Genomic DNA, 114,300 nt, shown 5'->3' with positions numbered 1-114,300 from the left:
CGCATTCTGCAGCAACTGCGGCATGCACAGCTGGGGCCGCAGCCGCTGGCGTGGCGCCATCCCTGGCTGCTGCAAAGCTGGATGCCGGGCGAGGTGCTCACTTCCGCGCAGTTTAACGCGCAGCGGCAGGCGATTGTGGCGCTGCTGCAGCGTCTGCACCAACAGCCGCTCACCGGCTACCGTTTACGCTTAGCGCCGCTGCTACAGCGCTATTGGCAGCTTTGCCGGCAGCGTCACTGGCGCTGGCAGCGTCGTCTGCAACGCTTATTACAACAGGGCGAACCGCAGCCGCTGCGCCTGGCGCCGCTGCATATGGATGTCCACGCCGGCAACCTGATTGCCACGCCGGAAGGTTTACGCCTGATCGACTGGGAATATGCCGCCGACGGTGACGTGGCGCTGGAGCTGGCGGCGGTGTGTGCGGTTGATGGCGATACGCGTTCCGCGTGGATTGCTGATTACGCCGCGCGCGCGCAACTGGATGAGCCAGCACTGGCATGCCAGATGCAGCGCTGGCAACCGTGGCTGCAGCTGTTGATGGCCAGCTGGTATCAGCTGCGTGCCGAGCAGAGCCAGGATGACACCTTACTGCAGCTGGCGCAGGCCAGCTGGCACGACCTTTAACCCAGGATTTTAATCATGACCATGAACACACCCGGACCGCTGATGCTTGACGTCGAAAGCTATGAGCTGGACGCCGAAGAACGCGAAATTCTGCAGCATCCGCTGGTGGGCGGGCTGATTCTGTTTGCCCGCAACTTCCACGACGTTGAGCAGTTAGCAGAGCTGGTGCGCCAGATTCGCGCGGCTTCACGCAATCGTCTGGTGGTGGCGGTGGATCAGGAAGGCGGTCGCGTGCAGCGTTTCCGCGACGGCTTCACGCAGCTGCCGGCGATGCAATCCTTCGCCGCGCTGCACGATCTCAATAGCGCGGGTGAACTGGCGCAGCAGGCGGGCTGGCAGATGGCGTCGGAAATGATCGCCATGGACATCGACATCAGTTTCGCGCCGGTGCTCGATATTGGCCACATCAGCGCGGCGATCGGCGATCGTTCATTCCATGAAGATCCGGCCATCGCCCTACAGGTCGCGCGACGTTTTATCAACGGCATGCATGAAGCCGGCATGAAAACTACCGGCAAACACTTCCCCGGTCACGGTGCGGTCAGTGCCGATTCGCATAAAGAGACGCCGCGCGACAACCGCGATGCCGCCACGCTGCGTCAGCATGACATGGCGATCTTTAAGCAGTTGATCGACGAGCAGCTTCTTGATGCGGTGATGCCGGCGCACGTTATCTATACTGAGGTAGATCCGTTGCCTGCCAGCGGTTCGCCGTATTGGCTGCAAACCGTATTGCGCCAGGAGCTCAGCTTTAACGGCGTGATTTTCTCCGACGATCTGTCGATGGAAGGTGCCGCGGTGATGGGCAGCTACGCCGAACGCGCGCAGCAGTCGCTGAATGCCGGTTGCGATATGATCCTGATGTGCAATCAACGCGCGGGCGCGGTGAGCGTGCTGGATAACTTGACGCCGATCGGGGCAGAGCGCGTGACGCAGTTATACCATCAAGGGCGTTTTACCCGTCAAAGCCTGCTGGCAAGCGAGCGCTGGCGGCAAAATCAGCGTCAGTTAAGCGCGTTGCAAGAGCGCTGGCTGGCGCACAAAGCCTCGGGCAGATAAGCATCGCTGCCCGGATTTCACTCCACGCTGAGGATAATCATGATCATCTATCTGCACGGTTTTGATTCCAACAGTCCGGGCAACCATGAAAAGGTGCTGCAGCTGCAGTTTATTGACCCGGACGTCAGATTAGTCAGCTACAGCACCCGCCATCCCAAACACGACATGCAGTTTCTGCTGAAAGAGTGCGACAAGCTGCTGCAACAGGGCGACGATGCGCATCCGCTGATTTGCGGGGTTGGGCTGGGCGGTTATTGGGCCGAACGCATTGGCTTCCTGTGCGGCATGCGTCAGGTGATCTTCAATCCAAATCTGTTCCCGTTTGAGAACATGGAAGGCAAAATCGATCGCCCGGAAGAGTATCTCGATATTGCTACCAAGTGCGTCAACGATTTCCGGGAAAAGAACCGCGAAAAGTGTCTGGCGATTTTGTCTCGTCAGGACGAAGCGCTGGATAATCAGCGCAGCGCGACGTACCTGCAGCCGTTCTATGAAATCATCTGGGATGACGCAGCCAGCCACAAATTCAAGAACATCGCGCCGCATTTGCAGCGCATCAAATCCTTCAAACTCCTCGCCTGACCGTCCGCGCGCCGTGTGATGCGGCGCATAAAATGTGTAACATTCTGATAATGCAGCTGAAAGATTGATGTACATCAATTTTCTTATGTGATGTCTCTGACGCCGTGATATTCTGCCCTCAGCTCGCGATTTAACGTCGCCAACCCTATGTTTATTAAGGTTTTTATTAACCATTAATTAACTATTGGTTTACAACTTTGAGGGGGTCTTTGTTGACTACATCTATGGAAAAAATCGTTATCATCGGCGGTGGTGCTGGCGGCTTAGAGCTGGCAACGCAGCTCGGTCACAAGCTGGGACGCAAGAAGAAAGCCGAGATCATCCTGGTCGATCGTAACCACAGTCATCTGTGGAAACCGCTGCTGCATGAAGTGGCAACCGGTTCCATGGACGAAGGGATTGATGCGCTGAGCTATCTGGCGCACGCGCGTAATCACGGCTTCCAGTTCCAGCTGGGATCGCTGACGCAAATCAATCGTGAAAACAAAACCCTTGAGCTGGCCGAAATCCGCGATGCGGAAGGCGCACTGTTAGTGCCGCAGCGTGAGCTGGCCTACGACCGCCTGGTCATTGCGCTTGGCAGCACCTCAAATGACTTCGGCACGCCGGGCGTAAAAGATCACTGCATCTTTCTCGACAACCCGCATCAGGCGCGTCGTTTCCACAACGAAATGCTCAACCTGTTCCTGCGTTTCTCGGCAAGCGAAGGCAGCCTGGAAAAAGTCAACATCGCCATTGTCGGCGGCGGCGCCACCGGCGTGGAACTCTCTGCAGAGCTGTATAACGCGGTGAAACAGCTGCACAGCTACGGCTACAAAGGTCTGGATAGCAGCTCGCTGAACGTCACGCTGGTGGAAGCCGGTGAACGCATTCTGCCGGCGCTGCCACCGCGTATCTCGGCGGCGGCGCATCAGGAGCTGACCAAACTTGGCGTACGCGTGTTGACGCAAACCATGGTCACCAGCGCCACCGAAAATGGCTTGAATACCAAAGGCGGCGAATTCATTGATGCCGATCTGATGGTGTGGGCGGCCGGTATCAAGGCGCCAGACTTCCTGAAAGAGATTGGCGGTCTGGAAACCAACCGCATTAATCAGCTGGTGGTAAAAGAGACGCTGCAAACCACGCTGGATGACGACATCTACGCCATTGGTGATTGCGCCTCCTGTGCGCTGCCGGGGGGCGGATTTGTACCGCCGCGCGCGCAGTCAGCGCATCAAATGGCGTCGCGCGCGCTGGAGAACATCCTTGCACAGCGTAAAGACAAACCGTTGAAAGCCTATGTTTATAAAGATCACGGTTCGCTGGTGTCGCTATCGCGCTTCAGCACCGTCGGCAGTTTGATGGGTAACCTGATGCGCGGATCGATGATGGTGGAAGGGCGCATTGCGCGTTTTGTCTACATCTCTCTATATCGTATGCACCAGATTGCGCTCCACGGATACTTCAAGACCGGTCTTATGATGCTGGTCGGCAGTCTTAACCGCGTCCTGCGTCCGCGCCTCAAGCTGCACTAATAATTTTCGGACGGTGAATGCCGCCCTACGCCACACCAGCTGCCGTAACCCGCTGAAAACTGCACTTTCAGCTTAAGGTTACGGCACTATTTCACCCGCTCTCAGAACTCTCCTAAAAGCTGGCCCTGATGGGTTTCCGCTGCGTTTCCTCCATTAATCTGATGTTGCAATTACGGTCCATCTGTAAAACTTATCACCAACAAACACGGCGCGGCGCGCACGCCGGTTATGCCTCGGTTACCCAGGATTGGGTAGCGGCAGGAATGCGCGGTAACAACCTTCAGGAGGATATTCCTGTGAATAAATCAATGTTAGCGGGTATCGGTATCGGCGTGGCAGCAGCGTTAGGTGTTGCCGCAGTCGCCAGCATGGATGTTTTCGATCGCGGCCCGCAGTTTGCACAAGTTCTGTCGGCGACGCCGATTAAAGAGAGCATCAAGCAGCCGCGACAGGAGTGTCGCAATGTGACGCTGACCCATCGTCGTGCGGTCCAGGATGAGAATCGCATTGCCGGTTCGGTGCTGGGCGCGGTAGCCGGCGGCGTGTTGGGCCATCAGTTTGGTGGCGGACGCGGACGCGATGTGGCTACGGTAGCGGGCGCGTTAGCTGGCGGTTACGGTGGTAATCAGGTGCAGGGTGCGCTGCAGGATCGCGACACGTACACCACCAACGAGCAGCGTTGCAAAACGGTATATGACAAACAGGAAAAAATGCTGGGTTATGACGTGACCTATAAAATAGGCGACCAGCAGGGCAAAATCCGCATGGAAAACGACCCTGGTACCCGCATTCCGCTCGACCGTAATGGTCAGCTGATCCTGAATTCAAATCAGGCTTAATTGGGCAAAGATGCATCACAGCAGCAGTAACGAAAAAAGCGCCGCAAGGCGCTTTTTTTATGTGTGAGATCCTCAACGCGCATGGATTCGTAGCGGCGCAATTTGTTGCGCATCATCAATGGCGCACGGAGTCAAAGGCGCGCGATGAATCGCGCCGCTACGATTCCGTGCGGATATCCACTAAACCCGGTTTTTCGCCAGCTCGCTGACAAATCCCTGCACCCACTCCATACGTATTTTCCGGTCCGCCATATCGCGGGTGAACTTCAATCGCGTTGGGCCATCCAGCTTCCATTGCTGAGGATCTTTCTGCAGCAGGCCAATCAGCCAGCCCGGATTAACCCGATTCTGCGGCGCAAACTCGAAGAATCCGCCTTTGTCGCTGGCTTCAATCTTACGAATCCCCAACTCGCGTGCCACTAAACGCAGCCCGGCAACATCCAGCAGATTACGCGCTGCATCCGGCAGCTTGCCGAAGCGGTCAATCATCTCCACCTTCAGTTCCGCCAAATCCTGCTCATCGGCGGCGCTGGCCACGCGCTTGTAGAGCGACAAGCGAGTATTCACATCCGGGATAAAATCATCTGGCAGCAGGGCAGGCATACGCAGTTCAATTTCGGTTTGATTGCTGGTGAGATCTTCCAGCGACGGCTCGCGGCCCGCCTTCAGCGCATCGACCGCGTTCTCCAGCAGTTCCATATACAGCGTGAAGCCGATGGTTTCCATCTGGCCGCTCTGATCTTCGCCGAGCAGCTCACCCGCGCCGCGAATCTCCAGATCGTGGGTTGCCAGCGCAAAACCGGCGCCAAGATCTTCCAACGACGCGATAGCTTCCAGACGTTTTTGCGCATCAGTGGTCATCGCTTTTGGATGCGGCGTCAGCAGCCACGCATAGGCCTGATGGTGCGAACGTCCCACGCGGCCACGCAGCTGATGCAGCTGCGCCAGACCAAAGTGGTCGGCGCGTTCGATGATAATGGTGTTGGCGCTGGGTACGTCGATACCGGTTTCGATGATGGTGGTACACACCAGCACGTTAAAGCGCTGATGGTGGAAATCATTCATCACCCGCTCCAGATCGCGTTCGCGCATCTGACCGTGACCAATGGCAATGCGCGCTTCCGGCACCAGATCGGCCAATCGCTGCGCCGCTTTCTCGATGTTTTCCACGTCATTGTAGAGATAGTAAACCTGGCCGCCGCGCAGCACTTCACGCAGGATTGCCTCGCGCACCACCAGGCTGTCGTACTCACGCACAAAGGTTTTCACCGCCATGCGTCGTGCCGGTGGCGTGGCAATAATCGACAGATCGCGCATGCCGCTCATCGCCATATTCAGGGTGCGCGGAATCGGCGTGGCGGTGAGCGTCAGGATATCGACATCGGCGCGCATCGCCTTGATCCGCTCTTTATGACGCACGCCAAAGCGGTGCTCTTCATCGACAATTAGCAGGCCGAGATCGTGCCACTTCAGGTCGCTCGACAGCAGCTTATGGGTGCCAATCAGAATATCGACTTTGCCCTCGCGCGCCTGTTCCAGCACCTGACTCTGTTCTTTGGCGGTGCGGAAGCGCGACAGCATCTCAATGCGCACCGGCCAGTTAGCGAAACGATCGCGAAAGTTGTCGTAATGCTGCTGCGCCAGCAGCGTGGTGGGCACCAGCACCGCGACCTGTTTGGCGTTCTCAACCGCCAGAAACGCAGCGCGCATCGCCACTTCGGTTTTACCAAAGCCGACGTCGCCACACACCAGACGATCCATCGCCAGCGGCTGACACATGTCGCTCAGCACCGCGTTGATCGCCTGGCCTTGATCCGGCGTGGTTTCAAACGGGAAGCCTTCGCAGAACAGCTGATACTGATCGCGATCGTGCTTAAAGGCAAAGCCGGTTTTGGCTGCGCGCTGAGCGTAAATATCCAGCAGCTCTGCCGCCACGTCGCGCACTTTCTCAGCAGCTTTCTGCCGCGCGCGTGACCAGGCATCGCTGCCAAGTTTATGCAGCGGCGCGTTTTCATCCGCGCCACCGGCATAGCGGCTAATCAGATGCAGTGATGAAACCGGCACGTACAGCTTGGCGTCGCCCGCATAGGAGAGCATCAGATATTCAGCGACGATGCCGCCGGCTTCCAGCGTGGTCAGGCCGATATAACGCCCAACGCCGTGCTCCAGATGCACCACCGGCTGGCCAGGATGCAGCTCGGCGAGGTTGCGGATCAGCACATCAGGATTGATGGTGCGGCGATTATCCTGGCGACGACGACTGACGCGCTCGCCAAGCAGATCGCTTTCGCAAATCAACGCCAGCTGGCGTTGCGTATCGATAAAGCCGCGCTCGCTGGCGCCAATCATCAGGCTAAGCGGCTGATTGGCGGCCTGATCAAAGTGATCGATAGCCTGTGGACGCAGTTTAATGCGCGCCAACAGTTCTTGCAGGCTTTCACGCCGGCCTTCACTCTCAACCGAGAAAATCACCTGACCGCTGAATTGTTCAAGGAACTGACGCAGCAGATCGAGTGGCGCTTTGGCCTGCGCCTGCACCGTCAATTCCGGCAGCGGCTGATAACCGAGATTGGTATTCGCTGCTTTTTCCGGCAGCGTCTCGCTGCTTAACTGCATGCGCGGCCAGGCTTTCAGTTCGCTCATCAGCGTGTCGGGACGCAGCCACAGCGTGACCGGCTCCAGCAGCGGGCGCATCGGATCGATACGGCGATTCTCAAAGCGCGCGTTGGCGTCAAGCCAGAAGCGCTCGGCGCTGGCCAGCAAATCGCCGCTATTGAGCAGCAGCGTATTGGCGGGCAGATAGCTGAACAGCGTCGGCAACGCCTGCTCAAAGAACAGCGGCTGCCAGTATTCGATACCGGCGGGCAGCGTGCCTTTGCTCACCTGCTGATAGACATGCTCCGGCTCGCGCCGTACGTCAAAGGTTTCGCGCCAGCGGCTGCGGAACAGCTCGATGGCGGCTTTATCCGTGGGGAATTCATGCGCCGGCAACAGGTTGATGGCGTTGACTGCCTCCAGCGTGCGCTGCGTATCGACATCAAACAGGCGCAGGCTGTCGATCTCATCGTCAAAGAAGTCGATGCGATAAGGTTGGTCGCTGCCCATCGGGAACAGATCGAGCAGCGCACCGCGCGTGGCGTATTCACCGTGCTCCATCACCTGATCGACGTGGCGATAACCGGCCTGCTCCAGCTGATCGCGCAGCGCATCGCGCGACAGCTTTTGCCCTTGCTGCATCACCAGCGCATGGCCGTGCAGGAAGCTGTGCGGACATACGCGCTGCATCAGCGTGTTGACCGGCATAATCAGCATACCGCGCGTTAAGTTGGGCAGTTGATACAGCGTGGAGAGGCGAGCTGAGATGATGTCCTGATGCGGCGAGAAGCTGTCGTAGGGCAGCGTTTCCCAGTCAGCGAGATGGGTGACCGGCAGATCGGTGAACTGGCGAATCTCCTCCTGCAGACGCAGGGCAGATTGCATATCCGGGGTAATCATCAACACCGGACCGCTGTGGCGTTCGGTGATGCTGGCGCACTCAAGCGCTTGTGCGGCGCCGACGAGCTGGCCGAGCTGGCGATGGTCGCCGGCTTTGACTGGCAGGGTATAACGACTCTGTTCCGACATGGGATCTCGACATTCTCTCCTTGGATTACAGGGCGTCATCATTCCATAATCCGCCCTGAGGATCATCTGTCGTAGTGCGATTTCTCACACTTTTGCCGGTTGAGCTACTTACTCGATTGCTGTGTGTAGTGCATACGTGGACGATCAACATTGGCCCAGGACAACTCTTTCTCCAGATGGTAGCTGTGGTTGCCGTCGTCCCACTTCACGTAATAGCCGGTTGGCGCATCTCCCTGTTCAAAAACGTTGACGATCTCGCCTTTAATTTCACCCGATTTATGCTTAACAATGCTGCTTTTGGGGAACTTGAACATGGTGTACTCCTCGTCGCCTACGGTAATTCACCTTTAAGTCTACGCCAGCCAATGACGAATAAACGTACAAATAACATCATTAATTTGTCGCAATTTTATGCATAAGCGTTGGCTGGGACGGTTTTTGACACAACTTTGCCGCAGACTCAGAGGGTTAGAGGTTTCATAAAGGGGACGCCTCCTTTATCATCCCACTACTTATTTTCAGGCAACTGCCAAGACGGATCTCATGTATCAACCAGTCGCGTTATTCATCGGTTTACGCTACATGCGTGGACGTGCCTCAGACCGCTTTGGTCGCTTCGTCTCCTGGCTCTCAACTATCGGCATCACGCTCGGCGTGCTGGCGCTGGTCACCGTGTTGTCGGTGATGAATGGCTTTGAGCGCGAGCTGGAAGGCAATATCCTCGGCCTGATGCCGCAGGCGCTGATCACCAGCGAAAAAGGCAGCATCAGTCCGAAGGCGTTGCCCGCCGATAATCTCCAACTGCAAGGGGTTAAGCGCATCGCACCGCTGACCACCGCTGATGTGGTGCTACAAAGCGCGCGTAACGTCTCGGTCGGCGTGATGCTCGGCATCAATCCCGACGAACAGGATCCGCTGACGCCATTCCTCGTCAACACCCAACAAAGCGTGCTGCAGCCGGGCCAGTACAACGTCATCCTCGGTGAACAGCTGGCTGCACAGCTGGGCGTGAAGCGCGGCGATCAGCTGCGTCTGATGGTGCCATCGGTCAGCCAGTTCACGCCGGTAGGACGTTTGCCGAGCCAGCGTATTTTCACTGTGGCTGGCACCTATGCCGCCAACAGCGAAGTGGATGGCTATCAAATTCTGGTCAATCAGCAGGATGCGTCACGCGTGATGCGCTATCCGCTCGGCAACATCACCGGCTGGCGTTTGTGGCTGGATAAGCCGTTAAGCGTTGATGCGCTCAGCCAGCAGAAACTGCCGGAGGGCCTGACGTGGAAAGACTGGCGCGAACGCAAAGGCGATCTGTTCCAGGCGGTACGCATGGAAAAAAACATGATGGGGCTGCTGCTGAGCCTGATCATCGCGGTGGCGGCTTTTAATATCATTACCTCGCTGGGCCTGCTGATCATGGAGAAGCAGGGCGAAGTGGCCATTTTGCAAACGCTGGGTTTAACCCGCCGCCAGATTGTCGCGGTGTTTATGGTGCAGGGCGCCAGCGCGGGCATTATTGGCGCGCTGCTGGGCACCGTGCTTGGCGTGCTGCTTGCCAGCCAGCTGAATAACTTGATGCCGGTGATTGGTCTGTTCCTTGATGGCGCGGCGCTGCCGGTCGACATCAATGTGTTGCAGGTGATCACCATTGCGCTGGTCTCAATGGCCGTCGCGCTGCTTTCTACCCTTTATCCGTCGTGGCGCGCTGCCGCCGTCCAACCCGCTGAGGCTTTACGTTATGAGTAATACTCCTTTGTTGCAGTGTCGTGACCTGTGCAAACGCTATCAGGAAGGCAGCGTGCAGACCGATGTGCTGCGCAATGTGGCTTTCAGCCTGCAGCCGGGTGAACTGACGGCAATTGTCGGCAGCTCCGGTTCGGGTAAAAGTACCTTACTGCATCTGCTCGGCGGCCTGGATGCGCCGACGTCAGGCGATGTGATTTTTGATGGTAAATCGCTGAATGCGATGTCGTCGGCCGCGAAAGCCGAGCTGCGCAACCGTGAGCTGGGCTTTATCTATCAGTTCCACCATCTGCTGCCGGATTTTAGCGCGCTGGAGAACGTGGCGATGCCGCTGCTGATTGGCAAAATTGGCAAAGCGGAAGCGGAATCACGCGCGCGTGAAATGCTGGCGGCGGTCGGGCTGGAAAAACGTGCTGCGCATCGGCCTTCTGAACTGTCGGGCGGTGAACGTCAGCGTGTGGCGATTGCCCGCGCGCTGGTGAATCGTCCGCGGCTGGTGATGGCCGATGAACCTACCGGTAACCTCGATGCGCGCAACGCCGACGCGATTTTTGAACTGCTCGGCGAGCTGAACGTTAAACAGGGCACCGCTTTTCTGGTAGTGACGCACGATCTGCAGCTGGCGAAACGCCTGAGCCGCCAGATGGAGATGCGCGACGGTGAGCTGAGCGACCAACTGACGCTGGGAGTGATCTGATGGCTTCGTCATTATCCCTGCTGCTCGGGCTGCGTTTTAGCCGCGGTCGGCGGCGTGGTGGCATGGTCTCGCTGATCTCCATCATCTCCACCATCGGCATTGCGCTGGGCGTGGCGGTGCTGATCATCGGCCTGAGCGCCATGAACGGCTTTGAGCGTGAGCTGAATAACCGCATTCTGGCGGTGGTACCGCACGGTGAAATCGAGCCGGTGAATCAGCCGTTCCGTAACTGGCAACCGATGATCGCGCCGATTGAGCAGGTGGCCGGCATTGCCGCCGCAGCGCCCTATATCAACTTCACCGGGCTGATTGAGAGCGGCGCAAAGCTGCAGGCGCTGCAGGTGAAAGGCGTCGATCCGCAGCAGGAAGCGCGTCTTAGCGCCTTGCCGAGCTTTGTGGCCGGAGATGCATGGTCGCAGTTCGCGGCTGGTAAACAGCAAATCATTCTGGGTGGCGGCATCGCTAAATCGCTCAACGTGAAACAGGGCGACTGGATCACCATCATGATCCCCAATAATGATGGCGAGAATAAGCTGCTGCAGCCGAAACGTATTCGTCTGCAGGTCAGCGGCGTGCTGCAACTGAGCGGCATGCTCGATCACAGCCTGGCGCTGGTGCCGCTGGCCGATGCGCAGAAATATCTGGATATGGGCGACAGCGTCAGCGGTATTGCGCTGAAGATGAATGACCCGTTCCAGGCGCAGAAGTTGATACATGACGCCGGTAAAGTGACGCACTCTTACGTCTACATCAAGAGCTGGATTGGCACTTACGGCTACATGTACCGTGACATCCAGATGATTCGCGCCATTATGTATTTAGCCATGGTGCTGGTGATTGGCGTGGCCTGCTTTAACATCGTCTCGACGCTGGTGATGGCGGTGAAAGATAAGAGCAGCGACATCGCGGTACTGCGCACGCTGGGGGCCAAAGATGGTTTGATCCGCGCCATCTTTATCTGGTACGGCTTGCTGGCGGGCCTGCTCGGCAGCGTCAGCGGCGTGGTGGTCGGCGTGCTGGTAGCGCTCAATCTCACGCCGGTGATGCGCGTGTTTGAGCACCTGACCGGGCATCAGCTGCTGGCGGGCGATATCTACTTTATCGATTTCCTGCCGTCCGAACTGCACTGGATTGATGTGATTTCGGTGCTGGCCACCGCGATTGTCCTGAGCCTGATTGCCAGCTGGTATCCGGCACGACGCGCCAGCCGTATCGATCCGGCCCGCGTACTCAGCGGTCAGTAAAGATAAAACGCAGCCGCTGTGCGGCTGCTATTATCGGGCAGAGTAGCCCGAAAAATCCCCGATGCGCGGCAATAAACGCCGCAGATAAGGAGCTTTTATGCGCATACCGCGCCGCCGCCTACGACTCGCCCGCGACAAAAAAAACCGCCGCAAGGTGCATCAGCGCTTTCGCCAGCGCATCTTCGAGCGCGATCGCAAAGCTGAACTGGCCGCGCATCCGCAACCGCGCGTGGTGGTGCTGACTGGCGCGGGGATCTCCGCCGAATCCGGTATTCGCACTTTCCGCGCCGCCGATGGCTTATGGGAAGAGCATCGCGTAGAAGATGTCGCCACGCCGGAAGGTTTTCAACGCAATCCGGCGCTGGTGCAGGCGTTTTACAACGCGCGGCGTCAACAGCTGCAGCAGCCAGAAATTCAGCCTAACGCCGCGCACAAAGCGCTGGCGGAACTGGAGCAGGTGCTGGGCGATAACTTCCTGCTGGTGACGCAGAATATCGATAACCTGCACGAACGCGCCGGCAGCCAGCGCGTGCTGCATATGCACGGTGAACTGTTGAAAGTGCGCTGCGTCAGCAGTGGACAAGTGCTGGACTGGACCGAAGATTTAACCGCGGACGATCGCTGCACCTGCTGCCAGTTCCCGGCCATGCTGCGCCCGCACATCGTGTGGTTCGGCGAAATGCCGCTGGGGATGGAAGAGATTTATCAGGCGATTGAGCAGGCGAATCTGTTTATCGCCATTGGCACGTCGGGCCATGTCTATCCCGCCGCCGGTTTTGTCCACGAAGCGAAACTGCAGGGCGCGCATACTGTGGAGCTGAATCTGGAACCGAGCCAGGTCGGCAATGAGTTTGCCGAGCGTCATTACGGCTTAGCAAGCGAAGTGGTGCCGGAGTTTGTGCATACGTTTTTGCGTGGGTTGTATAAGTAGATTTGTGCGCGCTTTACCTCATCCCAACCTTCTCCCAGAGGGAGAAGGGGCTAGACGGAACCCTCTCCCGCTTGCGAGAGAGGGCAGAGCGAGGGGAAGCCGCAGAGAGTTAACGTCCCGCCTTCAGCTTCTGGAACAACGTCTCATACTGCACGCTGGCGTCACCGACATCGTTTTGCCACTCGCCGTTTTTGATCACATCCTCAGCAGGATAAAGCGAAGGATCGCTGGCCACTTCTTGTGGCAGTAACTTCTTCGCTGCCAGGTTTGGCGTGGGATAGCCGATGGTTTCCGCCACCTGTGCCGCCACATCCGGACGCAGCAGGAAGTTAATCAGCTTCAGCGCGCCTTCACGGTTTTTCGCATTGGCCGGAATCGCCAGGTTATCCATCCAGAAAATCCCGCCTTCCTGCGGCCAGATAATCTGCAGCGGCGTGCCTGCCTGGCGCGCCACGTAGGCGGAACCGTTCCAGATCATCCCAACGTTCACTTCGCCTTCCATAAACGGATTTCCTGGATTATCGGAGTTAAACGCCAGCACGTTCGGCATCAGCTTTTTTAACTCTTCATAAGCGGCTTCGATCTGCTTGGGATCGCGGGTGTTGCCCGAATAGCCCAGCTTACGCAGCGCCATCTGGAATACTTCACGCGCATCGTCGGTCAGCAGCAGGCTTTGCTTATACTCAGGCTTCCACAAATCGGCCCAGCGGGTAATGCTTTTGGCATCCACTTCGTCAGTGTTGATGCCAATGGCGGTCGCGCCCCAGATATAGGGGATCGAGTAATCATTGTTAGGATCAAACGGCTTGTTGAGCAGGTTAGGATCGAGGTTTTTGAAGTTGCTGAGCTGGGTTTTATCGATCTTTTGCAGCATGCCTTCATTACGCATTTTGGCGACGAAGTAGGTTGAAGGCACCACCAAATCGTAGGCGCCATCTTTCCAGGTCTTCAGCTTGGCATACATGCTTTCATTGGATTCGTAGGTGGAGTAAATCACCTTGATGCCGGTCTCTTTGGTGAACTGCTCCAGCAGTCCCGGCGGCACGTATTCGGTCCAGTTATAGAAGTAGAGCGTTTTGCCGGCGTCCGCCTGCGCGCTCTGCATGCCCAATGCCAGCGCCCCAGCCGCCAGCCAGTGAGACCACTTTTTCATCGATTATCCTCTATTTGGTTTTATCACGGAGCAACAGCTGACTGAGCGCCACCAACAGCAGCGACAGCAGCAGCAAAATTGTCGCCAGCGCGTTCACTTCCGGTGACACGCCAACTTTCACCATCGAATAGATTTTTAACGGCAAAATTTCGAAGCTCGGGCCGGTGACGAACGACGATACCACGACATCGTCCATCGACAGCGTAAAGCTCAGCAGCCAACCCGCTGCGACCGCCGGCAGCGCCAGCGGCAGCAGAATTTTGCGCAAAATGGTGACTTCGCTGGCACCAAGATCTTTGGCGGCTTCCAGCATGCGCACATCAAACCCTTTCAGGCGCGAATAGACGGTGATCACCACAAACGGCAGGCAGAAGGTGATATGCGAGAACAGCAGCGACCAGAAGCCCAGCGAAATGCCCAGCAGCATAAACAGCACCAGCAGCGAAATCGCCATCACGATATCCGGCGACATCATCACCACAAACAGCATGCCGCTGACGAACGGTTTACCACGGAAGCGATAGCGATAGAGCGCGACGGCCGTCAGCGAGCCGATAATCGTGGCGCAGCTGGCAGAGAGCACGCCCATCAGCAATGAATGCTGGGCTGCCTGAATCAGGCTGTCGTTATTCATCAGCAGGCGATACCACTGCGTGCTGAAGCCCTGCCAGTTAATGCCGAAACGCGAACGGTTGAAGGAGTTGACGATCAGAATGATGATCGGGATATAAAACCAGGCATAAATCACGGCCATGAAGCCGCCACGTAACCAGCGCGCCATCATTGCAGTTCCACCTTGCTGTTCAGCATACGCGCTGCGCGCCAGTAAGCCAGCAGCATCAGCCCCATCAGCAGCGTCATCACAATGCTGGTGGCAGCTCCGAACGGCCAGTCACGGATATTCAGGAACTGGCTCTTGATCACGTTGCCAATTAACAGGTTTTTCGCGCCGCCCAGCAAATCCGCTACAAAGAACAAGCCCATCGCCGGGATAAACACCAGCAGGCAACCGGCGACAATGCCCGGCATGGTAAGTGGCAGAATGATGCGTAAAAAGGTTTTTACTTTGTTCGCGCCAAGATCGCGCGCCGCTTCGAGGCAGGATTTATCCAGCTTTTCCAGGCTGGAGTAGAGCGGCAGCACCATAAACGGCAGCAGAATGTAGATCAGCCCCAGAATCACCGCTTCCGAGGTGTACATGATGCGAAACGGTTTATCGATCACCCCAAGCCACAGCAAAAATTCATTCAGCCAGCCGCGCGTGCTGAGGAAGATTTTCAGACCGTAGATACGGATCAGCGAGTTGGTCCAGAACGGCACAATCAGCAGGAACAGCATCAGCGGACGCAGGCGCGCCGGCAGTTTCGTCAGACACCAGGCAAACGGATAACCGAGCAGCAGGCAGCACAGCGTGGCGATCAACGCCATATTCAGCGAGTGCAGCAGCACATCAGCGTAGAGCGGATCGAGCAGCCGCGTGTAGTTATTTAGGGTGAAGGCCATACTGACAAAATGCGCATCATCGCGCGTCAGGAAGCTGGTGGCGAAAATCATCAGGTTAGGCAGCAGCACAAACAGCGTGAGCCAGCTGACGATCAGGGCAACAATGACTTTCTGCAGGCGGTTACGCATCAACTTCATACGGCAACACCACCTCCCAGTTGGCGACCCAGCTGACGGCCATTTTCTGGTTCAGCGAGTGATCAAAATCGGGATCGTCTTCGTTAAAGAACTCGCTCACCGTCAGCAGCTTGCCGTTCTCCAGCTCAACAGTAGACTCCAGCGTCATGCCTTTATAGTTGCGCTCGCGCACGAAGCCGATCAGATTATCGCTGCGGCTGTCGTGGTCGATCTCTTCAACGCGCAAATCTTCCGGGCGCAGCAGCACGTGCAGTTTATCGCCGACGCTGACCGGGAAATCACATTGCAGCATGCATTCAAGGCCTTCCACACGCGCGCGGATTGTAGGCGCATGATCGCTGTTCAGCACCTCGGCATCGAACACGTTAATCTCGCCAATAAAGCGCGCCACAAACAGGTTGGCGGGCTCTTCGTAAATCTCGCGTGGCGTGCCGTCCTGTTCGATGCGGCCATCGCGCATTACCACGATACGATCGGACATGGTCAGCGCCTCTTCCTGATCGTGCGTCACAAACACAAAGGTGATGCCAAGCTTACGCTGTAGCGCTTTGAGCTCGTTTTGCATCTGGCGCCGCAGCTTGTAATCCAGCGCCGACAGCGACTCGTCCAGCAGCAGCACTTTCGGGCGATTGACCACCGCGCGCGCAATCGCCACGCGCTGCTGCTGACCGCCCGAAAGCTGATGCGGACGGCGATCGGCAAAACTCTCCAGCTGCACCATCGCCAGCGCATCGTTAACGCGCGTGGTGATCTCCGCCGCCGGGGTTTTCTGCATGCGCAGGCCAAAGGCGACGTTCTCAAACACCGACATGTGCGGGAACAGCGCGTAGCTCTGAAACACGGTGTTAATGTGGCGATGCTCGGCGGGCAGATCGGTGATGTCATTGTCATCAAGAATGATATGACCGCGATCGGCCGCTTCCAGCCCGGCAATCAGGCGTAAAATGGTGGTTTTTCCGCAGCCGGAAGGGCCAAGCAGCGTGATGAACTCGCCGTGACGGATGGTCAGGTCAAAGTCAGAGATGATGGTTTTGCCATCAAAAGCTTTACTGATGCCAGAAAGCGTAACCAGCGCAGGCGCGCGTGTTTGCGTCATTTTAGTCACTCAGTCTGATGGTGAATCAGGTTACAGCATAGCCGCTGGTGGCCGCTTGCTGTGATGAAGGGCGCGATGATACCGCAAAAATGTGTCAATGCCATGTTTTGCCACGGATTTACCTTGAAAACTCTGAAAAATGCCGGAGTATGCGTAACGGATAAGTCGGACAGGCGCGAGTGAGCGAATTTTCAACGCAAGTCACGTTGAGAGAGCTAACCTGAAGGATAATGATTTGACGCAACATGGTGCCATTTGGCCACCATGATAATGACGCAGGTTCTTTAGAGGGATGACAGATGGATCAATTACTTGAGCGTTTTCTCAGTTATGTTGCAGTAGAAACTCAGTCAAAACCTCAGGCACGACAAGTGCCAAGCAGCGAAGGGCAGTGGACGCTGGCGCGTCAATTACAGGAAGAACTTATCGCGCTGGGCTTTGTTGATGTCTCTCTGAGCGATCACTGCTGTGTGATGGGCACCTTACCGGCTAACGTTGATTGGGCCACGCCGGTAATCGGCTTTATTTCGCATATGGACACCTCGCCGGATTTTACCGCCAAAAACGTCAATCCGCAGATTATTGAAAACTATCGCGGTGGCGATATCGCGCTCGGTAACGGTGATGAAATTCTGTCACCGGTGATGTTCCCGGTACTGCATAAGCTGATCGGTCATACGCTGATCACCACCGATGGCAAAACGCTGCTCGGCGCGGATGATAAAGCCGGTATCGCCGAGATCATGACCGCGATGGCGCGTCTGGCAAAAGGGGATACGCCACACGGTGCGATTCGCGTGGCCTTTACACCCGATGAAGAGATTGGTCGCGGCGCGTCGCACTTCGACGTCGAAGGCTTTGCCGCCGATTGGGCGTATACCGTTGATGGCAGCGATCTCGGCGAGTTCGAGTTCGAGAACTTCAATGCCGCTACCGCGATGGTTAAAATCACCGGCAACAACGTGCATCCAGGCAGCGCTAAAAATGTGATGGTCAATGCGTTGGATCTGGCGATGCGCTTCCACGCGGAACTGCCAGCCAAAGAGAAGCCGCAGTATACCGACGGCTATGAAGGCTTCTTCCATCTGCACACCATCAAAGGCACGGTTGAGCACGCCGAGCTGATGTATTTGATCAGAGATTTTGATGCCGACAGCTATGAACAGCGTAAACAGCTGCTGGAAGAGATTGGTCAGCGCGTCAGCAAAGGGCTGCAAAGCGAATGTTCGGTGAAAGTGGAGATCAGCGACAGCTATCGCAACATGCGCGAGAAAGTCGAACCGCATCCGCACATTATTGAGTTGGCGCTGCAGGCGATGCGCGATTGCGGCATCGAACCGAACGTCAAACCGATTCGCGGCGGCACCGACGGCTCTGCGCTGTCGTGGAAAGGATTGCCATGCCCGAACCTGTTCACCGGCGGCTACAACTATCACGGCAAGCACGAGTTCGCCTCACTCAATGTGATGGCGCAGTCGGTGGATGTGATTGTGCGTTTGGCTGAGCTGGCGGGGCAGAAGAAGGGCTGATGATGATTGCTTAGCGCGGGTTGTCCCCCATCCCGGCCTTCCCCCATAAATGGGGGAAGGAGACGCTGCCACATGCAACTCCCAACTCCCTACTCACATATTGCAGCATCTTCCTCCCCCATTTATGGGGGAGGACTGAGGAGGGGGACAGCGAGCACCTACCGAGCACCCACCGAGTTTTAGAAACCCCGAGACAGATTGAAACTTACTCGCCGAAGAACCAATACCCGCTATTCACCAACGCCGCCAGCTGCGCCAGCAGTGAAGGGTCATCCAGCGCATCGCCGAAATCTTCCAGCGTCAGCACGTGATTGTGCGCCAATGCCGCCAGCACATGCGGATGGCTGCTGGTGACCGATTCACCGTTCACAAACACCACATCGCCAATGGTCAATACGCGCAGGCCGCCGAGCCGCGTCAGCGCATCGCCTTGCTGCAATGCATCGTAGATTTCGTCCGGTTGATACGGCGGCTCCGGCGGTGCGACGTCCAGCTCATGACGCGACTGAGAAATAAACTCGCCAAACCACTGATTAAACTGCTCCGGCTGGTTAATCACATCCATCATGACTTTGCGGATGCCTTCCAGTTCTGACGGCAGAATTTGCGATGGGCATTCACGCGATGGCACATCGGGATCGCTGTAGCGGTAGCTGCCCAATTCGTTGGCCAGCATGTGATCGGCAAAACCGCTGATCAGCTCACGACCGTTCGGTGCGCGGAAGCCGACCGAATAGTTGATGGCGTTTTCCAGCGAATAGCCTTCGTGCGGGAATCCTGGCGGAATATAGAGAATATCGCCGGGCTCCATCTCTTCATCGATGATGGCGTCGAAAGGCTCAACCTGCAGCAGATCCGGATGCGGGCAGTGCTGTTTCAACGGCACTTTTTCACCCACGCGCCAGCGACGGCGGCCAGTGCCCTGAATGATAAACACATCGTACTGATCGAAATGCGGACCGACGCCGCCTCCCGGCACGGCAAACGAGATCATCAGGTCGTCAACACGCCAGTCGGGCAGAAAACGGAACGGACGCATCAGTGCGGCAGAAGGTTCATGCCAATGGTTGACCGCCTGCACCAGCAGCGACCAGTTGCTCTCACCGAGATGATCGTAGCTTTCAAACGGGCCGTGGCTGACTTGCCATTTGCCCTCGTTATGGCTGACAAGACGGCTATCGACCTCATTTTCCATCGCCAGACCGGCCAGCTCGTCAGGAGAAATAGGATCGACGAAGTTTTTAAATCCACGTTTAAGCACCACCGGGCGTTTCTGCCAGTAGCGTTGAATAAAGTCGGGCCAGTTGATATCGAGCTGATAGTCCATATGAGGAGTCCGTTTGCTGCAAAGAATGATGGCAAGTATAACAGCCCGCGTCCCTTTCTACTCGCGGTGATGCTCGACTTCCTGGCGCTGGAAAATTACTTCCATGCGCGCGCCGCCGAGCGGGCTGGTGGTGGCGATCACCTGGCCGGCGTACTGTTCGAGGATGTCGCGCACCACGGCTAAACCTAATCCCTGGCCGGGACGCAAGGTGTCGGCACGTTGACCGCGCACGAAGATCAGATCGCGTTTGCTTTCCGGAATGCCGGGGCCGTCATCATCAATAAACAGATGCAAGGTGTTGTCGGTTTGTCGTGCGGTGACTTCAATAAATTCGAGGCAATATTTGCAGGCGTTATCCAGCACGTTGCCAAGCACTTCCATAAAGTCATTCTTATCGCCGATAAAGGTCAGCTCCGGCGAGATATCCAACGTGATCGCCACGCCCTTGCGTTGATAGACTTTATTCAGTGCCGAGCACAGGCTATCGAGCAGCGCCGAAACCGAATGCAAATCGCGCTGCAGAGGATTGTGATCGGCCTGCATGCTGGCGCGATGCAGGTAATAACCAATCTGCTGCGAGATGCGGCTGATCTGCTCCAGCATCACCGGTTCGGCCTGTTCAATGGTTAACTCTTTACCATTGCGTAACGATCGCAGCGTACTTTGCAGCACTGCCAGCGGGGTTTTCAGGCTGTGGGTGACATCCGACAAGGTGGTGCGATAGCGCGTGTAGCGTTGACGTTCGTTGGTCAGCAGCAGGTTAAGATTGCGCACCAGACTGCGTAACTCTTGCGGCGGATTGTCATCAAGATTCTCGCGCTGACCGGTTTCCAGCTCGCGCACCTGCGAAGTGAGATCGCCAATCGGCCGCAAACTCCAGTGCGCCGCCAGCCACAGCAGCGGGATCACCAGCAGCAGATTGGCCGCCAGCACATAGCTAAACCACGACCACACTACATCGGAATGCTGCAACTCTTGCGGAATTGAGTCGACCACCACAATGGTCAGCGCCGGTAAGTTGGTGGTGGCATCGTAGCGATTGACCGCGACCGAGTGGGTGAAGGTGTCACTGCTGTCGCTATCCAGCGCGTGCAGCCGCTCTTTCGCCTGCGGGTTGTTGCCCATCGCCGCCATGCTGGTGCGGTTGCTGGTATCGATTTCGTAGAAATCGGGCTTGAGCAGCCATTCACGATGAATCTTTTTGCGGATTTCGGGCACATCGCGCTGCTGCCACAGCAGTTTGCCGCGTTCATCGTAGATAAAGACCAGCGTGGGGAAATTGAGCGTCATGCGCTCCGGCTGGCCAATAGTGAGCTGATTGTCGTGCCACTGCGCCAGCGTGAAGAACAGATTGCTCTCACCGCGCATCACGCGATAGGTATTTTTATCGAAACTGACGACATAGCCAACCACCGCGACCATGCCGTAGGAGAGTGACAAAAACAACACGATCGCCGCGGTCGCCAGCAGAAAACGAGCGCGGAGAGAGAAGGGGCGTAAACGCCGGAACCACGTCATAAATCAGAGATCAAAGCGATAGCCCTGGCCGCGTACGGTGTTGATCACTTCGGTTGGATAGAGTGAGAGAATTTTTTTACGCAGACGGCCCATCAACACGTCGATGGTGTGACTTTCGCGCAGTTCGGCATCCGGATAGAGCTGCAGCATCAGCGAATCTTTGCTCACCACTTTACCCGCGTTGCGAATCAGGGTTTCGACGATGGTGTATTCGAAAGCGGTCAATTTTACCGGTTCATCTTGCACCGTCAGTTCGCGGCGAGAGAGATCGACCTGGAACGGCGGCATAGAGATAATTTGCGACGCGTGTCCGCTGTTGCGACGCATCAACGCCTGCAAGCGTGCAGCCACTTCTTCAATGTGGAACGGCTTGGTGACATAGTCGTCGGCACCCGCTTCCAGCGCTTCCACCTTGGCCTGCCAGCCTTCGCGCGCGGTTAAGACCAGAATTGGTTGACGTACCGCATCGGTGCGCCAGCGGCGAATCAGCGACATGCCATCTTCATCGGGCAAACCGAGATCGACCAGCGCAATGTCGGGCACATGTTCTTGCAGGAAATAATCCGCTTCTTTGGCATCTTCTGCGGCGTCGACCTGATGGCCCATTTCACGCAATTGCACGGCGAGGTGATGGCGTAGCAGCGCATTATCTTCCACAACCAGAACACGCATAGTATTTCCTTAGCTTCGAACGTAGTGATGATGAGAAGAGTATACGCAAAGCCAGCTAAACCAGAGAACAACCAGGCGCGCGAAACGCGCCTGGCCACCGCATTACTTCAAATCATCAACCATCTGAATCGCACGGCCGAGGTAGTTGGCTGGCGTCATCTGCTTCAGACGCACTTTTTCCTCTTCCGGCAGTTCGAGGCTATCGATAAAGGTTTGCATACCGGCAGCATCAACGCGTTTACCGCGCGTCAGCTCTTTCAGCTTCTCGTACGGTTTTTCGATACCGTAACGACGCATCACGGTTTGGATCGGCTCAGCCAGTACTTCCCAGTTGTGATCCAGCTCGTCCAGCAGACGATCGCGGTTCACTTCCAGTTTAGAGATGCCTTTCAGTGTGGCTTGATAAGCGATCAGCGCATAACCGATGCCCACGCCAAGGTTACGCAGCACGGTGGAGTCGGTCAGGTCGCGCTGCCAGCGTGACACCGGCAGTTTGCTGGCGAGATGCTGCATCATGGCGTTAGCCAGGCCGAGGTTGCCTTCGGAGTTTTCGAAGTCAATCGGGTTCACTTTGTGCGGCATGGTGGACGAACCGATTTCACCGGCGATGGTTTTCTGCTTGAAGTGATTGAGCGCCACGTAGCCCCAGATATCACGATCAAAGTCGATCAGAATGGTGTTGAAGCGCGCGATGCAATCAAACAGTTCAGCGATGTAATCGTGCGGCTCGATCTGCGTGGTGTACGGGTTCCAGGTGAGACCTAAGGAGGTAACAAACTGCTCGCTCAGCTGGTGCCAATCCACTTCCGGGTAGGCGGAGATGTGGGCGTTATAGTTACCGACCGCACCGTTGATTTTACCCAGCACGTCAATTTTGCTCAGCTGACGCAACTGGCGCTCGAGACGGTACGCCACGTTCGCCATCTCTTTACCCATGGTTGACGGCGTTGCCGGCTGGCCGTGGGTGCGCGACAGCAGCGGAATGTCACGGTATTCGTGTGCCAGACCTTTAACAGCATCGATCAGTTGGTTCCAGAACGGCACGATCACATCACGACGAGCGGTTTCCAGCATCAGCGCATGCGACAGGTTGTTGATATCTTCGGAGGTACAGGCGAAGTGGATGAATTCAGACACCGCATGCAGCGCGGGTACATCGGCCACTTTCTCTTTCAGGAAATACTCCACGGCTTTGACGTCGTGGTTGGTTGTGCGCTCGATGGTTTTGATGCGTGCCGCGTCTTCTTCGCTGAAATTGGCGACAATGGCATCAAGGAAAGCGTTTGCGTCGGCATCAAATGCAGGAACTTCCTTGATCTCGACAGTCGTGGCCAATTTTTGTAACCAGCGAACCTCAACCTCAACGCGGAATTTCAGCAAACCGAACTCGCTGAAAATGGCGCGCAGTGGGCTGACTTTATCGCCGTAACGACCATCGACAGGTGAAACGGCGGTCAGAGAGGATAATTCCATCAGTGCAACTCCTGAATCGTTTAACAATTATGCCGGGGCGGCGCTTAATACGCCGGGCCCAGGCGGGATAAAATGGTTTTAGCTTCGCTCAGCAAGCGCTGGCGCGAGAACATCAGCTGCAGACGGCCACCGCCAACCTGCTGCCATAACACCGCAGAGCGAATGCCGGCCAGCAAGGCGGCGCGCACTTTACTCTGCACTTGTGAATTCTGTAGCACCTGCGGTGAACCGGTCACCTGAATGCGCGGGCCCAGCGGGCTAATTACATCCACATAAATGCCGGCCATTGCGCTGATGATGGTGTCCGATTCCAGCTCGTAATGCGCCAGCTGGCGGTCAAGCTGGCCGATGCGTTGTGCCAGCGTGTTCATCGCGGTTTTGTTGCCATGCAGCTTACGCTCCAGCACCATCATGCTTAAGGTATAACGGGTCAGTTCAGCGCTGGCACCCTGACGATTGCTGCTGTTCAACACCGCCATCAAGGTCTCTAATCCAACCTTTAAATTGGCTTCGTCGTTGCCAAACACTGCCAGCGTCGAACCGGGATTGAGATCGATCAGGCTGCGCAGCGACACATTCAGTGCCGCGTTATTGCAATTTCCCTGCTGCGCGAGCTGTTGCACCACATGGGCGGCCTGGCATACGCCCGCCAGCGCCAGCGTAATCTCATAATAGTTCTTAGCCACGCTTAACTCCTGTCATCGCGTCGGGCAGCGCCGACCTTAGGCTTCTGCCAGAGGCAGGCGTTGTTCGATAATGCCGCCGCCGAGGCACACTTCACCGAGATAGAACACGGCGGATTGGCCTGGCGTGACGGCCGCAACCGGCTCGTCAAAACGGACTTCAATACGGTCATCGCCGTGCGGAATAATTTCACACGGAATGTCGGTCTGGCGATAGCGGGTTTTCACCGTGCAGCGCAGCGGCGCGCTCATTGGCTGGCGATCAACCCAGTGCAGCTGTTGGGCAATCAACCCCACGGACATCAGGCGCGGATGCTCGCCGCCTTGCGCCACGATCAGGCGATTGCGCGCCACATCTTTGTCGACCACATACCAGGGATCGTCGTTGCTCTCTTTACGGCCGCCGATGCCCAGACCTTTACGCTGGCCGAGCGTGTGGTACATCAAGCCCTGATGTTCACCGACGATTTCGCCATCAACAGTTTCGATTTCGCCCGGCTGCGCAGGTAGATAACGACCAAGGAAGTCGCGGAACTTGCGCTCACCGATAAAGCAGATGCCGGTGGAATCTTTCTTCTTCGCGGTGATCAGATCCAGCTGCTCAGCGATGCGGCGCACTTCTGGCTTATCCAGTTCGCCAACCGGGAACAGGCTTTGCGCGATCTGCTGGTGGCCGAGCGTGTAGAGGAAATAGCTCTGATCTTTGTTGCCGTCGAGACCGCGCAGCAGGCGGCTTTGGCCATCCACATCCTGACGGCGCACGTAGTGGCCGGTGGCGATGAAGTCTGCGCCGAGATCATCCGCCGCGAATTCAAGGAAGGCTTTGAACTTGATCTCTTTGTTGCACAGGATGTCAGGATTCGGCGTGCGGCCGGCTTTGTACTCTTCCAGGAAGTGCTCGAACACGTTATCCCAGTACTCAGCGGCGAAGTTGATTTTGTGCAGTTTGATGCCGAGTTTGTCACACACGGCTTGTGCGTCAGCCAGATCATCGGCGGCGGTGCAATACTCCTCGCCATCGTCTTCCTCCCAGTTCTTCATGAACAGGCCTTCAACCTGGTAGCCCTGCTGCTGCAGTAACCAGGCGGAAACGGAAGAATCGACGCCGCCGGACATTCCGACGATCACTTTTTTCTGGCTGTTGTCAGACATGACGCACTCTTAAATTACGATAAAAACAGGCGGCGCATTCTATCATGCAGAAGCGGGGCGCGCACCCTCATGAAACGGCCACTGGAACGGCGCGACCAGATGCAGCGGATAACGCTCGCCTTGTTGCCACAGTCGCACGCTCTCTGCCACTAACGGCGAACGCAGGCGATTGGCCGTCAGAATCTGCTCTGGCGGCAGCCACCAGCAGCAGTCGATGTCGCGATCGTGCGGCGAGGTATCGACTTTTTCGGCCAGATCGAGGCCAAACAGGAAACGCACAAAAGGTGTATCGTCCGGCGCAATCCACTGCTGCACGCCGAGGAAATATTCAGGTTTGGCTTCAATGCCGGTCTCTTCAAACAGTTCACGCTGGGCGGCTTCGAGTAGGGTTTCATTGGCCTCAAGATGCCCGGCGGGCTGGTTCCAGGTAATACGACCGTGCACGCGCTCTTCAACCACCAGCAAATGTCCCTGTGCCTGCACAATACAGGCGACCGTTACATGAGGTTTAAACATCCTTCCTCCGAAATTGTTAACTAAAAGTTATTAAATGGCTGCACTGATATCGCGCCATTCACCCGGGGGCAAATCGCCTAACTGATGTTCGCCCATCGCAAAGCGAATCAGGCGCAATGTCGGAAAGCCGATGTGTGCCGTCATGCGGCGCACCTGGCGATTTCGTCCCTCAAACAAGGTGATTTTCAGCCAGCTGGTGGGAATCGCTTTGCGTTCACGAATCGGCGGCTGGCGCGGCCATAGCCACTCTGGCTCGTCCACTAACTCAATCCCTGCCGGCAAAGTGGGGCCATCGTTCAGCGTCACGCCGCTGCGTAACAGGGATAAATCTGATTCCTGCGGCGCACCTTCCACCTGCACAAAATAGACCTTTCCGGTGCGCTTGCCGGGCTGCGTCAGCGCCGCCTGCAGCGCGCCATCGTTGGTCAAAATCATCAATCCTTCGCTGTCGCGATCGAGTCTGCCAGCGGCGTAGACGTCGCTCACCGGCACAAAATCCTTCAGCGTGCGGCGTCCGGCTTCGTCACTGAATTGCGGCAAAACATCGAATGGTTTGTTAAAGAGTATGACGCGTCTTGGGCCTTTCGGACGGGTATCGCGGCGCACGGGCTTACGTGCCGGGGCGCTTGCGCGCTTATCCTGGTGAATTCGTTGAGAAGTTTTTCGCATGGGCTTTGCAGTCGGAAACATTCGGCGCATTATAGCGCGAAACTACGGTGATTGGCGTAGCGGAAATAATCAAGTAGTATTGACCCGCATCTTACAAATCATTAACAAAAAATCGCTCGAAGGAGAGGTTGATGGAAAGCAAAGTAGTTGTTCCGGCGGAAGGTCAAAAAATCACCCTGGATCAGGGAAAACTGAATGTTCCGAATAACCCGATTATTCCTTACATTGAAGGTGACGGTATCGGCGTTGATGTTTCCCCGGTAATGTTGAAAGTGGTTGATGCCGCTGTGAAGAAAGCCTACAACGGCGAGCGAAAAATTTCCTGGATGGAAATTTATACCGGCGAAAAATCTGTAGAACTCTACGGCCAGGACGTCTGGCTGCCGCAGGAAACCCTCGATTTAATCAAAGAATATCGCGTTGCCATCAAAGGCCCGCTGACTACTCCAGTTGGTGGCGGTATTCGTTCTCTGAACGTTGCGCTGCGTCAGGAGCTGGATCTGTACGTTTGTCTGCGTCCGGTTCGCTACTACAAAGGCACGCCAAGCCCGGTTAAGCGTCCAGAAGAGACCGACATGGTGATCTTCCGTGAAAACTCAGAAGATATCTATGCCGGTATCGAGTGGAAAGCGGGCACGCCAGAAGCTGATAAAGTGATCAAGTTCCTGCGCGAAGAGATGGGCGTGAAGAAAATTCGCTTCCCTGAGCAGTGTGGTATCGGCGTTAAGCCATGCTCGGAAGAGGGCACTAAACGTCTGGTGCGCGCAGCGGTTGAATACACCATCACCAACGACCGTGATTCTCTGACCCTGGTTCACAAAGGCAACATCATGAAGTTCACCGAAGGTTCTTTCAAAGACTGGGGTTACCAGTTAGTGAAAGAAGAGTTCGGCGGCGAGCTGATCGATGGTGGCCCGTGGATGAAGTTCAAGAACCCGAACACCGGTAAAGAGATCATCGTTAAAGACGTGATCGCCGACGCCTTCCTGCAGCAGATCCTGCTGCGTCCGGCGGAATACGACGTGATCGCCTGTATGAACCTGAACGGTGACTACATCTCTGATGCCCTGGCGGCACAGGTTGGCGGTATCGGTATCGCACCAGGCGCCAACATCGGTGACGAATGTGCCCTGTTCGAAGCGACGCACGGTACAGCACCGAAGTATGCAGGTCAGGATAAAGTGAACCCAGGTTCAGTGATTCTGTCGGCAGAAATGATGCTGCGTCACCTGGAGTGGTTCGAAGCGGCTGACCTGATCGTTAAAGGTGTTGAAGGCGCTATCGCTAACAAAACCGTGACCTACGATTTCGAACGTCTGATGGAAGGCGCTAAACTGCTGAAATGTTCAGAGTTTGGTGACGCGATCATTAGCAACATGTAATTTGCCACTCGGGCAGAAAGCATAACGGGAGCCAATGGCTCCCGTTTTTTTATCTCAATTTCGCAGATATGCCAGCTAAGTTTATTGCCTTGCCAGCACCGACTGAGCATCGATAATCATGCATTTTCCTGTGCAGCTCTCATTGCCGGTGATCACTGGCGATTTGGTTAGAGTGTAATGCATACCCGCTTCTTTTTTTACGGTAAATGCCATACCGGCAAACGTCCACGGCATGCCTAAAGATAAAGAACCAAACTCATCATATTTCGATGATTTTGCAATTTTTGGCAAATTCTCACTATTTAAGCGGTAGTAAAGGGCACCATCGAAATCTTTGGCGACCACTTTAGTTATTTCGTCTTTTAAAAGGGCATACTCTTTTTGCTGAGGTGAAGAAAAACCCTCTTTAATATTGCTGGCTGCAAGCCATCCGGCAGCGACAGGTAGCAATAGATAAAGGAATCGTGAGTATTTTGTCTTATCGACCACCGCGAATAGCCCGATAAGGAAGCAAGACGTGGTAATCAGCGAGAGCGCACTGATTGTTCGATAAGCCGCCCAACTCTCTGTCACCAATAAGTTTGGTGTCACTGCTGCAACAGCGAACAGTAAAGATAAAATCACTTTCTCCTTGCCGTTCCCGCTAATTTTTTTCAGCCCAATAAAGATGAATAACAGTGAGATGATAACCGATAGTGCTTTTCTGCCAGTGTCAAAATTACAGATGGCATTTTTTAATGGCTCTACAAAGAACCATTTTATTTTCCCCATGAGATCGAGGGTAATGTTACTTCTTGAAAGTGTCTCGCCGAATAACAGGAGCGGAATGACTTTAGCTAATATTAATGCCATCAGCATGCCAAAGAAAATCATTAACAATGTACGAATGAGTTCTTTTTTAGTGACTTTACGTGGAGTCAGGCAAGTGTCCATAAACGCAAAAAAAAGAAAACACATGGCCGTGGGCTGGTAAATAGCGAAAGAGAGCGTAATCAGCAAGGCTGACACCGTTACTCCCTTAATACCACGCAATCGGGTTAATGCTGAGTAACTCCATCCAGCAAGAAGAATAGACGTTACAAAAGGAAAACATACTGACCAGGCGTTGAATACCTGGAAAGAGGGCAGTAAACAGATCACTAAAGAGAATATAACTCTCTGCAATGGATTTTTAAGGATATCTCTATCAGAGATAAATTTGTAAAAGTAACAGCTTAGTAATATGAGAGAGGCAACGGATAGCACTCTTATCAGTATCAATGAGTCCAGGCTGGATATCAGGAAAGAGAAACCATAGCGCAAAGCACCATAGGCCGGCCTTCCAGAAAGGACGTCCCACTTGAAAATGCTGGCAGGATCAGTTTGGGCGCTGAACAGATAGTACCAATCATCCGAAAAGGCATAGCTTGAAAGAAAGACAGGGCTATAGCAAACCAATAATGCCGCAGCTAAAAAAAGATAAACTTTAAAGTTATTACAAGCTATGTTTGTCATCTGCTTCCTTTTTAATATATCGAGGTCTATGCTTGGTTTCAATATATATCCTGCCAATGTATTCACCTAGCACACCTATTCCAATTAATTGAATTCCACCCAAAAACAGTATTGATACCAGTAGTGATGGATAACCTGCTACCGGGTTACCCCATATTATTTTATCAATGATCATCCACGCGCCATAAACGAACGACAGGAATGCGACAAAAAAACCAATATAGGTCCACACTCTGAGCGGAAAGGTTGAGAAACTGGTCAGCCCTTCAAGCGCTAAATTCCAAAGTCGCCATCCGTTAAACTTTGCCTCTCCCGCAACGCGCGCTGAACGGCTATATTCCACGATGGCAGCATCACCCTCCACCCAACTCAGGATGCCTTTCATAAACAGATTGCGTTCCTGCAATTGCTTTATGTTTTCGACAGTCGCGCGAGAAAGTAAACGAAAGTCTCCAACATTTTCTTCTAGCTTTGGTGAGCTGATCTTATTATGCAGTTTATAAAACCATGCAGCCGTTTTACGCTTAAAATGACTATCGCTACTGCGGTCATTGCGTTTTGCCAGCACAATCGGCCATCCCTCTTGCCATTTGCTTATGAGCAAGGGAATCACTTCGATGGGATCCTGAAGATCAACGTCAACCGGAATGACTGCATCACCAGTAGCATGTTCAAGTCCGGCAAGCAGCGCGGTTTCTTTACCAAAGTTACGAATAAAGTTAATGACTAATACAGATTCATCATCATCCCGCAGCGACTTAATAATCTGCTCGGTTTTATCGGTACTGCCATCATTAATGAAGACAATTTCGAGAGGGTAAGAAAAGAGTTTTTCTTTGACGGTACGGTAGAATATCGGTATTGCGTCTTCTTCATTGAAGACGGGAACGACCAGGGAAATTTTCACTTTTTCACCTTAAAAACAATAAAGTTTGAATAGATGAAGCCGAATACCAGGCTTATTATTGAGAATGAAATAAGCGTAATAATCGGATTAATATGCGTATGATCGGCGAAACTGCCAATGCCTGCGGCCATCATGCCCATAAAGGCCACGAAGATGACATAGCGAAAAGTTGTCGCTTCGGCTTTAAACGTCCAGCGTGCATTGGCAAAAAATGAAAAAGTTACCGCGACAATGAAAGCCAACAGATTAGCCAGCCATTGGCGGGTATTAAGAGCATACAGGGCTGCAAACACCATCCAATGAATCAGGGTGTTAATGATGCCAACTGATAAGAAACGTGAGAATAATTTCAACATAGTGAAATATTAGCCATGACGACATCATTATTTGCAAAATAGATGCGAATTTTACATGCAGGGGTACAATAAATAAAGTTGAAAAATCAGCGTCCTCACCGGTATGTCATAAGCGCAGGCTATTCACTCATCGTCAGAAAAAAACGAAAGTTAATCGCTTCCGTTTTTTTAATGCATTAATCGACTTGCTGCTCATTGGTTTTGGTGATTTGGGCACGCTCCTGCGACAGCCGCCAGAAATCGCTGCCGCCCGGTTGCTGATACATCCGCAGCGAGAAGTGACCGACAATTGCATAGATATACTCAAAAATGGCCGACTGAGAATCCTCGTAATCTACCCACAATACTGACGAGGTGAAGCAATAAACCTCCACCGGCAAGCCCTCGGGCGAAGGCTTCATGGCGCGTACCACGATATACATATCCTTTTTGATATCGTCGCGCTGCGACAGCCACGCCGTCAGGTATTTACGAAACACCGTTAGATTGGTAATGCCGTTTTCTGCAAACCAGCGTTCGCCCACCGCATTGCTATCGCGGCCATCCATCAGTGCTGAAAGTTGCTCACTGACGCCGCGGATTTGGCTCATTTGCTGCACCATCTCGTGATCGAGAAAGCGTATCGACATCTGATCAAGATGGAAACTGCGCATAATGCGGCGCGCGCCGGAGGAGAACATCGCCTGCCAGTTGGTATAGGTTTCGGTGAGGAAGTTTTTGGTGGGGATACGCGACAGCGTATTGTCCCAGTTGCGAATGGTGATGGTATGCAGCGCGATATCGATCACTTCGCCGCTGATGCCGTTATCCGGCATCTCAATCCAGTCGCCGAGTTGCAGCACATCGTTCGATGACACCTGAATATTGGCCACCAGCGACATCAGCGTATGCTGGAACACCAGCATCAATACCGCCGCTACGGCACCCAAACTGGAGATAATAATCACCGGCGATTTATTCGACATAATCGCCAGAATCATAATCGCCGAAATAATGTGCACCAGAATCTTGCCGACCTGGATATAACCCTTGATCGAGTGATTTTTGCGCTTGGCTTTTTTCGAATAGGAGTTATTAACGATCTCCAGCACTTCGGTAAAGAACAGCGATAAATAGACGAAGAACAGAATGCCGCAGATGGTCTTAATTGCGATCAACAGATGCTCGGGTAAATCTGGCATAAACTGCAGCAGATAATAGACCGTGATCACCGGGATAAAGTTAGAGAGCTTCTCCGAAAGCCTGACGTCCTTATCCAGCGGCACCTGATTTTTGTGCGTGCTGAAGAACACCTTTCTGACCACTTTAACGATAAAGAATTTACAGATCAGATGGGCGATCATGCCGGCAAACATCAATAACACCAGGCTGAAAGCGGCCGACAGCACCGTGTTACCCTCAATAAAACTTTGTATCTTGCTTAAATAATTCATTTCAACCACATGCCGGACAGTGTTGGCGGGAATTCAAACATAATCGCGCCGATAGCGATATGCGACGCGTGCGCATTAGTCTACACCATCATGGGTTTACATTCCCTTTCGCAGAACTTTGAAACAGTTAACATTTACATGCTGATGGCAGTGTGCATTAAAGACTAAACCGTTATCTTCAGCGCTTACGATTCAGGAGGTGGTATGCAAGGTGTAATCAAGTTCGTTAAAGGCTGGCTGCTGTTTTCGCTGTTGTGGGGCATCTTTATGTGGTTTGTTTCGTGGCAGGCGCAGGGCAAAGAGATCGGCATGGTGATCGTGATGAGCTTGTATGCGGGGTTAATTTACCAGGCGCTGATGACCATGGTTGCGCGATACAAAGCACGGCGCGCGCAGGTGTAGTTGTACACAACTGACTACAGAGCTTTGCGGCACATTGACGCTCATTTTCATTTACTCGGGCAATCTGAGCCAACATATCTCAGCTTGCTGGAAAAAGAACGATGGGAAAGAAAGTTGTCGCTGCGTGGTTTTTTCTGCTGCTGTCTGTGGTCGCTTGCGCACAGCCTTCAAGCTCAATAACTTTAACCCTGCAGCACGATCGTCATTTGAAGATGGAAAACAGCACCGTAGATGTGGCTGAAACGCCGGATGAACATATCAAAGAAGGAATATATGAAGTGGGTCAGCACCATTAAAATCGGGGCCTTGAGGCCCCGTTTTAACGGATTACTTACGTCCGAGCAGAAAACCGACAATCACACCAATGCTGGCTGCAACTGCCAGGCCGGTCGCGGGGTTATCGCGTACCGATTTCACCACACAATCCGCTGCATCCTGAACCGCATAGCTGGCCTGAGCCGGATAACGACGCGCCGCGCCTTTGGCTTCATGACGGCGTGAACCGGTGAATTGACCAAATTTTTCCTGGACGGCACCCGCCGCTTCATTCAATTTTGCTTCCGCTTTGTCGCTCATAATGACTCCCTGATCGTGGTGAATGTCCTGTAAAGCGTAGTCAGAGAAACTGCAGGCAGCAAATGACGCAGCGGTAAAGGTTGTAACAGCAGTTTGCAGTACGCAAAAATTCTGCGCATGCCAGCGGAGTGGGAAAGCGAAAACCTGAAGTTAGCGCTGACCGCGATAAGCCGGATACCAGCTCACCAGAAAGTGACGCAGGTGGTCAAAACACCATTCGGCATCGTCGGCCTGCTGGCAGTAATAGCGCAAGGTCACTTTTTCGTAGCGCATGTGGCGCTGCTGCAGGGGAGACCAGCTCCAATCAAGCACCGCACGCGCGTAGTTGATTAGCGTGCCACTCTGCATGTTGTGCTGCTTCTCCTGACGGCTGAGGTAGATTTCAAACGCCTGATCGAGGCTTTGCGTCTCTTCCGTATTGAAGCCTGCCACCGTCGGACGAAATGCCACATCGATAAATCCGCACACGCCATCGTCACGTTGCTGCCAGTCGCAGGCCAGCGTCATAAATAAGCCATCCTGCAGATTCACTTCTTCCAGCAGGCGCCGCATATTTTCGGAGTGTTTACCGGCGGTGATCTCATCAATACGATCGGTTTCCAGCGTGAGGTCAAATCCACAGGGGTTCACCGAGCCATCCGCGTTGGTGCTGGCCGGAAAGGGGAAATCGATATAGCCGTTGTTATCCAGACTCTTTTCCATCATGCAGGTCCGCCGCGTGCGATGGGCAGACAATAAACCATCTCACGCTGCGACGCACGGCTTATGGGCACGTCCAGGTAATCATGGTGTTCTGATAAGGATTGATCAGGCGGAACTGTTTATCAGACAGGCGTTGCGCGTAAAAGCCCTCCGCGGTGATGGCCGATGGCACGTACTGAAAGCGATCGGTGGAGTGCAGCGTACCGCTTTGCACCTTCACGCCATCGCGCGATACGGCGAAGGCGCTCACCAAATCAAAGATCCGCGCCTGCGTGTTGCCCATCGATTGTCCATAAATCGTCGACACTTCGCCCGGACAGTCGACACCTTTCGGTGCGGAACTGCAGCCAGCTAACATTAAAAGGGTGAGTACAACCGTGATTCGCCACATGAGCACCTGCTTCATTCCCTGGTTTGCCATGGCACGCCTATGCGTACTGATAAGTGGATCATAGCAGGTCTGACGCTGCTTCCCATTTGTCATTTGTATAATCGTTAAGCGGAAGGAATGTAAAGGGGTGACTTTACTAGCAGAGAAACGGTATTCTTGCCAGCGTTGCGCACCAGGTAAGCAAAACAAGGGTAAATTAATGAAAGAAGAAGAAGCGAGTTTAATGATTCTTCAGCACGCGATCGACAAATTAGAAGCCGACAAAAAGAAGCAGGTAATGAACTGCGTAGCGGCCATTCAGGAAGTGATGCAGCGTTTTGAAGCCGAAGAAGCCGGACTGGCATTGATGTTGGTCGCGGCGCAAGTGGCCGCTGAATAGTGCCTGCTCCCGCAGAATCTCATTGCGCTTGATGTACCAGGCTTTGCTGTTGTTGGATGAAGTTTATGGAATGCAGCAGCAAGGCCAATCACGCCACGAAATCATCATTTAACCTCAGCGGAGAACCCAATGAAGGCACTAGTCATGGCCGTTGGCGTGCTGGCATGTCAGATAGCGCCCGCCTGGAGCGAAACCGAATACCAAATCACCTGTCCCGGCCGTCCGACTATGACGGTATCGCGTGCCGAGTATGGTTTGAGTACGTTAATGTGGCCAACGCGCCACTTCCAGATTGCTGCCGGGCAGCAGCGCACCAGCCTGAAAGGGGGTGACAAGGTTGCCATCACCCGTTTTCGTAATGGCGATCAGTTAATCGTGAACAAAAAGAACGATGAAACTTTCTTCGTCTACGCCAACAGCAACAAGTTGTTGCCCTGCAGCCGCACCGATAAGCGCGATGCGCAGATTCTATCGCTGGAACGCTACGACGACAGCGCGCGTCCAAACTCGTGAGTTAATAACCCGGTTTGATGAGTTGCCGCTGGCGCAAATCCAGCGGCGACTGTTCCGCCTCATCAATGGCTGCCAGCCAGCTCTGCAAATTCACCTTAGCCCACGAAAGATGTCCGCGCGTGGTGCTCATCAGCACGACATCCGGGCGTAACGAGCGATACAACTCCAGCGACTGCTGCAGTTCGGTGGGATTGCTTTCAGGCATCAGCACGCTGATCCAGCGGTTGTAATCGCGGGTCAGCGTATCGCCGACAAACAGATAAGTGTGGCCGAGCGGCGAGTGATAGAGATAGCTGCTGCTGCCGGGCGTGTGTCCGGGCGTCGGCAGCAGGTGAAAATCGCCGAAGTGCGTCTCTTGCTGTGTAAAGGTTTCGTCGGGCTCAATCACCAAACTGACCGGCCCGAGCGAACGACTGTGGCAATAGAGCGCGCTATTAAAGCGCTGCTGAATGGCGATCGCCCCCGGCGCGGCTTCGTGCCAGTGAGTCAAATAGTGGCGAATGACGCCGCCGGCATCGTTAAGGAACTCATGATCGAGCGGATGCTCCACGCGGCCAATCAATAAATTGCCGCGTGGGTGGCACAGCATAAAGCCATGCATCATTAAGTCACTCGCCGTCTCTTCGGCGGGGAATTCTGGCGTGGAGATCCACAAATCGTCGTACAGTGGCTTCATTGTCGGTCTCCTGCGGCAACACGTTAGCGCAATGTCGGGTGGCCGGTGAAGGCGAACTGTGCTTCTCCATTCTCAATCTGCAACGTGGCGCTAGCGCCCAGCGGCAGCGTCACGGTATCGGCATCGTGTCCAAAAGCCAGATCGCTAATCACTGGAATCTGAAACTCGTCACGAATGCGCTGCCACACGGTGGCAAAATCAAAACCGTTGTCATACGCCGACAGCGATGTGCTGGTAAAGCTGCCGGTAATAATCGCTTGCTGGCGCGACAAAATGCCACTCTGCTGCAGCTGAATCAGCATGCGCTCGATACGGAACGGATGTTCGTTCACATCTTCGATCACCAGAATGCCGCCTTCAATTTGCGGCATCCACGGCGTACCAATCAGCGAGCAAATCATCGCTAAATTGCCGCCCCATAAAGTGCCTTGCCAGCGGCCGTGATCCGGGCTGGTGCTGCGCCAGCTTAGATTGACTGTAGGTGATGTCAGCGTTTGCCAAAAGTGCGATTCGGTAAAATCAGATAATGCCTCGGCGCCGAAGTTACCGGCCAACATCGGCCCGCTAAAGGTGATCAGCCCGATTTGTGCCAGTAACGCCAGTTGTAGCGCGGTGAAATCGCTATGGCCGCACAGCGCCACCGGTTGATTGAGCAATCGACGTTGCAGGCCAACGTAATCGATCTTATCCAGCAAACGTGAAGCGCCGTAGCCGCCACGCACCGCCAGCACGATATCGGGCAGCGCCTCTAGCGTGGCCAGCGCATTGATATCATTTAGCCGCTGCGCATCATCGCCGGCAAAGCGTTGAAAGCGGCGGGTGATCGCCGATAGATTGTCAAGATGATGGCCAGCAGCCTGTAAACGACTCACCGCGCGCTGGGCGGCGTCCTGATTGTGGCAATAACCGGAAGGGGCGATGAGACGTAGCGTGCGGGGAGTAACCATAACTTCCATCCTGCTGTAGAGTGGCCTGCTGATGATGACGAAATGCGTTATCGAAGTCACGGTAGCATAAGGTTTTTTACCGATTTAGGATAAACGGTAATTTTGCATCGCGCTGCGCCAGGTATGATAGCTTGCGCCAACCCTATTGCGGAACCAAAAATCAGTGAAAATTCGCCTACTTATGCTTTCTGCACTGCTGCTTGCTGGCTGTTCCAGCGAGCCGGAAAAACCGGCACTGCCCGAGAAGAATACGCCGTTAACTCAGGCACCGCCGTCGAAGGTGAATGATGCATGGTCAATGTTTACCGAAGATGCCGCCAGTCATTATGGCGTTGATGAGAAGTTAATCAGCGCCATTATTAGTGTCGAATCCGGAGGCAATCCCACCGTGGTGAGCCGTTCCAATGCGGTTGGTCTGATGCAAATTAAGGCCTCGACCGCGGGCCGCGAAGTCTATCGCACCCAGGGCCGTCATGGTCAGCCATCCTCGTCCGAGCTGCGCGATCCGGCGAAGAACATCGATATTGGCGCGGCCTACCTGAAAATTCTGCAGGATTCCGCCTTAGCCGGAATTCGCGATCCGCTGACCCTGCGTTACGCCACCATTGTCTCCTACGCCAACGGTGCCGGTGCCTTGCTGCGTACTTTCTCGCGTGACCGCGAGCGTGCTATTGCGATGATCAATTCCATGACGCCGGACGAGTTTTACCAGCACGTACAGAATAAGCATCCGGCGGCGCAGGCCCCGCGTTATTTATGGAAAGTCACCACCGCCTACCGTACCATCGGTTGATGCTGTACACCTATCTGTTGCGGCGCGATTTATGACGCAATAAATTGCGCCGCTACACCAACAATCGCGCCGTCGGATAATCCACAATCAACACCTGCACATAACCGCCGCGCAACGCCCCGCGAATCGCCTGCGCTTTCTCTTTGCCGCCCGCTAACGCCACCACCTGCGGACAGCGTTTTACCTGCTCCAACTCCATACCAATTACCGGATCTTCCTCAGCGCTCAGCACCGGCTGACCATCAGCATCGAAATAGTGCAGGCAGATATCGCCCACCGCGCCGCGTTCGGCCAGCGTTTGCAGCATCTCACCGTCGTAATAGTTGCCGGAATTACGCAGCAGGGCGGACGGCTCGAGATCGCCGATGCCGACAATCGCCAGGTCCACCTGATCAAACTTTTCCAGTACCACCGCGACATCGGGATTAACCGATAAACGCTGGCGATCCTTTACCGAGTGTTCGATTGATTGCGACGGCAGCAGCCACGCCGGACAACCCAGCAGCGCCGCGAGATTCTGCGTCAGAATCGTGGCCTGCACATTGCCGTTAGCGCCCACGCCGCCCAGCAGCTGAATGACGCCTTTGCACGGCGCGCTGAGCGGATGCAGCGCATCGACCATGGCGCGAATGGTGCCGCTCCAGGAGGAAATGCCAATCAGCTCATCGGCACGCACCCGCGTTTCCAGATAGTGCGCGGCGGCGGAACCGATCGCCTGTTTGATCTGCAATGCGGAAGCCTGATCCGGCACATCCACCACAATCACCTGCGGCAGTTGATACAGCTGCTCAATGGCTTTTTCCAGCTCAGGGAACACATTGGCCGGCGGCACCACGCTGATCTTCACCACACCTTCTTTCACGCTGCGATTAAGGATGCGCGACACAAAAGATTGCGACAGCTTCAACAGCTGCGCAATGTCGGACTGCTTCCTGCCTTCCACATAATAAAGCGTGGCGATTTTCACCATCAGCCGCTGTTCATCCTGTTTTGCCATGGTTTTTTCTCTCTCTTAACCTGCCTGGTATTGTTAATCAGCCTGTCATAAATAACAACGCAGAACATTTTGTGATCGTTTTCGCTTTTTGAGGATCGGGCAATGGACGTGCTCAGAAAGCCAGCGCATAGTCATTATGCATATAAAATCGCAATTGAATATATATTCAATCGGAGATAACAAATGAAAGCCTCTGTCCTCAAAGTCTCTCTACTTGCTTCAATCATGATGATCTCGGCGGCGTCGCTGGCGGCGGATAAGGGGTTGCTGGCTATTATTACGCCATCACATGACAACCCGTTCTTTAAGGCCGAAGCCGACGGCGCGCAGGAGAAAGCCAAAGCCCTCGGTTACACCACGCTGGTGGCCTCACACGATGATGACGTGAATAAACAAAATCAGCTGATTGAAACCGCCATCGCGCGCAAAGCCAAAGCCATCATCCTTGATAACGCCGGTGCGGATGCCACCGTTGGCCCGGTGCAAAAAGCCAAAGATGCCGGCATTCCTACCTTCCTGATTGACCGCGAAATCAATAAAACCGGCATCGCCGTGGCGCAAATCGTCTCCAACAACTATCAGGGCGCACAGCTCGGCGCCGAGAAGTTCGCCAAACTGCTGAACGGCAAAGGGGATTATGTCGAGCTGCTGGGCAAAGAGTCAGATACCAATGCGGGTGTACGTTCGCAGGGATATCACGATGTGCTGGATGATTATCCCGATCTGAAGATGGTGGCGCAGCAGAGTGCCAACTGGAGCCAGACTGAAGCCTTCAGCCGCATGGAAACCATCCTGCAGAAGAACCCGAATATCGTTGGCGTGATCTCCGGTAACGACACCATGGCGCTCGGTGCGGAAGCGGCGCTGAAAGCGGCGGGCAAAACCAATGTGATTGTGGTCGGCTTCGACGGCAGCGATTACACCCGCGACTCCATCCTCAATAAAGGCAACATCAAAGCGACGGTGCTGCAGCCGGGCTGGGATCAGGCGCAGATGGCCGTCGAGCAAGTGGATTACTACCTGAAGAATGGCAAAGCGCAGAAAGAGGAGAAGCAGCTGATGGATTGCGTGCTGATTGACGACAGCAACGCCGCGAAGCTGAAAACCTTTAAGCTGGCGCCATAACATGGAGGCCGGCATGAAGGGGAAAGCGCTAAGCGGCATGCTGGTGGCGCTGCTGACGCTGATGTTAGCCGCCTGCACCGTGGTGGATCTCGATGCCAACGGCAAACCCATCATGCCGAAAGATCCCAACGCCAAACCGGGCTACAGCGATCAAACGCCGCAGCAGATTGCGGAGTCAAGCTGGGCCAGCCGCGTGCAGCAGCCGGCTGAGAAGCAGGCGCTGAGCTGGGCGGATATGGAAACCAAAAGCCACACCGTCAAAGCGGGCGGCAGCGAAAGCGTGTTTGTGCGCGCTGCGGGCACGGTGACGGCGTTTGATAACAGCAACGAGCGGGAACGCAGCCTCACCATGACCATCAACGGCAAGCCGGTGAAAGTGTTGATTGGTCCGGTGCTGCGCGGCAACGCCATTCGCGATGCGGCCGGTTTCCGCTTCGAAGAGTTCACCAATCAGGTGCAGTACGCGCAGCTCACCAAAGCACTCAATCGCCACGCGGTGAAACAGCTGCCCGCGGTGGATGCCAGCTGGGTGGGCAAACCGGCGCAGGCGCTGCTGGCCGTCAGCATGGGCGCGGGCACAGTGGAAGATGTGGTGGCGGTGCGGCTGCAGCAGGGGAATCCATAATGAGCGACGAGATCATTCTGCAAGCCAATCAGATGTCGATGCTGTTTCCTGGCACCTTAGCGCTGGATCGCGTGGATTACCGCGTGTGGCGCGGCAAAGTCAACGTCATCATCGGCGAAAACGGCGCGGGCAAATCGACGCTAATGAAGATTCTCGCCGGCGTGCAGCAGCCAACCAGCGGTGAGATGTTCCTCAATGGCAACAAAGTGGCGTTTCACAGCACGCGAGACGCCGCGCGTCACGGCATCGGCATGGTGCATCAGGAGCTCAACCTGTTTGAGAACCTCAGCGTAGCGGAGAACATTTTCCTTGGCCGGGAAATCCAAAGCGGCATTCGGCCCATCAATGAAGCCGAGCAGAAACGCCGCACCGCCGCGCTGATGCAGCGCCTCGATCAGCCAATTTCACCGGATGAGAAGGTTGGCAGCCTGAAGGTTGGCCAGCAGCAACTGGTGGAGATCGCCAAAGCGCTGGCGGAGGACGCCGACATTCTGATCCTCGACGAACCGACCTCGGCGCTGAGCAAAACTGAAGTGGAGATCCTGTTTCGGGTGATCCGCGAACTGACGCGTCAGGGCGTCTCCATCATCTATATCTCGCATCGGCTCGAGGAGCTGATGGCGATTGGTGATGTGATCACCATTCTGCGCGACGGGCGTTTTCAGGCCGAAGCGCAGGTCAGCGATATCGACGTGCCGTGGATCGTGCGCGAAATGCTGGGCAGTGAACCTGTCGGCACTTTCCTGCCGCCGGATCGCCAGTTCGGTGCGCCGGTGCTGGAAGCCGAACACATCACCTGCGTCAGCCCGAACGGCAACACGCTGGTGGATGATGTCAGTTTTCAGGTGCGTTCCGGAGAGATCGTCGGCATTTACGGGTTGATGGGCGCGGGGCGCACCGAACTGTTTGAGTGTTTGCTTGGCACGCAGCGTAACTATCTCGGCAAGCTGTGGCTCGACAGCAAACCGCTGCCGACGCGTCTGCCGACCGCTGAACGCATTCGTATGGGCATGAGTCTGGTGCCGGAGGATCGCAAACGCTCGGGCATTTTTCCCATCTCATCGGTGGCGAGTAATCTCACCATCGCCAGCCTGTGGCGGCGTCTGTCGCATCGCACCGTGATTTCAGAGCAGGCGGAACGCGAAGTGGTGACCAGCACCGTCGGCAATCTGGCAATCAAAATCTCCTCGCCGGATGTCGCCATTAGCGCACTGAGCGGCGGCAATCAGCAAAAGGTGGTGATTGGCCGATCGCTGCTGACCAATCCGCGCTTGCTGCTGCTGGATGAACCGAGTCGCGGCATCGACGTCGGTGCCAAAGGCGAAGTGTTCCGCATGATGGTGAAGCTGTCGGAGCAGGGCATTGCGGTGCTGTTCTCCACCTCAGATTTGAAAGAGATCATGGCCGTAGCCGATCGCATCATTGTGATGTCCGGCGGCAAATTGACTGCTGACCTGCCGCGCGCTGAAGCGGAAGAGGCGGCGCTGGTTAAAGCAAGCGCACAAGGGTTCTGATATGAAAAACAATGGCGCGCTCGCGCTCGCATCGCCTGTCAAAGCATTCAACTCACGCGAAAGCCTGATTTTGCTGCTGCTCAAACTGCGCACCTTTATTGCGCTGTTTCTCATTGTCGGCTTCTTCGCTATCACGGTGCCCGATTTCCTCGCGGTGGGCAGCATGGTGATCATGGTGAAACACATCGCCATTAACGCCTTTCTCGCGCTCGGCATCACGTTTGTCATTATCACGGCGGGCATCGATCTCTCTATCGGCGCTACGCTCGGCCTGTGCGGCATGATCGCCGGCTGGCTGATTACCAAAGGCATTGTGTTGCCGATGTTTGGCATCGCTATCTTTCCCAGCGTGTGGCTAATCGTGCCGATTGTATTGCTGATTGGCGGCCTGATTGGTGCGGTCAATGGCTGGATCATTACCCGCTATAACGTGGCTCCGTTCATCTGCACGCTCGGCACCATGTACATCCTGCGCGGCACGGCGATGCTCACCTCGGGCGGCGAAACCTTCCCCGGTTTGCAGGGCAATGAAATGCTGGGGAACACCGGATTCGACAAGATTGGCGCTGGCTATTTCCTTGGTTTGCCGTGGGCCATCTGGATGATGGTGCTGCTGGCGCTGGTGATTGCCTACGTGGCGCGCCGCCTGCCGTTTGGCCGTCAGGTTTACGCGATTGGCGATAACGAACGCGCCGCTGAACTCTCGGGCGTGAAAGTGAAGTCGGTGAAAATCTGGGTCTATGCCATCTCCGGTTTCTGCGCGGCAATTGCTGGCATCGTGGTCTCGTCGCAGTTGGTGGCCAGCCATCCGGCGAACGGAACCTCCTTTGAAATGAACGCGATTGCCGCAGTGGTGCTGGGCGGTACCTCGCTGGCGGGTGGACGCGGCACCATTCTTGGCACGCTGATTGGTGCCTTTGTGATCGGCTTCCTCGCCGACGGTTTGATCATGATGGGTGTGAGCGAGTTCTGGCAAATGGTGATCAAAGGCATCGTGATTATCGTGGCGGTGATCATCGACCAAATGCAGAGCCGCATGCAGCAGAAAGCGGCGGTGGTGGCGCAGAAAGCGCTGATTGAGGAGGGCGGTAGCCCGGCAAAAAGTTAATCGGTTGGGTGCAGGCGCTGATTGTCTGCACCTTTTTTTCTTTATCACGAATAAATATTCATCCATGCTTTAAAATTCAGAGGTGTCTATGAATCCTTTCAAATACACGGTAGCGGATCTGGCAGCGAAAGCGCGCGCCGTGCGCCGCCGCATCATCCAGCTTAATGCGGGCAGCCCGGCGGGCGGTCACACCGGTGCCGATCTCTCACAGGTTGAGATCCTTACCGCGCTCTATTTCCGCATCCTGAACTGCGCGCCAGATCGCACCAACGATCCGCAGCGCGACATCTATATCCAGTCGAAAGGCCATGCGGTGGGCGGTTATTACTGCGTGCTGGCAGAAGCCGGTTATTTCCCCACCGAATGGCTGCCGACTTATCAGCATTCCGATTCGCATCTGCCGGGCCATCCGGTGCGTCAAAAAACGCCGGGCGTTGAGCTGAACACCGGCGCGCTTGGTCACGGTTTACCGGTGGCGGTCGGCATTGCGCTGGCGGCGAAGAAAGATAACAGCGACCGACGCATTTTTGTCGTCACCGGTGACGGTGAGCTGGCTGAAGGCAGCAACTGGGAAGCGGCGCTGGTGGCGGCGCATTACGGCCTCGATAACCTGGTGATCATCAATGACAAGAATAAGCTGCAGCTGGCGGGGCATACGCGCGACATCATGAATACCGATCCGCTGCCGGAAAAATGGCGCGCCTTTGGTCTGGATGTGAGCGAGTGCAACGGCAATGACATGGCGGCGGTGGTGGACGCCATCGAAAACCTGCCGCGCAACAGCGGCAAGCCACAGGTGATTGTGGCGCATACCGAAAAAGGCTTCGGCATCTCCTTTATTCAGGGCAAACCGGAGTGGCATCACCGTGTGCCGAAAGGGGAAGAGATTGCGTTGGCACTGGAGGAATTAAAAGATGAGTAATGCAAAACATTTGGCGACGGTAATGGTTGAGGCATTTATTGATGCGGTTAATCGCGGTGTCGATTTAGTGCCGGTGGTGGCCGATTCCACCTCAACCGCGAAAATTGCGCCCTTTATCAAAGCATTCCCCGATCGCCTGATCAACGTGGGTATCGCGGAGCAAACGCTGGTGGGCACCGCCGCCGGTCTGGCAATTGGCGGCAAAGTGGCCGTGACCTGCAACGCCGCGCCGTTCCTGGTTTCCCGCGCCAATGAGCAGGTTAAAGTCGACGTCTGCTACAACAACACCAACGTTAAACTGTTTGGCCTGAATGCCGGTGCCAGCTACGGCCCGCTGGCCAGCACCCATCACAGCATCGACGACATTGCGGTGATGCGCGGCTTCGGCAACATCGAAATCTATGCGCCATCCTGCCCGCTGGAGTGCCGCCAGATTATTGAGTATGCGCTGGCGCATGTCGGGCCGGTGTATATCCGTCTGGACGGTAAGGATCTGCCGCAGCTGCACGATGAAAACTATCAATTCCGTCCTGGCCAAATCGACGTGTTACGTGAAGGTCATGACATTGTGCTGGTGGCGATGGGCTCGACGGTTCACGAGGTGGTTCACGCCGCCGAGCAACTGCATGAGCAAGGCATTACAGCAGGTGTGATCAGCATTCCATCGATTCGACCTTGTGATACCCAACAGCTGCGCGAGCTGTTAAATCACTATCCAGCGGTCATTACCGTGGAAGAACACAACGTCAACGGCGGCGTCGGCAGCCTGGTGGCGGAAGTGCTGGCGGAAGGCGGCTGTGGCATCCCGCTGCTGCGTTTGGGCATCCCCGACGGCGAATACGCGATTGCTGGCGATCGCGCCTCCACCCGTGCCCGACATGGCATTGATGCCGCCAGCGTGGTGAAGAGTGCAGCGCGCATCTGTGCAGGAGCGTAAAGATGGCAGGTTCGTTGATACTGGCAATTGATGAAGGCACCACCAACGCGAAAGCGATTGCGGTCGATCGTGCCGGCAATGTGGTGGCACGCGGCAGTCAGCCGCTGACGCTGGAACATCCGCAGCCGGGTCTGGCGGAGCAGGATCCGCTGGCGATTTGGCAGGCGGTGAAGCAGGCGGTGAGCGCTTGTCTGGCGCAGTGTGCGGGGGCGCAGGTTGCGGCGGTGGCGATCAGTAACCAGCGCGAATCGGTGCTAATCTGGCAGCGACATAACGGTCAGCCGCTGACGCCGCTCGTTAGCTGGCAGGATCGCCGCTCGGAGGCGTTTTGCCGCGATTTACGCGTGGCGGGTAAAGCACCGCGCATCACCGGACTCACCGGGTTGGCGGTCGATCCGATGTTTCCGGCCGGCAAACTTACCGGCATGCTTGCTGCGTTGCCGAATGGATTTGCGCGCGCGCAGGCCGGTGAACTCTGTATCGGCACCGTGGATAGCTGGCTGAGCTGGCAGCTGAGCGGCGGCGAAAGCTTCGTCACCGATCATGCCAATGCGGCACGCACCCAACTCTACAACCTGCACAGCGGCGACTGGGATGATGAATTGCTGGCGCTGTTCCATATTCCCCGCGCGGCTCTGCCGCAGATTGTGCCCTCGGCCAGCGCGCAAGGCGTGGTGACACGCAACGATATTCCCGGTTTAGCGCCCGGCACGCCGATTTTGTCACGCATCGGCGATTCGCACGCTGCGCTGCAAGCGCAGCGCAACGGCAGCGAAGAGGTGGTGAAAGCCACTTACGGCACCGGTTCATCACTGATGATGTCGATGGCGACGCCGTTGCTGACGGAAAATGGCCTCAGCACCACTGTGGCGTGGCACGACGGCACGCTGCGCTATGCCTTTGAAGGCAACATTACCCACACCGGTTCCGGCGCGGCGTGGCTGGGCCGCATGCTGGGCATTCATGATCCGCGAGAACTCACTGCGCTGGCGCAGCAAAGCGAACACAATCAGGGCATCTATTTTGTGCCGGCGCTTTCCGGTCTTGGCGCGCCCTGGTGGGATTTGAAAGCGCGCGGCATGGTATGTGGCTTGACCGATGCGGCTACGCCGGAGGTGCTGGCGCGCGTGGCGCTGGAGTCGATCACCTTCCAGATCGCCGATGTGTTTTTTGCCATGGAGCAGGCCAGCGGAGTGCAACTTCCAGCGCTGTGCGTGGATGGCAGCGCCACGGAAAATAGCTGGTTGATGCAGATGCAGGCCGATGTCTTGCAGCGGCCACTGAAACGCGTACCCACGGCAGAAGTGTCTGCGCTGGGCGCCGCGCTATTAGCGGGCCGCACCTTAGGCTGGTGGCAGCAGGGCAGTGAGATGCAGGCGTTACAGGGCGGTAGCGTGATCACGCCGCGTGAGGATCAGGCGAAAAGCATGCAAGAGAATTATCACGGCTGGCTGGATGCGGTGGCGCGTTGCCGTTATCAGCCGCATTGATTACCGTTATTTAAATCGCGCACGCTTCGTAGCGGCGCGATTTATAGCGCTTTTAGACGTGTATCTCATGCCACATAGCGCAATAAATTGCGCCGCTACGATGTTGTACAGTGATAAACGTCCAGCGCTACTGGAAACGGTTGGCTTTATCACGCGCCAGACGTTCCAGCGCAAAAATCACCTGCTGTAGCTGGCGTTCCTGAATCGGTTCGATGGCGGTAAAGCGGAAGCTGAGGCGCGGTGTGGCGCGGGTTTCATTCTTGCTGGTCACTACGGTGCGTTCACCAATGTGCAGCAGCTGTGCAGTCACCTCAAAGTGACCATACTCAGCTAAATCCACGCGCAGGTTTTTAAAGGTATCGCCGCGATTGAGGCCTTCCGGTAGCGCTTCGTCCAGCAGCACGCCGACGCCGCCCAGTGACAGATCCTGCAGGCGGAAACGCGCGGTACGCCCATCAGGCCACTGGCTGTGGCAATAAAAAACCGGTTCCAGCGGCGCATTGACGCGAAAGAATTCACGACGTTGAATCTGCCACACCAGTTCCGGCAGCGACGCAGCAAAAGCGGGTAAGCCTTCGAATTCAACCCGCTGTAAACCGGTTAAGCCAAATTCGACTTTGGCACCGTGCGTTTCGGCGGCAATATTCACTTCGCCACCTTGCAGCGCTAAATCGTTATCCAGCGCGTTGCTGCCGAGGTCAAAGATCACCTGATCTTCATCGGCTGACAGCAAGCGGCTGATAAACTGACCGCGCGAAAAATTCACCATCAACGGGGTTTGAAAACGCAACAGGTCCTTCATCACGCCCAAAACCGCTAACGTGCCTCGCTTGAGGTATTGTTCTTTATCGGCTTCTCCCACGTCCTGCTCCACTTATCCGATTGTTATTTTCACGACTGACAATGCTGTTCGTCAGTTATCGGCGTCGCTGCGCTAACCTTTAGTCAGCTAACGGCTATTTACGGCGGCAAGTTGGGATGCAGATCATAAAATCCCGTCTATACTAGAGGCGGTGAACACATTGATTAATAACGTAAGGAGCAGTACATGGGTATTCTTTCATGGATTATTTTTGGTCTGATTGCCGGGATTATCGCTAAGTGGATTATGCCGGGTAAAGATGGCGGCGGCTTTATCATCACCGTGGTTCTGGGTGTGGTGGGTGCGGTTGTCGGTGGCTGGATCAGTACCCTGTTTGGTTTCGGTAAAGTTGACGGTTTCAACTTTGGCAGCTTCGTGGTGGCAGTGATTGGTGCCATTGTGGTGCTGTGGATCTACCGTAAAGTGCGAAGTTAATCGCGCCAGGATTTGATGAAATCCGCCATCCCGCAAAGGGTGGCGGATTTTTTTATGCCTGATTAAAAGTCGTAGCCCACCGTGGCCATGACCGTGCGCTCGGCACCGCGATAGCAGTAACCGGTGCCGTAACAGGCGGCCAGATACGTCTTATCGGTCAGGTTGTTGGCATTCACCTGCAGCCAGGCGCCTTTCAGCTGTGAGTTCCATGCGCCAAGATCGGCGCGAACCGACGCATCAAACAGCGTAACCGATGGCAGACGCGTGGTGTTCTCGTTATCCGCCCACTGTTTACCGATATAGCGCACACCCGCACCGGCGCTCAAGCCGTAGTCAAACTGATAATGTCCCCACAACGATGCCATGCTGTTCGGCGTCACATACGGCGTATGGCCATCGTTACCGTCCACCGAATCTTTGAAGCGCAGATGATTTAGCGTGTAGCCGGCGATGGTGCTAAAACGTGACGTCAGCTGATTACGCGCCTCAAGTTCAATGCCCTGTGAATGCACTTTGCCCGACGGCGTGTAAGTGCCGTCCAGCACGTTACGGTTGGCGACATCGTCCTGGGTCAAATCGTACACCGCGATTGAGTACATATCGCGCGTGCCCAGCGGCTGATATTTCACGCCCGCTTCATACTGCTCTGACGTAGTCGGTTTTAGCTGATTGCCGAAAGGATCGGTTAACGAAGCCGGCGTTATTGCCTGGCTCCAGCTGACATAAGGCGAGATGCCGTTCTCGAAGGCATATAGCAGCGCAGCGCGGCCGCTGATGTGATCGTCCTGACGACGGCTGGTGCCGTTTTCCGACACGATGCGATCGTAGCGTCCCGACAAATCCAGATGCCAGCGATCGAGCTGCAACTCATCCTGCAGATACAAACCGGTTTGATAGTAGCGGCGCGTCTGCGATGTCCAGTCGAAGTCCGGCATGATGCCCACTTCTTCGCCGTTCCACGCATTCAGCGCGCTGGCGGCACCGCTGGCTTTGGTGATGTCGTTTTTATAGCGATGGTATTCCGCGCCCAGCGTCACGCGATGCTGAACCGCGCCGGTAGCGAAATCAGCCTGCAAGCGGTTGTCGTTGGCCCACGCGCTCAGCGATGAACGCTCACCGGAGTAGTAGCGGTTCAGCAGGTCTGGATTCGTTGCGTTCCAGCCAATCTGATAAACCTGATCGAGCTCGGTATTGGAGTGGCTGTAGCTGCCGGTGGAGTACACCGACCACACATCGTTGAAGCGGTGCGAGAAGTCATAGCTGTAAATCTGCTCGCGACGTTTGAACTGATCGAGCGCAGTGTCACCTTCATAGAAACTGTCACTCAATTTGCGGCCATTATGGCTGTAGAGCGTGCCTTCCGCCGGTACCGAGCCGTGATAGCCGCCGGACGGATCTTTCTGCAGGTAGGCGCGCAGCACTAAGTTGGTATCTTCACTTGGCTGCCACATCAGCTGTGGCGAAATCGCATATTTCTCTTCGCGGGTGTGATCGTATTGGGTATCGCTGTTGCGCGTAATGCCGGTTACGCGAAATGCCCACTGATCGTTGATGGCGTTGGTGTAATCAAAGGCGGCGTTATTGGTGGCGTTGGTGCCGGTCGCCAGGCGGAAGTGGCCCTCTTCAGCAAACTGCGGGCGCTTGCTCACCATATTCACCAATCCGCCCGGCACCGTTTGGCCGTAGAGCGCGGAGGAGGGACCTTTAATCACATCGATGCGGTCGAGGAACCAGTTATCCACCTGCAGGATGTTGAAGCTGCCGCCGTCACTCATCACGCGCAGGCCATCGAGGAAGGTGTTATCGACATCGCCGCCGTGGAAACCACGCAGCGCGATGGTGTCATAACGCGTGGCCGCGCCGCCAAAGTTGGTGAAGACGCCCGGCGTGTAACCCAGCGCCTGATTGAGATCCTGCGCGCCCTGATCTTCCATCTGCTGACGCGTCACTACCGAAATTGACTGCGGCGTAGTGATCAGCGGCTGATCGCTTTTGCTGGCACCGCTGCTGCGCGTGGCGAGATAGCCCTGCGTCGGCGAGGTGGCGCTCTCTTGCGGTTGCGCTGTCACGACAATCGACTCTTCAGCGAAGCTTGCCGCGGGTAAAGCCAGCGCAAGCGCGCACAGTACGCGGCCACGTTTAAGGGTAAACAACGAGGTCATGGGAGGTTCCTGTTATTTTAATGGGAATAGCTATCGATATCAGATTGAGAATTATTATCTTTTGTCGCGGATGTTTCAAGATGTGAGTTTGTTGCTAGAGGAATGTGAGGAAAATGCACAGATGACAGGCACGAGCCGTAGCGGCGTGATTTATCGCGCATTGCACTGGCGAAACCTTACCCAGGTTCGGGTCGTGCAATAAATCGCGCCGCGACGGGAATGTGCAGTCGCCGGGCTACTTCGCCCGGCAGAATAGAGGTAATTACTTCGCGCTACTTAAAACCGGCATATTCGGGATATCGCCAGCGTTATTACAGGTTTTGTCTTTCGGGCAGTACTTATCCAGCAGCTTCAGCGTCACGCCATTGGTCCAGCCGAAGCCGTCCTGCAGCGGATATTCACCGCCGCCACCGCCGCCCAGCTGCGCGCCTTCAACCACGTATTTCTCGACCAGCTTATGTTCCTTGTCGTAGGTCGCCTGCACGTTCTGCAGGAAGCGCTGACCAATCTGTTGCGCCAACTTCGGCTGCTTGTAATGCTCCAGACCTTCCACAGCCACCCATTGCAGCGGCGCCCAACCGTTTGGTGCATCCCATTGCTGGCCGTTATTCACCGTGGTGGTCACCAGTCCGCCGGGTTTCAGCAGCTGTTTTTCAACTGCGGAAGCGGTGCGTTCAGCTTGCTTATCGCTCGCGAGCTGCATATAGAGCGGGAATAGCGTTGCAGCGGTCAGCTGTGAATGCACCTGCTTCTTCTGGAAATCGTAATCGGCGTACCAGCCTTTTTTGTCATCCCAAAGGTAGCGATTGATCGCCGCCTGACGTTTCTCAGCATCCGCCGCGAACTGTTTAGCTTTGTCATCCTGCTTATCCAGTTTGGCAGCTTTAGACAATGTTTGTTCGAGGTGGAAAATCAGGCTGTTAAGATCAACCGGTGCCAGCTGCGTGGTACGGATGGACGCCAGATTGTGCGCATCGGTGAACCAGCGCGAACTGAAATCCCAGCCCGAAGCCGCGCCCGCACGTAAGTCGCGATAAACCTGCTGCTTATTGCGCTCCGGCGCTTTATTCGCGGTGTTGACGTCATCCAGCCAGGATTCGGTACGCGGCGCATCGCGATCGTCCCAGTAACGGTTAAGCAGCGTGCCGTCGCTGAGTTTGATCACACGTTTGCTGGCCTGGCCAGCCGCCACTTTGTCGCTGTCCGCCATCCAGTAATCGTACTCTTTCTGCAGCTGCGGCAGGTATTGGCGATAGACGTCGTCGCCTTTGTGCGTTGCCAGCAGGTCAACCATCAAGCTGAAGAACGGCGGCTGCGAGCGGCTGAGATAGTAGCTGCGGTTACCGTTGGGAATATGGCCATATTTATCCAGTTCGGTGGCGAAGTTATCCACCATATCCTGCACGCGATCCCAGTGACCGCTCTCCGCCAGGCCGAGCATAGTGAAGTAGCTGTCCCAGTAATACACTTCGCGGAAGCGTCCGCCAGGCACCACGTAAGGTTTGGGCAGCGGCAGCAGCGAATCGTACTGACTGGCACTTTGCGCGGTACGCGTCAGCACCGGCCATAATCCGTTGATGTGCTCACGCAGGCTTTGCCCGGCGGGCGGCACATATTTGTCACCCTCTTTTGGCAGCGTGAAGTTGCTGTCGACAAAATGCTTGAGATCGAAGTTGCGCTGGTTTTTTTGCATCTGCCAGTCGGCCAGAATCGACGAGGGATTGGATTTCGGCACCGCATCGGCGAAGGTTTTCTGATCCGGATAAAATTTTGCCTGTTGTACCGCATTGAACAACGGTCCCAGGCGCACATCCGGTGGCTGCGGTTGATTGCTGAGCATGCGGCTTTGATCGTCGGCGTGTGCGGCGCTGGCACCGGCCAGCAACGCGGCGCTAAGTAAAAAGGTCAGACGCGCGGGCGTGAATACGGCATTTTTTATCATCGGTTTTTCTCCTTGTCCGAAAAGGTGGTGTGCTAACGCATTGACCACCCGAACAACTTTAGTCGTAATCGCGCCGCTTAGCCTCGCACAGCGGTGGAAATGTGAAGCGCCCGGAATTAATCACGTGAGAAATTGCCTCAAGGCTAAGGTTTTTGCTTGCCCTGTACGGCTATTTGCCTGAGGCTGAAGCAAAAAAAGGAGAGTCGTATGGAGATAATCTGGTATCACCCGTCGCTGGCGCCGCAAGGCTGGCTGGAAGGTTTGCGTCAGCGTTTACCGGAGGCGCGCGTGCGTGACTGGCAGCCGGGCGACAACGGGCCGGCCGATTATGCGGTGGTGCGTTCTCCGCCGGTCGAGATGCTGGCGGGGCGTCAGCTGAAAGGCGTATTTGCCATGGGCGCGGGCGTCGACGAAATCCTCAAACAGCTGCGTGACAATCCACAGATGCTGGCCGACACCGTGCCGTTATTCCGCCTGGAAGATACCGGCATGGCGCGCCAGATGCAGGAGTACGCCAACTGGTGTGTGCTGGGCTGGTTCCGCCGTTTTGCCGACTATCGTCAACTGCAGCAGCAGGCTTGCTGGCAGGAGCTGGACGGTTTCGATCGCGAAAACTTCACCATTGGCGTGCTCGGCGCGGGCGTATTAGGCCGTAGCGTGCTGGAGAGTTTGCGTCAGTGGGGCTTTCCGTTACGCAGCTGGAGCCGTTCGCCGAAGCAGATCGACGGTGTGCAAAGCTTCCATGGCCGCGAACAGCTCAATGCTTTCCTGGCGGGCACGCAGGTGCTGATCGATCTGCTGCCGACCACGCCGGAAACCACCAACCTGATTGATAGCCAACTGCTTAACGCATTGCCGCACGGCGCCTGCTTCCTCAACCTGGCGCGCGGTGCGCATGTGGTAGAAGCCGATCTGCTGGCGGCGCTCAACAGCGGTCAACTGGCCGCCGCCGCGCTGGATGTGTTCCAGCGCGAGCCGCTGCCGCAGGATCATCCGTTGTGGTCTCATCCGCATGTCACAATCACGCCACATACTGCGGCGATTACCTTGCCAGGCGAGGCGATGGATTACATTGCGGATGCCATACTTGCTCTGGAGCAAGGTCAACAGCCGGGTGGTTTGGTCGATCGCCAGCGCGGTTATTAATTCCCATTGGGTCAGGAGATGAAGATGTATCCCGTTGATTTACATATGCACACCGTTGCCAGCACGCATGCTTACAGCACGCTGCATGATTATGTGGCGCAGGCGAAACAGAACGGCCTGAAGCTGTTCGCGATTACCGATCACGGCCCGGATATGGCCGATGCGCCGCACTATTGGCATTTCGTCAACATGCGCATTTGGCCGCGCGTGATTGATGGCGTTGGCGTGCTGCGCGGTATCGAAGCCAACATCAAAAATCAGCAGGGCGAGATCGATTGCAGCGGCCCGATGCTGGATGCGCTGGATCTGATCGTCGCGGGCTTCCACGAACCGGTTTATGCGCCGCGTGACAAAGCACATCACACTGAAGCGATGATTGCGGCGATGGCGGGCGGTTTGGTGCATATCATTTCGCATCCGGGCAACCCGAAGTTCCCGGTGGATATCCGCGCGATTGCCGAAGCCGCCGCGCATTACGATGTGGCGCTGGAGATCAACAACTCCTCCTTTACCCATTCGCGTCCGGGCAGCGAACCGAACTGTCGCGCCATTGCCGAAGCGGTGCGTGATGCCGGTGGACGTCTGGCGTTTGGTTCCGATTCGCATACCGCGTTTACGCTGGGCAATTTCGAACACTGCCTGCGCATCACCAGCGAAGTGGATTTTCCGCAAGATCGCGTGTTAAATGTCACGCCGCGTCGCCTGCTCGACTTCCTCGAACAGCGCACCGGCAAAACGATTCCCGAATTTGCTGATTTTTAACTTTTTTGCCTCAAGGAATTCTGTTGCATGAATGAGTTTTCCATACTCTGCCGCGTCATCGGCTCGCTGTTTAATCGCCAGCCGCAGGATCCGCTGCTGGTGCCGCTGTTCACTCTGCTGCGTGAAGGCAAACTGCAACAGCAGTGGCCGCTGGAGCAGGACGAACTGTTGACGCGCCTGCAGCAGAATAGCGATCCGCAGGCGCTGGCCGCCGACTACAACGCGCTGTTTGTTGGCAGCGAGTGCAGCGTGCCGCCGTACGCATCGCAGTGGCCGAACGGTGTTGCTGAAGCAGATGTGCGTGCGTTTCTCAGCGCGCGCGGCATGCCGCTGAGCGAAGCGCCTGCCGATCACTTTGGCGTGCTGCTGCTGGCGGCATCCTGGCTGGAAGATCAGTCGGCAGAAGATGAATCCGCCGCGCAGCTGGCGCTGTTTGATGAGTATCTGCTGCCGTGGTGCGGCGCGTTCCTCGGCAAAGTGGAAGCGCATGCCACCACGGCGTTTTATCGCACGCTGGCGGCATTGAGCCGTGAGGCGATGCAGGCGATGTACGACGAACTGAACGAAGAGCAGGGCGACGAGGCGTAATCGTTACCAGCTTGCTGCGCTGCTGCCGAGCTTCACGCCTGGCGTTGCGCAGATCATTGGCGTGCCGGGCAAATACGCTGCGGCGCGCAATCTCTCTGCAATTCCCCACTGATTGATCTCTATCGCGCTCAGCGCGTCATCGTGCTGCGCGTGTATACCGTTTTGCGCATTCTGCGGCGCGTCACCGAACTGCTGCAACAGCCGCGCGGTGCGTGCCAGCGATAAGCGCGCCTGCCAGCCAACGCCGTTGGTCAAGCGCTGACGCAAACCTTCCAGCACCGCCGCGGCCATCAGATAACCGGTGGCGTGATCGAGCGCCTGCACCGGCAGCGGCGTCGGTTGATTATTGCCGCTCCAGCGCATGCCTTGTTCGGCGATGCCGCAGCCCATCTGTACCAGACTGTCGAAGCCGCGCCGGTTGCGCCACGGCCCGCTCCAGCCCCACGCATTGAGGCTGACATCCACCAGGCCCGGCGCGAGTTGGCGGCGCGTATCGGCATCCAGCCCGAGTTTTTCCAGCGCATCAGCGCGATAACCGTGTACCAGCACATCGCTGTGCTGCAACAGCTGGCGCAGCTGCTCGCGCCCGGCGCGGGATTTGATATCAAGCCGCGCACAGCGTTTGCCGCAGGTGATCTCCTCTTCCAGCGTGGGTTCGTGCCAGTCGGGCGGATCGATGCGCAGCACCTGCGCGCCGAGGCTGGCGAGATAACGTGTCGCCACCGGTCCGGCAATGATGCGTGTGAGATCCAGTACACGCACGCCGAGCAGCGGCCGCGCGGGCGACAGTGACCAGGCGGGCGGCGGGGCGGCGTCGGTGGCCTGTTGGGCAATCAGCGCTTCCTGCTGCACGGCGCTGCCTTGCGGATGCTGCAGCCATTGCGCTTCGCTGCGCATCTGCGCGGCGCAGCCGCCGGCATCAATCACCGCCTGCTCCAGCGTGGCGGCGGGCCAGAGGGCCACCGCATCGGCCAGCGCGGCACGATCGGCATGCTGGCCGAGCACGCGCTCCATCGCCGCACGATGATGAGCCGCGTTGGTGTGCAGACGGATCCAGCCGTCGGCGCTGGCGTAATCACCGGCGAATTCATCCCACAGCGCAGCAGGCGGTCGATTGAGCGGGAGCAGGCTGTGCTGAAACCAGCGCGAGGCGAGACGGACATTAACGCTGACCGGCGCGGATTGGCCGAGCAGATCGCTTAGCGCCTGGCTGGCGAGGCCGATGCTGGTGGCCGCTAATTCGCTGACGGCAAAGGCAGAGGAAAAAGTGTCGGGCTGGAGAAAAGTCGGCGAGGGAAGCGGGTCTGCGCCTCGCAATCCCTGCCACATTTGCTGCCACAGTGCGGCAGCACGTTGAGAATCCATGTTGAGTCTCCGGAAAACGCGCGAGACTCAAGCATAGCAGAGCGCATTAACGGCGGCGTAAGCGCGGAAAACGCGCATGCATCCGCAGGTTACGCAGGTTGATCACCGCAATCGCGGTGCCCAGCACCACCAGTGACGCACCGAGGATCTTAAAGCTGTTCATGCTGTCACCCAAGACGAAAACGCCCATCAACACCGCCAGCACCGGCGTCAGCAGCGAATAGGGCATGATCAGGTTGACGTTGTATTTCTTCAGCAGCGCGTACCACAGCGTATAGGCGACAATCGACGAGGCGAGCGCGCTATACAGAATGCCAAACCAGCCGCGCCAGCCGGCGTGGCTCAGCGCGTAAAACTGATGGGATTCGGTCAGCCACGAAGCGGCACCGACAATCGGCACCGCAAGGAAGGAGATCCAGCCGGTGAGCGTCAGCGGTTGTATCGGCGGCGATTTTTTCACAATCATATTGCTGATTGCCCAGCCAAACGCGCTGCACAACAGAATACAGAGCACCCACCAGGCCGGAATGGTCGGACTGCCCGACAGCACCGCCACGCCGCTCAGCGAAATGGCGATACCAAACAGCTGCACCAGCCGCAATTTCTCTTTGAGAATCACCATCGCCAGCAGCATGGCAATCGGCGTACCGAGCTGAACCACGATGGCGCCGGTGCCGGCATCGGTGTAGCGCATGCCGACAAACAGCAGCGAGAAGTGCATAAAACCGAAGGTGAACGCCAGCGTCAGCAGCCACGGCAATTGCGCGCGCGTAATGCGGCAGAATGGCACCAGCACAATCGCTACCACCACAAAGCGCATCCAGGTGAGAAACAGCGGCGGAAGTTCCAGTAATCCCCACTTCACCGCCACGTTGTTGAAAGCCCAGATGGAAACCACCATCAGAACCATTAAAAAATGCCGCACTGCCACGAGGTCTTCCTTCACGCTGTACAAAGATGATCACCGGCTAATGATGGCATGAAGGTGCGGACTTCGGGCATGTCGGGCAACATTTTTTTCGCTTAAGCATTAGCTTTTGCAGGAAAAATAAGACATGTCGCTGATTTACTGTCAAAGTGGATGTCCGAAAGGCGACCATAACGAGGACCGTATTCGGCATGACACACACCCGCGCTTTACCTCTTGCTCTGATTCAACTCGAAGTCCCGCCGCCGCAGGTTGTGGCGCAAATTGGTGAACAACCCCGCTGGTTTATCGACGCGCTGCAACTGCAGCCCGATGACTATGTGATTGTGCGTCCGCATCTGGGCGATGATTTACCGGCCTTTGACCGCGTCAGTGGCGCGATCCTCAGCGGTTCCTGGGCGATGGTCACCGATCACGCTGACTGGAGCGAACGCACCGCCGCCTGGATTCGTGGCGCGCTGGAGGCGGAGCTGCCGCTGCTGGGCGTCTGTTACGGGCATCAACTGATGGCGTATGCGCTGGGTGGCAAAGTGGGCGATAACCCGCAGGGCTGGGAGCGTGGACTGAAACCGCTGACGCGCAATGCGCAGGCGCACAACGATCCCTGGCTGGCCGATCTACCGGGCGAGTTTCAGGCGTGGTTGTCACATCGGCAATCGGTGTTAACGCCGCCGCAGCATGCGCAGGTGCTGGCGAGCTCGGCGCAGGATGGTTGTCAGATTTTGCGTTATTCGCCGCAGGCGCTGTCGGTGCAGTTCCATCCGGAATTTACCCGCGAGATTATGCGCGCCTGTTTACCGGCGGGCGTCAGTGACGATGGCACGGTTCTTTCAGGCGAAGATTGGTCGCGCGAACTGTTGCGCAGCTTCTGGCTACAAACGCGGCCGCAGCCGCGCGCGCAGGCTCAGGGCGCGTAGTTGCGCGTGCAGCGATAAACCCACGCGGGTGGCATATTTTTCAGCACCCGCTGGCGTTCCCAGGTGAAGTAGCGTGACAAATTTGGCTGGGTGAACGAGGTGTATTGAAACTGCACGAATACGCCACGTGGACCCAGCGCATCATGCACCGCACTGAGGATGTTATCGCGCGTGGCGGGCGGTAATGACAGCAGCGGCAGGCCCGAGAAAATCACATCATATTCCCCGGCGAGATATTCCGCCGAACAAGCGCGTACCTGCATGCGCGCATCAGGCAATCCACGCAGGCTTTTCACCAGTTCCGGGCTGATTTCAAACACATCAAGCTGTGCTTGCGGTGACATGCGCGCCAGCACGTGACGCGTGAGCACGCCATCTCCGGCACCCAGTTCCGCGATACGCAGGCTGTTATCCCAGTTCACCGCATTGCACATGGTGCGGCATAGCGCGGCTGAAGAGGGCGTGATGCTGCCCATTTTGCGCGGGTTGCGGATAAATTGCTGAACAAAGTTCGCTTTGGCACGCATTAACGTCAGGGCTGAAGCCAACATCTGTTTCTCCTGGTTAGTATCCTGCTTCATATTGACCACATATTTCGCCCATGTTCCGCTTTTTGCGGCATAAGCGGGAAAACTCGGAATTATCTGTAGCGGCCTACGCTCGCCACATTTCCTTCGGTACGGTCACAGTTTCCCCTTTTACGATCTGACAGGCTGGCGTGGATCGCCCAATGTTAATAACAGGTTTCATAGTTGTTAATCGCCACTCTGTCCCGCAAGGAGAAACACCATGCGTTACGCTGCTCCGGGAGAACAAGGTTCTCTCATTACTCTGCAATCGCGTTATGGCAACTTTATCAACGGCGAATTTGTTGCACCGGTGAACGGTAACTACTTCGTCAACACTTCACCGATCAATGCTTCTACCATTGGCGAATTTCCCCGTTCGGACCGCGCCGATATCGATAACGCCGTGGCTGCCGCCCAGGCCGCTGCCGATGCGTGGGGCAAAACCTCGCCGCAGGCACGCTCGCTGGTGCTGCTGAAAATTGCCGATCGGCTGGAAGAGAATCTGGAATATATCGCGGTCAACGAAACCTGGGATAACGGTAAGCCGGTGCGTGAAACGCTGGCGGCGGATCTGCCGCTGGCGGTCGATCACTTCCGCTATTTCGCTGGCTGCGTGCGTGCGCAGGAAGGCACCGCCGCTGAAATCGATGAGTTCACCGCCGCCTATCACTTCCACGAACCGCTGGGCGTGGTCGGGCAAATCATTCCGTGGAACTTCCCGCTGCTGATGGCGGCATGGAAACTGGCGCCGGCGCTCGGCGCAGGTAACTGCGTGGTGTTGAAACCGGCCGAGCAAACGCCGCTGTCGATTACGCTGTTTATGGACGTGATCAAAGATCTGCTGCCGCCGGGTGTGATCAACGTGGTACATGGTTACGGCAAAGAGGCAGGCGAAGCGCTGGCATCCCATCCGGGCATCGCCAAAATCGCCTTCACCGGATCCACTGCCACTGGCGGCCATATTCTGGAGCTGGCGGCGAAAAGCCTGATCCCGTCCACCGTTGAACTGGGCGGCAAGTCGCCGAACATCTTCTTCGAAGACATCATGGATGCTGAAGAGAGTTTCATTGAGAAAGCGGCAGAAGGCGTGGTGCTGGGCTTCCTTAATCAGGGTGAAGTTTGTACCTGTCCGTCGCGCGCGCTAGTGCAGGAATCGATCTTTGAGCCGTTTATGGCGGCGGTGATGAAGCGCATCAAAACCATTAAACGTGGCGATCCGCTGGATACCGAAACCATGATTGGCGCGCAGGCGTCGCAGCAGCAGTTCGACAAAATCCTCTCTTATCTGGAAATTGCGCAGCAAGAGGGCGCGCAGGTGCTGCACGGCGGCGGCGTAGAGAAAGTGGGCGAAGAGTTTGCCAGCGGCTACTACATCCAGCCGACACTGCTCAAAGGGAATAACAGCATGCGCGTGTTCCAGGAGGAGATATTTGGCCCGGTGGTTGGTGTGCTGACCTTCAAAGATGAAGCGGAAGCGCTGGCAATCGCCAATGATTCGATTTACGGACTTGGCGCGGGCGTCTGGACCCGCGACATCAATCGCGCCTATCGCATGGGCCGCGCCATCAAAGCCGGTCGCGTGTGGACTAACTGTTATCACCTCTATCCGGCGCACGCGGCGTTTGGCGGCTATAAGAAATCGGGTATTGGTCGCGAAACCCACAAAATGATGCTCGATCATTATCAGCAAACGAAAAACCTGCTGGTGAGCTACAGCACGCAACCGCTGGGTTTCTTCTGATTGAAAACGGCAGCGGGGCAATCTCGCTGCCTTTTCATCTCTTCGTCATCTTGCCGCTGCAGGATATTCACTTCGCCAGAATTTTCTGATCAAGGTGGCATCTTTAAGCCAGGTCTTGTGTGTTTAAAGGAGGCGATTGGGCAGAATAGCCCACCTATTTTCAAGGAGATTTCATGAACACGTTGTATAACTACCTGGAACAGCATGATGAGATGCTGGACGGTGTGGAGCAAAATATTATTACCGTTAACCTGCCTGGGCGTCAGGCGGTGTATGTGATTGGCCAAAACGATGCTGACCTGCTGCTGGAAGTAAAAGCGCGCGAAATCGCCACGGCACAGCGCATTGAAACATTGCGTCAACTGGAGAGCCAATTCCGTTTTTAACCTTTCTGTTTTGCCTCATTCGATGATCAATTCGTCAGAAATATCGCAATAAAAAAGCCGCTATCACAAGATAACGGCTTTTTTGTGGTGCGATGCGCAGATTACTTCACGCAGGCGGCACAGTTATTGTGAATCTGCTGGAAGAAGTCGTGTCCTTTGTCATCCACCAAAATGAATGCCGGGAAGTTTTCCACTTCAATCTTCCAGATCGCTTCCATGCCGAGTTCGGCATACTCCACGCATTCCAGACTCTTAATACTCTGCTGTGCCAGCACCGCAGCCGGGCCGCCGATGCTGCCCAGATAGAAGCCGCCGTGTTTTTGACACGCATCGGTAACCTGTTTGCTACGGTTGCCCTTCGCCAGCATCACCATGCTGCCGCCATTGGCCTGCAGCAGATCAACGTAGGAATCCATACGACCTGCAGTGGTTGGGCCGAGTGAACCGGAGGCATAACCTTCTGGCGTCTTCGCTGGACCCGCGTAATAGACCGGATGGTCCTTGATATACTGCGGCAGGCCTTCGCCGTTATCGATGCGCTCTTTCAGCTTGGCGTGCGCAATGTCGCGCGCCACGATAATGGTGCCGTTAAGCGACAAGCGGGTTGAGACCGGATAAGCCGACAGCAGCGCCAGAATTTCGCTCATCGGCTGGTTGAGATCGACATGCACCACTTCGCCTTCACCCTGCTGACGCAGCGCTTCCGGAATATAGCGGCCTGGATTGTCTTCCAACTTCTCAATCCAGATGCCTTCACGGTTGATCTTGGCCTTGATATTTCGGTCTGCGGAACATGACACGCCCATACCCACCGGGCAGGATGCGCCGTGACGCGGCAGACGCACCACGCGGATATCATGCGCAAAATATTTACCGCCGAACTGCGCGCCGAGGCCCAGCTCCTGCGAGGCTTTCAGCAGTTCTTCTTCCAGCTGAATGTCGCGGAACGCCTGACCATGCTCGTTGCCTTCAGTCGGCAGCGAATCGTAATAGTGGGTTGAGGCCAGCTTGACGGTTTTCAGCGTGGCTTCGGCTGAAGTCCCGCCAATCACAAACGCGATATGGTACGGCGGACAGGCCGCGGTACCCAGCGACATCATTTTATCGATCAGGTAATTCTTCAATTTGGCGGGCGCAATCAGCGCTTTGGTTTCCTGATACAGATAGGTTTTGTTGGCGGAACCGCCACCTTTAGCGATGCACAGGAATTTGTATTCGTCGCCATCAACGCTGTAGAGGTCGATCTGCGCCGGCAGGTTGGTGCCGGTATTCACCTCTATATACATATCCAGCGCGGCATTCTGTGAATAGCGCAGGTTATCTTCAATAAAGGTGTTGTAAACGCCTTGCGACAGCGCGGCTTCATCGCCGCCACCGGTCCAGACACGCTGGCCTTTTTTGCCCATGATGATGGCGGTGCCAGTATCCTGACAGGTTGGCAGCACGCCTTTGGCGGCAATTTCGGAGTTGCGCAGGAACTGCAGGGCGACGTATTTGTCGTTCTTGCTGGCTTCATCGTCGGCAAGAATGGACGCGACCTGCGCCTGATGCGAGGCGCGCAGCATGAAGGAAGCATCGTGGAATGCCTGCTTCGCCAGCAGCGTCAGCGCTTTGGGATCGACTTTCAGGACTTCTTCGCCATCGAAGTTGGCCACCGAGACGTAATCGCGGCTCAGCAGATAGTATTCGGTATCATCTTTGGCGAGAGGAAAGGGATCCTGATAATAGAAGGGTTTGTTCGACATGTTGGCTCACTTAGCTTCGTGTGGCCCGCCAGCATGACGGGCGACAAATTAGGCAGTTTGTTATTCGATTTTCTCTCGCCAGCCCTCCGCAGGGGCTGACTGGCGAGTATCATAACATTTTCACGGTAATGCGCGGCTCCGTTTTTAACATCGAAGCAACATCATCAGAACATCATCACCATCCATGGATAGGCGACAACCATCAGAAGAACCAGGAACAGCGCGCCGAAGATGGTGCCCAGGCGCCAGTAATCTTTGGTTGGCAGATAGCCGCTACCGTAATAAATCGGGCTTGGGCCGGTGCCGTACGGGGTGATAATGCCCATCACACCCAGAGAAACACACATCATCAGGCAGAACACCGGCATATTGATGCCCGGAATGGATGCGGCGATGGTCAGCATCGCGGGCAGCAGCGCGGTGGTGTGCGCGGTGGTACTGGCGAACAGGTAATGCAGCAGGTAGAAGGCGACCAGAAGGACGACGGCAGAAATCTGCGGGTCATAGCCTTGCAACAGCATTGCGCCTTCTTTACCCAGCCACGCGATGAAGCCAACGCGCGCTAAACCATCCGCCAGCGCGACCAGCGTGGCGAACCAGGCGAAGGTGTTCCAGGCGGCTTTATTGCTGGTGATGTCATTCCAGTTGAGTACGCCGGTCCACAGCATCAGCACGATGACTAACAGTGCGGCCATTGCGGGCTCAATCCAGGCGGTGGCGAAGATCCACATCATCAGCGCCGCAACCACGAAGCCCAGCAGCAGGATTTCGTTACGTTTCAGTTTACCGAGTTTGGCCAGCTCAGCGGTGGCCCAGCGCGGTACTTCATCGTTCACTTTCACTTCTGGCGGATAGAGCCAGTAAGCCAGCAGCGGCATGGTGAGAATCAGCAGCACGCCCAGCGGCAGGAAGGCAAGGAACCACATGCCCCATGAGATATCAAAGCCCACCACGCTTTTTACCAGCGCCAGCGCCAGCAGGTTTGGTGCCAGCGCAGAAAGGAACATCGAACTGGTGATACAGGCGGCGGTGATGGCAACCCACATCAGGTATGAACCAATCTTACGTGCGCTAGGATCGTTCGGTTTTGAACCATAGAGCGGCGGCAGGTTAGCAATAATGGGATAGATGGTACCGCCGCTGCGCGCGGTGTTGGATGGCGTAAACGGCGCCAGCAACAGGTCAGCGAAGGTAATGGCGTAACCCAGCGTCAGGCTACGACGGCCCAGATATTTCACCAGAATCAGCGCCAGGCGGCGACCGAACTGGGTTTTATCGTAGCCTGCGGCGAACATGAAGGCACCGAAGATCAGCCAGACCGTGGAGTTGCCGAAGCCACTCACCGCCCATTTGAACGACTGCGCCGCGGTTTTGAACTTGGGATCCGCCAGTTCTGCCGGGCTAAACAGCACCCACTGGCTGAACAGCGCAATCACCACCACGCCGGTTAACCCGATAACGGCACCCGGCAGCGGCTCGAAAATCAGTCCCACAATAACCCCGACAAAAATGGCGAAGAAGTGCCAGGCGTAAGGTTCCAATCCCGCAGGAGTCGGTACCAGCAGCAACAGCACAGCCACAATAATTGGCAGGCACAACATTATCAGGCGGTTCTTTTTTTTCCCTGGTGCCGCGGGAGGCGCGGTGAGGGATTCACTCTGGGTTGTTTGTGTGTTCATAGTTTTGTCTGCAAGTTATGGAGAATGCGGATATACGCCCCGAACCAAGCTGGTTTTTTTAGTTACAAAACCCTTTTAACAGATTAGTCGTGACATTTAAAACTGAGTCTTAATAAATCGCCATTTACAAAATTCGATGCGCGAATTATCTAATGGATGCGCTTATGATGCGATTAATTAAAATATCTATTTTGATCTAGATCAATAAAATTTATTGGTGATTTTTTTGCTTTAAACCTGTGCGCCTTAATTAACGAACCATTAGGTGAAAATTAACTGTGTGAGATGAATAAAACGGCACAAATCAAGCAAAAACAGAGAAAGGAGACGATTTATCTTTATGATAAGACTAGGTTTGTTTTAAATGTAAGGAAAAAGTTGATTTTTGTCAAGTCTTGGTTAAAACTTAGCGGAGCGCAGCTTTTAGCAATAAGCCTCAAATATTATTTTCATGCGTAAAACTTATATAACTAACGAATAAGGTTATGTAAGTAAATAAAATGCTATATTTACGCCATGAAATCGGACCACTCAAATAATTATAAAATTCTCCGAACCGCCAAAGAATTGAATACCAAGTTTCTTAATTCTGGAGTTGCTCATCATGAATACGCTCACCCCGATTCTTAATCCGCTTACGTTACCGAAAGGTGCGGTGCTTAAAAACCGACTGGTTATGGCACCGATGACAACATGTACCGGTTATTACGATGGCGGTGTTACCAGTGACCTTGTCGAATATTATCGCGTGCGCGCCGGCAGCATCGGTACTGTGATTGTCGAGTGCTGCTTTATTGATAACCGTGGCCCTGCGTTTCCAGGCGCGCTCGGTATCGACAGCGACAACAAAATCCCAGGCCTGGCGAAAATCGCCCACGCCATCAAGTCGCAAGGCTCCAAAGCGATTCTGCAGATTTATCACGGCGGCCGTATGGTTGAACCGGCGCTGATCGGCGGTAAAACCCCGGTCGCGCCGAGCGCCATCGCTGCACCGCGTGACGGTGCCACTCAACCTCAGGCGCTGACTGCAGAAGAAGTGGAGGTGATGATCACCAAGTTTGGTGATGCGGTGAACCGCGCGATCAAAGCCGGCTTCGACGGCGTGGAGATTCACGGCGCCAACACCTATCTTATCCAGCAGTTCTACTCGCCAAACTCCAACCAGCGCGACGACAAATGGGGCGGCAGTCGCGATAATCGCGCGCGTTTCCCACTGGAAGTGCTGGAAATCACCCACAAAATGGCTGACCGCTTCGCTGCGGCAGACTTCATCATCGGCTATCGCTTCTCACCGGAAGAACTGGAAGTGCCGGGCATCCGCTGGGATGACACGCTCTATCTGCTGGAGAAACTGGCAGAACGCGGTCTCGATTACGTGCACTTCTCGGTTGGTCAGCTGCTGCGTCCATCGATTGTTGATACTCAGGACCCAACGCCACTGATCACCAAATATCTGGCACAGCGCTCGCCTAACCTGGCGAAAGTGCCGGTAATCGGCGTCGGCGGCGTCGTCAATAAAGAAGATGCCGAGAATGCGCTGGAGCACGGTTTCGACTTGGTGGCGGTGGGCAAAGCCTGTATCGCCTATCCGGACTGGACCGATCGCGTTATCAAGAATCAGCACATGGAGCTGTATATCGACAGCACCAAGCGCGAAGAGTTGACTATCCCGGAACCGCTGTGGCGCTTCTCACTGGTGGATGCGATGATCCGCGACGTCAGCGATACCGGCCGTAAATACAAAGCGGGCGTTTATCAGGCGAAAGTCGAAGCCGAAGCGCTGAAGCTGAAAATCAACGTTACCCTCGACACCGACCGTATCACCGACATCTCGCTGGTGCCGGATCCGAGCCTCGACGTCGACTTCACCAGCACCTTCGAAAGTCTGCGTGAACGCATTCTGGTGGCGAACAGCCCGCACGTTGACGCCATCACTGGCGCCACCACGCAAAGTGAAGCGCTGAAAAAAGCGGTATCGCGTGCCATGACCACCTCAAGCAAAGAGTATGTGATTGAAGAGGGCGGTAACCCGAACGCACCGGTGAATTACGATGTGGTGGTAGTGGGCACCGGCGGTGCCGGTCTGGCGGCGGCGATTCAGGCGCATGACGATGGCGCACGCGTGGTGATCATCGAGAAGATGCCCACCATCGGCGGTAACACCATCAAAGCCTCGGTCGGGATGAACGCGGCGGAAACCCGTTATCAGAAGTTGAAAGGCATCGAAGACAGCAAAGAGCTGTTCTATGAAGAGACGCTGAAAGGCGGCAAATTCAAAAACAATCCGGTGCTGCTGCGCGAATTTGTTGAGCAGGCGCCCGAAGCGATTGAGTGGCTGGCCGCCAAAGACATCGAGCTGTGCGACATCACCATCACCGGCGGCATGAGCATCGATCGTACGCACCGTCCGGAAGATCGTTCGGCAGTCGGCGGCTTCCTGATCAGCGGGCTGGTGAAAAACGTTAATCTGCGCAATATCGAAGTGTTGCTGGAAACCTCAGTGGCCGAAATTTTAGTGGAAAACGGTGCGGTCACCGGCGTGAAAGTGGTGGATGAGTATAACGACAGCCGCATTATTAACGCCAAAAGCGTGATTGTGGCGACCGGCGGCTTCAGTGCCAACCGCGAAATGGTGGTGAAATATCGCCCTGAGCTGGACGGTTTCGTCACCACCAACCATAAAGGCGCCACCGGCAGCGGCATCGCCATGCTGCAACACATCGGTGCGGATACCGTCGATATGGGTGAAATCCAGATTCACCCAACGGTTGAGCAAACTACGTCGTACCTGATTTCCGAAGCAATGCGCGGCGGCGGGGCGATTCTGGTGAGCCAGGCAGGCAAGCGTTTCTACAATGAAATGGAAACCCGTGACAAAGTGTCCGCTGAGATCATCGCGCTGCCTGAGAAGAGTGCGTGGATTGTGTTTGACGAGCAGGTACGCGCCAATAACAAAGCGGCTGACGAATACATCGCTAAAGGCTTTGTCATCAGCGCGCCAACGCCACACGAGCTGGCGGTGAAACTCAACATGGATCAGGAAGCGCTGCAAACCACGCTCGGTCGTTACAACGAGTTCGTGGCGAAGCAGGATGACGAAGACTTTGGTCGTAAAACCGCGCTGCGTCACCCGCTGAATAAAGGTCCGTACTTCGCCATTCGTATCGCACCGGGCGTGCACCACACCATGGGCGGCGTGACCATCAACACCGATACCGCGGTGCTGGATGCGCAGAAAGAGGTGATTCCAGGCGCATGGGCGGCCGGTGAAGTGGTCGGCGGCATCCACGGCGCCAACCGCATCGGCGGCAATGCGGTGGCCGATATCATCATCTTCGGTATCAAAGCCGGTCACAACGCGGCTAAACTGGCGTTAGGACACTAAGCTGTAAAGATGCCCGCCTTGTGCGGGCATCGTTTTCTTTAGAGGCATGCAATGACCGCTGGCGTCTTTTCTTACTCTGCCGTTCTGATGGGTTCGCCCATTCTGCTCAAATTGTTTGATGACAATCCCACGCTTGCCCGCCACGTATTTCAACTGATTAAACAGCAGGAAAACCTGTTCACCGTTAACCGAGCTGAATCCGAAGTGATGTCGATCAACCACGCCGCAGGCCACCATCCGGTGATCGTCAGCGAAGCGGTGTTTGCGTTAATTAGCGTGGCACACGCCGTGAGTTTACTGCCGGACAGCGCCTTCAATTTCACCATTGGGCCGATTGTGAAGCGCTGGAAAATCGGTTTTCAGGGACGTGCGGTACCGCCTGCGCCAGAAATCGCGTCCCTGCTGAAGCTGACCGATCCGCATCAGGTGGTGCTCAATCCCGCCGATCGCTCAGTGTTTTTGCAACAGCCAGGCATGGAGATCGATCTCGGCGCCATCGCCAAAGGCTACATCGCCGATCGCGTGCAGGCGTTTTTACGCCAGCAGGGCGTGCAGCAGGCGCTGATCAATCTGGGCGGCAATGTGCAAACGCTGGGTTCGCCGCCGCACGAGCCGCAGGGTTGGGGCATTGGCCTGAAAAAGCCGTTTGGTCGTGATGATGAGCTGTTAGGCGTGCTGCAGGTGCAGGGCAAATCGGTGGTGACGTCGGGGATTTATGAGCGCTACTTCGAACTGGATGGCCGCTGCTGGCATCATATTTTTGATCCGCAAACCGGCTATCCGCTTGATAACGAACTGCTGAGCGTGACGGTGATTTCCGATCGCTCGATTGATGGCGATATCTACACCACGCTGCTCTTTGGCATGGGCGTGGAGCAAGGGCTGGCTTATCTCGCTGACCAGCCCGACATCGACGCGGTGTTTGTCACGCGCGATCGGCAGATCATCTGCTCCTCGCCGCAGCACTTTCACTTCCAGCAGCTCGATGTCGACTGGCGGCTACGTTACTGACAATATTGCTGCAGCAGCGAATGGTATTCCGGCTGCAGGCGATAGCGGTACACCGGACGGCCGGTCGCGCCGTAATGAATGCTGGTGAACAGAATATTAATCTGCGCCAGCCAAATCAGGTATTTACGACACGACACGCGCGAGATGTTCACTTCAGCCGCCAGTTCGTCGGTCGAGAATTCATGCCCCGGATGCGCATCAATCCACTGACACAGCGTGCGCAGCGTTTGCGGCGTTAAGCCTTTTGGCAGGCGCTTATTGTCGTGCTGCGTCGCCGGGCTGCCGTGAATCAGCAGATCCACATCCGCTTGCTGATAATAATGCTGATTGTCCATCAGCGATTTCTTCTGCCGCCAGCCGGTCAGCGCCTCTTCAAAACGTGGGAACTGGAACGGTTTGATCAGGTAATCCACCACGCCGTAGTGCAGCGAGGTTTTGATATTCTCCGCATCGGCCGCCGACGAAATGATGATCACTTCCACCGCGCTCTGTGCCGTACGCAGCTCCGGCAACAGATCGAGGCCATTCTCCTGCTGCATATAGATATCCAGCAGCACCAGATCGACCGCAGTATCGCTATTGAACAGGATCTCTTTCGCCTGCTTCAAGGTTGAGGCGGTGCCACAACAGTGAAAGCCCTGAATTTGGCCGATATACGCGCGATTAAGCTCGGCGACCATGGCGTCATCATCGACCACTAACACATTGATCATGCGGATTGGTTTCCTCCATCCCAGGGAAGTTGGACTAAAAATTGGGTAAACACGCCGGGTTCTGACTCCACACTCACGCTGCCACCGATATTTTCGGTTTGCTGCTGCAGCAGAAACAGCCCGACACCGCGGTTTTCACCTTTGGTGGAGAAGCCTTTTTCGAAAATGGTGCTGAGATGATCGGCTTCAATGCCTGGACCATCATCACTCACTTCACAGGTCAGCCAACCGTTTTGGTAGTGCAGCATCACGTGAATCTCGCCTTCTACCTGCTCGCTCATCGCATCCAGCGCATTCTCAATCAGATTGCCGATCACCGTAATCAGCGCCGCCATCTGCTGCTCATTGCCGCTGTCGGGCAGGAAGCTGGCATCGCTGATGGTCAGGCGATGGCCGCAATCCGACGCGCGGTTGATTTTGCTCAGCAAGAAACCAGCAATCACCGGCGACTTAATCTTATCGAGCAGGAAACCGATCTCCGTCTGGTAATTATTGGCGGTTTTGAGAATGTAGCTTTCCACCTGCGTGTAGTTTTTCATGTGCAGCAGGCCGAGGATCACATGCAGCTTGTTCATAAATTCGTGCGAGCGCTCACGCAGCGCATCGACGTAGTTTACCATGCCCGTCAGACGCTGCATCAGTTGACTGATTTCCGTCTTGTCCCTGAAGGTGCAGACCGCGCCGATAATCCGTCCCTGCGTGCGCACCGGTACGGTGTTGCTTAGCAACACGCGGCCATTCACATTCAACTCTTCATCACGCCGCGCCCGCCCGCTGTGCAGCACATCCCGCAGATGATCGTCAATCACTGAGGCATCGTAGATGCGGTCGCCGCTGATGGTGCCCATTGAATCGTTCAGCAGCGATCGCGCCGCCTGATTCACCAGCGTCACCTGCGCCTGATCATCCATCGCCACCACGCCTTCTTTTAGCGAGTTGAGAATCGCCTGACGCTGTTCAAACAGGGTAGAAATTTCGTAGGGTTCGAGGCCAAACAGGATGCGCTTCAACACACGCACCAGCACCAGGGTGCCGATGGCGCCCGCAAAGGTGCCAATCAGGATAGTCCACAAGATGCTCCAGCGGCTTTGGTTAATCTGATCGGTAACGGCGCTGAGTGAAATGCCCACTACCACGACACCAATTTGCTTATGCTGCGCATTATATACCGGCGTATAGACGCGCATTGCCCGGCCCAGAACACCTTGATTGACGGAGACGTTTTCATGACCGCGTATCGCGGGCTCAATATCAGTGCCAATAAAGTGCTGGCCGATGAGTTCAGGATTCAGGTGCGAATAGCGGATGGTATCCATATTGGTCACCACCACAAACAGCAGGTTATTGCTCTCCTGCACGGCTTTAGCAATGGGTTGGATGCTGGTGGCATTTGGCGGCAATATCAGCGCGTGCTGAATCTCAGGAAATTTGGCCAGCGTGCGCGCCACCGCCATGGCTTTGTCCTCCAGCTGCGCGCGGGTCGCTGCGCCAATCTGGAAAAAATAGAACATATGCACGCTGAGCAGCACCAGCACAATCACTGCGCTAAGCATCAGGGTGACCAGCGTATTAAGCTTCATCGGCTGCTTGCGCGCCGCGGTTCCTTGCTGTGAAGAAGACATGATCGCTCTCGGAGGAGAAGAGGGCACATATTATGACGGATAAACAGAAGAAGGTCGCGCACCATGTAAGGCCGCCATTCGTGGCGGCCTCGACATTGGCGGTACTGAATTAACTCGATTTAACGCGATTCGCAAAGCTCTTACGCAGCTTTTGCAGTTTCGGTGGGATTACCGCCATGCAGTAGCCGTTGCGCTGACCCGCGCCTTGCCAATAATCCTGATGATAACCTTCTGCCGCATACCACTCTTTCAGCGGCTCGATGGTGGTCACTACCGGATCGCTCAGATTCTCCTGCGCGCGCGCAATCGCGGCAATCGCTTCGGCTTCCTGCTCAGCATTCGCCGGGAAAATCGCAGAGCGATATTGGGTGCCAACATCGTTGCCCTGGCGGTTGAGCGTAGTGGGATCGTGGGTGGCAAAGCTGATATCCAGCAGATCGCCGTACTTCACCTGCTCTGGATCGAAACCGATGCGAATCGCTTCTGCGTGGCCGGTCGCACCGCTGCACACCTGCTCGTAGGTTGGATTCGGGCGTGCGCCGCCGGTATATCCACTCTCGACTGACTCCACGCCAATCACATCTTTAAACACTGCTTCAGTACACCAGAAACAGCCACCTGCGATCACCGCATATTCGGTTGCCATTATATCTACTCCTGTCAGGGCGAAAGAATCAAAGTGGGGGCAAGCCCATATCAATTCAAGCAGTTAAATTAACATTTCAGGCTTAAAGTCGCCGCGCTTGTCGAGCCGCAAATTGCTCATCACGCTGAAGCGTCCTTCGCCGGTGTAGTGCAGCGTCGGCGGAAACTCCGGCGTTTCAGCTACATGCGCTTTAACGATCTCAAAGATAAAGAAGTTGTAGTTATCTACCATGGAATCGTCATACAGCTGGCACTCAAAGCTGGCAAAGCAATCGCCGATTAACGGCGCATTGACCACGCTTGCCGGTTCGGGTGTCAGATTGAAGGCATCAAACTTATCTAGACGATCGCCGTGGCTGTTACCGATCGCCACCACGCTGTCCACCAGATTGGCCGACGGCACGTTAATCACGCACTGGCCGCTCTGGCGAATCAGTTCATGGCTGTAATTGCCGCCGGCAATCATGCAGCCAACCAGCGACGGCGAGAACTCCAGAATGGTGTGCCAGCCGAGCGTCATGATGTCGCGATGATCCTCAAACTGGGAACTCAGCAGCACCACCGGACCCGGCTCCAGATACTTCCGCGCTTTGCTTACCGGAAAGTCGATTTTATGCATCGGGATTCTCCTGTTGTAGGTACAGACACATTAAGTGTAGATGCCAGCCTTTACCGAGCCGAAAAATCGCGGCATGTTATCGGCTACCTCTTACCAACAGGCCAATAATATGAACAACATCCTGTGTCAGACCCTTAACCTTCGCTATCCGATCATTCAGGCGCCGATGGCGGGCGTCTCGACGCCGGAACTGGCGGCGGCGGTGAGCACCAGCGGGGCGCTGGGTTCGATCAGCGTGGGCGCCTCAACGCCGCAACAGGCGGATAGCATGATCCGCAAAACGCTCGCCCTGACAGCCGCGCCCATCAACGTCAACGTCTTCTGCCACGCGCCGGTGCAGCGCAATCCACAGCAAGAACAGGCGTGGATCGCACGTTTCAAGCCGGTGTTTGCTCGCTATGAAGCGACACCGCCCGATGCGCTGTCAGAGATTTATCAAACGTTCGTGGATAACCACGCGATGCTGGATGTGCTGCTGGACACCGCACCTGCCGCAGTGAGTTTCCATTTTGGGTTGCCGTCCGCCGGGGTTGTGCAGCGCTTGAAAGGTCGCGGCATTATCACGCTGGCCAGCGCCACCAGCGTTGCTGAAGCAGGCGCCATCGAAGCCGCCGACATCGATTTTATTGTGGCGCAGGGCATCGAGGCGGGCGGGCATCGCGGGATATTCCATCCAGAAAATGACGATCAGCAGCTCAGCACCTTTACGCTGGTGCAGGCGATTCGTCGGGCGTCGCGGCTGCCGGTGATTGCCGCCGGCGGCGTGATGGATGGCGCGGGCATGGCTGCCATGCTCAAGCTGGGCGCGGCGGGTGTACAGCTGGGTACCGCGTTTATTCTGTGCCCGGAATCCGCCGCCAATGCGGCATACCGTCAGGCGCTGAAAAGCGCGCAGGCCAACAGCACCGAGATGATTGCCGCCATTTCTGGCCGATCGGCAAGATGTCTCACCAACGATTTTTGCCAGCTGGCGCGCGAGTTCGCGCAGGATGCCATTCCCCCTTATCCACTCACCTACGCGCTGGGCAAAGCGCTCGCTGCTGCCGCCGCCGCCAAAGGCGCGCACGGCTTTGGCGCGCAGTGGGCCGGGCAGGGCGCCGCGCTGGCGCGGGAAATGCCGGCGGCAGAATTAATTAACACGCTGGTGGCGGAGTGGCAGGCGGCGTAACGCAGCTTTTCTGCTGCGACCATCTCTATGGTTGAGGAGGCGATGATGACAAACCCAGCCGGGATAAATCCCGGAGAACAGGTCGTTTTATACGACGGCGTATGCAAACTGTGCAACGCGTGGGTGATGTTTCTCCTGCGTCACCGCATTCCACGCCATGTACGTTTTGCGGCGGTTCAGAGTGAGCAGGGGAAAGCGCTATTACGTTTTGTCGGTCTGCCAGATGAAGATATTCGCACCATCGTTTTGATTGATGGACAAAATCATTGGCTCCGTGCGCAGGCAATTTTCCGCATCATGCACTATATGCCGTGGCCGTGGCGCGTGTTGTCAGTCGTGAGGTTTATGCCTGACGTTATCAGCAATTATTGTTACGACCGCATTGCGCTAAATCGTTATCGGCTTTTTGGTCGCTACAACGAGCATTACCCCCTTAAATCCGATTATCACGGACGATTTTTAGACCAGTAAAAATCGTCCGTTAATCCTCGAAGCGGTACGCTTGCTGCGTAATGGTTTTAGCCATCATCGATTTAATCCATTCCGTAGGTTCCCGTTTACCGCTGCGTTTGTGTGAATAGATTTTCACGGTGAACCTTGGCGCGGGAAACGGCAGCCTGAATGAGGTCACATCGGCGGCCTGTTTAATTTTACTGGCAACGAAAGACGGGATCGCCATCAGCAATTCACTTTCCGCGATAATAAAGGGCGCACTCAGCATTGACGGCGTTCTGATGGCGATGCGGCGTTTAAGGCCAATGCGCGCAAGATGGGAATCCAGCAATCCCTGCTTTTCATTCCATGGCGTAACCACCAGATGCCCGGCGGCAAGATAGTCGTCAAGATTCAGACTGCTGCGTCGCGCATTGGCAATCACCATAAATTCATCACTGAATAAATCGGTCTCTTCGAGATCGGGATGATGCATGCCATCCGGCTCGCTAAAACTCAGCGCCATATCGATTTCACCCGCCAGTAATTCAATCAGCGCCGGATTATGCGGCAAATGGCAGAGTTCAAAACTCAGATTGGGTGCCGTATCAGTCAGCGCATGCATCAGCCGCGGAAAGACACAAAAAGCGGTGTAATCCGTTACCGCAATTCTAAAACAGTCATCACTGGTCAGCGGATCGAAAGGCTGCAGCGGACTGAGATGCCGATTTAACCCGGTTAACGTTTCGGCAATATAGGGTGCCAGCTGGCAGGCATAAACGCTGGGACACATTTTGTGGCCTTCGCGGTAGAACAGCGGATCTTTAAAAAACTCACGTAATCGGGACAGCGCGTGGCTTAACGCGGAAGTACTCAAACTGAGCTCAATCGCCGCCAGCCTGACCGAACGATGTCTGAAAACTGCGTCGAAAACGGGGAGGAGATTCAAGTCCAGTCGACGCAGCACATGATGCATGAAATTCACCTATCATTGATTTTATTGCACTTATTTCATCGAACAATACCTATTATGCTGGGCAGCATCAATCTGATTAAATAAGAAAATAATGCATGAAGATGACTATTCGGCCAGCCAATCCTGAAGACGCGGACGCCATTTACGATATGATTGCTGAGTTGTCGGTTTATGAACATGGATTACAGCCGTCATCAACTACCGTGGAAGAGATCAGATCGACGCTATTCAATCCCGAAAGCCATAGCGAGGCGTTGATGTGCGAGATTGATGGCATAACCGCCGGGTATGCAGTGATTACCCGCAGCTACTCGGCGTGGCTGGGGCGTCGCGGACTCTATATGGAAGACTTGTACTTCTCGCCCAATTTTCGCGGCCTCGGTGCAGGCAAAGCGCTGCTGCAGTATGTCGCGCAGCACGCGGTCAATCATCAGTGCAACCGCATTGAGTGGAGCGCGTTAGATTGGGATCAGTCGGCCAGAGATTTCTATCTCAGTATTGATGCGCTGCCGTTAAATGAGTGGGTGCGTTATCGGCTCGACGGGGCGGCATTAGAGAAATTTGCTGCCGCCACGCCGCAATAGTTCTCTGCCACAAAAGGCCCGCCAAAATGGCCTAATGCTCATGTCAGCCAGGCCAACGACGAGTGTGCAGGCCGGTGGCACTTTTGGGCCGGCTGTCCTCGCGCCGCTAACGCGGTTCCTTCACTTCGCTCGTCAGCCTAACGGACCGGCGAAGACGGGACTTCCCTGTCCCGGCTTCGCCTTTCGCCCGCGTCCTGCGGGCTCTCCTGGCTTCCTCGCTTCGTTCAGCGCTGCGAATTGCCGGCCCAAAATTGCCCCCGGCCCGCTTCGACGCTTCAGTGCGTGACGCAGCAGATGTGTCAGAGCCCGCACGATTAATGCAGCCTTTAAGCCAAACTCTTTCATAACTGACAAGTATTAGGCCAAACCGGCCGATTAATGTTATTCCCGTTAAAGCGATTGCAGGAACGTCAGCAGATCGGCGTTGAGCTGATCGGTATGCGTCACCGCAAAGCCGTGCGGTGCGTTGTCATACACTTTCAGCTGCGCGCCGGCGATCATCTCGGCGGCGACCTTCCCGGTGGTTTCGAACGGCACGACCTGGTCGTTGCTGCCGTGAATCACCAGCGTCGGCACGTCGATTTTTGCCATATCAGGACGGAAGTCGGTTTCCGAGAACGCGGTAACACAATCAATCGTCCCTTTTAGTGACGCCAGCAGCGCAATATTCAACGTCTGCGTCAGCGCGCCTTCTGAAACCGTTTGACCGGCGTTGGTGCCGTAAAACGGTGTGGCAAAATCACTGATGAACTGCGCGCGATCTTTACGTAAGCCCTGACGAATGCCTTCAAACACCGACAAATCGACGCCTGCCGGATAATCATCGGCCTTGCCGAAGATCGGTGTCACCGCGCCCAACAGCACTAAGCTATCCACGCGCGCTGTGCCGTAATTGTTGATGTAGCGCGCCACATCGCCGCCACCCATTGAGAAGCCCACCAGCGTCACGTTTTGCAGATCCAGATGGCTAATCAGGTCGTTAATATCCGATGCAAAAGTATCGTAGTTGTAGCCTTCCCACGGTTGATCGGAACGGCCAAAGCCGCGGCGATCAAAAGCGATAACGCGATAGCCTTTCTCCGCCAGGAAATTCAGCTGGCTGTCCCACATATCCCCGTCGAGCGGCCAGCCGTGACTGAACAGCACCGGCTTGCCGGTACCCCAATCTTTAAAATAAATCTGCGTACCATCCTGCGTCTTAAATGTGCTCATGTTTCGGCCTTATTAATGTCGATGAATGAAAGCGCCTTATTCAGGCGCCACGAGATAACGAACTTCCGGAGCTGCAGTGCCTTGATGAAATCCCAACACGCGGTTCTGAATCTTTTGATCGTTCATGGTATAGCGCTCGCGCTGACGCAGATGCTCCATCCATGAGCCAACCACAAAGGTCTCGACAAACATGTCGGGTTGCAGCATGTCCTCGTACAGAGACCAGTTCAGCGCGCCACCACGTCGTCTGACGCGACGCATATCCTGCATGCACACCGCAAAGGCATGCGCATCACTGCGCTTGATCTGATAATGATAGCTGACCATCACCGGCCCGCGATCGTGACGAATCTCCAGCTCGGGCAAGGGATCGCTGACCGTGCTGAGGTCGAGGTTCAGATCCGGATCCTGATCCAGCCGCCAGCGCAGCACCGTCAGGCTCGCCAGCAGCATGCCGACGGTGGCGACATTCAGTGACAATGGGATGCTGAATGTCGATGCCAGCTGTCCCCAAATGGCGCTGCCTAACGTCATCGAGCCAAAAAACACCGTCAGATAGACCGCCAGCGCCCGGGCTTTCACCCATTTGGCGGCACTGCGCTGCGCGCCAAGATTGAGGGTGGAAAGCACGGCAATCCACGCAAAGCCGGTAAAGAACTCGAACGCATTCAGCAACCAGAGGTGACGAATAAACGCCAGCGCCAGCAGAGTGATGGCAAACATCAGGCTCGCCAGTACCATCAGCTGATCGGGATTAAAGCGTTTGCGCATACGCGGCAACAGCAGCGCGCCGCAAATCGCGCCGATGCCGATGCAACCCAGCATAATGCCGTAGCCGCCGGGCCCGAGGCCCAGTTCGCGTCGAGCCACCAGCGGTAACAGCGCCCAACCGGCACTGCCAAACACAAAGAAAGCGATGGTGCGCACCAGCACATTGCGCAGTACCGGCGCAGCATGCACATAGCGCACGCCGGCACGCACCGCCGGGAAGAAGTGCTCCGGCGGCAAACGCTGCACGCTGGGCTGTGCTTGCCACACATACAGCACCAGAAACACGCAGAGTACCGAAAGCGCATTCAGCAGAAACACCATCCACGGACCGGCAAACGACAGAATCAGGCCGCCGAGCGCCGGGCCGATAGCGCGACTGATGTTAATGCCGAGCGAGTTAAGCGCAATCGCTGGGCCGAGCTCCTCCTTACTGACCAAATCCGGCACGATGGCCTGGAAGGGCGGAGAACTCATGGCCGCGCCGGTACTCAGCAGGAACGCCGCAATCAGCAGCACCATCGGTGTGACCAGGTCTGCCCAGGAAAGGAATGTCAGGCTCGCGGCGGCAATAAACACCCAGATTTGCGAGAACAGCAGGTATTTACGCCGGTCAACGATATCCGCCATCACGCCAGACGGCAGTGCAAACAGAAACATCGGTAAGCTGCTGGCGGCCTGCACCAGCGCCACCGAGAGCGGATCGGCGCTCAGTGTCAGCATGGTCCAGTTAACGCCTACGTCGTTCATCCATGAACCGACATTGGATACCACGGTAGCGATCCACAGCATGCGGAACACGCGCTGACGCAGCGGCTGCCATGGTGAAACCGTCTGCGAAACGGGCGGCAGATCCGCCTCGGGGATGTCATGAATGTCATTAACCTGCGCCATGAACAACCTCCGAAACGCCGCCAAACACGCGCCAGCGACCGGGGCCGGTCAGCGCCAGCGTGGTGAAAATGATCAGCAGCAGGCAGCCGGTAAGGCGCAGGAAGAACAGCCCCGCATCAATGCGAGGCGGCTGTGAGAGTGAATGTTTCATGGTTTAGAAGGCGAAGCAGCTGCAGCCGAGCGCGCCCCAGAAGGCGTTCTCTTCCGAAACCGGCAGGTTGGCGCCGCGCGCAATCTCGTGAGAATGCGTATGCACGCCGCACGGGCCGCTGCAGTGATGCGCTTGCTGCATCATGCCCACGCGTGTGGTGGCGGTCGGTGGCGCACTGCGATAGTGGCCGGGAACCTTGACCACCGGCGACCATTCCGGCAGTACCGGAATGAGGGGCGGCGCTTCCGAGCTGAAAGCGCCGGCGGCATAAACGATATTTCCGTCCACCACCGTCAGCACCGACTCAATGCCTTTGATCTCCTCTTCAGGCACGCTGAAGTAGTCTTTGCTCAGCACCACCATATCGGCCAGCTGACCGCTTTTAATCTGACCTTTTTTACCTTGCTCGCTGGAGAACCAGGCGCTGCCCTGCGTCCACAACATCAACGCCGTATCACGGTCGAGGCGCGCGTTGACGTCGTACATCTGCATGCCGCCCACAGTGCGTCCCGATACCAGCCAGTAAAGCGCGGTCCACGGGTTATAACTGGCCACGCGCGTCGCATCGGTTCCTAAACCCACCGGCACGCCGGTCTCCAGCATGCGCGCCACCGGCGGTGTATGGCGAGTGGCCTCAATGCCGTAACGCTCGGCAAAGTACTCGCCCTGGAACGCCATGCGATGCTGTACGGCAATGCCGCCGCCCAGCTCTTTGATGCGGTCAAGGTTACGCTGCGTCACGGTTTCGGCGTGATCGAAGAACCAGTGCAGGCCGTTGAACGGAATGTCGCGGTTCACTTTTTCAAACACATCCAGCATGCGGCTGATCGATTCATCGTAAGTGGCGTGCAGGCGGAACGGCCAGCGATGCTCCACCAGATGACGCACCACACGCTCCAGCTCATCTTCCATGCCGGGCGCCAGATCCGGACGCGGTTCGAGGAAATCTTCAAAATCGGCGGCGGAAAACACCAGCATTTCACCGGCACCGTTGTGACGGAAATAGTCGCTGCCCTGGCCCGGCGTCAGCATGTCGGTCCACTTCTCGAAATCTTCCAGCTCGTGGCCCGGACGTTGGGTAAACAGGTTGTAGGCGATACGCAGCGTCATCTGCTTTTTCTCATGCAGCTCGGCAATGACTTCGTAATCTTCGGGATAGTTCTGGAAACCGCCGCCTGCATCAATCGCGCTGGTCAGGCCCAGATGGTTCAACTCGCGCATAAACTGGCGGGTGGAATTGACCTGCTGCTCCAGCGGCAGTTTTGGCCCTTTCGCCAGCGTGGCGTAAAGGATCATGGCGTTCGGGCGCGCAATCAGCATGCCGGTCGGGTTGCCATTGCTGTCACGCTGGATCTCGCCGCCCGGCGGATTGGGCGTGTCTTTGGTGTAACCGACGACCTTCAACGCGGCGCGGTTGAGCAGGGCGCGATCGTACAGATGCAGGATAAACACCGGCGTATCGGGCGCGGCTTCGTTGATCTCATCCAGCGTCGGCATGCGACGCTCGGCAAACTGAAACTCGGTCCAGCCGCCTACCACGCGCACCCACTGGGGTGACGGCGTGCGCAGCGCCTGTTCTCTCAGCATCCGCAACGCATCGGCGATCGAGGGCACGCCTTCCCAGCGCAGTTCGAGGTTGTAATTCAGGCCGCCGCGGATCAGGTGCAGGTGGGAATCATTCAGGCCGGGAATGGCGGTATGGCCTTTGAGGTCAATCACTTTGGTGCCTTCGCAGTGATGCTGCATCACGTCGGCCAGGCTGCCCACTTCGAGAAATTTGCCATCGCGCATCGCCACGGCCTCGGCAATCGGGTTGCCGCGATCGACGGTATGAAATCGCCCATTGGTCAAAATGATGTCTGCTTTGCCTAACGTAACCATAAAAGCTCCTGAATAAGAGGTCCTGCCAATTTCGCAGGTGAAATACTGGGTGGGATTATGTTCAGGCGGTGCGGAAAGCGTCTAGTTATACAAAAGGATAGGTATACCTTCGTATAGTTATACCTATAGATAATGGTTCGTGTGCCCAAAGGTTCTTACACTGCGCCCAGACATTCACCTCAATGGGCATACAAAAATGACAACCAGTAAATTAGAAGTACTGACGCCGCACAACTGCCAGATCATCTTCATTGACCAGCAGCCGCAAATGGCATTTGGCGTGCAGTCCATCGACCGTCAGGTATTGAAAAATAACGTGGTCGCGTTGGCAAAAGCGGCGAAGGTGTTCAACATTCCTACCGTACTGACCACGGTGGAGACCGAGAGCTTCTCAGGTAACACCTTCCCGGAGCTGCTGGATGTGTTCCCCGGCCAGGACATTCTTGAGCGTACCTCGATGAACTCGTGGGATGACCAGAAAGTGCGTGATGCGCTGGCGGCCAACGGTAAGAAGAAAATTGTGGTTTCCGGTCTGTGGACCGAAGTGTGTAACAACACCTTCGCGCTGTGCGCCATGCTGGAAGGTGATTATGAGATCTACATGGTGGCTGACGCCTCCGGCGGCACCACCAAAGAAGCGCACGACTATGCCATGCAGCGCATGATTCAGGCGGGCGTGATCCCGGTGACCTGGCAGCAGGTGATGCTGGAGTGGCAGCGCGACTGGGCGCACAAAGAGACCTACAACGCGGTGATGGATATCGCGAAAGAGCACTCCGGTGCTTACGGCATCGGCGTTGATTACGCTTACACCATGGTGCACAAAGCGCCATCGCGTCAGAAGAGCGAGCATCGCACGCTGGCACCGGTTGCTGCGCCCGTTCGCTAAATCGTCACCCAGGCGAGCGCTTACGGGCTCGCCTTTCTTTTTTCAAGGAGGACCGGTGAGTCCTTTACTGATTTCTCTGGCGGCGGGTGTGTTTATCGGCCTGATTTACGCCTTGCTCAACGTGCGATCGCCGGCGCCGCCCGCCGTGGCGCTGGTGGGCTTGCTGGGCATGATTGTGGGCAGTTCGCTGGGTGGAAAATTGACGCATCCCGTAGCGCCCGTCGATAAAACCTCACGCGCGATGGCCGCTGACAGGCCGCTACCTCCCGCCACGCTCACCGCAAAACAGGCGGGTTGAACATGCTGAAAACCTATGCGATATCGCTCTCGGTCGGTATTTTAGTTGGCATCATTTATGCTGTTATCGACGTCAATTCCCCAGCGCCGCCCGTGATTGCGCTGCTTGGTCTGTTTGGTATGCTGGTCGGCGAACAGATTATCCCGCTGTGTAAGCGCCTGATAAACCGTCAACCGGTCACGCTGGCCTGGTTTCGTCAAGAGTGTGTGCCTAAAATCAGCGGCATGCCGCCATCGAGTGACAAAACCTCCTGAGGACGCGCCGCAGGCAGTGAATAATAATTAAGGAACACAGCATGCAGCTGTCGCAGCGCATTGTCGTTGTTGATGATGAACGATCGGTTCGCAGTGGTTTGAGCAATCTGCTTCAGTCGGAAGGATACGCAACGCAGGCATTTGAGTCGGCTGAAGCGCTATTAGCGGACGAGACGGCGCTAAATGACGCTGCGCTGTTTATTATTGATGTTGAGCTCAAAGGCATGTCGGGCTTTGAGTTGTTCCGTGCGCTGGTACAGCGTCGCGAGAACCCACCCGGAATTATCATCTCCGGCAATGGCGATGAGAATATGCTCTGGTATGCCATCCATCTAGGCGCGATCACCTTTATGCGAAAGCCCATTGATATCGACCTGCTGTTTGAACATATCCGTCTAGCGTTTTCCTCCCAGGCAGCGCGCCAATGAGCACGCTTTTCCTGTCGTTAAATATCGCGGATGACGCGGCGCTGGTGTTGGCGGATGACATCGTTTTCACCCCGCTGGCGCAGGAAGGGCAGGTTGAGTGGATCGAATGCCGTCACCCGATCTCCGATGAACGCTTCGTGCTGGCCACGGCGGCGGCCGAAGAGGCGGAGTTTCCGGTAACGCAACTGCTGAAAAATGAGTATGCGCTGCGCGCCTTATTAGCAGAAAGCTGGGCGCTAAAACCGCTGCGCCACACGTTATATCAGGGGCGCTACGCCCTGATTTACCCCGCGTTTCGCTACCAAACCCTGGCGGATTATCTGCGCCTGCCAGCGGGTAAAATTCAGAAGTTCATCAGCTGCGCCGTGCTGCTGTGTAATGCGCTCAGCAAGCTGCATGAGCAAGGTTTGGTGCACGGCGACATCAAACCGGCCAATTTCTTCTTTACCGATCAAGGCGACGTGGTGCTGGGCGGCTTTGGCCTGGCGTTTATCGAAGCGGACTCACAGCAGCCGCTGCGCGCCTCTGTGACCGGCGGCACGCTGGCCTACATGTCGCCCGAGCATACCTCGCGCACCGCGCACGCGGTCAGCCGGGTCAGCGATCTCTACAGTCTGGGCATCGTGCTTTACGAATTACTCACCGGCAAGCTTCCCTATGGCAGCGCTGAAGGGGGCGCGGCTGAATGGGTGCACCATCACATTGCCTCCGAAGCGCTGCCGCCGCACCGGCTGCGCAAAGATGTGCCGCTGGTACTCTCATCCCTCATTTTACGCCTGCTAACCAAATCGCCGGAGCAGCGTTATCAAACCGTCGAAGGCGTGCTGGCCGATCTGCGCCGCTGTGAATCCAACCTGATGCCTGACGGCGTAGTTGAATCCTTCGCGCTGGGCTTACAGGATGTGCCAACCACAACGCTGTTATCCGATGTGCTGTACAGCGACCATACTCAGGCCAGCGAGATGCTGGCGGCGTTTGATGAGGTGTGCAGCAGCGGGAAACACTGCATGGTGGCGATTAGCGGCGCGTCCGGTGCCGGAAAATCGGCGCTGATGGCCTCGGCGCTTAAAATCCTGCGGGAAAAAAACGCGCTGCTGACGGTGACCAAAGCCGACCAGCACTCGCCCATTTTGCCCTACGCGGTCTTTACCTCGGCGTTTCGATCGCTGACGCTGCATCTGCTCGGGTTGCCCGCCGAAGAGCTGGCGCGCTGGAAAACACACATTGCGCGCCAACTGGGGAATTATGTAGGGCTGGCCGTTAATCTGGTGCCCGAACTGGGCATCCTGCTCAACCACAAAGCCAGCGTGCAGGCGGATGCGCGCTCGTTAGATGCACGCAATCGCCTGAATCTGGTGGCCTGCAGCCTGGTGAAAGCCTTTACGGTGCCGGGGCGGCCGCTGATCCTGCTGATTGATGACGTGCACTGGGCCGATCAGGCGACCTTGCAGCTGCTACAGAATTTGCTGCGCTCCAGCGACGATATTCCCTTATTGCTGGTGATTTCTCATCGCGATCGCGCCTCGTTGCCCTGTCCGACGGTGGTCGCCAGCCTGGAGCGCATTCGTGCGGCGGCCACGCGCATTGTGGATATCACGCCCGAGCCGCTGTCGGTGAAAAATATCGCCAGCTGGCTGGCCGGCATTTTTCACACGCGCAGCGCGGAGACCACCGAGCTGGCGCAGATCATCCATGAAAAAACCGCCGGGAATCCGCTCGCCACGCGTGAGTTTTACCGCCAGGCGGTGCGCGATCACCACATCACACACGCTGCATCCCATAAATGGACCTACAATCCGCACGCGTTGAGAAACTGCCATTACACCGCGAACGTTGCCGCCAGCGTGCTGCAACAGCTGCAGTTGCTCGCGCTGCCGCTGCGCCAGCTGCTGGGCCGATTGGCCTGCATCGGCAGTAGCGGCGATCTGCCAGTGTTGGCCGGCATCCTCGATACGGCGCTTAGCGCCCTTCGCGCCACGCTGCGCCCTGCGGCTGAGGCCCGGCTGATCTCGCTGACCGATCACAGCTACACCTTTATGCATGACAGCATGCATGAGGCCGCGCTGAAGTTGCTGTCGTCGGCGGCAAAAGATGATTTTCACTTTGCCGCTGCGCGCTATTACATGCAGGCCGCGCGCCAGGATAACGCGCATGCGCTGCTGTTCAGTGCCGCGCATCACACCATCACGTTGCAAAACCGCGCACTTTTAGCGCCTGATGCCGCTGCGTTTAGTCTGCTGTTATTAAACGCCACCCGACGCGCGAAAATTATGGGCGATTACGCTTCCGCGCTGCGTTTCTTACACGCTGCCCGAGCGCTCAACGCAGCGTCAGGCGCGGAGGAGAGCGGCCCGTTTTTGTTTGAGCAAGCGGAGTGTGAGTTTTTAAACGGCAACTTATCGGGCGCGCTGGCGTTGAGCTCTGAGATTCTCGCCACGCCCGGTGTGGTCACCGATAAAGCCGAAGCGGCGACGCTAATTGCTGAAATTCATATGCGTCAGTCCGACAGCCAGCTGGCGCTGGAAACCGCGCTGGCCTGGCTGGCGGTGTTTGACATTCATCTGCAGCGCTATCCGGATAAAGCCGAGTGCGATGTCGCCAGGCAACGGTTGAAAAAAGAGGTTGGCAAAAATCCCTATACGCGCTTCCGTTCCCTGCCGCGAGTGACCTGCCATAAAACCGAAGCGGTGATGAACCTGATGGCCAGCGCCAGCACCTTCGCCGCTTTTATCAGCCCACGGCTGCAGTTCATCATCCTGTGCAAACTTCTGCATCTGACGATGGAGAAGGGCATTAGCGGTGCCTCCACGCTGGCGCTTGCCTGGTACGGCGTGGTGTGTGGCGATCAGTTCAACGAATACAGCCGAGGATTTGCCAGCGCGCTGCTGGCCCGCGAGCTGGTGTATAAGCACGACTTCGTTAGCTACAAAGCGCGCACGCTGATGCCGCTGGATCAGGTGAGCGTCTGGACCATGCCACTCAGTTACGCCATTGAGTGCGCTAAAGCGACTTTTGATGTGGCGGTTGATATTGGCGATCGCACGTCGGCGTGTCTGGCGCTGCGTCATCTCACCATGAATTGCCTGGCGCGAGGTGACCATCTTGATGGCGTGCATACTTCGATCATGCGCGGCATGGTCTATGTGCGCAAAGCGCAGTATCACGATGTGGAAGTGATTCTCGGCATGCAGCTGGATTACGTGATGTTCCTGCGTAAGCCAGCCGGTGAGACCTTGTCCGGCGATGATTTCCAAGCGCCCGCGCTAAATGTGGTGCAACCCGAATACGCCATTGAACCGCTGTTTTTGATGCAGTTCTGGACGCGGCTGTATAAAGGCATGGCGCACTTCTTTGCCGGTGAGTATGCCGCCGCCCAGTGCCAGTTCAGCGACGCCGCACCGCTCACAGACGTGATTCCCGGCCATGTGCATATGCTGGATTTCCATCTCTACAGCGCGCTTTCACTCAGTATACCGCTGCAACCGAATGAGCTTGATGCCACGCAGCGGCAGCAACTGCAGCGCCATCTTGAAAGAATCATCACCTGGGCAACGGAGAACCCCGGCACCTTCGCCGACAAAGAGGCGCTGCTGCGCGCCGAACTGCTCAGGCTGGAGGATAACAGCGGCGCGGCGCTGGAGCAGTTTGAAAAAGCCATTGAGCTGTCGCGCAAAGGGCAGTTTCATCCGATCAACGCTCTGGCATGCGAACTGGCCGCGCGCTGTGCCAATGCGAGCGGCATGGCGTTCGCCGCCGAGGGCTACATCAAAGGCGCGCTTGCCGCCTGGGATCGCTGGGGCGCGGGCGCCAAGGTGCGCCAGCTTGAAATGCACTATCCGCATCTGGCGGTGCACCCGTCGCAGAGCGCGTTAAACACCGTGACCTTTGAGCAGAGCGCGGTGATCAGCGACCTGCAAAGCCTGGTCACGGCGATGCGCGCATTGACCGAAGAGATCAATCTTGATCGGCTGATCCATATTTTGATGATGATGCTGGTGGAGCGCGCCGGTGCGCAGCACTGTATTTTGATCCGCCTCATCGACGGCAATGTGCCGGAAATTCAGGCGCGCGCCTCCTCCACGGTGGAAGGCGTCAGAGTCAAAATCGTTAATGAACTGCCGGTGGCGACCGATTTGCCGCTGTCGATTCTCTCGGCGGTGATCCGCACCGGACAGGAAATCCGTACCGGTCGGCCGGAAGTGTTTAGCCCGTTTAGTCAGGATAACTATCTGGTTGCCTCTGGCGCGGCAGTGATGTGTGTGCCGATGTTTCGCCAGGCGCAAATGGTGGGCGTGCTCTATCTGGAAAACCGGCTGATGCCGGATGTTTTCACCGCGGAGCACTCGCGCATTGTCTCGATGTTAGGTGCGCAGGCTGCGGTTTCTCTGGAAACGGCGCGGCTGTATGCCGAGCTGGTGGAGGAGAACATCCAGCGGCGGAAAATTGAAAAACAGCTGCGTGCCAGCCAGACATCCCTGATGCTGGGTGAAAAAATCAGTAATACCGGTACCTGGCACTGGCATCTTGAGCCGGATATCCAGCTGATATCGGACGAATATAAACGCATCATGGGGCTGCCCGCCGGGCAGGTGAGCACCTCGATGGCCGAGTTTCAGCGGCGGGTGCATCCAGACGATCTTCAGTGCCTGAAAGCGCTGATTGAATCCAGCGTGGCGCATGGCGTGAGCATGCAGGCTGAATTTCGTATCATCCGTGATGACGGCGAATGCCGTTATATCAAAGGCATAGGTGAGCCGGTGGAGAACTGGCCGGATGTCGCCGAATATTTCGGCACGCTGACGGATATCACCGCGCAGCGTCAGTCCGAAGATGCCGCCAGAATTGCCCAGGCCGAGCTGGCTCGCGTGGCGCGCGCCACCACGGTAGGACAGCTGACCTCATCGATCGCCCATGAAATCAATCAGCCGCTGATGTCGATTGTGGCCAATGCTGGCGCCAGCCTGCGCTGGTTGAAACGCGATCCGGTTCAGCTGGAGAAAGCCAGTGAAAGCATTGAGGAGATCATTAACGAAGGGCGGCGCGCTGGCGAAATTATTCGCGGCCTGCAGTCACTGACGCGCAATAATGTCGCGGAGTATGCATCGGCCAGGCTGCATCTGCTGGCGCGCGATATTTTAACCTTGTCGCGTCTGGAACTTGAGCGCCGCTCGGTGGCGCTGGAACTGGATATTCAAGCGCCATGGGATGAGGTGTTTTGCGAGCGCGTACAGATTCAGCAGGTGCTGCTGAATCTGGTGATTAATGCCATTGAGGCGATGGCGGATAATGCCGGAGCGCGTATCCTGCGGCTCTCATCCTGCAATCCTGACGCGAATCATATTCGTATAGCGGTGGCCGACAACGGCAGCGGATTATCGGCAGAGGTTATCGGCAAGATATTCGACTCTTTCTACACCACCAAAGCGGAAGGAATGGGAATGGGCCTGACCATCAGTAATGAAATCATCAAACGTCATGGTGGTGTGCTGAGTGCGGAAAACCGCCCGCAGGGCGGCAGCGTATTCAGTTTTACCCTGCCATTAAATCTGGGGAAATAGTTTATCTGATCCTCCCGCGCTATTTCGCGGGAGGAAAATCGGACCGTTATCACTTTAACGCGCGCGTTATTCATCTTGCAGTAAATGAAGTTTCTCAGCGGCTCTGACTAATTCTGATACTGAACGCACCGCCATTTTTTCCATTACGCGGCGTTTATGCACTTTTGCCGTAATTTCACTGATGCCCATTTCGGCGGCAATCTGCTTATTCAATAAACCGCGAATGACAAGCAGCATCAATTCCATTTCCCGTGGCGTTAAAGAGTGATAACGCCCGGTGAGTACAACTCTTTCCTGTGCGAGTGCTGCGCTTTTTTCGGCCAGCGCCATGGCAGCGGATACCACTTGTATCAGGTCATCCGGCATCACCGGCTTGGTGAGAAACTCAAAGGCACCGGCCTTCATCGCGCGGACCGTCAGAGGAATGGTGCCAAAGCCGGTGAGGAAAATGGTGGGAATGGTGTATCCGCGTGCGGTGAGATCCTGCGAGACATCAAAGCCGTCGCGGCCCGGCATATTCATATCGACAATTAAACAGCTCGGGGTGCGGTAATGCGGCTGATGTAAAAATTCAGCGGGGGAGGTAAAGGTCGAAATCAGGTAGCCTTCTGAGCTCAGAAGATTTTGCAGCGCGTTGATGACAGCGTGGTCATCGTCAACAATATAAATCGTTCTATCCATAAAAACTCATTCAGACTCTTACGAGTTCTATTCACTACATGCGCGCTAATATACCCGCAAAATAGTGCTGTAGGAATGGCGAAAAACGTATATGTGAATGTGATTATCTGCTGCGCTGTCAGGCCTAAAAAGGGTGAGGATGAAAAGCCATGCACTCACCCGCTATTCTTAAGGTAATAAATGCGTAACCTTAAGGTTCTTCAATTCGCGATACCCTCAAGGTGGTTTGTTCGCCACGCCCATACACTTTTCCACTCACGCGAACTTTATCACTGGCTGAATAGGTTTTCTCTTTGAAGGCCGGCTTCTCAGCATTAATGATAATCGTGCCGGTATCATCGCGGAATTTGTAGCTATCACCTTTCAGCTTTTCAATAATATGGCCTTCGAGCGTGACATAGCCGCCCTGACGGAAATCACGAATACGTGAAATCGGGGTTTGTGCGGTGTCTTCCGATCCTTTATAACCGGCATCCTGATTCTTCTGCGGCGGTGCTGTTTCACCTGATTGGTATCCGCCTTCCGCTGCGCTCACGCCAACGCTGAACATCATGATTACTGAAGCTAAAACAACCTGTTTCATACGCTCTCCATAGATTTTCCTGCTGACACGGTGTTAAGTCTGGCACAAATATGCGCGACTGCACGACAAACGCAGCGGTAATTGAAAAAAGCACAACTGACTTATTTATGCCAGGGTATGTAGACGCGGTTTTTATTTCTTTGGCTAAGCGCGACGTTAAATTAGCGCCGTGCTTATCTGCTCATTCGAATTAAGAGTGCTAGCCACTCAGGAAAATAAATCATGAAAGCTATCGTCTATAACGGGCCTTTTGATGTCTCGGTTAAAAATGTTCCTGATGCAAAAATTGTGCGTCCTACCGATGCGCTTATTCGTATTACCACCACCAATATTTGCGGTTCCGATTTACATATGTACGAGGGGCGCACCAGCTTTGAACAGGGGCGCATCTTTGGTCATGAAAACCTTGGCGAAGTGGTGGAGGTGGGGAGTGGCGTCGAGCGACTTAAGGTTGGCGATTACGTTTGTATGCCGTTCAACGTCGGCTGTGGTTTCTGTGAAAATTGTGAGAGAGGGTTAACCGGTTTCTGTCTGACCGCCAACCCCGGCACCGCAGGTGCGGCCTACGGCTTTGCTGAAATGGGTGAGTGGGAAGGCGGTCAGGCCGAGCTGCTTCGCGTGCCGTTTGCCGATTTTAACTGTTTGCTGCTGCCACCGGATGCGGTGGAGAAAGAGGAAGATTATGTGATGCTGTCAGACATTTTCCCCACCGGCTGGCATGCAACCGAGTTGGCAGGCCTGCGACCGGGCGATAGCGTCGCCATCTACGGTGCGGGCCCGGTAGGCTTGATGGCCGCGCATTCGGCGATCATCAAAGGCGCGTCGCAGGTGTTTGTGGTGGATACGCACCCCGATCGCCTGGCGCTGGCGGAGCAGATGGGCGCAACGGGCATCAATGCCGTGGGCGACGCAGCGGTGCAGCAAATCCTTGATCTGACGGATGGACGCGGCACGGATTGCGGTTGTGAATGCGTGGGTTATCAATGTTGTAATCAGCATGGACACGAAGATAACAGCGCCACCATGAACAGCCTGGTCGCCTCCACCAAAGCCACCGGCGGCATTGGCGTGGTGGGCGTGTTTATCCCGCAGGATCCCGGCGCGGCCAGCGAGTTAGCCAAAGTGGGTAAAATGCCGTTCGATTTCGGCAGCTTCTGGTTTAAAGGGCAGTCGATCCGTACCGGCCAGGCCAACGTCAAAGCCTATAACCGCCAGCTGGCGCGATTGATTGCCACCGACAAAGCGCATCCGGCGAGCATTATTTCTCATCGACTGTCGCTGGCCGAAGGACCCGAAGCGTACCGCCATTTCGACGATCGTGATGCGGGCTGGACCAAGGTGATTTTGAAACCTTAACGCATTCATAGCGCCTGTTATGCCGCATGATATTTTTGGTCGCCATTAATGGCGACCCTGTGGAGGGTGCGAAAATAATTGAAATAAAGCGCAACGGTATTTATCAGGATTAATCTTATTAATAAACCATTAAAGCTACCTTTCGGTTAAAATATCCTCGCTTTACATTCTCCTCATTAATCTCTTTAAACATCATTTCTAAACCAGACGAAATATAAATGTTTTTATGCTCTACAGTTAATAGGGTCTTAACTGGAGGAGCATGTCACATGTCGAAAGATAAAAAAGAACAGAATTTAACCCATACCGCGCCGCATAAAGGGCCAGAAACCTCTGAGCCAGGATTAGGTGATTTAGCACCGCAAGGCGGTGGGCATAAACCTGCCGCTGAACCGACGCCGCCGGGCAAGCAGCCTACCGCGCCCGGCAGCCTGAAAGCGCCCGCCACGCAAAACAGCAAACTTGAGCAGCTCGATGAGTACCGCAAAAATGGCGAAAACGCCGACCTGACCACTAATCAGGGCACCCGCATCGCCAACGATCAGAACTCGCTGCGTGCCGGTTCGCGCGGGCCCACGTTGCTTGAAGACTTCATCATGCGTGAAAAAATCACGCATTTTGACCACGAACGCATTCCTGAGCGTATCGTGCATGCGCGCGGTTCGGCGGCGCACGGCTATTTCCAGCCCTACCGCTCGCTGGAAAAACTGACCAAAGCAGGTTTCCTCAGCGATGCCGAAAAAATCACACCCGTCTTCGTGCGTTTCTCCACCGTGCAGGGTGGCGCAGGATCGGCTGACACCGTGCGCGATATCCGTGGATTCGCCACCAAGTTCTATACCGATGAGGGCGTTTTTGATTTAGTCGGCAACAACACGCCAGTATTTTTCATCCAGGATGCGCACAAATTCCCGGACTTCGTGCATGCGGTGAAACCCGAGCCGCACAACGAAATTCCGCAGGGGCAGAGCGCGCACGACACCTTCTGGGATTATGTGTCGCTGCAACCTGAAACGCTGCATAACGTCATCTGGGCGATGTCGGATCGCGGTATTCCGCGCAGCTATCGCACCATGGAAGGCTTTGGCATCCATACTTTCCGCCTGATTAACGCCGAGGGTAAAGCCACCTTCGTGCGTTTCCACTGGAAACCGGTGGCGGGCAAAGCCTCGCTGCTGTGGGATGAAGCACAGAAGCTGACCGGCCGCGATCCCGATTTCCACCGTCGCGATCTGTGGGAAGCGATTGAAGCCGGCGATTTCCCGGAATATGAGCTCGGCCTGCAGCTGATCCCGGAAGAGGATGAGTTCAAATTCGATTTCGACATTCTCGATGCCACCAAACTGATCCCTGAAGAGCTGGTGCCGGTCGAACTGGTCGGCAAAATGGTGCTCAACCGTAATCCGGACAACTTCTTTGCCGAGACCGAACAGGTGGCGTTCCATCCGGGCCACATCGTGCCGGGGCTGGATTTCACCAACGATCCGCTGTTGCAGGGCCGTTTGTTCTCCTACACCGATACGCAAATCAGCCGTTTGGGTGGGCCGAACTTCCATGAGATCCCGATCAACCGTCCGGTTTGCCCGTACCACAATTTCCAGCGTCAGGGCATGCATCGCACGGAAATCGATACCAATCCGGCCAACTACGAACCGAACTCCATCAACAACAACTGGCCACGTGAAGTGCCGCCAGCGGCAAAAGAGGGCGGATTCGAGAGCTATCAGGAGCGGGTGGAAGGCAGCAAGGTGCGCGAGCGTAGCCCATCGTTTGGCGAATATTACTCGCAGCCACGGCTGTTTTGGCTGAGCCAGACCGCGGAAGAGCAGCAGCATATCATCGGCGCTTATTCGTTTGAGCTCAGCAAGGTAGCGCGTCCTTACATCCGCGAACGTGTGGTCGATCATCTGCTGCAGATTGACGTCACGCTGGCGCAGGCTGTGGCCACCAATCTGGGGCTAAAGCTGAGTGATGAGCAGCTCAACACCGTTCCGCCGAAAGATGTCAACGGCCTGAAAAAAGATGACAGCCTGAGTCTGTATGCACAACCGAGCGGCGATATCAAAGGCCGTCAGGTAGCGTTACTGCTGAGCGACGGTGTGAAAGCCGCCGACGTGCTGGCGATTCTGCAGGCGCTGAAAGCGCAGGGCGTGCATGCCAAAATTCTGGCAGCGCACATGGGACAAGTGCTGGCGGATGATGGATCGGTGCTGCCGGTTGATGCCACCTTTACCGGTCTTCCTTCGCTGACCTTTGATGCGGTGATTGTGCCGGATGGCAATATCGATGCGTTGCTGCTGAGCGGTGATGCGCGCTATTTCCTGCTGGAAGCCTACAAGCATCTCAAAGCCATCGGTCTGAGCGGTGATGCACGCCGGTTTAAGGCGCAGTTTAACGTGCAGGACAATGAGGTCGAAGAAGGGCTGGTGGAAGATGTGAAAGCCGAGGGCACCTTTATGGCGGACTTCCTTTCTGTCATGGCATCCCATCGCGTCTGGTCGCGCAGCAAAAAAGCGCTGACCGTCGCAGCCTAATGCGCGGGGCGGAGTTGATTGCTCCGCCCCGTTTTCCCTGCATCTTAGGCAAAAAAAAGCCCGCTCGTAGCGGGCTGGTCGAGATGCATACCGAAGTGATCGTGTAAACGCGTACTGTGTGTTGCTGCCACTCAATGTGGTGAAACCAGATTACAGTAATATTTCGCAACTGGTCATAGGAGTTATCGATGGACCGAAAAATAACCGCATTCGTCCACTGATGCGTGGTTTACCTGCTTAACTCTGTTGGTGGGGAAGACAGAGGACAACATGCAGTTTAAAAGAAAAATGGATAAGCCGGTTTCTTCTGACGGTGGTTTACTGAAAAGCATTGTGCTCTCTGGACTGCTGCTGTTGATCACCGTAGCCAGTATGAGTATCTGGACCTTGCGTGAAGACTGGCTGGCGACCGTGCGTCAGACCCAGGAATCCGCGATGAATCTGGCGTTATCACAATCGCGTCAGGCGGAAGACACCTTCCTGCAGACCGAGCTTTCGCTACGCCAGGTACAGCGTGATCTGCAGCTACAGCTGGCAACGCGCATTCAGGGCGCTGACCTGAGTAATACCATGCGCGAATTACAGCGCCGCTTACCGCAGTTACACGGCTTGTTCTACTACGATCAAGATGGCAAGTGGATCGCCACCTCCGCCCAACGCGCACCCAACAATATCAATAATTCCGATCGTGAATACTTCACTTTTCAGCGCCATAACCGGCGCAACAGCGTGCATATCGGCCCGGTGATCAACAGCCGCAGCACCGGTGATTTAGTGATCCCCGTTTCCCTGCGTGTCAGTGATGCCAGCGGTGGCTTTAAGGGCGTGCTGCTGGCCACCATCAAGGTCGATTTTTTCCGTCGCTTCTACAGCTATTACGAGCTCGGTGCGCGCGATGTGCTGGTGTTGATGCTGGCTGATAGCACGGTGCTGTATGCGCGTCCGATGCCTGACAGTTACATCGGCAAAAATCTTTCAGCCAGCCCGTTGTTTCAGGAGATGTTGGCGAAAATGGATCGCGGCAGCGGGCAGTGGAAATCGGTGCTGGATGGCCAGGCGCGGATCTTTGGTTTTGCGCGTTCCGATCGCTATCCGATTATCGTCGCCGCCGGTTACAACAGTGACGATCTGTTCCATGTGTGGGTTAACCGTCGGGCGCAGGATATTCTGCTCAGCATTATCCTGCTGCTGACCATCTTGCTGCTCGGTATTTTCCAGCTGCGTCAGGCGCGTAGCGTGTTGCGCTATCAGCAGGAATTGACTCAGCTGCGCGACGAACTGCACAGCGCCAACCTCGCCCTGAATCAACTCGCGCACGTTGATGGTTTAACCGGTCTGGCGAATCGAAGGGAGTTTGATCGTTTCCTGCATCAAGCGCTGGCCCACGCCGCCGCCAGCGGTAAACCGCTCACGCTGATCATGATGGATATCGATTTCTTCAAGCATTACAACGACACTTACGGCCATATCGCCGGGGATAAGTGCCTGAAAGCGATCGGTGAAGTATTAGCTGCCGTGGTTGCGCGGCGCTCCGATATCGCCGCGCGCTATGGCGGCGAGGAGTTTGCGCTGATCCTGCCTGATACCCCATTCGATGAGGGCATGACGATTGCGCATCGGGTGGTTGAGGCGGTGCGTATCAGGCAGCTTGCGCATATTTCTTCGCCCAAAGGGCAGGTGACGATCAGTGCCGGCTGCGCCACCACTGCGACGTCTGCTACCCTCAGTGCGGTAAAACTGCTGGAGTACGCCGATCACGCCTTGTACCGGGCAAAGCGTGAAGGGCGTGATGATGTGAAAGGGATTAATATAGATGAATCGCAAGCGTAATTGGCTTATTCCACGGCGGGCAGCTGGTATTTAATATATTGACGCAGCGCCTCGTGCATCTGGCTATTCCTTTCGTCCTCTAAGCCGCGCTCTTCATATTCTTTCGCCAGTTGAATAATCACCTCATCATATTTCCCTTTGAAGGTGATGTTATTTACCGCCACCTGCTTAATCATTAACTCGCGCAAGGCAGCGACTTCAATCTGCAGCTGGTTTACCGTTGCTTCCAGCTCGTTTACGCGTTCTTCATTCGACATAGGTTCTCCGGATGTTATTAAGCTGTGACCGTATCAGGGGCTGAATATCGCATTCGCATGCGTGTAATTCAAGCGTGAAGCGCTTACTTCGCTACCGGCAGATCCGCCAGCCGGGTGGTGTACGCCGGGGACAGCATCTCGCGCTTCATCGACCAGGGTTTCTGAATGCCTTGCCCGGCAAACCATAACGCGCCGCGCTGGTGGGCATTCATCTTGTCGATCAGGGCCATTAATTGGTCACTATTGTGACGCGGTTGATATTCCGCAAACAGATCAAACTGCGCCACGCCATCGCTAAAGAAATCGCCCAGCATGACGCCGCCTTTCATATAACGCTTACCGGACACCCAGATGCGATCTAAACAGTTGAGCGTGGCCTGAATAATATCGCGGCTGTCAGCGGTGGGCGTAATCAAGGTTTGGCTGGCCGCATTGGCATAATAAGGATGATGCGGATCGTGCGGACTGGTACGAATAAACGTCCCGATATGACGGCAATATTGCCGCTCGCTGCGCAACTTCTCTGCGGCACGCGCCGCGTAATTGGCGATGGCCTCGCGCATATCCTGATATTCGGTAATGCGGTCGCCAAACGAGCGCGAGCAGAGGATATTTTGCCGGTTGGGAATCACCTCTTCAAACGCCAGACAAGACTCGCCACATAATTCACGCACCGTACGCTCCAGCACCACGCCAAAGTGTTTACGGATCAGCGCGGTCGGGGTTTCAGCCAATTGCAGCGCGGTGGTAATGCCCATCAGGTTGAGCTTTTTCGATAAGCGCCGGCCCACGCCCCACACCTCTTCAACCTTGACCAGTTTCATCAACTCGCGCTGACGGTGGGGCAAAGAGAGATCCATCACGTTCTCGGCTTTGGTCCAGCGTTTGGCGGCCCAGTTGGCGAGCTTGGCAAGGGTTTTGGTCGGCGCAATGCCGACACCCACGCGCAAATGGGTGTCCTGATAAATACGGTCGCGAATGTCGCGGCCTAACTGTTCGAATGTCATGCAGGCGTTGATGCCGGTGACGTCAACGAAGGCTTCGTCGATGGAATACTCATCCACGCGCGTGGAGATCAGCGCCAGCGTCTCCATCACGCGGCGCGACATATCGCCATACAACGCATAGTTAGACGAGAACACCACCACTTTGTGGCGCATCAACTCTTCCCGATGTTTGAAGTAGGGCGCGCCCATCTTAATGCCCAGCGCCTTGGCTTCTCTGCTTAGCGAAATAATGCAGCCGTCGTTGTTCGACAGCACCACAATCGGCTTGCCGCGCAGATCCGGGCGAAACACCGTTTCACAGCTGGCGTAAAACGAATTCACATCCACCAGGGCAAACATCAGCGGCCTATGGTTTTAATCACGTGTTTAACGATGCCGAAGACTTCGAACTCATCGGCGTCAGGAATGGCGATCACCGCATGCGCGGTATTCATCGGTTTGAGATGCAGGTAAGGCTGTAACATCAGCTGTTTCACGGTGAACTCGCCGGAAAGCGAAGCCACCACAATGTCACCGTGTTTGGGTTTGAGCGAGCTGTCCACCACCAGCATGTCACCCTCATTGATACCGATGTCGATCATCGAGTCACCGCTGACTCTAATGAAATAGGTTGAACTGGGGTGATCGACTAAAAAGTCGTTGAGGTCGATACGTTGTTCAACGTAGTCCTGCGCCGGGGACGGAAAGCCGCAGGGCACGCGGCTGATGAACAAAGGTAAGGCGAGAATAGCGCGGATTTCCGCGGGCTGATAAAACTGCATGGCTGCGATCTCAAATCGTCACTGTATATGTATACAGTAATGTCGAATAGGCAGTTTGATCAAGCCAGAACCCGTAATGATTTGCAAAACAGTTGGCAACAAAGGAAATTTATTTTGTGCCAAAGGGCTTACCGCTGCGCTTAAATCATCATCCCCATGATCTGCAGGGTGCTCTGCTGTGAAGCGGTGATAAACGGAATGTCTTTGATGTGCTGCATACCAAAGGCTTCGTAGAACTTACGTGCACGCACGTTATCGCCTAACACTTCCAGCCACAGGTAGCCTTCACGCTTGTCGCGCGCCTCATTGATGATGCTCTCGAACATCCAGCGGCCGTAGTTTTTGCCGGTTTCTTCTGGATTGAGGTAGAGCTTGTTGAGCAACGCGCCGCTCATGCCGGAATCCGGCACTGGCGTGTTCCAGGTGACTTTGGCGAAGCCAATCGGCTTGTCGGTCTCGGCGATCAGCCAGCTCTCATTGGGCGCCGCGAGGCTGCTATTCAGCTCTGCCAGACCGTATTCCTTGTCGATAAAGGCATCCAGTTCGTCTGCGGAAACCCACATATGTTTGAAATGCGCACTGTAGGTCATGCGGCCCAGCAGGTGCAGCAGCTCTGCATCCTCTGCCGTGGCTTTGCGTATGGTGAACTCCATGCCAGATTTCCTTGCTTAATGCTTGTTATTAATCACGTCGTCGGTGCGAGCAGAGGCCACCGAAGGGCAGTTACCATAACGTGTTAGTAACAAAAACCCAAGATAACCAGAGCTGTCTGTTAACAAGGTGCCAGGCCGATGATCTATAATGAAGAGTGAGAAGCAAGCGTAAGCCCATATTCTCAGGAGGTAGAAGATGTCAGATTCGCAACCTAAAATTATCGGCGAAGCGGCCTATGCATTACTGGTGCGCCGTGAGGAAGTCAGCGTTTCCTCACTGCTGGCAGAGCTCGCGCGCATGGCGAGAAAAGAGCAAAACAGTCAACAGCAGCAGCGTATTGCCCAGGCGCAGCAATGGTTGCTCACGCACCGTCAACCGGCGGGCAGCGATAATCGCGTCCATTCAGCATTGCGCGGATTGAGTCGCCAGGAAGGCAGTGTCAGAATGCCTTCGGCCGATGCCGACGACAATTGACCATCCCAACCGGCTCACGCGTCAATGACTTTCGGCGCGGAGCGCACAGATTTGGAAATAAAAGCTTTCTAATTGTCCTAATTCACACTTCTTAGCACTTTTTGCAACAAAACCTGCCTGATATCTTGAGTAAGCTCCTTGTACAGCTTTTTGCTATCTGTACAACTTTACTTAGGTCAAATGATCTAACTTTTTCATTTATTGGGGTCAATTATGCGTCAGAACGGATACACGCCGAGTTCAGTCGAGGCCATTGCCAACTATTTCAGCAAAGCGTCGCTGCCATCGCAGCAGGAAACCTTGGGTCAGATCGTGGTTGAAATCTTACGCGAAGGCCGTAACCTCAACCGCAAATCGCTATGCACCAAGCTGCTGCGCAGACTGGAACTGGCCGCCAATGCTGAAGAAGAGCATCACTACCATCAGCTGATTGGCTTGTTATTTGAACGTGAAAGCTGAGAGCCAGTCAGACGTCAAACTTGTACAAGTATTAAAATTTTACTCTGAATACGCTCCCACACTGGTTTCGCCCCGCACCGGGGCGAAGCGGCGGTCAGAGATTCGTTATGAAAATTCGTTATGAATAGAAGTGAACACCAGAAAATAATCGATGAAATTATTGGCGAAGCGGCGCTGGCGCTGTTGCAACGTACGGGCCCGGTCAATACGCAAGCGCTGTTGAATCAGCTGATGCTGATGAAGCAGCAGAGCAACGACGAAGAGCAGCGTGCAGCGATTACTGCCGCCATCACCGATGTACGCAACAGTATTTCGGCGGGAAAAAAGCTGCGCGAAGAGCAGCCGCAAAGCGACAACGTTCTTCAGCTGTTTGGTAACAACCAACAGTCTGGTAACAATCGTAAACATTGACTGATTGGCTCGCATTTAGGCATTGTAAATTCGAGCGTAGATACAATCACGGGACTGGAATCATGTCGGAAAATCACAACCTCTACGCTGCACTGCCTGACACCGAACTGGCAGAGCATTTTCGCAATGCAGACAGTACGTTAAGAAACGAAGCTGCCGTATTGGATAGGGTTATCCGCCACGTGCTGGCCACGGAAGGGCGCGTCAGTAATAAATCGATTATTCTCTGTTTGATTATGGCGCTGGAAACCGCAGAAGGTGATGCTGAAGCTGATGTGCTGCGCAAAACACTGGAAATTGTGGTGGGTTACACGCCTGACGACGCCTGATATTCCTCTCTGTCCCCCGCGCGGGGACAATGAATTAATCCTTTCTGGCGAGAGCTAATCGGCGCTTCGCTTTGCCAATATTAATTCTGTGCAACCAGGTGCGAAACTGTTTTAACTGGACATGTGAAGCGACATCAGTTGAAAGCGTGCAAATATACAGCTGGCTTTGGGTATGATTATTAGTGCCGGTCGCGTAAATTTCGCTTTTATTATCACGCTGTTGCAGTTCAATTCCCGTGAAGTGTAAATTCCCCCACAGCTGTAAAGTGTCCTCGAACTTTTTAAAGTCCATCATGATGCCCTTATTATTTTGACTTATTATGGAATGTTGCTGGCTCCGTGCAACATAAAGCAATTGCACGATTAAGCCAGCATCTTTGAATAGTAAATTTAGGGATAGTCGCGTTTGGGCGCGGATTTTCGCATCCACTTGCGTTTATTACCGCTTTGCTTATCCATCGCTAATGCGCTGGCGCTGGCCGGATCAAACAGCGACAAACTCTCTATTTGATGCACCATAATCACTTTACGAAACTCAAGGGCACTTTTAGGTGCGGACGAGAAATCAATGTTGTGATTGTGGTACCACAGACTGTAATTATGCTCGATCGCCAGATTGAGCGTGCGTGAATCACGATAGCCGCTCAGCATCGGGATCAACACAATGTTGGCAGTGTTTGGATATTCAAAGGTCGCCGCGTGAATCATGCCGATATAGATACGGCGCGATTTCAGTGTGACCCACGCCAGCTCGCCTTCTTCCATACATTGCAATAGCAACTGTTCAATGCCGTTGGAGCGGGAAAGGCGTTGATACAACTCCTTGCGTCCACCGGCGTTGAGCCGGGCGCTGACCGCCCAGTTGGAGCGATACATACAGAACAGGATGGCAAAGGCCAGCATCAGCACCACCGGGGCCTGAATGCCTAAAAAGCTCCAAGTCATGAAATCGACGTTCCAGTGCACATTCTCCGCCGAGGTCAGCGCAAACGCATTGTTCACGCCCGATGCGGCCAGCAGAATCAGCCAGATAATCGCGGTTGCCAGCACGCCTTGCAGCACAAATATGCAGCCATACAGCGCAATGAGAAAATAGACATCCCAGCCAAAGGAACGCTTAATTTTTAAACGGCTCGACATGTCGCGGCTGGTATACCAATAGCCGCAAACCATCATCACCATAAATATCGCCGTGCCCATTTAAATATCCTTTAATGTGCTGACATGATGGGCAAAATCGCGCTGCACTTCAGGACTCAACGCATTAACCGAAGCGTTACCATCTTCATCAATAATAATTCTGTCGCCTTCCTCAATCGATTCCTGAATGTCCTGGCGCGTCATGACTTGCACTAATGACTCCGGGCTACCGAACAGGGAAGTTAAAAAACCAAACATCATCAAGCCATCCTTATTATTTATGCCAGCGTCAACTATGGCACATCCCTCAACAACCTAGCCGGGTAACTGAAATGAAAGGGCGTTTTCCGGATTAATCTGCCAGGTCGCCGTTTAGGGCGACCTGTGATAATTACTGATTGGTAAGCGGCGTTTTACTGCCAGGTTCCGCGCCGGTAATCGGATTGGTATCGGGCTGTGAAGCGGTGCGTGTTGCCAGCGTATCCAGATCGCTCAGCTGTTTTGACGGCAGCGTCACGCTGGCGGAGCCATCACCGCCATCCACTGCGGGCTGCGGGTCGGCGACATAGTCGAAGTTCTCATCCGAATTCCAGCTACCGCGAATATCGTCACCCTGAGACATGTTGTAGTAGGTGTGCGCATACTTCTCGATCGGCGGCAGTTTGCCCGGTGGGAAGTTGTTGTGGATGGAGTAGAGCGCTTTTTCAAACGACAGCTGATGCGCCACTTCGCGCGTCATCAGGAAGCCTAACGCATCTTTTACGCCCACGTCATCGGTGAGGTTGATCAGGCGTTCGTAGAGGATTTTGGCGCGCGCTTCGGCCGCGATGTTGGAGCGCAGATCCGCTGTCACTTCGCCAATGGTATCAATGTAAGCCGCTGTCCAGGGTACGCCCGCGGAGTTGGTTAATGCCGGGCCGCCGCCGTACAGAATCGATGTCAGATGGCTGTCATTGCCCGCGCCGGTGATGGAGCGATAAAGATCGCCTTGCTCTTCGCTGCCTTCCGCCAGTTCGCCTTTGGCGCCTTTATTCAGCATGCCAACCAGTGAACCGATAATTTCCAGATGGCTCAACTCTTCAGTCGCGATATCCATCAGCATCTCGCGACGACCCGCATCTTCATCACTTAAGCCCTGCATGAAATAGCGCATCGCAGCGGCTAATTCGCCCTGCGGACCACCAAACTGCTCGAGTAATAAATTGGCCAGACCGGGATTGGGCGCATTAACGCGCACGGTATATTGCAACTGCTTTACATGTCGAAACATAGCTCACCTCAAAAAATAAAATAAACGGAGAAAGGGAATTAATTCTGATGTTTAAAAATAAATAACGATAAGAAATGGAGGAGGAAGGAGTGAATTTAGCCTTGTACTCATCAACTGCATGCCGCCTCATTAATACTAAGCGGGCATCCCATTGCTGCAAGCGCACCGGGTTAAATTAATTTTATTTTAAGCCGCGAGATAAATATTATTTTAAAGGGTGAATGTTGGCATGAATTAAATAAGCGCGTCGTTCTGGTGCGCATAAATGCGCACCTACAAAACACGTCGGTCGCCATTAATGGTGACCTTGTTAACGCCTAATCAGAACAACTCACGATACAGCGCAGCGATCATCGTCACGCTGCACTCCCGCGGATTGCCCGGTGTACACACATCGGCGAAAGCTGCGGTGGCAAGCGCATCCACATCCTGCTCCTGCATGCCGATATCACGTAGTCTGAGCGGAATACCGATATCGTGGTTTAGGGTGATCACCGCATCAATGGCCAGCGCACGGGCATCGGCTAATGAACAGCTATAGGCACCTTCCATGCCCAGCGCATGGGCGATATCGCGGTACTTCTCGCCGGTATGCTCGGCATTGAACGCCATGATATGCGGCAGCAGAACCGCATTGGCGATGCCGTGCGGCGTGCCATAAAACGCGCCCAGCGGATGCGCCATACCGTGCACCAGACCCAAGCCAACATTCGAGAAGCCCATTCCGGCGATGTACTGACCGAGCGCCATATCCGCCACGCCCGCAGGCACGCCTTTAACCGAATCACGCAGCGAGCGGCCAATAATTTCAATCGCTTTGAGATGGAACATGTCGGTAAGTTCCCACGCGCCGCGCGTGATGTAGCCTTCAATGGCGTGCGTCAGCGCATCGACGCCGGTCGCCGCTTTCAGGCTGGCGGGCATGCTGGCCATCATGTCGGGATCGATAATGGCAATCGCCGGGATATCGTACGGGTCGTAGCAGACGAACTTGCGCTTCTTCTCTTCATCGGTGATGACGTAATTGATGGTCACTTCCGCTGCGGTGCCGGAAGTAGTCGGCACCGCAATGATCGGTACGGAGGGATTGCGCGTGGCGGCGCCGCCTTCCAGCATGCGCACGTCACTGAACTCGGGATTGGCAATCATCATGCCGATGGCTTTACAGGTATCCTGCGGCGAGCCGCCGCCCACCGCGATCAGATAATCGGCACCCGAACGACGAAAAGCCTCGACGCCCGCATGCACCACCTCAACGGTAGGATTGGGGATCACCTCATCATAGATGGCGAAACTGAGGTCGTGCTGCGCCAGCAGATCGGTGATGCGGGTGGCGACAGAAAACTTGATCAAATCCTTGTCGGTCACCACCAACGCTTTGTTAAAACCGCGTTTGTGAATCTCATCGACAATAGAATTAATCGCGCCCGCACCGAAATAGGCGGTCTCATTGAGGATCATTCTGTTAATCATATTAATTACCTTCACGTAGATGCCAGATTTAATATTTTTCGATTAAATTCATCAAGATAAGAAGATTTAACCGTATCCAGATTTACGTGGTAATGACGATACAGATATTGCGTTGCCTCAATAAAATCGCGGTTTCCATTGAGTCGAATAAATGGAAGGAATCATGATCCTAAACGCATAGTCTCGGCACGCTTCGCCGTGTCGTAAACATATTGCAGCATCGGTTCCAGGTCGGTGTCGGGCCCGGAGCTGATGATCTTGGCGCGCAGCCACTCAATCTCGCTGGTGATATCCGGCGGGAAAATGGTGTTGTTCTGCGCATTACGCAGCCATTTCAGCAGGAAGTTATTCTTGCCGCGCACGCCGCCAGACTTCTTCGTTTTGGCGTTGATTTTCAGGGCGACCAGAATGCAGTAATAGAAGTGAACGCGTTGGCTGTAGCTTTGCGGGATCATCTTCGCTCACCTGCCGCGACAAGTGAAAAATGTGATGTCGATCGGTTTTCCATTATCCGGATTCCTGCCTGAATGGGTCTAACAGCCGTGATCAATGCCGATCAGGGCGCTATTTCCGCGCTGTAGCCGCACGGTAAACGCACCATATGATAATCCTCGCGGCGGATGCAAGTCGGCATAATCCGGGAATTGAGGCGGGAGAAGGGCGTCATCAACGCTAAAAAAATAAGCGAAGCGGCTGAAAAAGCGCTGAGGCAATTCTTTTGCGGCATAAGGCTTAAAACGGCCACTTATCCTATAGCCAGGCCGCGCGTATCTGGCAATATCGTGATCTGCGTCTACACTTAATTCTGACGATGTTCGCAGTCAGCCTGGCGAGTGAGTTTAAATGATGTTTGTTTGTGGAGAGTTATCTATCGAAATTCCGTGTTATCTGCAAAACCTCCTCGCACACACTTCTGCGGTAGCAACCGCCTCGATCACCCAGCCAGCCTCCGAACATCCTGTAATGACAAATTCCACAAGACAGGAGAAGAGTCGTGACCTCCGCGGTTAATCACAACAGCACCTTGCCGTCATTAAGTGGCGGACTCTACGCCTTCTTTTTTGATGTAGACGGCACGCTGGCAGCGATTCAGTCGCAGCCCGAGTCGGTCTCCATTCCCGCTCCGGTACGCCAGCTGCTGCAACACATTTCCAATCTTAGCCACGGCGCCTTAGCGCTGGTTTCCGGCCGTCCGATTGCGCAACTCGACGCCTTAGTCGCGCCACTCGAAGCCCCCGCCGCGGGCGTGCACGGTGCAGAACGCCGCGATGCGGCGGGCCGCGTGCATCGCCACAGCTTGCCGGGGGATATTGCGCAAACACTGCAAACTGAACTGCAGCAGACGCTGGATCAGTGGCCCGATACGCTATTAGAAGTGAAAGGCATGGCATTTGCGCTGCACTATCGCAATGCGCCGCAGTACGAAAACGCCATTATGCAGCTGGCCGAAGACGCCGTTGCACGCTTTCCCGAGCTGGCGCTTCAGCCAGGTAAATGCGTGGTGGAACTGAAGCCGCAAGGCATCGATAAAGGCGCTGCCGTACGTGAGTTTATGCAGGAAGCACCCTTTGCCGGACGCATTCCGGTATTTGTGGGAGACGACCTGACAGATGAAAAAGGATTCCTCGTGGTAAATGCCATGCAGGGGATCTCTGTCAAAGTCGGTGAAGGGGCCAGCCATGCACGCTATCGCCTCAACAGCGTTGAGGCCGTATGGCACTGGCTTGAACAACTATTATTACAACTAGAACATGACAATGTTGGTAAGGAGTTTAGGTTATGAGTCGTTTAGTCGTCGTATCTAACCGTATCGCGATCCCCGATGGTAGCAAGGCCAGCGCAGGCGGGCTTGCTGTCGGTATTTTAGATGCACTGCGAGATACCGGTGGATTATGGTTTGGCTGGAACGGAGAGATCAGCGAATTCTCGGGTGAAGAAGAGGATGAAGAACTTACGCAGATCGAAAAAGACGGCATCACCTACGCGTCACTGCCGCTTAATCAAAACGATTATGATCAATATTATCTCCAGTTCTCCAATACCGTGATTTGGCCGGCGTTCCACTATCGCCTCGATCTGGTGCAGTATCAGCGCGAAGCCTGGGATGGCTACTGCCGCGTCAATACTTTGCTGGCGCAGCGCCTTAAACCGCTGCTGAAGCCCGACGATATTCTGTGGATCCACGATTATCATCTGCTGCCGTTTGCCGCCGAGCTGCGCAAGCAGGGCATTAATAACCGCATCGGATTCTTCCTGCATATCCCGTTCCCGACGCCAGAGATCTTCAATGCTCTGCCGCCGCATCAGGAGCTGCTGGAGATGCTGTGCGACTACGATCTGCTGGGCTTCCAGACAGAATCTGACCGCGTAGCTTTCCTTGATAGCCTGAGCCAGCTGACGCAGCTGCAGAATAAAGGAGAGAAGAAGCATCGTGCCTTCGGTAACACCTTTATGACTGAGGTCTATCCGATTGGTATTGAGCCGGACACCATTAAAGAGATGGCGGAAGGACCGCTGCCACCGAAAATGGCGGCGATGAAACGCGATTTGGGCGATCTGCAGAATATCATCGCCTGTGAGCGCCTGGATTACTCTAAAGGGTTGCCGGAGCGTTTTCTGGCCTTCGAAGCCCTGCTGGAGAATTTCCCGCAGCACCGCGGCAAAATTCGCTACTCGCAAATTGCGCCCACCTCGCGCGGCGATGTGCAGGCTTATCAGGACATCCGTCACCAGCTGGAAACGGAAGCGGGGCGCATCAACGGTAAATACGGCACGCTGGGCTGGACGCCGCTCTATTACCTCAATCAGCACTTTGATCGTCGTCTGTTAATGAAGATCTTCCGTCTCACCAACGTCGGCTTGATTACGCCGCTGCGTGACGGCATGAATCTGGTGGCGAAAGAGTATGTAGCAGCGCAGGACCCGGATAACCCTGGCGTGTTGGTGTTGTCCCGCTTTGCTGGTGCGGCCAATGAGCTGACTTCCGCGCTGATCGTCAATCCGTACGATCGTGATGACGTGGCGGCGGCGCTCGATCGCGCGTTGACCATGCCGCGTACCGAACGTATCTCGCGTTATAACGACATGATGGCGGTGTTGCGCAAACAGGATATTTCACACTGGCGTGAAAGCTTCCTGAAAGATTTAAATACTTTGCCGGTACGCAGTGATGATCACGGTACGGTAAATAAAGTCGCTACCTTTCCGAAATTAGCGTAACGCTTAATTGCACAATACATTGCGCCGCTACGGTAAATGCTAACATTGGGTGCTTTGCTCACTTATTGCACACTTCCGTAGCGGCGCGATTTATCGCACATTTTTGAATTTACGCTCCGCTGCACAGCGTTTTCACGCGCCACTGTAACTTCACGAAATCGATTTCATTTCTTTAAGCGCTAATGCGCTGACTCATCAGCAAAAAGCGCACGATTTGGTTAAAAAGCATACAATCGAAAGGCAAAAAGAGCTTTTTTTCCTCGCAACCCTAAAGATCTCAGGTGGCAGGCCGATAGTCATCGCGGAGCAAACCGAAAAATGCCTATTCATTCATTTCTCTAATGTAACGCCCTGTTACATCCCCTGCCGTGCGCTAAACACTCCCTACAATCCACTAACAGTTCCCTGGCGCTCTGCGCCCAGACTTCACGCTTCGCTAGCGTCTCGCTTTACGGCACATGGGCAATATTCCCTGTAAGTGATTAATTTAGAAGCGAATAGTTTCATGCTAATTCAGAGTATTATGCTGCATATAATCCTTTATATGGCGTGTTATAGCACCCTAATTCCTATAGGACAGATAACTGATCGCGTTGTAATGACAATCTTCCGCACAGCCTAAAATCCGCCTTACTTCAGCAAAATATTAAGGAAATAATCAGAAATCGCGCAAAAAATGGACAACAGAAAAGCGCTGCTGAAGGTTTAGAGAAAAAATTTGCCTTAAAAGTGTGACGTGGATCACACTTTATCTAAAATTTCGCGCCACTCACGTTGTATGTCGAAATCAGACAATATAGATTTGCCTTGTTTTCAGATTAGTCTTAAAAAACTGTAAGCAGACGTCACGGAAGATGGTTACAACTCAAGCAAAGAATGGCCTGGAGTTTTGATTACTACAGATCAGTGTCCTGACGAAAAGTGCAACAGTCAGGAGCACGTTGGCTCAAGCCTGATTATTTTTTGCCATCTTTAGATTTACCAACCAGCAGCCCGAACCATAGAACAATTTAATTCTGTGGCCGTATATGTGTCGCGTCTATCAGGATGGAAAAAAATGGGTACATCAGAATTACTAAAACATATATATGACATTAATCTGTCATATTTGCTTCTTGCTCAGCGTTTAATTAACCAGGAAAAAGCTTCAGCAATGTTTCGTTTAGGCATCGATGAATCGATGGCTGATGCATTGTCGCAATTAACTTTACCTGAGATGGTAAAATTAGCGGAAACCAACCAACTGGTTTGCCAGTTCCGATTTACCGATCACAACCATATTAATCGCCTGACTCAAGAGTCACGTGTGGATGACTTACAGCAAATCCACACCGGTATTTTATTATCCAGCCGTCTCCTGCGAAATGCGTCTAAAGATGACGTCTCTGCGAAGAAGAGGGCCGTTTAATGAGCGAAAAAAGTATTGTTCAGGAAGCGCGTGATATTCAGCTGGCCATGGAGCTGATTACATTGGGCGCACGACTGCAAATGCTGGAGAGTGAAACTCAGCTGAGCCGTGGTCGCCTGATTAAACTCTATAAAGAGTTGCGTGGTGCGCCACCACCGAAAGGTATGCTGCCATTCTCTACCGATTGGTTCATGACCTGGGAACAAAATATCCACTCTTCTATGTTCTGTAACGCCTGGCAGTTCCTGCTGAAAACCGGCTTGAACAGTGGCGTTGAAGCGGTAATCAAAGCTTATCGCTTGTATCTTGAGCAGTGTCCGCAATCGGACGAGGGCCCGCTGTTGGCGCTAACGCGTGCATGGACCCTGGTGCGATTCGTTGAAAGTGGCATGCTGGAACTGTCTGACTGTAAGTGCTGTGGTGGCAGCTTTATTAACCACGCTCATCAGCCCATCGGCAGCTTTGTCTGCAGCCTGTGCCAGCCGCCATCACGTGCCGTAAAAAGACGTAAACTTTCTGCAGATTCTGCCGATACCTTTCCACAACTGCTGGATGAACAGGTTAAACGCGCCGTTTAAGTTTGTTCGCATCGTGGAAAACATCCAGCAGCGGTTAATACCGCTGCTTTTTTTTTGCCTGCGATCAACGAATAACACCTGCGGCTCTCTGGCTTAACTTCCATCAACACGTTACGGACGTAAGGATTTTTTGTGCTGATAATTCTGGGTTATATCGTGGTCGTCGGCTCCGTGTTGGGCGGCTACGCGATGGTCGGCGGACATTTAGGCGCGCTTTATCAACCGGCGGAGCTGATCATTATCGGCGGTGCCGGTATTGGTGCCTTTTTAGTCGGCAATAATGGCAAATCGATTAAGAAAACATTAAAAGCGCTGCCATTGTTAATGCGCGGCTCGAAATATAACAAAGCCGTATACATGGATTTAATGGCGCTGCTTTATCGCCTGATGGCGAAATCCCGTCAGCAAGGCATGTTGTCATTAGAACGTGACATTGAAGATCCCAGCCAGAGTGAAATTTTCGCTAACTATCCGCGTATTTTGTCCGATAAACAGTTAGTCGATTTTATTACCGATTATTTGCGTTTGATGGTCAGCGGAAATATGAACGCCTTCGAAATTGAAGCGTTGATGGATGAAGAGATTGAGACCTACGAGCACGAGTGTGAAGTCCCCGCGCAAAGTATCTCGGCGGTGGGTGATGGCTTACCGGCTTTCGGTATTGTCGCGGCGGTAATGGGCGTGGTGCACGCACTGGCGTCAGCCGACCGTCCGGCGGCCGAACTGGGTGCGTTAGTGGCGCACGCGATGGTCGGTACTTTCCTCGGGATTTTGCTGGCCTACGGTTTTATCTCTCCGCTGGCATCGGTGCTGCGTCAGAAATGTGCCGAAACCACCAAGATGATGCAGTGCGTGAAGGTGACGTTGCTCTCCAGCCTCAACGGTTACGCACCGCAAATCGCGGTGGAATTTGGTCGTAAAACGCTTTACTCCGCTGAACGTCCGTCGTTCTCGGAGCTGGAAGAGCACGTGCGTAACGCCAAGAACCCGGCGAAACAAACTTCGGATGAGAATTCATGAAAGCAGGCAATCGCCCCATTGTGCTGGTTAAAAAGCGCAAACATAAAGGTCACCATGGGAGCCACGGTTCGTGGAAGATTGCCTATGCCGACTTTATGACGGCGATGATGGCGTTCTTTATGGTGATGTGGTTGCTCTCCATCTCCAGCCCCAAAGAGTTGGTCCAGATTGCGGAATACTTTAAAACGCCGCTGAAAGTGGCGTTGACCGGCGGTCAGCGCAGCAGCGACAGCGAAAGTCCGATCCCCGGCGGCGGCGATGATCCGACGCAGCAGAAGGGTGAAGTGAAGAAGATTGTCGATATGGATGCGCAGAAGAAGAAGCTGGAGGAGATCCGCCTGAATCGCCTGCGTGAAAAGCTCGACCAGCTGATTGAAGCCGACCCGCGTCTGAAAGCGCTGCGTCCGCATCTGATCATCAACATGGTCGAAGAGGGACTGCGCATTCAGATTATCGATAGCCAGAACCGCCCGATGTTTAAAACCGGCAGCGCGGACGTGGAGCCTTACATGCGCGATATCCTGCGCACTATCGCGCCGGTGCTGAATGATATTCCGAACAAAATCAGCCTCGCGGGTCACACCGATGATTTCCAGTATGCCAACGGCGATCGTGGCTACAGCAACTGGGAACTGTCGGCGGATCGTGCCAATGCCTCACGGCGCGAGCTGGTGATTGGTGGCCTCGACGGCGCCAAAATGCTGCGTGTGGTCGGTATGGCCGACACCATGAAGCTGAAAAACCGTGGTGCTAATGATGCAGTCAACCGCCGCATTAGCCTGCTGGTGTTGAATCACGACACCGAAGCGGCGATTGAAAAAGAGAATGCCGAGAGCGATGCCGTTCAGGTGAGCGACCCGGCGCAAATGATTCCCAACATTACCGCACCCGCTGTACCGGCTGCGTCGACTGCCCCAACAGGTTCCACTGCAACACCGGCTGCGCCGACTGCTGCAACGGCCCCTGCGGCAGCGGCGACGCCCACGGCGAGCGCGGTGACACCAGACCAACCCTCACAGCCGAGGTGATCCCGTGAGCATGGACATCAGCGATTTTTACCAGACGTTTTTCGATGAAGCCGATGAGCTGTTAGCGGATATGGAGCAACACCTGTTGGGACTTGATCCCCAGGAGCCCGATTCCGAGCAGTTGAATGCCATCTTCCGCGCCGCCCACTCCATCAAGGGCGGAGCCGGTACGTTTGGCTTTACGGTTTTACAGGAAACCACCCACATCCTGGAAAACATTCTGGATGGTGCGCGCCGCGGCGAGATGCAGCTCAGCACCGATATCATCAACCTGTTTTTGGAAACCAAAGATATTATGCAAGAACAGCTCGATGCCTATAAAACGGCGCAGGAGCCGAATGCAGAAAGCTTTAAATATATCTGCGAAGCGCTGCGTCAGCTGGCACTGGAAGCGAAAGGCATTGCGCCTGAAGCGCCCAAAGTCGCCGAAGTGGTTGAGATCGCAGCACCAGTTTCGGCCGCAGGTCTGCGCCTGCAACTGGTTGACCTGAAAGAGAAAGAGCCGGAGCTGATGCTGGAGGAGCTCGGCAATCTCGGTACCGTCAGCAACGTGGTGAAAGGCGCCAATTCGCTGGACGTTACCATTGATGGCGTCGGCAAAGATGACATCGTCGCGGTGCTCTGTTTTGTGCTGGATGAAGCACAGATTCACTTCCCGACAGGCGCGGCGGCGGTTGCCGACGCCCCGGTTGCTGAAGTGGCTGCTGAACCGGTGCAAACCGCCACCGTGACCGATATCACCCCAGCGGTGAAGCGCGAACCTAAACGTGCCGCCGCACCGGCCAAAGGCAGCGAATCCAGCAGCATCCGTGTTGCCGTCGAGAAAGTGGACCAGCTGATTAACCTGGTTGGCGAACTGGTGATCACCCAATCGATGCTGGCACAGCGCTCCGGTGCGCTGGATCCGGTAGCGCACGGCGACCTGCTGAACAGCATGGGTCAGCTGGAGCGTAACGCCCGCGATTTGCAGGAATCGGTGATGTCGATTCGTATGATGCCGATGGAGTACGTCTTCAGTCGCTTCCCGCGTCTGGTACGCGATTTGGCCAGCAAGCTGGGCAAAGAAGTGGAGCTGACGCTGCTTGGCAGCTCAACCGAGCTGGATAAGAGCCTGATTGAACGTATCATCGATCCGTTAACGCACCTGGTGCGTAACAGCCTCGATCACGGTATCGAAACCCCGGAAAAACGTCTGGCTGCGAATAAAACCGCCGTTGGCAACCTGACGCTGTCGGCGGAACATCAGGGCGGCAACATCTGCATCGAAGTGATCGATGACGGTGCCGGTCTGAACCGCGAACGTATTCTGGCTAAAGCGCTGTCGTCTGGCCTGCCGGTCAGCGACAGCATGAGCGATGAAGAAGTCGGCATGCTGATCTTCGCGCCGGGCTTCTCCACCGCTGAGCAGGTCACCGACGTGTCGGGACGTGGCGTGGGCATGGACGTGGTGAAACGGAATATTCAGGAGATGGGCGGTCACGTCGAAATCTCCTCGAAGCAGGGCAAGGGCACCACCATTCGCATCCTGCTGCCGCTGACGCTGGCGATCCTCGACGGCATGTCAGTCCGCGTCGCTAACGAAGTGTTCATTCTGCCGCTCAACGCGGTAATGGAATCGCTGCAGCCAACCGCAGAAGAGCTGAAACCGCTGGCCGGTGGCGAGCGCGTGCTGGAAGTGCGTGGCGAATATCTGCCGCTGGTGGAACTGTGGAATGTGTTTGAGGTGCAGAATGCCAAAACCGACGCCACGCAAGGCATTGTGGTGATTCTGCAAAGCGCAGGCCGTCGCTATGCGCTGCTGGTCGATCAGCTGATTGGTCAGCATCAGGTGGTAGTGAAAAACCTTGAAAGCAACTATCGCAAAGTGCCGGGCATCTCTGCCGCCACCATTTTAGGCGATGGTAGCGTGGCGCTGATTGTGGATGTCTCAGCACTGCAATCGTTGAACCGTGAAAAGCGTGTGGCCGGTGCCGCAGCGTAATAGATAACGAAAGGGTAAAAAAATGACTGACATGGCAACCGTGACCAAAATCGCTGGCGAAACCGTGGGCCAGGAATTCTTAGTTTTCACACTGGGTGACGAAGAGTACGGCATCGACATTCTGAAAGTGCAGGAGATTCGCGGTTACGATCAGGTAACCCGCATCGCCAACACGCCGGAATTCATCAAAGGCGTCACCAACCTGCGCGGCGTGATCGTGCCGATCATCGACCTGCGTGTGAAGTTCTCGCAGCCGGATGTGGTGTACAACGAGAACACCGTGGTGATCGTGCTGAATCTTGAGCATCGCGTGGTGGGCATCGTGGTGGATGGCGTTTCTGACGTGCTGTCGCTGACGCAAGAGCAGATTCGTCCTTCACCGGAGTTCGCGGTCACCATGTCCACCGAGTACCTGACCGGTCTGGGCGCGCTGGGTGAACGTATGCTGATTCTGGTCGACATCGAAAAGCTGCTGAGCAGCGAAGAGATGGCGCTGGTGGATAACCTGCGTACTGCATAGTCCCCGCAACGGGCCGCGCTGCTGCGGCCCGTTATCATTACATACATTAATTAATTCCTTACAAATCAACAATAAATCCGCAAAAAATCGCTGTAATATCCCTCAATCTTCTCCGCCCCTGGTCGATAACCGATCGGTACGATTTTTTCCTTCATTTTCCAGGGCAAACTATGTTTACGAGAATCCGCGTTGTCACCAGCTTATTGCTGGTGTTGTTAGTGTTTGGCTTTTTACAGCTGGCATCCGGCTCACTGTTTTTTAAAGCGCTAAGCGATGACAAAAACAGTTTTAACGTTTCACAACTGGCGAGCAAAAACACCGCCGCCATCAACGACGCCTACATGAGCCTCAATCAGAGCCGTGTGGTGTTAACCCGCATTCAGCTGCGCATGGCAACCAGCAAACTGACCGGTACCGAAGCGGATATCGCCGGTTTGTACGGCGACAGCAAAGCCTTCCAGAAAGAGGCCGCCGATAACTACCAGCTGTTTAAAGCGACGCCGGACACGCCGGGACAGGATGCCGCGCTCAACAAACGTCTCGATCAAACCTATACCGCCTATGCCAGCGCGCTAGGCCAGTTGCAGGACGCGTTGGTCGCAAAAGATCTCGATCAGGCAGCCAAAGCGCCGGTTGCGCCAAGCCAAAACGCCTTCCTGAAAGAGTACCGCCAATGGCGTGCCGATCAGGATCGCCTGACTGCGGCGGGCGTCGAAGCCAACAGCTCAGCCTACGATCACATGATCTGGCTGTTAGGCGCGGTGCTGGCGATTGTGGTGGCGGTGATTGTGCTGTGCTGGTTTGGCATGCGCAAAATCCTCATCAAGCCGCTTAATGAGAATATCCAGCATATTCAGCACATTGCGCAGGGCGATTTGACGCAGCGCATCACGGTCGAAGGACGCAACGAAATGAGCCAGCTGGCGGAAAGCCTGCATGAGATGCAGCAGTCGCTAGTGCGCACGGTGAGTGATGTGCGTGACGGTTCGGATGCCATCTTTACCGGAGCGAGCGAAATCTCTGCGGGCAACAACGATCTCTCGGCACGTACCGAAGAGCAGGCGGCTTCACTGGAGCAGACCGCCGCCAGCATGGAACAGCTGACCGCCACCGTGAAGCAGAACGCCGAAAACGCGCGTCAGGCGTCGCAGCTGGCGTTGAGTGCTTCCGAAACCGCGCAGAAGGGCGGTGATGTGGTGCAAGGCGTGGTGCGCACCATGAGCGACATCGCCGGCAGTTCGAAGAAGATCGCCGACATCACCAGCGTTATCGATGGCATTGCCTTCCAGACCAATATTCTGGCGTTGAACGCGGCGGTAGAAGCGGCGCGCGCCGGTGAGCAAGGCCGTGGCTTTGCGGTGGTCGCGGGTGAAGTCCGTAATCTGGCCCAGCGCAGCGCGCAGGCGGCGAAAGAGATTAAAGGGTTGATTGAAGACTCCGTCAGCCGCGTGAACAGCGGATCTGAACTGGTGGGCACCGCCGGTGAGACCATGAGCGATATCGTTAATGCGGTAACGCGCGTCACCGACATCATGGGCGAAATTGCCTCGGCATCGGATGAGCAGAGCCGTGGTATCGATCAGGTCGGCCAGGCGGTGACGGAGATGGATCGCGTGACGCAGCAGAACGCCTCGCTGGTGGAAGAGTCTGCCGCGGCGGCGGCCTCGCTGGAAGAGCAGGCGAGTCGCCTGAGCCAGTCGGTGGCGGTGTTCCGCGTACCGCGCGCGGCACACGCGCAGCCGCAGGCCAGAAGCGGCGTGCGTCATCCGCAGATCGCACCCCCCACGCTCGGCACACCGCGTAAAGCGCTGACCGCGGCAGCGGGGGACAGCAACTGGGAAACGTTTTAAGTTTCGGAGTGGTCGGTCCCTCACCCCGGCCCTCTCCCGCACGCGGGAGAGGGAGACGCTGCCCCATGCAGGCTCGATCGGTTCCCTCTCCCACTTGTGGGTGTACAGTCCGGGGACATGGTGAACACTTGTTCGGGGACATGGTAGACACTTACAACTAAGGCATAAGAACCCGTTTATGGAGTCGCTTATGTCCTGGGATGCGAGAGATACCATGTCATTACGTAAAGAGTTTGTTCTGCTCGCCTCGCAAGGCGGGGCGAACATCCGCGCACTCTGCCGTCACTACGGCATTTCTTCCGCCACTGCCTACAAGTGGCTTCGCCGCTGGGCTGAAGAGGGAGAATCCGGTCTTGAGGACCGCCCCTGCATACCCCATCACTCTCCCAACCGCTCGTCTGACGACATCACTGACCTGCTTCGTATGGCGCATGAACTTCATCAGCACTGGGGCGCGCGCAAGATAAAGCGCTGGCTCGAAGACCGCGGACACCGCATGCCCGCCTTCAGCACCGTCCACAGCCTGATGGCCCGCCACGACCTGCTGCCGGGCTCAGCTCCGGGTGTCCCGGCCACGGGCCGGTTTGAACATGCGGCCCCGAACCAGCTCTGGCAGATGGATTTCAAGGGGCATTTTCCCTTTGGCGGCGGCCGCTGCCACCCGCTTACCCTCCTTGACGATCACTCCCGCTTCTCGCTTTGCCTCGTACACTGCGCTGATGAGCGGCGTGAGACGGTGCAGAAGCAGCTGGTCAGAGTCTTTGAACGTTACGGCCTGCCGGACCGGATGACGATGGATAACGGTTC

At 55.3% G+C, this 114,300-nt stretch carries 110 protein-coding genes (1 of these 110 only partly in view); 57 read left to right on the top strand and 53 right to left on the bottom strand.

Features of this window, described 5'->3' with window-relative positions:
* The 5 genes from thiK to PZBJ_RS01195 form a co-directional block, all read left to right on the top strand.
* Positions 1-624: the 3' portion of a thiamine kinase gene (gene thiK / locus PZBJ_RS01215; protein ID WP_420818491.1), read on the top strand. The gene continues 219 nt to the left of window position 1, outside the view; only the last 624 of its 843 coding nucleotides appear in the window; its start codon lies beyond the left edge, outside the window; its stop codon occupies positions 622-624.
* A 15-nt stretch (positions 625-639) separates the two neighbouring features.
* Positions 640-1,683, top strand: coding sequence for a beta-N-acetylhexosaminidase (nagZ, locus tag PZBJ_RS01210; RefSeq protein ID WP_101760821.1), 1,044 nt, complete (start codon positions 640-642; stop codon positions 1,681-1,683).
* A gap of 39 nt (positions 1,684-1,722) precedes the next feature.
* Complete coding sequence (gene ycfP / locus PZBJ_RS01205) at positions 1,723-2,265, top strand: alpha/beta hydrolase YcfP (RefSeq protein ID WP_101760820.1); 543 nt, start codon at positions 1,723-1,725, stop codon at positions 2,263-2,265.
* Positions 2,266-2,477: 212 nt separating this feature from the next.
* Positions 2,478-3,782 carry an NAD(P)/FAD-dependent oxidoreductase gene (locus PZBJ_RS01200; RefSeq protein WP_085982480.1) on the top strand — a complete coding sequence of 435 codons (1,305 nt, stop codon included), beginning with the start codon at positions 2,478-2,480 and terminating at the stop codon, positions 3,780-3,782.
* A gap of 296 nt (positions 3,783-4,078) precedes the next feature.
* The gene (locus PZBJ_RS01195; protein WP_007885735.1) at positions 4,079-4,621 is read left to right on the top strand and encodes a glycine zipper 2TM domain-containing protein; all 543 of its coding nucleotides are present in this window, start codon (positions 4,079-4,081) and stop codon (positions 4,619-4,621) included.
* 180 nt (positions 4,622-4,801) lie between these two features.
* On the opposite strand, the gene mfd is transcribed toward PZBJ_RS01195, so the two are convergent.
* The gene (gene mfd, locus PZBJ_RS01190) at positions 4,802-8,245 is read right to left on the bottom strand and encodes a transcription-repair coupling factor (RefSeq protein ID WP_101760819.1); all 3,444 of its coding nucleotides are present in this window, start codon (positions 8,243-8,245) and stop codon (positions 4,802-4,804) included.
* 104 nt (positions 8,246-8,349) lie between these two features.
* Complete coding sequence (locus PZBJ_RS01185) at positions 8,350-8,559, bottom strand: hypothetical protein (RefSeq protein WP_008103029.1); 210 nt, start codon at positions 8,557-8,559, stop codon at positions 8,350-8,352.
* A 229-nt stretch (positions 8,560-8,788) separates the two neighbouring features.
* Between PZBJ_RS01185 and lolC the strand changes: the two genes are divergently transcribed.
* From lolC to cobB, 4 genes are all read left to right on the top strand, one after another.
* On the top strand, positions 8,789-9,988 hold the full coding sequence (gene lolC / locus PZBJ_RS01180; protein ID WP_101760818.1) for a lipoprotein-releasing ABC transporter permease subunit LolC: 1,200 nt from the start codon (positions 8,789-8,791) through the stop codon (positions 9,986-9,988).
* On the top strand, positions 9,981-10,682 hold the full coding sequence (gene lolD / locus PZBJ_RS01175) for a lipoprotein-releasing ABC transporter ATP-binding protein LolD (RefSeq protein WP_008103026.1): 702 nt from the start codon (positions 9,981-9,983) through the stop codon (positions 10,680-10,682). The genes lolC and lolD overlap by 8 nt, the downstream gene beginning before the upstream one ends.
* Positions 10,682-11,926 (top strand): lipoprotein-releasing ABC transporter permease subunit LolE, encoded by a 1,245-nt coding sequence (lolE, locus tag PZBJ_RS01170; RefSeq protein ID WP_101760817.1) that lies wholly within the window; start codon positions 10,682-10,684, stop codon positions 11,924-11,926. Before lolD ends, lolE begins: the two co-directional genes overlap by 1 nt.
* Before the next feature lie 97 nt (positions 11,927-12,023).
* Positions 12,024-12,857, top strand: coding sequence for a Sir2 family NAD+-dependent deacetylase (gene cobB, locus PZBJ_RS01165; RefSeq protein WP_101760816.1), 834 nt, complete (start codon positions 12,024-12,026; stop codon positions 12,855-12,857).
* 109 nt (positions 12,858-12,966) lie between these two features.
* Here the strand turns inward: cobB and potD are convergent, their stop codons facing one another.
* The 4 genes from potD to potA are packed head-to-tail and all read right to left on the bottom strand — an operon-like array spanning position 12,967 to position 16,747.
* Positions 12,967-14,010, bottom strand: a complete 1,044-nt coding sequence (potD, locus tag PZBJ_RS01160) for a spermidine/putrescine ABC transporter substrate-binding protein PotD (RefSeq protein ID WP_101760815.1) — start codon at positions 14,008-14,010, stop codon at positions 12,967-12,969.
* A 10-nt stretch (positions 14,011-14,020) separates the two neighbouring features.
* Positions 14,021-14,794 (bottom strand): spermidine/putrescine ABC transporter permease PotC, encoded by a 774-nt coding sequence (gene potC / locus PZBJ_RS01155; protein ID WP_061716930.1) that lies wholly within the window; start codon positions 14,792-14,794, stop codon positions 14,021-14,023.
* On the bottom strand, positions 14,791-15,651 hold the full coding sequence (potB, locus tag PZBJ_RS01150; protein WP_101760814.1) for a spermidine/putrescine ABC transporter permease PotB: 861 nt from the start codon (positions 15,649-15,651) through the stop codon (positions 14,791-14,793). The genes potC and potB overlap by 4 nt, the downstream gene beginning before the upstream one ends.
* The gene (potA, locus tag PZBJ_RS01145) at positions 15,635-16,747 is read right to left on the bottom strand and encodes a spermidine/putrescine ABC transporter ATP-binding protein PotA (RefSeq protein ID WP_101760813.1); all 1,113 of its coding nucleotides are present in this window, start codon (positions 16,745-16,747) and stop codon (positions 15,635-15,637) included. The genes potB and potA overlap by 17 nt, the downstream gene beginning before the upstream one ends.
* A 299-nt stretch (positions 16,748-17,046) precedes the next feature.
* On the opposite strand from potA, the gene pepT reads away from it, so the two are divergent.
* A complete protein-coding gene (gene pepT, locus PZBJ_RS01140) occupies positions 17,047-18,276 on the top strand; it encodes a peptidase T (RefSeq protein ID WP_101760812.1) in 1,230 nt (409 codons plus the stop codon).
* A 205-nt stretch (positions 18,277-18,481) separates the two neighbouring features.
* Here the strand turns inward: pepT and PZBJ_RS01130 are convergent, their stop codons facing one another.
* From PZBJ_RS01130 to rluE, 8 genes are all read right to left on the bottom strand, one after another.
* Entirely contained in the window at positions 18,482-19,603 is a 1,122-nt protein-coding gene (locus PZBJ_RS01130) for a ribosomal protein uL16 3-hydroxylase (RefSeq protein ID WP_101760811.1), read from the bottom strand.
* Positions 19,604-19,660: 57 nt separating this feature from the next.
* Positions 19,661-21,121 carry a two-component system sensor histidine kinase PhoQ gene (gene phoQ, locus PZBJ_RS01125; RefSeq protein WP_101760810.1) on the bottom strand — a complete coding sequence of 487 codons (1,461 nt, stop codon included), beginning with the start codon at positions 21,119-21,121 and terminating at the stop codon, positions 19,661-19,663.
* A gap of 3 nt (positions 21,122-21,124) precedes the next feature.
* A complete protein-coding gene (gene phoP / locus PZBJ_RS01120) occupies positions 21,125-21,793 on the bottom strand; it encodes a two-component system response regulator PhoP (protein ID WP_101760808.1) in 669 nt (222 codons plus the stop codon).
* Between the two features lie 102 nt (positions 21,794-21,895).
* The gene (gene purB, locus PZBJ_RS01115) at positions 21,896-23,266 is read right to left on the bottom strand and encodes an adenylosuccinate lyase (protein ID WP_101760807.1); all 1,371 of its coding nucleotides are present in this window, start codon (positions 23,264-23,266) and stop codon (positions 21,896-21,898) included.
* A 44-nt stretch (positions 23,267-23,310) separates the two neighbouring features.
* The gene (hflD, locus tag PZBJ_RS01110) at positions 23,311-23,952 is read right to left on the bottom strand and encodes a high frequency lysogenization protein HflD (RefSeq protein WP_101760806.1); all 642 of its coding nucleotides are present in this window, start codon (positions 23,950-23,952) and stop codon (positions 23,311-23,313) included.
* A 36-nt stretch (positions 23,953-23,988) separates the two neighbouring features.
* Entirely contained in the window at positions 23,989-25,101 is a 1,113-nt protein-coding gene (gene mnmA, locus PZBJ_RS01105; protein WP_101760805.1) for a tRNA 2-thiouridine(34) synthase MnmA, read from the bottom strand.
* Between the two features lie 42 nt (positions 25,102-25,143).
* Positions 25,144-25,617 (bottom strand): NUDIX domain-containing protein, encoded by a 474-nt coding sequence (locus tag PZBJ_RS01100; RefSeq protein ID WP_101760804.1) that lies wholly within the window; start codon positions 25,615-25,617, stop codon positions 25,144-25,146.
* A gap of 30 nt (positions 25,618-25,647) precedes the next feature.
* Positions 25,648-26,286, bottom strand: a complete 639-nt coding sequence (gene rluE / locus PZBJ_RS01095) for a 23S rRNA pseudouridine(2457) synthase RluE (protein ID WP_370445550.1) — start codon at positions 26,284-26,286, stop codon at positions 25,648-25,650.
* Positions 26,287-26,417: 131 nt separating this feature from the next.
* Here rluE and icd point away from each other — a divergent pair, with 131 nt between their 5' ends.
* A complete protein-coding gene (icd, locus tag PZBJ_RS01090) occupies positions 26,418-27,668 on the top strand; it encodes an NADP-dependent isocitrate dehydrogenase (protein WP_064740914.1) in 1,251 nt (416 codons plus the stop codon).
* Positions 27,669-27,749: 81 nt separating this feature from the next.
* Here icd and PZBJ_RS01085 read toward each other — a convergent pair whose 3' ends face one another.
* From PZBJ_RS01085 to PZBJ_RS01070, 4 genes are all read right to left on the bottom strand, one after another.
* Entirely contained in the window at positions 27,750-29,162 is a 1,413-nt protein-coding gene (locus PZBJ_RS01085; RefSeq protein ID WP_101760802.1) for a glucosyltransferase domain-containing protein, read from the bottom strand.
* Positions 29,143-30,069, bottom strand: a complete 927-nt coding sequence (locus PZBJ_RS01080) for a glycosyltransferase family 2 protein (protein WP_101760801.1) — start codon at positions 30,067-30,069, stop codon at positions 29,143-29,145. The genes PZBJ_RS01085 and PZBJ_RS01080 overlap by 20 nt, the downstream gene beginning before the upstream one ends.
* On the bottom strand, positions 30,066-30,425 hold the full coding sequence (locus PZBJ_RS01075; RefSeq protein ID WP_101760800.1) for a GtrA family protein: 360 nt from the start codon (positions 30,423-30,425) through the stop codon (positions 30,066-30,068). The genes PZBJ_RS01080 and PZBJ_RS01075 overlap by 4 nt, the downstream gene beginning before the upstream one ends.
* 176 nt (positions 30,426-30,601) lie before the next feature.
* Positions 30,602-31,858 carry a mechanosensitive ion channel family protein gene (locus PZBJ_RS01070; protein ID WP_101760799.1) on the bottom strand — a complete coding sequence of 419 codons (1,257 nt, stop codon included), beginning with the start codon at positions 31,856-31,858 and terminating at the stop codon, positions 30,602-30,604.
* A 204-nt stretch (positions 31,859-32,062) separates the two neighbouring features.
* On the opposite strand from PZBJ_RS01070, the gene PZBJ_RS01065 reads away from it, so the two are divergent.
* Together PZBJ_RS01065 and PZBJ_RS01060 are read left to right on the top strand one after the other, a co-directional pair.
* Positions 32,063-32,260 (top strand): DUF6404 family protein, encoded by a 198-nt coding sequence (locus PZBJ_RS01065; protein ID WP_007891509.1) that lies wholly within the window; start codon positions 32,063-32,065, stop codon positions 32,258-32,260.
* 101 nt (positions 32,261-32,361) lie between these two features.
* Positions 32,362-32,556, top strand: a complete 195-nt coding sequence (locus PZBJ_RS01060) for a hypothetical protein (protein ID WP_101760798.1) — start codon at positions 32,362-32,364, stop codon at positions 32,554-32,556.
* Between the two features lie 31 nt (positions 32,557-32,587).
* Here PZBJ_RS01060 and PZBJ_RS01055 read toward each other — a convergent pair whose 3' ends face one another.
* From PZBJ_RS01055 to PZBJ_RS01045, 3 genes are all read right to left on the bottom strand, one after another.
* Positions 32,588-32,836, bottom strand: a complete 249-nt coding sequence (locus tag PZBJ_RS01055; protein WP_101760797.1) for a DUF883 family protein — start codon at positions 32,834-32,836, stop codon at positions 32,588-32,590.
* 150 nt (positions 32,837-32,986) lie between these two features.
* Positions 32,987-33,538, bottom strand: coding sequence for a hypothetical protein (locus PZBJ_RS01050; RefSeq protein ID WP_101761035.1), 552 nt, complete (start codon positions 33,536-33,538; stop codon positions 32,987-32,989).
* Between the two features lie 61 nt (positions 33,539-33,599).
* Positions 33,600-33,929, bottom strand: coding sequence for a hypothetical protein (locus PZBJ_RS01045; RefSeq protein WP_101761034.1), 330 nt, complete (start codon positions 33,927-33,929; stop codon positions 33,600-33,602).
* 199 nt (positions 33,930-34,128) lie between these two features.
* On the opposite strand from PZBJ_RS01045, the gene PZBJ_RS01040 reads away from it, so the two are divergent.
* Together PZBJ_RS01040 and PZBJ_RS01035 are read left to right on the top strand one after the other, a co-directional pair.
* The gene (locus PZBJ_RS01040) at positions 34,129-34,308 is read left to right on the top strand and encodes a hypothetical protein (RefSeq protein WP_008108187.1); all 180 of its coding nucleotides are present in this window, start codon (positions 34,129-34,131) and stop codon (positions 34,306-34,308) included.
* Between the two features lie 129 nt (positions 34,309-34,437).
* A complete protein-coding gene (locus tag PZBJ_RS01035; RefSeq protein ID WP_101760796.1) occupies positions 34,438-34,821 on the top strand; it encodes a hypothetical protein in 384 nt (127 codons plus the stop codon).
* Between the two features lies 1 nt (position 34,822).
* Here the strand turns inward: PZBJ_RS01035 and PZBJ_RS01030 are convergent, their stop codons facing one another.
* Together PZBJ_RS01030 and ldcA are read right to left on the bottom strand one after the other, a co-directional pair.
* A complete protein-coding gene (locus tag PZBJ_RS01030; RefSeq protein ID WP_101760794.1) occupies positions 34,823-35,497 on the bottom strand; it encodes an MBL fold metallo-hydrolase in 675 nt (224 codons plus the stop codon).
* A gap of 23 nt (positions 35,498-35,520) precedes the next feature.
* The gene (ldcA, locus tag PZBJ_RS01025) at positions 35,521-36,444 is read right to left on the bottom strand and encodes a muramoyltetrapeptide carboxypeptidase (protein WP_101760792.1); all 924 of its coding nucleotides are present in this window, start codon (positions 36,442-36,444) and stop codon (positions 35,521-35,523) included.
* A gap of 163 nt (positions 36,445-36,607) precedes the next feature.
* Between ldcA and emtA the strand changes: the two genes are divergently transcribed.
* Positions 36,608-37,237, top strand: coding sequence for a membrane-bound lytic murein transglycosylase EmtA (gene emtA / locus PZBJ_RS01020; RefSeq protein WP_101760791.1), 630 nt, complete (start codon positions 36,608-36,610; stop codon positions 37,235-37,237).
* Between the two features lie 52 nt (positions 37,238-37,289).
* On the opposite strand, the gene PZBJ_RS01015 is transcribed toward emtA, so the two are convergent.
* Positions 37,290-38,234 carry a sugar-binding transcriptional regulator gene (locus PZBJ_RS01015; protein ID WP_101760790.1) on the bottom strand — a complete coding sequence of 315 codons (945 nt, stop codon included), beginning with the start codon at positions 38,232-38,234 and terminating at the stop codon, positions 37,290-37,292.
* A gap of 183 nt (positions 38,235-38,417) precedes the next feature.
* On the opposite strand from PZBJ_RS01015, the gene PZBJ_RS01010 reads away from it, so the two are divergent.
* The 7 genes from PZBJ_RS01010 to PZBJ_RS00980 all read left to right on the top strand — a co-directional run bounded on the left by PZBJ_RS01010 (position 38,418) and on the right by PZBJ_RS00980 (position 45,955).
* Positions 38,418-39,359, top strand: a complete 942-nt coding sequence (locus tag PZBJ_RS01010) for a D-ribose ABC transporter substrate-binding protein (protein ID WP_101760789.1) — start codon at positions 38,418-38,420, stop codon at positions 39,357-39,359.
* A 13-nt stretch (positions 39,360-39,372) separates the two neighbouring features.
* Positions 39,373-39,984 carry a DUF2291 family protein gene (locus PZBJ_RS01005; RefSeq protein ID WP_101761033.1) on the top strand — a complete coding sequence of 204 codons (612 nt, stop codon included), beginning with the start codon at positions 39,373-39,375 and terminating at the stop codon, positions 39,982-39,984.
* Positions 39,984-41,498: a sugar ABC transporter ATP-binding protein gene (locus PZBJ_RS01000; RefSeq protein ID WP_101760788.1), complete on the top strand. Its 1,515-nt coding sequence runs from the start codon at positions 39,984-39,986 to the stop codon at positions 41,496-41,498. Before PZBJ_RS01005 ends, PZBJ_RS01000 begins: the two co-directional genes overlap by 1 nt.
* Before the next feature lies 1 nt (position 41,499).
* Positions 41,500-42,606, top strand: a complete 1,107-nt coding sequence (locus PZBJ_RS00995; protein WP_101760787.1) for an ABC transporter permease — start codon at positions 41,500-41,502, stop codon at positions 42,604-42,606.
* Between the two features lie 88 nt (positions 42,607-42,694).
* Positions 42,695-43,528, top strand: a complete 834-nt coding sequence (locus PZBJ_RS00990; RefSeq protein ID WP_101760786.1) for a transketolase — start codon at positions 42,695-42,697, stop codon at positions 43,526-43,528.
* Positions 43,521-44,465: a transketolase family protein gene (locus PZBJ_RS00985; RefSeq protein WP_101760785.1), complete on the top strand. Its 945-nt coding sequence runs from the start codon at positions 43,521-43,523 to the stop codon at positions 44,463-44,465. Before PZBJ_RS00990 ends, PZBJ_RS00985 begins: the two co-directional genes overlap by 8 nt.
* Positions 44,466-44,467: 2 nt before the next feature.
* Entirely contained in the window at positions 44,468-45,955 is a 1,488-nt protein-coding gene (locus PZBJ_RS00980) for an FGGY family carbohydrate kinase (protein ID WP_101760784.1), read from the top strand.
* Positions 45,956-46,082: 127 nt separating this feature from the next.
* On the opposite strand, the gene PZBJ_RS00975 is transcribed toward PZBJ_RS00980, so the two are convergent.
* Positions 46,083-46,817 carry a flagellar brake protein gene (locus PZBJ_RS00975; protein WP_101760783.1) on the bottom strand — a complete coding sequence of 245 codons (735 nt, stop codon included), beginning with the start codon at positions 46,815-46,817 and terminating at the stop codon, positions 46,083-46,085.
* Between the two features lie 186 nt (positions 46,818-47,003).
* Between PZBJ_RS00975 and PZBJ_RS00970 the strand changes: the two genes are divergently transcribed.
* Entirely contained in the window at positions 47,004-47,252 is a 249-nt protein-coding gene (locus tag PZBJ_RS00970; RefSeq protein ID WP_008102737.1) for a GlsB/YeaQ/YmgE family stress response membrane protein, read from the top strand.
* A gap of 62 nt (positions 47,253-47,314) precedes the next feature.
* On the opposite strand, the gene PZBJ_RS00965 is transcribed toward PZBJ_RS00970, so the two are convergent.
* Positions 47,315-49,414 carry a TonB-dependent siderophore receptor gene (locus PZBJ_RS00965; RefSeq protein WP_101760782.1) on the bottom strand — a complete coding sequence of 700 codons (2,100 nt, stop codon included), beginning with the start codon at positions 49,412-49,414 and terminating at the stop codon, positions 47,315-47,317.
* Between the two features lie 262 nt (positions 49,415-49,676).
* The gene (gene treA / locus PZBJ_RS00960; protein ID WP_101760781.1) at positions 49,677-51,356 is read right to left on the bottom strand and encodes an alpha,alpha-trehalase TreA; all 1,680 of its coding nucleotides are present in this window, start codon (positions 51,354-51,356) and stop codon (positions 49,677-49,679) included.
* A 207-nt stretch (positions 51,357-51,563) separates the two neighbouring features.
* Between treA and ghrA the strand changes: the two genes are divergently transcribed.
* From ghrA to PZBJ_RS00945, 3 genes are read left to right on the top strand one after another with little or no spacing between them, the layout of a single operon-like run.
* On the top strand, positions 51,564-52,502 hold the full coding sequence (gene ghrA, locus PZBJ_RS00955) for a glyoxylate/hydroxypyruvate reductase GhrA (protein ID WP_101760780.1): 939 nt from the start codon (positions 51,564-51,566) through the stop codon (positions 52,500-52,502).
* A 24-nt stretch (positions 52,503-52,526) separates the two neighbouring features.
* Positions 52,527-53,264, top strand: a complete 738-nt coding sequence (locus tag PZBJ_RS00950) for a phosphatase (RefSeq protein WP_101760779.1) — start codon at positions 52,527-52,529, stop codon at positions 53,262-53,264.
* Positions 53,265-53,291: 27 nt separating this feature from the next.
* A complete protein-coding gene (locus PZBJ_RS00945) occupies positions 53,292-53,852 on the top strand; it encodes a TorD/DmsD family molecular chaperone (protein WP_101760778.1) in 561 nt (186 codons plus the stop codon).
* 3 nt (positions 53,853-53,855) lie between these two features.
* Here PZBJ_RS00945 and PZBJ_RS00940 read toward each other — a convergent pair whose 3' ends face one another.
* The gene (locus PZBJ_RS00940; RefSeq protein WP_101760777.1) at positions 53,856-55,217 is read right to left on the bottom strand and encodes a CoA transferase; all 1,362 of its coding nucleotides are present in this window, start codon (positions 55,215-55,217) and stop codon (positions 53,856-53,858) included.
* A 46-nt stretch (positions 55,218-55,263) separates the two neighbouring features.
* Complete coding sequence (locus PZBJ_RS00935; RefSeq protein WP_101760776.1) at positions 55,264-56,148, bottom strand: DMT family transporter; 885 nt, start codon at positions 56,146-56,148, stop codon at positions 55,264-55,266.
* A 188-nt stretch (positions 56,149-56,336) separates the two neighbouring features.
* Between PZBJ_RS00935 and PZBJ_RS00930 the strand changes: the two genes are divergently transcribed.
* On the top strand, positions 56,337-57,062 hold the full coding sequence (locus tag PZBJ_RS00930; RefSeq protein WP_101760775.1) for a glutamine amidotransferase: 726 nt from the start codon (positions 56,337-56,339) through the stop codon (positions 57,060-57,062).
* Here PZBJ_RS00930 and PZBJ_RS00925 read toward each other — a convergent pair.
* Positions 57,050-57,613, bottom strand: a complete 564-nt coding sequence (locus PZBJ_RS00925; RefSeq protein WP_101760774.1) for a class I SAM-dependent methyltransferase — start codon at positions 57,611-57,613, stop codon at positions 57,050-57,052. The two genes, PZBJ_RS00930 and PZBJ_RS00925, sit on opposite strands and share 13 nt — an antisense overlap.
* Before the next feature lie 238 nt (positions 57,614-57,851).
* Here PZBJ_RS00925 and exaC point away from each other — a divergent pair, with 238 nt between their 5' ends.
* The gene (gene exaC, locus PZBJ_RS00920; protein ID WP_101760773.1) at positions 57,852-59,372 is read left to right on the top strand and encodes an acetaldehyde dehydrogenase ExaC; all 1,521 of its coding nucleotides are present in this window, start codon (positions 57,852-57,854) and stop codon (positions 59,370-59,372) included.
* A gap of 173 nt (positions 59,373-59,545) precedes the next feature.
* On the top strand, positions 59,546-59,758 hold the full coding sequence (locus PZBJ_RS00915; protein WP_007891580.1) for a hypothetical protein: 213 nt from the start codon (positions 59,546-59,548) through the stop codon (positions 59,756-59,758).
* Positions 59,759-59,859: 101 nt separating this feature from the next.
* Here the strand turns inward: PZBJ_RS00915 and fumA are convergent, their stop codons facing one another.
* The gene (fumA, locus tag PZBJ_RS00910) at positions 59,860-61,503 is read right to left on the bottom strand and encodes a class I fumarate hydratase FumA (RefSeq protein WP_101760772.1); all 1,644 of its coding nucleotides are present in this window, start codon (positions 61,501-61,503) and stop codon (positions 59,860-59,862) included.
* 164 nt (positions 61,504-61,667) lie between these two features.
* Positions 61,668-63,182 (bottom strand): anion permease, encoded by a 1,515-nt coding sequence (locus PZBJ_RS00905; RefSeq protein ID WP_101760771.1) that lies wholly within the window; start codon positions 63,180-63,182, stop codon positions 61,668-61,670.
* Between the two features lie 604 nt (positions 63,183-63,786).
* Here PZBJ_RS00905 and PZBJ_RS00900 point away from each other — a divergent pair.
* Positions 63,787-66,567: a flavocytochrome c gene (locus tag PZBJ_RS00900; protein ID WP_101760770.1), complete on the top strand. Its 2,781-nt coding sequence runs from the start codon at positions 63,787-63,789 to the stop codon at positions 66,565-66,567.
* A gap of 51 nt (positions 66,568-66,618) precedes the next feature.
* Complete coding sequence (locus PZBJ_RS00895) at positions 66,619-67,578, top strand: FAD:protein FMN transferase (RefSeq protein WP_101760769.1); 960 nt, start codon at positions 66,619-66,621, stop codon at positions 67,576-67,578.
* Here PZBJ_RS00895 and dcuR read toward each other — a convergent pair.
* The 4 genes from dcuR to PZBJ_RS00875 form a co-directional block, all read right to left on the bottom strand.
* Positions 67,572-68,291: a two-component system response regulator DcuR gene (gene dcuR / locus PZBJ_RS00890; protein ID WP_008102769.1), complete on the bottom strand. Its 720-nt coding sequence runs from the start codon at positions 68,289-68,291 to the stop codon at positions 67,572-67,574. The two genes, PZBJ_RS00895 and dcuR, sit on opposite strands and share 7 nt — an antisense overlap.
* Positions 68,288-69,913 carry a sensor histidine kinase gene (locus PZBJ_RS00885; RefSeq protein WP_101760768.1) on the bottom strand — a complete coding sequence of 542 codons (1,626 nt, stop codon included), beginning with the start codon at positions 69,911-69,913 and terminating at the stop codon, positions 68,288-68,290. The genes dcuR and PZBJ_RS00885 overlap by 4 nt, the downstream gene beginning before the upstream one ends.
* A 109-nt stretch (positions 69,914-70,022) precedes the next feature.
* Positions 70,023-70,559, bottom strand: coding sequence for a peptide-methionine (S)-S-oxide reductase MsrA (gene msrA, locus PZBJ_RS00880; protein WP_101760767.1), 537 nt, complete (start codon positions 70,557-70,559; stop codon positions 70,023-70,025).
* 63 nt (positions 70,560-70,622) lie between these two features.
* Positions 70,623-71,177: a flavin reductase family protein gene (locus PZBJ_RS00875; protein ID WP_101760766.1), complete on the bottom strand. Its 555-nt coding sequence runs from the start codon at positions 71,175-71,177 to the stop codon at positions 70,623-70,625.
* Positions 71,178-71,286: 109 nt separating this feature from the next.
* Here PZBJ_RS00875 and PZBJ_RS00870 point away from each other — a divergent pair, with 109 nt between their 5' ends.
* Positions 71,287-72,345 carry an NAD(P)H-dependent flavin oxidoreductase gene (locus PZBJ_RS00870; protein WP_101761032.1) on the top strand — a complete coding sequence of 353 codons (1,059 nt, stop codon included), beginning with the start codon at positions 71,287-71,289 and terminating at the stop codon, positions 72,343-72,345.
* 45 nt (positions 72,346-72,390) lie between these two features.
* Positions 72,391-72,816: a thiol-disulfide oxidoreductase DCC family protein gene (locus PZBJ_RS00865; RefSeq protein ID WP_101760765.1), complete on the top strand. Its 426-nt coding sequence runs from the start codon at positions 72,391-72,393 to the stop codon at positions 72,814-72,816.
* Positions 72,817-72,826: 10 nt separating this feature from the next.
* Here PZBJ_RS00865 and PZBJ_RS00860 read toward each other — a convergent pair whose 3' ends face one another.
* Positions 72,827-73,753, bottom strand: a complete 927-nt coding sequence (locus PZBJ_RS00860) for a LysR family transcriptional regulator (RefSeq protein ID WP_101760764.1) — start codon at positions 73,751-73,753, stop codon at positions 72,827-72,829.
* Between the two features lie 95 nt (positions 73,754-73,848).
* Here PZBJ_RS00860 and PZBJ_RS00855 point away from each other — a divergent pair, with 95 nt between their 5' ends.
* Positions 73,849-74,337, top strand: coding sequence for a GNAT family N-acetyltransferase (locus PZBJ_RS00855; RefSeq protein ID WP_101760763.1), 489 nt, complete (start codon positions 73,849-73,851; stop codon positions 74,335-74,337).
* A 390-nt stretch (positions 74,338-74,727) separates the two neighbouring features.
* Here PZBJ_RS00855 and PZBJ_RS00850 read toward each other — a convergent pair whose 3' ends face one another.
* From PZBJ_RS00850 to PZBJ_RS00840, 4 genes are read right to left on the bottom strand one after another with little or no spacing between them, the layout of a single operon-like run.
* Entirely contained in the window at positions 74,728-75,549 is an 822-nt protein-coding gene (locus PZBJ_RS00850) for an alpha/beta fold hydrolase (protein WP_101760762.1), read from the bottom strand.
* 36 nt (positions 75,550-75,585) lie between these two features.
* The gene (locus PZBJ_RS00845; protein WP_101760761.1) at positions 75,586-77,211 is read right to left on the bottom strand and encodes an MFS transporter; all 1,626 of its coding nucleotides are present in this window, start codon (positions 77,209-77,211) and stop codon (positions 75,586-75,588) included.
* Entirely contained in the window at positions 77,198-77,362 is a 165-nt protein-coding gene (locus PZBJ_RS24180) for a hypothetical protein (RefSeq protein WP_167391167.1), read from the bottom strand. The genes PZBJ_RS00845 and PZBJ_RS24180 overlap by 14 nt, the downstream gene beginning before the upstream one ends.
* 3 nt (positions 77,363-77,365) lie before the next feature.
* Positions 77,366-79,243, bottom strand: coding sequence for an amidohydrolase (locus PZBJ_RS00840; RefSeq protein ID WP_101760760.1), 1,878 nt, complete (start codon positions 79,241-79,243; stop codon positions 77,366-77,368).
* 196 nt (positions 79,244-79,439) lie between these two features.
* Between PZBJ_RS00840 and PZBJ_RS00835 the strand changes: the two genes are divergently transcribed.
* Genes PZBJ_RS00835 through PZBJ_RS00815 form a run of 5 tightly spaced genes read left to right on the top strand, consistent with a single transcriptional unit; the run spans position 79,440 to position 86,670 of the window.
* On the top strand, positions 79,440-80,132 hold the full coding sequence (locus PZBJ_RS00835; RefSeq protein WP_101760759.1) for a hydrolase: 693 nt from the start codon (positions 79,440-79,442) through the stop codon (positions 80,130-80,132).
* Positions 80,133-80,187: 55 nt separating this feature from the next.
* Positions 80,188-80,430, top strand: coding sequence for a DUF1427 family protein (locus tag PZBJ_RS00830; protein ID WP_101760758.1), 243 nt, complete (start codon positions 80,188-80,190; stop codon positions 80,428-80,430).
* Between the two features lie 2 nt (positions 80,431-80,432).
* The gene (locus tag PZBJ_RS00825; protein WP_101760757.1) at positions 80,433-80,684 is read left to right on the top strand and encodes a XapX domain-containing protein; all 252 of its coding nucleotides are present in this window, start codon (positions 80,433-80,435) and stop codon (positions 80,682-80,684) included.
* Positions 80,685-80,725: 41 nt separating this feature from the next.
* Positions 80,726-81,112 (top strand): response regulator, encoded by a 387-nt coding sequence (locus PZBJ_RS00820; protein WP_101760756.1) that lies wholly within the window; start codon positions 80,726-80,728, stop codon positions 81,110-81,112.
* Entirely contained in the window at positions 81,109-86,670 is a 5,562-nt protein-coding gene (locus PZBJ_RS00815) for an ATP-binding sensor histidine kinase (protein WP_101760755.1), read from the top strand. The genes PZBJ_RS00820 and PZBJ_RS00815 overlap by 4 nt, the downstream gene beginning before the upstream one ends.
* A gap of 66 nt (positions 86,671-86,736) precedes the next feature.
* Here the strand turns inward: PZBJ_RS00815 and PZBJ_RS00810 are convergent, their stop codons facing one another.
* Together PZBJ_RS00810 and PZBJ_RS00805 are read right to left on the bottom strand one after the other, a co-directional pair.
* The gene (locus PZBJ_RS00810; RefSeq protein ID WP_101760754.1) at positions 86,737-87,351 is read right to left on the bottom strand and encodes a response regulator transcription factor; all 615 of its coding nucleotides are present in this window, start codon (positions 87,349-87,351) and stop codon (positions 86,737-86,739) included.
* 190 nt (positions 87,352-87,541) lie between these two features.
* Positions 87,542-87,934 (bottom strand): YgiW/YdeI family stress tolerance OB fold protein, encoded by a 393-nt coding sequence (locus PZBJ_RS00805; RefSeq protein ID WP_101760753.1) that lies wholly within the window; start codon positions 87,932-87,934, stop codon positions 87,542-87,544.
* 222 nt (positions 87,935-88,156) lie between these two features.
* On the opposite strand from PZBJ_RS00805, the gene PZBJ_RS00800 reads away from it, so the two are divergent.
* From PZBJ_RS00800 to PZBJ_RS00790, 3 genes are all read left to right on the top strand, one after another.
* A complete protein-coding gene (locus tag PZBJ_RS00800; protein ID WP_101760752.1) occupies positions 88,157-89,290 on the top strand; it encodes a glutathione-independent formaldehyde dehydrogenase in 1,134 nt (377 codons plus the stop codon).
* 269 nt (positions 89,291-89,559) lie between these two features.
* Positions 89,560-91,824, top strand: a complete 2,265-nt coding sequence (gene katE, locus PZBJ_RS00795) for a catalase HPII (RefSeq protein WP_101760751.1) — start codon at positions 89,560-89,562, stop codon at positions 91,822-91,824.
* Positions 91,825-92,094: 270 nt separating this feature from the next.
* A complete protein-coding gene (locus tag PZBJ_RS00790) occupies positions 92,095-93,654 on the top strand; it encodes a sensor domain-containing diguanylate cyclase (RefSeq protein ID WP_101760750.1) in 1,560 nt (519 codons plus the stop codon).
* 5 nt (positions 93,655-93,659) lie between these two features.
* Here the strand turns inward: PZBJ_RS00790 and PZBJ_RS00785 are convergent, their stop codons facing one another.
* The 4 genes from PZBJ_RS00785 to PZBJ_RS00770 all read right to left on the bottom strand — a co-directional run bounded on the left by PZBJ_RS00785 (position 93,660) and on the right by PZBJ_RS00770 (position 96,332).
* Positions 93,660-93,911: a hypothetical protein gene (locus PZBJ_RS00785; protein ID WP_101760749.1), complete on the bottom strand. Its 252-nt coding sequence runs from the start codon at positions 93,909-93,911 to the stop codon at positions 93,660-93,662.
* 83 nt (positions 93,912-93,994) lie between these two features.
* Entirely contained in the window at positions 93,995-95,257 is a 1,263-nt protein-coding gene (umuC, locus tag PZBJ_RS00780; RefSeq protein WP_101760748.1) for a translesion error-prone DNA polymerase V subunit UmuC, read from the bottom strand.
* Positions 95,257-95,679 carry a translesion error-prone DNA polymerase V autoproteolytic subunit gene (gene umuD / locus PZBJ_RS00775; RefSeq protein ID WP_101760747.1) on the bottom strand — a complete coding sequence of 141 codons (423 nt, stop codon included), beginning with the start codon at positions 95,677-95,679 and terminating at the stop codon, positions 95,257-95,259. The genes umuC and umuD overlap by 1 nt, the downstream gene beginning before the upstream one ends.
* Positions 95,680-95,819: 140 nt before the next feature.
* Positions 95,820-96,332, bottom strand: a complete 513-nt coding sequence (locus tag PZBJ_RS00770) for a GNAT family N-acetyltransferase (protein ID WP_101760746.1) — start codon at positions 96,330-96,332, stop codon at positions 95,820-95,822.
* A 196-nt stretch (positions 96,333-96,528) separates the two neighbouring features.
* On the opposite strand from PZBJ_RS00770, the gene PZBJ_RS00765 reads away from it, so the two are divergent.
* The 4 genes from PZBJ_RS00765 (at position 96,529) to PZBJ_RS00750 (ending at position 98,006) form a co-directional block, all read left to right on the top strand.
* Positions 96,529-96,807, top strand: a complete 279-nt coding sequence (locus PZBJ_RS00765; RefSeq protein ID WP_101760745.1) for a hypothetical protein — start codon at positions 96,529-96,531, stop codon at positions 96,805-96,807.
* A 213-nt stretch (positions 96,808-97,020) separates the two neighbouring features.
* Positions 97,021-97,266: a regulatory protein YcgZ gene (gene ycgZ, locus PZBJ_RS00760; protein WP_007891089.1), complete on the top strand. Its 246-nt coding sequence runs from the start codon at positions 97,021-97,023 to the stop codon at positions 97,264-97,266.
* Between the two features lie 120 nt (positions 97,267-97,386).
* Positions 97,387-97,677: a hypothetical protein gene (locus PZBJ_RS00755; RefSeq protein WP_101760744.1), complete on the top strand. Its 291-nt coding sequence runs from the start codon at positions 97,387-97,389 to the stop codon at positions 97,675-97,677.
* A 62-nt stretch (positions 97,678-97,739) separates the two neighbouring features.
* Entirely contained in the window at positions 97,740-98,006 is a 267-nt protein-coding gene (locus PZBJ_RS00750; RefSeq protein WP_101760743.1) for a biofilm development regulator YmgB/AriR family protein, read from the top strand.
* A 34-nt stretch (positions 98,007-98,040) separates the two neighbouring features.
* Here the strand turns inward: PZBJ_RS00750 and PZBJ_RS00745 are convergent, their stop codons facing one another.
* The 6 genes from PZBJ_RS00745 to PZBJ_RS00720 all read right to left on the bottom strand — a co-directional run bounded on the left by PZBJ_RS00745 (position 98,041) and on the right by PZBJ_RS00720 (position 102,344).
* Entirely contained in the window at positions 98,041-98,301 is a 261-nt protein-coding gene (locus tag PZBJ_RS00745; protein WP_101761031.1) for a hypothetical protein, read from the bottom strand.
* Between the two features lie 95 nt (positions 98,302-98,396).
* Positions 98,397-99,206 (bottom strand): hypothetical protein, encoded by an 810-nt coding sequence (locus PZBJ_RS00740; RefSeq protein ID WP_101760742.1) that lies wholly within the window; start codon positions 99,204-99,206, stop codon positions 98,397-98,399.
* A complete protein-coding gene (locus PZBJ_RS00735) occupies positions 99,207-99,404 on the bottom strand; it encodes a hypothetical protein (RefSeq protein WP_101761030.1) in 198 nt (65 codons plus the stop codon).
* 133 nt (positions 99,405-99,537) lie between these two features.
* The gene (locus tag PZBJ_RS00730) at positions 99,538-100,416 is read right to left on the bottom strand and encodes a manganese catalase family protein (protein WP_101760741.1); all 879 of its coding nucleotides are present in this window, start codon (positions 100,414-100,416) and stop codon (positions 99,538-99,540) included.
* Between the two features lie 321 nt (positions 100,417-100,737).
* Entirely contained in the window at positions 100,738-101,889 is a 1,152-nt protein-coding gene (gene fucO, locus PZBJ_RS00725) for a lactaldehyde reductase (protein ID WP_101760740.1), read from the bottom strand.
* Between the two features lie 161 nt (positions 101,890-102,050).
* Positions 102,051-102,344, bottom strand: a complete 294-nt coding sequence (locus tag PZBJ_RS00720) for a hypothetical protein (protein ID WP_218168224.1) — start codon at positions 102,342-102,344, stop codon at positions 102,051-102,053.
* Between the two features lie 539 nt (positions 102,345-102,883).
* On the opposite strand from PZBJ_RS00720, the gene otsB reads away from it, so the two are divergent.
* From otsB to PZBJ_RS00665, 10 genes are all read left to right on the top strand, one after another.
* Positions 102,884-103,672 (top strand): trehalose-phosphatase, encoded by a 789-nt coding sequence (otsB, locus tag PZBJ_RS00710; RefSeq protein ID WP_101760738.1) that lies wholly within the window; start codon positions 102,884-102,886, stop codon positions 103,670-103,672.
* Positions 103,669-105,108, top strand: coding sequence for an alpha,alpha-trehalose-phosphate synthase (otsA, locus tag PZBJ_RS00705; RefSeq protein ID WP_101760737.1), 1,440 nt, complete (start codon positions 103,669-103,671; stop codon positions 105,106-105,108). Before otsB ends, otsA begins: the two co-directional genes overlap by 4 nt.
* A 1,057-nt stretch (positions 105,109-106,165) precedes the next feature.
* The gene (gene flhD / locus PZBJ_RS00700; protein WP_008102850.1) at positions 106,166-106,516 is read left to right on the top strand and encodes a flagellar transcriptional regulator FlhD; all 351 of its coding nucleotides are present in this window, start codon (positions 106,166-106,168) and stop codon (positions 106,514-106,516) included.
* Positions 106,516-107,094 carry a flagellar transcriptional regulator FlhC gene (gene flhC / locus PZBJ_RS00695; protein ID WP_101760736.1) on the top strand — a complete coding sequence of 193 codons (579 nt, stop codon included), beginning with the start codon at positions 106,516-106,518 and terminating at the stop codon, positions 107,092-107,094. The genes flhD and flhC overlap by 1 nt, the downstream gene beginning before the upstream one ends.
* A gap of 132 nt (positions 107,095-107,226) precedes the next feature.
* Positions 107,227-108,114 (top strand): flagellar motor stator protein MotA, encoded by an 888-nt coding sequence (motA, locus tag PZBJ_RS00690; RefSeq protein WP_007891047.1) that lies wholly within the window; start codon positions 107,227-107,229, stop codon positions 108,112-108,114.
* Entirely contained in the window at positions 108,111-109,142 is a 1,032-nt protein-coding gene (gene motB / locus PZBJ_RS00685; protein WP_101760735.1) for a flagellar motor protein MotB, read from the top strand. The genes motA and motB overlap by 4 nt, the downstream gene beginning before the upstream one ends.
* Positions 109,143-109,152: 10 nt before the next feature.
* The gene (gene cheA / locus PZBJ_RS00680) at positions 109,153-111,123 is read left to right on the top strand and encodes a chemotaxis protein CheA (protein WP_206098189.1); all 1,971 of its coding nucleotides are present in this window, start codon (positions 109,153-109,155) and stop codon (positions 111,121-111,123) included.
* A 22-nt stretch (positions 111,124-111,145) separates the two neighbouring features.
* On the top strand, positions 111,146-111,643 hold the full coding sequence (cheW, locus tag PZBJ_RS00675) for a chemotaxis protein CheW (protein WP_008102858.1): 498 nt from the start codon (positions 111,146-111,148) through the stop codon (positions 111,641-111,643).
* A gap of 170 nt (positions 111,644-111,813) precedes the next feature.
* Positions 111,814-113,493, top strand: a complete 1,680-nt coding sequence (locus PZBJ_RS00670; RefSeq protein WP_101760733.1) for a methyl-accepting chemotaxis protein — start codon at positions 111,814-111,816, stop codon at positions 113,491-113,493.
* A 190-nt stretch (positions 113,494-113,683) separates the two neighbouring features.
* On the top strand, positions 113,684-114,300 hold a 617-nt coding region (locus PZBJ_RS00665), incomplete at its 3' end, for a DDE-type integrase/transposase/recombinase (protein WP_420818490.1).

Origin of the sequence: Pantoea endophytica (assembly GCF_002858935.1) — a bacterium.
GTDB lineage: Bacteria > Pseudomonadota > Gammaproteobacteria > Enterobacterales > Enterobacteriaceae > Pantoea > Pantoea leporis.
This window is presented reverse-complemented; position numbering and strand designations above follow the sequence as displayed.

Excerpts from the sequence above, each read along its gene's own strand:
- PZBJ_RS00905 (WP_101760771.1), bottom strand. The coding sequence starts at position 63,182 with ATGAACACACAAACAACCCAGAGTGAATCCCTCACCGCGCCTCCCGCG.
- flhD (WP_008102850.1), top strand. The coding sequence starts at position 106,166 with ATGGGTACATCAGAATTACTAAAACATATATATGACATTAATCTGTCA.
- icd (WP_064740914.1), top strand. The coding sequence starts at position 26,418 with ATGGAAAGCAAAGTAGTTGTTCCGGCGGAAGGTCAAAAAATCACCCTG.
- lolD (WP_008103026.1), top strand. The coding sequence starts at position 9,981 with ATGAGTAATACTCCTTTGTTGCAGTGTCGTGACCTGTGCAAACGCTAT.
- dcuR (WP_008102769.1), bottom strand. The coding sequence starts at position 68,291 with ATGATCAATGTGTTAGTGGTCGATGATGACGCCATGGTCGCCGAGCTT.
- pepT (WP_101760812.1), top strand. The coding sequence starts at position 17,047 with ATGGATCAATTACTTGAGCGTTTTCTCAGTTATGTTGCAGTAGAAACT.
- PZBJ_RS01185 (WP_008103029.1), bottom strand. The coding sequence starts at position 8,559 with ATGTTCAAGTTCCCCAAAAGCAGCATTGTTAAGCATAAATCGGGTGAA.
- PZBJ_RS01035 (WP_101760796.1), top strand. The coding sequence starts at position 34,438 with ATGAAGGCACTAGTCATGGCCGTTGGCGTGCTGGCATGTCAGATAGCG.
- cobB (WP_101760816.1), top strand. The coding sequence starts at position 12,024 with ATGCGCATACCGCGCCGCCGCCTACGACTCGCCCGCGACAAAAAAAAC.
- PZBJ_RS00925 (WP_101760774.1), bottom strand. The coding sequence starts at position 57,613 with ATGTTGGCTTCAGCCCTGACGTTAATGCGTGCCAAAGCGAACTTTGTT.
- cheA (WP_206098189.1), top strand. The coding sequence starts at position 109,153 with ATGGACATCAGCGATTTTTACCAGACGTTTTTCGATGAAGCCGATGAG.
- rluE (WP_370445550.1), bottom strand. The coding sequence starts at position 26,286 with ATGCGAAAAACTTCTCAACGAATTCACCAGGATAAGCGCGCAAGCGCC.
- PZBJ_RS00870 (WP_101761032.1), top strand. The coding sequence starts at position 71,287 with ATGAACAACATCCTGTGTCAGACCCTTAACCTTCGCTATCCGATCATT.
- PZBJ_RS00790 (WP_101760750.1), top strand. The coding sequence starts at position 92,095 with ATGCAGTTTAAAAGAAAAATGGATAAGCCGGTTTCTTCTGACGGTGGT.
- PZBJ_RS00670 (WP_101760733.1), top strand. The coding sequence starts at position 111,814 with ATGTTTACGAGAATCCGCGTTGTCACCAGCTTATTGCTGGTGTTGTTA.
- potB (WP_101760814.1), bottom strand. The coding sequence starts at position 15,651 with ATGAAGTTGATGCGTAACCGCCTGCAGAAAGTCATTGTTGCCCTGATC.
- PZBJ_RS01130 (WP_101760811.1), bottom strand. The coding sequence starts at position 19,603 with ATGGACTATCAGCTCGATATCAACTGGCCCGACTTTATTCAACGCTAC.
- PZBJ_RS00990 (WP_101760786.1), top strand. The coding sequence starts at position 42,695 with ATGAATCCTTTCAAATACACGGTAGCGGATCTGGCAGCGAAAGCGCGC.
- PZBJ_RS01045 (WP_101761034.1), bottom strand. The coding sequence starts at position 33,929 with ATGTGGCGAATCACGGTTGTACTCACCCTTTTAATGTTAGCTGGCTGC.
- mnmA (WP_101760805.1), bottom strand. The coding sequence starts at position 25,101 with ATGTCTGACAACAGCCAGAAAAAAGTGATCGTCGGAATGTCCGGCGGC.
- fucO (WP_101760740.1), bottom strand. The coding sequence starts at position 101,889 with ATGATTAACAGAATGATCCTCAATGAGACCGCCTATTTCGGTGCGGGC.
- ghrA (WP_101760780.1), top strand. The coding sequence starts at position 51,564 with ATGGAGATAATCTGGTATCACCCGTCGCTGGCGCCGCAAGGCTGGCTG.
- PZBJ_RS00940 (WP_101760777.1), bottom strand. The coding sequence starts at position 55,217 with ATGGATTCTCAACGTGCTGCCGCACTGTGGCAGCAAATGTGGCAGGGA.
- nagZ (WP_101760821.1), top strand. The coding sequence starts at position 640 with ATGACCATGAACACACCCGGACCGCTGATGCTTGACGTCGAAAGCTAT.
- treA (WP_101760781.1), bottom strand. The coding sequence starts at position 51,356 with ATGATAAAAAATGCCGTATTCACGCCCGCGCGTCTGACCTTTTTACTT.
- PZBJ_RS00875 (WP_101760766.1), bottom strand. The coding sequence starts at position 71,177 with ATGCATAAAATCGACTTTCCGGTAAGCAAAGCGCGGAAGTATCTGGAG.
- umuC (WP_101760748.1), bottom strand. The coding sequence starts at position 95,257 with ATGTTTGCCCTGGTGGATGTGAATTCGTTTTACGCCAGCTGTGAAACG.
- PZBJ_RS01000 (WP_101760788.1), top strand. The coding sequence starts at position 39,984 with ATGAGCGACGAGATCATTCTGCAAGCCAATCAGATGTCGATGCTGTTT.
- PZBJ_RS00855 (WP_101760763.1), top strand. The coding sequence starts at position 73,849 with ATGAAGATGACTATTCGGCCAGCCAATCCTGAAGACGCGGACGCCATT.
- PZBJ_RS01100 (WP_101760804.1), bottom strand. The coding sequence starts at position 25,617 with ATGTTTAAACCTCATGTAACGGTCGCCTGTATTGTGCAGGCACAGGGA.
- PZBJ_RS00945 (WP_101760778.1), top strand. The coding sequence starts at position 53,292 with ATGAATGAGTTTTCCATACTCTGCCGCGTCATCGGCTCGCTGTTTAAT.
- PZBJ_RS01070 (WP_101760799.1), bottom strand. The coding sequence starts at position 31,858 with ATGAATTATTTAAGCAAGATACAAAGTTTTATTGAGGGTAACACGGTG.
- PZBJ_RS01010 (WP_101760789.1), top strand. The coding sequence starts at position 38,418 with ATGAAAGCCTCTGTCCTCAAAGTCTCTCTACTTGCTTCAATCATGATG.
- PZBJ_RS00720 (WP_218168224.1), bottom strand. The coding sequence starts at position 102,344 with ATGATCCCGCAAAGCTACAGCCAACGCGTTCACTTCTATTACTGCATT.
- PZBJ_RS01030 (WP_101760794.1), bottom strand. The coding sequence starts at position 35,497 with ATGAAGCCACTGTACGACGATTTGTGGATCTCCACGCCAGAATTCCCC.
- msrA (WP_101760767.1), bottom strand. The coding sequence starts at position 70,559 with ATGGCAACCGAATATGCGGTGATCGCAGGTGGCTGTTTCTGGTGTACT.
- PZBJ_RS00840 (WP_101760760.1), bottom strand. The coding sequence starts at position 79,243 with ATGGTTACGTTAGGCAAAGCAGACATCATTTTGACCAATGGGCGATTT.
- PZBJ_RS00755 (WP_101760744.1), top strand. The coding sequence starts at position 97,387 with ATGAATAGAAGTGAACACCAGAAAATAATCGATGAAATTATTGGCGAA.
- PZBJ_RS01040 (WP_008108187.1), top strand. The coding sequence starts at position 34,129 with ATGAAAGAAGAAGAAGCGAGTTTAATGATTCTTCAGCACGCGATCGAC.
- PZBJ_RS00740 (WP_101760742.1), bottom strand. The coding sequence starts at position 99,206 with ATGGGCACGGCGATATTTATGGTGATGATGGTTTGCGGCTATTGGTAT.
- PZBJ_RS24180 (WP_167391167.1), bottom strand. The coding sequence starts at position 77,362 with ATGAAACATTCACTCTCACAGCCGCCTCGCATTGATGCGGGGCTGTTC.
- cheW (WP_008102858.1), top strand. The coding sequence starts at position 111,146 with ATGACTGACATGGCAACCGTGACCAAAATCGCTGGCGAAACCGTGGGC.
- PZBJ_RS00820 (WP_101760756.1), top strand. The coding sequence starts at position 80,726 with ATGCAGCTGTCGCAGCGCATTGTCGTTGTTGATGATGAACGATCGGTT.
- PZBJ_RS00805 (WP_101760753.1), bottom strand. The coding sequence starts at position 87,934 with ATGAAACAGGTTGTTTTAGCTTCAGTAATCATGATGTTCAGCGTTGGC.
- potC (WP_061716930.1), bottom strand. The coding sequence starts at position 14,794 with ATGATGGCGCGCTGGTTACGTGGCGGCTTCATGGCCGTGATTTATGCC.
- PZBJ_RS00730 (WP_101760741.1), bottom strand. The coding sequence starts at position 100,416 with ATGTTTCGACATGTAAAGCAGTTGCAATATACCGTGCGCGTTAATGCG.
- katE (WP_101760751.1), top strand. The coding sequence starts at position 89,560 with ATGTCGAAAGATAAAAAAGAACAGAATTTAACCCATACCGCGCCGCAT.
- PZBJ_RS00845 (WP_101760761.1), bottom strand. The coding sequence starts at position 77,211 with ATGGCGCAGGTTAATGACATTCATGACATCCCCGAGGCGGATCTGCCG.
- PZBJ_RS00950 (WP_101760779.1), top strand. The coding sequence starts at position 52,527 with ATGTATCCCGTTGATTTACATATGCACACCGTTGCCAGCACGCATGCT.
- PZBJ_RS00985 (WP_101760785.1), top strand. The coding sequence starts at position 43,521 with ATGAGTAATGCAAAACATTTGGCGACGGTAATGGTTGAGGCATTTATT.
- lolC (WP_101760818.1), top strand. The coding sequence starts at position 8,789 with ATGTATCAACCAGTCGCGTTATTCATCGGTTTACGCTACATGCGTGGA.
- PZBJ_RS00785 (WP_101760749.1), bottom strand. The coding sequence starts at position 93,911 with ATGTCGAATGAAGAACGCGTAAACGAGCTGGAAGCAACGGTAAACCAG.
- PZBJ_RS01015 (WP_101760790.1), bottom strand. The coding sequence starts at position 38,234 with ATGGCAAAACAGGATGAACAGCGGCTGATGGTGAAAATCGCCACGCTT.
- motB (WP_101760735.1), top strand. The coding sequence starts at position 108,111 with ATGAAAGCAGGCAATCGCCCCATTGTGCTGGTTAAAAAGCGCAAACAT.
- PZBJ_RS00970 (WP_008102737.1), top strand. The coding sequence starts at position 47,004 with ATGGGTATTCTTTCATGGATTATTTTTGGTCTGATTGCCGGGATTATC.
- lolE (WP_101760817.1), top strand. The coding sequence starts at position 10,682 with ATGGCTTCGTCATTATCCCTGCTGCTCGGGCTGCGTTTTAGCCGCGGT.
- PZBJ_RS00915 (WP_007891580.1), top strand. The coding sequence starts at position 59,546 with ATGAACACGTTGTATAACTACCTGGAACAGCATGATGAGATGCTGGAC.
- ycfP (WP_101760820.1), top strand. The coding sequence starts at position 1,723 with ATGATCATCTATCTGCACGGTTTTGATTCCAACAGTCCGGGCAACCAT.
- PZBJ_RS01055 (WP_101760797.1), bottom strand. The coding sequence starts at position 32,836 with ATGAGCGACAAAGCGGAAGCAAAATTGAATGAAGCGGCGGGTGCCGTC.
- ycgZ (WP_007891089.1), top strand. The coding sequence starts at position 97,021 with ATGCGTCAGAACGGATACACGCCGAGTTCAGTCGAGGCCATTGCCAAC.
- PZBJ_RS00965 (WP_101760782.1), bottom strand. The coding sequence starts at position 49,414 with ATGACCTCGTTGTTTACCCTTAAACGTGGCCGCGTACTGTGCGCGCTT.
- PZBJ_RS00980 (WP_101760784.1), top strand. The coding sequence starts at position 44,468 with ATGGCAGGTTCGTTGATACTGGCAATTGATGAAGGCACCACCAACGCG.
- otsA (WP_101760737.1), top strand. The coding sequence starts at position 103,669 with ATGAGTCGTTTAGTCGTCGTATCTAACCGTATCGCGATCCCCGATGGT.
- PZBJ_RS00885 (WP_101760768.1), bottom strand. The coding sequence starts at position 69,913 with ATGTCTTCTTCACAGCAAGGAACCGCGGCGCGCAAGCAGCCGATGAAG.
- PZBJ_RS00860 (WP_101760764.1), bottom strand. The coding sequence starts at position 73,753 with ATGCATCATGTGCTGCGTCGACTGGACTTGAATCTCCTCCCCGTTTTC.
- PZBJ_RS00815 (WP_101760755.1), top strand. The coding sequence starts at position 81,109 with ATGAGCACGCTTTTCCTGTCGTTAAATATCGCGGATGACGCGGCGCTG.
- PZBJ_RS01065 (WP_007891509.1), top strand. The coding sequence starts at position 32,063 with ATGCAAGGTGTAATCAAGTTCGTTAAAGGCTGGCTGCTGTTTTCGCTG.
- phoQ (WP_101760810.1), bottom strand. The coding sequence starts at position 21,121 with ATGACGTGGTTCCGGCGTTTACGCCCCTTCTCTCTCCGCGCTCGTTTT.
- PZBJ_RS01060 (WP_101760798.1), top strand. The coding sequence starts at position 32,362 with ATGGGAAAGAAAGTTGTCGCTGCGTGGTTTTTTCTGCTGCTGTCTGTG.
- mfd (WP_101760819.1), bottom strand. The coding sequence starts at position 8,245 with ATGTCGGAACAGAGTCGTTATACCCTGCCAGTCAAAGCCGGCGACCAT.
- PZBJ_RS01050 (WP_101761035.1), bottom strand. The coding sequence starts at position 33,538 with ATGGAAAAGAGTCTGGATAACAACGGCTATATCGATTTCCCCTTTCCG.
- potD (WP_101760815.1), bottom strand. The coding sequence starts at position 14,010 with ATGAAAAAGTGGTCTCACTGGCTGGCGGCTGGGGCGCTGGCATTGGGC.
- flhC (WP_101760736.1), top strand. The coding sequence starts at position 106,516 with ATGAGCGAAAAAAGTATTGTTCAGGAAGCGCGTGATATTCAGCTGGCC.
- purB (WP_101760807.1), bottom strand. The coding sequence starts at position 23,266 with ATGGAATTATCCTCTCTGACCGCCGTTTCACCTGTCGATGGTCGTTAC.
- PZBJ_RS00930 (WP_101760775.1), top strand. The coding sequence starts at position 56,337 with ATGACACACACCCGCGCTTTACCTCTTGCTCTGATTCAACTCGAAGTC.
- umuD (WP_101760747.1), bottom strand. The coding sequence starts at position 95,679 with ATGCAGTTTTATCAGCCCGCGGAAATCCGCGCTATTCTCGCCTTACCT.
- PZBJ_RS00750 (WP_101760743.1), top strand. The coding sequence starts at position 97,740 with ATGTCGGAAAATCACAACCTCTACGCTGCACTGCCTGACACCGAACTG.
- potA (WP_101760813.1), bottom strand. The coding sequence starts at position 16,747 with ATGACGCAAACACGCGCGCCTGCGCTGGTTACGCTTTCTGGCATCAGT.
- PZBJ_RS00745 (WP_101761031.1), bottom strand. The coding sequence starts at position 98,301 with ATGATGGACTTTAAAAAGTTCGAGGACACTTTACAGCTGTGGGGGAAT.
- PZBJ_RS00895 (WP_101760769.1), top strand. The coding sequence starts at position 66,619 with ATGACCGCTGGCGTCTTTTCTTACTCTGCCGTTCTGATGGGTTCGCCC.
- PZBJ_RS00900 (WP_101760770.1), top strand. The coding sequence starts at position 63,787 with ATGAATACGCTCACCCCGATTCTTAATCCGCTTACGTTACCGAAAGGT.
- PZBJ_RS00835 (WP_101760759.1), top strand. The coding sequence starts at position 79,440 with ATGACAACCAGTAAATTAGAAGTACTGACGCCGCACAACTGCCAGATC.
- PZBJ_RS01085 (WP_101760802.1), bottom strand. The coding sequence starts at position 29,162 with ATGACAAACATAGCTTGTAATAACTTTAAAGTTTATCTTTTTTTAGCT.
- PZBJ_RS00865 (WP_101760765.1), top strand. The coding sequence starts at position 72,391 with ATGACAAACCCAGCCGGGATAAATCCCGGAGAACAGGTCGTTTTATAC.
- PZBJ_RS00810 (WP_101760754.1), bottom strand. The coding sequence starts at position 87,351 with ATGGATAGAACGATTTATATTGTTGACGATGACCACGCTGTCATCAAC.
- PZBJ_RS01075 (WP_101760800.1), bottom strand. The coding sequence starts at position 30,425 with ATGTTGAAATTATTCTCACGTTTCTTATCAGTTGGCATCATTAACACC.
- PZBJ_RS00735 (WP_101761030.1), bottom strand. The coding sequence starts at position 99,404 with ATGTTTGGTTTTTTAACTTCCCTGTTCGGTAGCCCGGAGTCATTAGTG.
- PZBJ_RS00770 (WP_101760746.1), bottom strand. The coding sequence starts at position 96,332 with ATGGAGTTCACCATACGCAAAGCCACGGCAGAGGATGCAGAGCTGCTG.
- PZBJ_RS00995 (WP_101760787.1), top strand. The coding sequence starts at position 41,500 with ATGAAAAACAATGGCGCGCTCGCGCTCGCATCGCCTGTCAAAGCATTC.
- fumA (WP_101760772.1), bottom strand. The coding sequence starts at position 61,503 with ATGTCGAACAAACCCTTCTATTATCAGGATCCCTTTCCTCTCGCCAAA.
- PZBJ_RS00765 (WP_101760745.1), top strand. The coding sequence starts at position 96,529 with ATGTCAGATTCGCAACCTAAAATTATCGGCGAAGCGGCCTATGCATTA.
- PZBJ_RS00825 (WP_101760757.1), top strand. The coding sequence starts at position 80,433 with ATGCTGAAAACCTATGCGATATCGCTCTCGGTCGGTATTTTAGTTGGC.
- exaC (WP_101760773.1), top strand. The coding sequence starts at position 57,852 with ATGCGTTACGCTGCTCCGGGAGAACAAGGTTCTCTCATTACTCTGCAA.
- PZBJ_RS00850 (WP_101760762.1), bottom strand. The coding sequence starts at position 75,549 with ATGAGCACATTTAAGACGCAGGATGGTACGCAGATTTATTTTAAAGAT.
- ldcA (WP_101760792.1), bottom strand. The coding sequence starts at position 36,444 with ATGGTTACTCCCCGCACGCTACGTCTCATCGCCCCTTCCGGTTATTGC.
- phoP (WP_101760808.1), bottom strand. The coding sequence starts at position 21,793 with ATGCGTGTTCTGGTTGTGGAAGATAATGCGCTGCTACGCCATCACCTC.
- PZBJ_RS00800 (WP_101760752.1), top strand. The coding sequence starts at position 88,157 with ATGAAAGCTATCGTCTATAACGGGCCTTTTGATGTCTCGGTTAAAAAT.
- PZBJ_RS01005 (WP_101761033.1), top strand. The coding sequence starts at position 39,373 with ATGAAGGGGAAAGCGCTAAGCGGCATGCTGGTGGCGCTGCTGACGCTG.